The organism is Cellulomonas denverensis, assembly GCF_012396125.1.
In the GTDB taxonomy this organism is placed as follows: Bacteria; Actinomycetota; Actinomycetes; order Actinomycetales; family Cellulomonadaceae; genus Cellulomonas; species Cellulomonas denverensis.
In genome coordinates, this window is the sequence record NZ_JAAXOX010000014.1 from 1 (window position 1) to 109,765 (window position 109,765).

118 protein-coding genes, 2 pseudogenes, 1 riboswitch and 2 other annotated features (1 of these 123 cut by a window edge) are annotated in these 109,765 nt (G+C 71.1%); of the genes and pseudogenes, 47 read left to right on the forward strand and 73 right to left on the reverse strand.

What is annotated here, in order from left to right; all coding sequences use genetic code 11:
* Positions 1 to 116: 116 nt before the first annotated feature.
* The 6 genes from HGA03_RS16665 to HGA03_RS16690 form a co-directional block, all read right to left on the reverse strand.
* Positions 117 to 1,019: an ArdC-like ssDNA-binding domain-containing protein gene (locus HGA03_RS16665; RefSeq protein ID WP_168631434.1), complete on the reverse strand. Its 903-nt coding sequence runs from the start codon at positions 1,017 to 1,019 to the stop codon at positions 117 to 119.
* Positions 1,020 to 1,421: 402 nt separating this feature from the next.
* Complete coding sequence (locus HGA03_RS16670; protein WP_168631435.1) at positions 1,422 to 2,246, reverse strand: hypothetical protein; 825 nt, start codon at positions 2,244 to 2,246, stop codon at positions 1,422 to 1,424.
* Positions 2,247 to 2,746: 500 nt separating this feature from the next.
* The gene (locus tag HGA03_RS16675; protein WP_168631436.1) at positions 2,747 to 4,348 is read right to left on the reverse strand and encodes a ParB/RepB/Spo0J family partition protein; all 1,602 of its coding nucleotides are present in this window, start codon (positions 4,346 to 4,348) and stop codon (positions 2,747 to 2,749) included.
* A gap of 508 nt (positions 4,349 to 4,856) precedes the next feature.
* The gene (locus HGA03_RS16680) at positions 4,857 to 5,111 is read right to left on the reverse strand and encodes a hypothetical protein (protein ID WP_168631437.1); all 255 of its coding nucleotides are present in this window, start codon (positions 5,109 to 5,111) and stop codon (positions 4,857 to 4,859) included.
* Between the two features lie 100 nt (positions 5,112 to 5,211).
* Positions 5,212 to 5,607 (reverse strand): hypothetical protein, encoded by a 396-nt coding sequence (locus HGA03_RS16685; protein ID WP_168631438.1) that lies wholly within the window; start codon positions 5,605 to 5,607, stop codon positions 5,212 to 5,214.
* A gap of 16 nt (positions 5,608 to 5,623) precedes the next feature.
* Complete coding sequence (locus tag HGA03_RS16690; protein ID WP_168631439.1) at positions 5,624 to 5,965, reverse strand: hypothetical protein; 342 nt, start codon at positions 5,963 to 5,965, stop codon at positions 5,624 to 5,626.
* A 119-nt stretch (positions 5,966 to 6,084) separates the two neighbouring features.
* Between HGA03_RS16690 and HGA03_RS16695 the strand changes: the two genes are divergently transcribed.
* Complete coding sequence (locus HGA03_RS16695; protein ID WP_168631440.1) at positions 6,085 to 6,246, forward strand: hypothetical protein; 162 nt, start codon at positions 6,085 to 6,087, stop codon at positions 6,244 to 6,246.
* Between the two features lie 124 nt (positions 6,247 to 6,370).
* Here HGA03_RS16695 and HGA03_RS16700 read toward each other — a convergent pair whose 3' ends face one another.
* Genes HGA03_RS16700 through HGA03_RS16715 form a run of 4 tightly spaced genes read right to left on the reverse strand, consistent with a single transcriptional unit; the run spans position 6,371 to position 10,132 of the window.
* Complete coding sequence (locus HGA03_RS16700; RefSeq protein WP_168631441.1) at positions 6,371 to 6,601, reverse strand: hypothetical protein; 231 nt, start codon at positions 6,599 to 6,601, stop codon at positions 6,371 to 6,373.
* Positions 6,598 to 7,179, reverse strand: coding sequence for a flavodoxin domain-containing protein (locus HGA03_RS16705; protein WP_168631442.1), 582 nt, complete (start codon positions 7,177 to 7,179; stop codon positions 6,598 to 6,600). Before HGA03_RS16705 ends, HGA03_RS16700 begins: the two co-directional genes overlap by 4 nt.
* 6 nt (positions 7,180 to 7,185) lie before the next feature.
* Positions 7,186 to 8,433 (reverse strand): magnesium transporter MgtE N-terminal domain-containing protein, encoded by a 1,248-nt coding sequence (locus HGA03_RS16710; protein ID WP_239073784.1) that lies wholly within the window; start codon positions 8,431 to 8,433, stop codon positions 7,186 to 7,188.
* Positions 8,434 to 8,479: 46 nt separating this feature from the next.
* Positions 8,480 to 10,132, reverse strand: coding sequence for an NRAMP family divalent metal transporter (locus tag HGA03_RS16715; protein ID WP_168631444.1), 1,653 nt, complete (start codon positions 10,130 to 10,132; stop codon positions 8,480 to 8,482).
* Positions 10,133 to 10,497: 365 nt separating this feature from the next.
* On the opposite strand from HGA03_RS16715, the gene HGA03_RS16720 reads away from it, so the two are divergent.
* From HGA03_RS16720 to HGA03_RS16735, 4 genes are all read left to right on the forward strand, one after another.
* Positions 10,498 to 10,815, forward strand: a complete 318-nt coding sequence (locus HGA03_RS16720; RefSeq protein WP_168631445.1) for an ArsR/SmtB family transcription factor — start codon at positions 10,498 to 10,500, stop codon at positions 10,813 to 10,815.
* 193 nt (positions 10,816 to 11,008) lie between these two features.
* A complete protein-coding gene (locus HGA03_RS16725; protein WP_168631446.1) occupies positions 11,009 to 13,318 on the forward strand; it encodes a heavy metal translocating P-type ATPase in 2,310 nt (769 codons plus the stop codon).
* Between the two features lie 87 nt (positions 13,319 to 13,405).
* Positions 13,406 to 13,552, forward strand: coding sequence for a hypothetical protein (locus HGA03_RS16730; RefSeq protein ID WP_168631447.1), 147 nt, complete (start codon positions 13,406 to 13,408; stop codon positions 13,550 to 13,552).
* 53 nt (positions 13,553 to 13,605) lie between these two features.
* A complete protein-coding gene (locus HGA03_RS16735; RefSeq protein WP_168631448.1) occupies positions 13,606 to 13,839 on the forward strand; it encodes a hypothetical protein in 234 nt (77 codons plus the stop codon).
* Positions 13,840 to 13,850: 11 nt separating this feature from the next.
* On the opposite strand, the gene HGA03_RS16740 is transcribed toward HGA03_RS16735, so the two are convergent.
* Complete coding sequence (locus HGA03_RS16740) at positions 13,851 to 14,579, reverse strand: metal-dependent transcriptional regulator (protein WP_168631449.1); 729 nt, start codon at positions 14,577 to 14,579, stop codon at positions 13,851 to 13,853.
* 359 nt (positions 14,580 to 14,938) lie between these two features.
* Here HGA03_RS16740 and HGA03_RS16745 point away from each other — a divergent pair, with 359 nt between their 5' ends.
* Positions 14,939 to 15,097 carry a hypothetical protein gene (locus HGA03_RS16745; protein ID WP_168631450.1) on the forward strand — a complete coding sequence of 53 codons (159 nt, stop codon included), beginning with the start codon at positions 14,939 to 14,941 and terminating at the stop codon, positions 15,095 to 15,097.
* A complete protein-coding gene (locus HGA03_RS16750; protein WP_168631451.1) occupies positions 15,094 to 15,384 on the forward strand; it encodes a hypothetical protein in 291 nt (96 codons plus the stop codon). The genes HGA03_RS16745 and HGA03_RS16750 overlap by 4 nt, the downstream gene beginning before the upstream one ends.
* A 97-nt stretch (positions 15,385 to 15,481) precedes the next feature.
* On the opposite strand, the gene HGA03_RS16755 is transcribed toward HGA03_RS16750, so the two are convergent.
* From HGA03_RS16755 to HGA03_RS16790, 8 genes are all read right to left on the reverse strand, one after another.
* Entirely contained in the window at positions 15,482 to 15,856 is a 375-nt protein-coding gene (locus HGA03_RS16755) for a hypothetical protein (protein WP_168631452.1), read from the reverse strand.
* Between the two features lie 77 nt (positions 15,857 to 15,933).
* Positions 15,934 to 16,224: a hypothetical protein gene (locus tag HGA03_RS16760; protein ID WP_168631453.1), complete on the reverse strand. Its 291-nt coding sequence runs from the start codon at positions 16,222 to 16,224 to the stop codon at positions 15,934 to 15,936.
* Complete coding sequence (locus HGA03_RS16765) at positions 16,221 to 16,805, reverse strand: hypothetical protein (RefSeq protein WP_168631454.1); 585 nt, start codon at positions 16,803 to 16,805, stop codon at positions 16,221 to 16,223. Before HGA03_RS16765 ends, HGA03_RS16760 begins: the two co-directional genes overlap by 4 nt.
* Positions 16,806 to 16,832: 27 nt before the next feature.
* Positions 16,833 to 17,309 (reverse strand): ParB family protein, encoded by a 477-nt coding sequence (locus tag HGA03_RS16770; protein WP_168631455.1) that lies wholly within the window; start codon positions 17,307 to 17,309, stop codon positions 16,833 to 16,835.
* A 9-nt stretch (positions 17,310 to 17,318) separates the two neighbouring features.
* Complete coding sequence (locus HGA03_RS16775; RefSeq protein WP_168631456.1) at positions 17,319 to 18,179, reverse strand: ParA family protein; 861 nt, start codon at positions 18,177 to 18,179, stop codon at positions 17,319 to 17,321.
* A gap of 274 nt (positions 18,180 to 18,453) precedes the next feature.
* Positions 18,454 to 20,172, reverse strand: coding sequence for a MarR family transcriptional regulator (locus tag HGA03_RS16780; protein ID WP_168631457.1), 1,719 nt, complete (start codon positions 20,170 to 20,172; stop codon positions 18,454 to 18,456).
* Between the two features lie 741 nt (positions 20,173 to 20,913).
* Entirely contained in the window at positions 20,914 to 21,294 is a 381-nt protein-coding gene (locus HGA03_RS16785) for a helix-turn-helix domain-containing protein (protein ID WP_168631458.1), read from the reverse strand.
* Between the two features lie 261 nt (positions 21,295 to 21,555).
* Positions 21,556 to 21,873, reverse strand: a complete 318-nt coding sequence (locus tag HGA03_RS16790; protein ID WP_168631459.1) for a winged helix-turn-helix domain-containing protein — start codon at positions 21,871 to 21,873, stop codon at positions 21,556 to 21,558.
* 98 nt (positions 21,874 to 21,971) lie between these two features.
* On the opposite strand from HGA03_RS16790, the gene HGA03_RS16795 reads away from it, so the two are divergent.
* The 20 genes from HGA03_RS16795 (at position 21,972) to HGA03_RS16890 (ending at position 43,881) form a co-directional block, all read left to right on the forward strand.
* Positions 21,972 to 22,970, forward strand: a complete 999-nt coding sequence (locus HGA03_RS16795) for a hypothetical protein (protein WP_168631460.1) — start codon at positions 21,972 to 21,974, stop codon at positions 22,968 to 22,970.
* A gap of 269 nt (positions 22,971 to 23,239) precedes the next feature.
* On the forward strand, positions 23,240 to 26,806 hold the full coding sequence (locus HGA03_RS16800) for a hypothetical protein (protein ID WP_168631461.1): 3,567 nt from the start codon (positions 23,240 to 23,242) through the stop codon (positions 26,804 to 26,806).
* A 92-nt stretch (positions 26,807 to 26,898) separates the two neighbouring features.
* Positions 26,899 to 27,510 carry a TasA family protein gene (locus HGA03_RS16805; protein ID WP_168631462.1) on the forward strand — a complete coding sequence of 204 codons (612 nt, stop codon included), beginning with the start codon at positions 26,899 to 26,901 and terminating at the stop codon, positions 27,508 to 27,510.
* Positions 27,511 to 27,518: 8 nt separating this feature from the next.
* Complete coding sequence (locus HGA03_RS16810) at positions 27,519 to 28,031, forward strand: signal peptidase I (RefSeq protein ID WP_239073788.1); 513 nt, start codon at positions 27,519 to 27,521, stop codon at positions 28,029 to 28,031.
* On the forward strand, positions 28,028 to 28,618 hold the full coding sequence (locus HGA03_RS16815; protein WP_168631464.1) for a hypothetical protein: 591 nt from the start codon (positions 28,028 to 28,030) through the stop codon (positions 28,616 to 28,618). The genes HGA03_RS16810 and HGA03_RS16815 overlap by 4 nt, the downstream gene beginning before the upstream one ends.
* Positions 28,619 to 28,686: 68 nt before the next feature.
* A complete protein-coding gene (locus tag HGA03_RS16820; RefSeq protein ID WP_168631465.1) occupies positions 28,687 to 29,388 on the forward strand; it encodes a hypothetical protein in 702 nt (233 codons plus the stop codon).
* Between the two features lie 3 nt (positions 29,389 to 29,391).
* Positions 29,392 to 30,171: a hypothetical protein gene (locus HGA03_RS16825; RefSeq protein ID WP_168631466.1), complete on the forward strand. Its 780-nt coding sequence runs from the start codon at positions 29,392 to 29,394 to the stop codon at positions 30,169 to 30,171.
* A complete protein-coding gene (locus tag HGA03_RS16830; RefSeq protein ID WP_168631467.1) occupies positions 30,171 to 30,443 on the forward strand; it encodes a hypothetical protein in 273 nt (90 codons plus the stop codon). Before HGA03_RS16825 ends, HGA03_RS16830 begins: the two co-directional genes overlap by 1 nt.
* 367 nt (positions 30,444 to 30,810) lie before the next feature.
* On the forward strand, positions 30,811 to 32,949 hold the full coding sequence (locus HGA03_RS16835) for a hypothetical protein (protein ID WP_168631468.1): 2,139 nt from the start codon (positions 30,811 to 30,813) through the stop codon (positions 32,947 to 32,949).
* The gene (locus HGA03_RS16840) at positions 32,934 to 33,470 is read left to right on the forward strand and encodes a hypothetical protein (RefSeq protein WP_168631469.1); all 537 of its coding nucleotides are present in this window, start codon (positions 32,934 to 32,936) and stop codon (positions 33,468 to 33,470) included. Before HGA03_RS16835 ends, HGA03_RS16840 begins: the two co-directional genes overlap by 16 nt.
* Positions 33,467 to 34,555, forward strand: a complete 1,089-nt coding sequence (locus tag HGA03_RS16845) for a M23 family metallopeptidase (protein WP_168631470.1) — start codon at positions 33,467 to 33,469, stop codon at positions 34,553 to 34,555. The genes HGA03_RS16840 and HGA03_RS16845 overlap by 4 nt, the downstream gene beginning before the upstream one ends.
* Positions 34,552 to 35,184 carry a DUF6668 family protein gene (locus HGA03_RS16850; protein WP_168631471.1) on the forward strand — a complete coding sequence of 211 codons (633 nt, stop codon included), beginning with the start codon at positions 34,552 to 34,554 and terminating at the stop codon, positions 35,182 to 35,184. The genes HGA03_RS16845 and HGA03_RS16850 overlap by 4 nt, the downstream gene beginning before the upstream one ends.
* Complete coding sequence (locus HGA03_RS16855; protein ID WP_168631472.1) at positions 35,181 to 35,462, forward strand: hypothetical protein; 282 nt, start codon at positions 35,181 to 35,183, stop codon at positions 35,460 to 35,462. Before HGA03_RS16850 ends, HGA03_RS16855 begins: the two co-directional genes overlap by 4 nt.
* Positions 35,462 to 36,163, forward strand: a complete 702-nt coding sequence (locus HGA03_RS16860) for a DUF8175 domain-containg protein (protein WP_168631473.1) — start codon at positions 35,462 to 35,464, stop codon at positions 36,161 to 36,163. Before HGA03_RS16855 ends, HGA03_RS16860 begins: the two co-directional genes overlap by 1 nt.
* A 29-nt stretch (positions 36,164 to 36,192) precedes the next feature.
* The gene (locus HGA03_RS16865; protein WP_168631474.1) at positions 36,193 to 37,896 is read left to right on the forward strand and encodes a hypothetical protein; all 1,704 of its coding nucleotides are present in this window, start codon (positions 36,193 to 36,195) and stop codon (positions 37,894 to 37,896) included.
* Between the two features lie 2 nt (positions 37,897 to 37,898).
* On the forward strand, positions 37,899 to 39,383 hold the full coding sequence (locus tag HGA03_RS16870) for an SCO6880 family protein (protein ID WP_203767588.1): 1,485 nt from the start codon (positions 37,899 to 37,901) through the stop codon (positions 39,381 to 39,383).
* A gap of 275 nt (positions 39,384 to 39,658) precedes the next feature.
* The gene (locus tag HGA03_RS16875; protein ID WP_168631475.1) at positions 39,659 to 40,993 is read left to right on the forward strand and encodes an ATP/GTP-binding protein; all 1,335 of its coding nucleotides are present in this window, start codon (positions 39,659 to 39,661) and stop codon (positions 40,991 to 40,993) included.
* Positions 40,990 to 42,756 carry a type IV secretory system conjugative DNA transfer family protein gene (locus HGA03_RS16880; RefSeq protein ID WP_168631476.1) on the forward strand — a complete coding sequence of 589 codons (1,767 nt, stop codon included), beginning with the start codon at positions 40,990 to 40,992 and terminating at the stop codon, positions 42,754 to 42,756. The genes HGA03_RS16875 and HGA03_RS16880 overlap by 4 nt, the downstream gene beginning before the upstream one ends.
* Positions 42,753 to 43,583, forward strand: a complete 831-nt coding sequence (locus tag HGA03_RS16885; protein ID WP_239073671.1) for a DUF4913 domain-containing protein — start codon at positions 42,753 to 42,755, stop codon at positions 43,581 to 43,583. Before HGA03_RS16880 ends, HGA03_RS16885 begins: the two co-directional genes overlap by 4 nt.
* A 37-nt stretch (positions 43,584 to 43,620) precedes the next feature.
* Positions 43,621 to 43,881 (forward strand): hypothetical protein, encoded by a 261-nt coding sequence (locus tag HGA03_RS16890; RefSeq protein WP_168631477.1) that lies wholly within the window; start codon positions 43,621 to 43,623, stop codon positions 43,879 to 43,881.
* A 254-nt stretch (positions 43,882 to 44,135) separates the two neighbouring features.
* On the opposite strand, the gene HGA03_RS16895 is transcribed toward HGA03_RS16890, so the two are convergent.
* The 10 genes and pseudogenes from HGA03_RS16895 to HGA03_RS16940 form a co-directional block, all read right to left on the reverse strand.
* Positions 44,136 to 44,636, reverse strand: coding sequence for a CueP family metal-binding protein (locus HGA03_RS16895; RefSeq protein WP_222172925.1), 501 nt, complete (start codon positions 44,634 to 44,636; stop codon positions 44,136 to 44,138).
* 132 nt (positions 44,637 to 44,768) lie between these two features.
* Positions 44,769 to 47,051 (reverse strand): heavy metal translocating P-type ATPase, encoded by a 2,283-nt coding sequence (locus HGA03_RS16900; protein WP_141317927.1) that lies wholly within the window; start codon positions 47,049 to 47,051, stop codon positions 44,769 to 44,771.
* Positions 47,052 to 47,182: 131 nt separating this feature from the next.
* On the reverse strand, positions 47,183 to 47,824 hold the full coding sequence (locus HGA03_RS16905; protein ID WP_239073672.1) for a DUF305 domain-containing protein: 642 nt from the start codon (positions 47,822 to 47,824) through the stop codon (positions 47,183 to 47,185).
* A gap of 58 nt (positions 47,825 to 47,882) precedes the next feature.
* Positions 47,883 to 48,698: an IS3 family transposase gene (locus HGA03_RS16910; protein ID WP_168631478.1), complete on the reverse strand. Its 816-nt coding sequence runs from the start codon at positions 48,696 to 48,698 to the stop codon at positions 47,883 to 47,885.
* A 145-nt stretch (positions 48,699 to 48,843) separates the two neighbouring features.
* On the reverse strand, positions 48,844 to 49,245 hold the full coding sequence (locus tag HGA03_RS16915; protein ID WP_094180445.1) for a four-helix bundle copper-binding protein: 402 nt from the start codon (positions 49,243 to 49,245) through the stop codon (positions 48,844 to 48,846).
* 699 nt (positions 49,246 to 49,944) lie between these two features.
* Positions 49,945 to 50,118, reverse strand: a pseudogene (locus tag HGA03_RS16920) (DUF305 domain-containing protein); the annotation flags it as partial.
* 51 nt (positions 50,119 to 50,169) lie between these two features.
* Positions 50,170 to 51,407 (reverse strand): IS3 family transposase gene (locus HGA03_RS16925; RefSeq protein WP_239073674.1). Its coding sequence is split into 2 segments (ribosomal slippage): positions 50,170 to 51,128 and positions 51,128 to 51,407, totalling 1,239 coding nucleotides; the frame shifts between segments, so codons are not numbered across the junction.
* Positions 51,016 to 51,129, reverse strand: a sequence feature (AL1L pseudoknot). (Overlaps the previous gene by 114 nt.)
* 108 nt (positions 51,408 to 51,515) lie before the next feature.
* Positions 51,516 to 52,115: a cadmium resistance transporter gene (locus tag HGA03_RS16930; protein ID WP_013115601.1), complete on the reverse strand. Its 600-nt coding sequence runs from the start codon at positions 52,113 to 52,115 to the stop codon at positions 51,516 to 51,518.
* Positions 52,112 to 52,471, reverse strand: a complete 360-nt coding sequence (gene cmtR, locus HGA03_RS16935) for a Cd(II)/Pb(II)-sensing metalloregulatory transcriptional regulator CmtR (RefSeq protein ID WP_090034559.1) — start codon at positions 52,469 to 52,471, stop codon at positions 52,112 to 52,114. The genes HGA03_RS16930 and cmtR overlap by 4 nt, the downstream gene beginning before the upstream one ends.
* Positions 52,472 to 52,738: 267 nt before the next feature.
* Positions 52,739 to 53,137, reverse strand: a complete 399-nt coding sequence (locus HGA03_RS16940) for a heavy metal-responsive transcriptional regulator (protein ID WP_013884816.1) — start codon at positions 53,135 to 53,137, stop codon at positions 52,739 to 52,741.
* Between the two features lie 81 nt (positions 53,138 to 53,218).
* On the opposite strand from HGA03_RS16940, the gene merA reads away from it, so the two are divergent.
* The 5 genes from merA (at position 53,219) to HGA03_RS16960 (ending at position 57,997) form a co-directional block, all read left to right on the forward strand.
* Positions 53,219 to 54,589 carry a mercury(II) reductase gene (gene merA / locus HGA03_RS16945; protein WP_168631479.1) on the forward strand — a complete coding sequence of 457 codons (1,371 nt, stop codon included), beginning with the start codon at positions 53,219 to 53,221 and terminating at the stop codon, positions 54,587 to 54,589.
* Positions 54,590 to 54,987: 398 nt separating this feature from the next.
* Positions 54,988 to 55,617 (forward strand): recombinase family protein, encoded by a 630-nt coding sequence (locus tag HGA03_RS16950; protein ID WP_146840845.1) that lies wholly within the window; start codon positions 54,988 to 54,990, stop codon positions 55,615 to 55,617.
* A 13-nt stretch (positions 55,618 to 55,630) separates the two neighbouring features.
* Entirely contained in the window at positions 55,631 to 56,383 is a 753-nt protein-coding gene (locus HGA03_RS19155; protein WP_239073675.1) for a helix-turn-helix domain-containing protein, read from the forward strand.
* The gene (locus HGA03_RS19660; RefSeq protein ID WP_239073676.1) at positions 56,305 to 57,096 is read left to right on the forward strand and encodes a Mu transposase C-terminal domain-containing protein; all 792 of its coding nucleotides are present in this window, start codon (positions 56,305 to 56,307) and stop codon (positions 57,094 to 57,096) included. Before HGA03_RS19155 ends, HGA03_RS19660 begins: the two co-directional genes overlap by 79 nt.
* Positions 57,083 to 57,997: an AAA family ATPase gene (locus tag HGA03_RS16960; protein ID WP_171201712.1), complete on the forward strand. Its 915-nt coding sequence runs from the start codon at positions 57,083 to 57,085 to the stop codon at positions 57,995 to 57,997. Before HGA03_RS19660 ends, HGA03_RS16960 begins: the two co-directional genes overlap by 14 nt.
* 473 nt (positions 57,998 to 58,470) lie before the next feature.
* Here HGA03_RS16960 and HGA03_RS16965 read toward each other — a convergent pair whose 3' ends face one another.
* From HGA03_RS16965 to HGA03_RS19165, 9 genes are all read right to left on the reverse strand, one after another.
* Positions 58,471 to 59,385 (reverse strand): NADP-dependent oxidoreductase, encoded by a 915-nt coding sequence (locus tag HGA03_RS16965; RefSeq protein WP_013882303.1) that lies wholly within the window; start codon positions 59,383 to 59,385, stop codon positions 58,471 to 58,473.
* A 91-nt stretch (positions 59,386 to 59,476) separates the two neighbouring features.
* Positions 59,477 to 59,905: a cupin domain-containing protein gene (locus tag HGA03_RS16970; RefSeq protein WP_013882304.1), complete on the reverse strand. Its 429-nt coding sequence runs from the start codon at positions 59,903 to 59,905 to the stop codon at positions 59,477 to 59,479.
* A gap of 82 nt (positions 59,906 to 59,987) precedes the next feature.
* On the reverse strand, positions 59,988 to 61,928 hold the full coding sequence (locus tag HGA03_RS16975) for a heavy metal translocating P-type ATPase (protein WP_013882305.1): 1,941 nt from the start codon (positions 61,926 to 61,928) through the stop codon (positions 59,988 to 59,990).
* Positions 61,929 to 62,243: 315 nt separating this feature from the next.
* On the reverse strand, positions 62,244 to 62,663 hold the full coding sequence (locus tag HGA03_RS16980) for a hypothetical protein (protein ID WP_168631480.1): 420 nt from the start codon (positions 62,661 to 62,663) through the stop codon (positions 62,244 to 62,246).
* A 201-nt stretch (positions 62,664 to 62,864) separates the two neighbouring features.
* Entirely contained in the window at positions 62,865 to 62,993 is a 129-nt protein-coding gene (locus HGA03_RS19480; protein WP_275407609.1) for a hypothetical protein, read from the reverse strand.
* A 139-nt stretch (positions 62,994 to 63,132) separates the two neighbouring features.
* Positions 63,133 to 63,372, reverse strand: a complete 240-nt coding sequence (locus HGA03_RS16985) for a heavy-metal-associated domain-containing protein (RefSeq protein ID WP_168631481.1) — start codon at positions 63,370 to 63,372, stop codon at positions 63,133 to 63,135.
* Positions 63,373 to 63,502: 130 nt separating this feature from the next.
* Positions 63,503 to 64,324, reverse strand: coding sequence for a Crp/Fnr family transcriptional regulator (locus HGA03_RS16990; RefSeq protein WP_239073677.1), 822 nt, complete (start codon positions 64,322 to 64,324; stop codon positions 63,503 to 63,505).
* A 79-nt stretch (positions 64,325 to 64,403) separates the two neighbouring features.
* Positions 64,404 to 64,625 (reverse strand): hypothetical protein, encoded by a 222-nt coding sequence (locus HGA03_RS16995; protein WP_168631482.1) that lies wholly within the window; start codon positions 64,623 to 64,625, stop codon positions 64,404 to 64,406.
* A gap of 12 nt (positions 64,626 to 64,637) precedes the next feature.
* Positions 64,638 to 65,333: a molybdopterin-dependent oxidoreductase gene (locus HGA03_RS19165; protein WP_222172939.1), complete on the reverse strand. Its 696-nt coding sequence runs from the start codon at positions 65,331 to 65,333 to the stop codon at positions 64,638 to 64,640.
* On the opposite strand from HGA03_RS19165, the pseudogene HGA03_RS17010 reads away from it, so the two are divergent.
* Both HGA03_RS17010 and HGA03_RS17015 read left to right on the forward strand, forming a co-directional pair.
* Positions 65,244 to 66,403: pseudogene (locus HGA03_RS17010) on the forward strand (IS3 family transposase). The gene HGA03_RS19165 and the pseudogene HGA03_RS17010 sit on opposite strands and share 90 nt — an antisense overlap.
* Complete coding sequence (locus HGA03_RS17015; protein WP_239073680.1) at positions 66,400 to 66,546, forward strand: hypothetical protein; 147 nt, start codon at positions 66,400 to 66,402, stop codon at positions 66,544 to 66,546. Before HGA03_RS17010 ends, HGA03_RS17015 begins: the two are co-directional and overlap by 4 nt.
* A gap of 104 nt (positions 66,547 to 66,650) precedes the next feature.
* Here HGA03_RS17015 and HGA03_RS17020 read toward each other — a convergent pair whose 3' ends face one another.
* The 3 genes from HGA03_RS17020 to arsB are packed head-to-tail and all read right to left on the reverse strand — an operon-like array spanning position 66,651 to position 69,217.
* Positions 66,651 to 67,070, reverse strand: a complete 420-nt coding sequence (locus HGA03_RS17020) for an arsenate reductase ArsC (RefSeq protein ID WP_168631486.1) — start codon at positions 67,068 to 67,070, stop codon at positions 66,651 to 66,653.
* A gap of 18 nt (positions 67,071 to 67,088) precedes the next feature.
* Positions 67,089 to 68,117: a metalloregulator ArsR/SmtB family transcription factor gene (locus tag HGA03_RS17025; RefSeq protein WP_168631487.1), complete on the reverse strand. Its 1,029-nt coding sequence runs from the start codon at positions 68,115 to 68,117 to the stop codon at positions 67,089 to 67,091.
* Positions 68,114 to 69,217, reverse strand: coding sequence for an ACR3 family arsenite efflux transporter (arsB, locus tag HGA03_RS17030; RefSeq protein ID WP_168631488.1), 1,104 nt, complete (start codon positions 69,215 to 69,217; stop codon positions 68,114 to 68,116). The genes HGA03_RS17025 and arsB overlap by 4 nt, the downstream gene beginning before the upstream one ends.
* A gap of 152 nt (positions 69,218 to 69,369) precedes the next feature.
* On the opposite strand from arsB, the gene HGA03_RS17035 reads away from it, so the two are divergent.
* Together HGA03_RS17035 and HGA03_RS17040 are read left to right on the forward strand one after the other, a co-directional pair.
* Entirely contained in the window at positions 69,370 to 70,650 is a 1,281-nt protein-coding gene (locus HGA03_RS17035) for an MFS transporter (protein WP_239073681.1), read from the forward strand.
* A gap of 4 nt (positions 70,651 to 70,654) precedes the next feature.
* The gene (locus HGA03_RS17040) at positions 70,655 to 70,993 is read left to right on the forward strand and encodes an ArsR/SmtB family transcription factor (protein ID WP_168631489.1); all 339 of its coding nucleotides are present in this window, start codon (positions 70,655 to 70,657) and stop codon (positions 70,991 to 70,993) included.
* Between the two features lie 341 nt (positions 70,994 to 71,334).
* Here HGA03_RS17040 and HGA03_RS17045 read toward each other — a convergent pair whose 3' ends face one another.
* Complete coding sequence (locus HGA03_RS17045; RefSeq protein ID WP_168631490.1) at positions 71,335 to 72,798, reverse strand: ATP-dependent nuclease; 1,464 nt, start codon at positions 72,796 to 72,798, stop codon at positions 71,335 to 71,337.
* Positions 72,799 to 72,988: 190 nt separating this feature from the next.
* Between HGA03_RS17045 and HGA03_RS17050 the strand changes: the two genes are divergently transcribed.
* Entirely contained in the window at positions 72,989 to 73,264 is a 276-nt protein-coding gene (locus HGA03_RS17050) for a hypothetical protein (protein WP_168631491.1), read from the forward strand.
* Between the two features lie 70 nt (positions 73,265 to 73,334).
* Entirely contained in the window at positions 73,335 to 73,559 is a 225-nt protein-coding gene (locus HGA03_RS17055; RefSeq protein ID WP_168631492.1) for a DUF2188 domain-containing protein, read from the forward strand.
* 352 nt (positions 73,560 to 73,911) lie between these two features.
* Here HGA03_RS17055 and HGA03_RS17060 read toward each other — a convergent pair whose 3' ends face one another.
* The 5 genes from HGA03_RS17060 to HGA03_RS17080 all read right to left on the reverse strand — a co-directional run bounded on the left by HGA03_RS17060 (position 73,912) and on the right by HGA03_RS17080 (position 79,886).
* Complete coding sequence (locus tag HGA03_RS17060; protein WP_168631528.1) at positions 73,912 to 75,816, reverse strand: heavy metal translocating P-type ATPase; 1,905 nt, start codon at positions 75,814 to 75,816, stop codon at positions 73,912 to 73,914.
* 198 nt (positions 75,817 to 76,014) lie between these two features.
* A protein-coding gene (locus tag HGA03_RS17065) for an IS3 family transposase (RefSeq protein WP_239073683.1) occupies positions 76,015 to 77,252 on the reverse strand; the annotation gives its coding sequence in 2 pieces (ribosomal slippage) (positions 76,015 to 76,973 and positions 76,973 to 77,252; 1,239 coding nt in all).
* Positions 76,861 to 76,974: a sequence feature (AL1L pseudoknot), on the reverse strand. It overlaps the preceding gene by 114 nt.
* Positions 77,253 to 77,533: 281 nt before the next feature.
* A complete protein-coding gene (locus tag HGA03_RS17070) occupies positions 77,534 to 77,812 on the reverse strand; it encodes a metal-sensitive transcriptional regulator (RefSeq protein WP_168631493.1) in 279 nt (92 codons plus the stop codon).
* A gap of 185 nt (positions 77,813 to 77,997) precedes the next feature.
* Positions 77,998 to 78,495 (reverse strand): DUF2752 domain-containing protein, encoded by a 498-nt coding sequence (locus tag HGA03_RS17075; RefSeq protein WP_168631494.1) that lies wholly within the window; start codon positions 78,493 to 78,495, stop codon positions 77,998 to 78,000.
* Complete coding sequence (locus HGA03_RS17080; RefSeq protein ID WP_168631495.1) at positions 78,492 to 79,886, reverse strand: multicopper oxidase family protein; 1,395 nt, start codon at positions 79,884 to 79,886, stop codon at positions 78,492 to 78,494. The genes HGA03_RS17075 and HGA03_RS17080 overlap by 4 nt, the downstream gene beginning before the upstream one ends.
* 311 nt (positions 79,887 to 80,197) lie before the next feature.
* A riboswitch (cyclic di-AMP (ydaO/yuaA leader) is annotated at positions 80,198 to 80,377 on the forward strand.
* A 139-nt stretch (positions 80,378 to 80,516) separates the two neighbouring features.
* Here HGA03_RS17080 and HGA03_RS17085 point away from each other — a divergent pair.
* A complete protein-coding gene (locus tag HGA03_RS17085) occupies positions 80,517 to 81,167 on the forward strand; it encodes a C40 family peptidase (RefSeq protein WP_239073684.1) in 651 nt (216 codons plus the stop codon).
* A 79-nt stretch (positions 81,168 to 81,246) separates the two neighbouring features.
* Here HGA03_RS17085 and HGA03_RS17090 read toward each other — a convergent pair whose 3' ends face one another.
* The 3 genes from HGA03_RS17090 to HGA03_RS17100 form a co-directional block, all read right to left on the reverse strand.
* Positions 81,247 to 81,696: a hypothetical protein gene (locus tag HGA03_RS17090; RefSeq protein WP_239073685.1), complete on the reverse strand. Its 450-nt coding sequence runs from the start codon at positions 81,694 to 81,696 to the stop codon at positions 81,247 to 81,249.
* Positions 81,686 to 83,248, reverse strand: a complete 1,563-nt coding sequence (gene lnt, locus HGA03_RS17095; protein ID WP_168631497.1) for an apolipoprotein N-acyltransferase — start codon at positions 83,246 to 83,248, stop codon at positions 81,686 to 81,688. Before lnt ends, HGA03_RS17090 begins: the two co-directional genes overlap by 11 nt.
* 85 nt (positions 83,249 to 83,333) lie before the next feature.
* Positions 83,334 to 86,039, reverse strand: coding sequence for a heavy metal translocating P-type ATPase (locus HGA03_RS17100; RefSeq protein WP_168631498.1), 2,706 nt, complete (start codon positions 86,037 to 86,039; stop codon positions 83,334 to 83,336).
* A 604-nt stretch (positions 86,040 to 86,643) separates the two neighbouring features.
* On the opposite strand from HGA03_RS17100, the gene HGA03_RS17105 reads away from it, so the two are divergent.
* Positions 86,644 to 87,654 carry a M15 family metallopeptidase gene (locus HGA03_RS17105; protein WP_168631499.1) on the forward strand — a complete coding sequence of 337 codons (1,011 nt, stop codon included), beginning with the start codon at positions 86,644 to 86,646 and terminating at the stop codon, positions 87,652 to 87,654.
* Between the two features lie 105 nt (positions 87,655 to 87,759).
* On the opposite strand, the gene HGA03_RS18530 is transcribed toward HGA03_RS17105, so the two are convergent.
* The 8 genes from HGA03_RS18530 to HGA03_RS17145 all read right to left on the reverse strand — a co-directional run bounded on the left by HGA03_RS18530 (position 87,760) and on the right by HGA03_RS17145 (position 92,894).
* On the reverse strand, positions 87,760 to 88,044 hold the full coding sequence (locus tag HGA03_RS18530; protein WP_203767594.1) for a hypothetical protein: 285 nt from the start codon (positions 88,042 to 88,044) through the stop codon (positions 87,760 to 87,762).
* Positions 88,045 to 88,218: 174 nt separating this feature from the next.
* Positions 88,219 to 88,836 carry a DUF305 domain-containing protein gene (locus HGA03_RS17115; protein ID WP_168631500.1) on the reverse strand — a complete coding sequence of 206 codons (618 nt, stop codon included), beginning with the start codon at positions 88,834 to 88,836 and terminating at the stop codon, positions 88,219 to 88,221.
* Positions 88,837 to 88,881: 45 nt separating this feature from the next.
* The gene (locus HGA03_RS17120; RefSeq protein WP_168631501.1) at positions 88,882 to 89,019 is read right to left on the reverse strand and encodes a hypothetical protein; all 138 of its coding nucleotides are present in this window, start codon (positions 89,017 to 89,019) and stop codon (positions 88,882 to 88,884) included.
* 25 nt (positions 89,020 to 89,044) lie between these two features.
* Entirely contained in the window at positions 89,045 to 89,671 is a 627-nt protein-coding gene (locus tag HGA03_RS17125; RefSeq protein ID WP_168631502.1) for a peroxiredoxin family protein, read from the reverse strand.
* A complete protein-coding gene (locus tag HGA03_RS17130) occupies positions 89,668 to 90,639 on the reverse strand; it encodes a cytochrome c biogenesis CcdA family protein (RefSeq protein WP_168631503.1) in 972 nt (323 codons plus the stop codon). Before HGA03_RS17130 ends, HGA03_RS17125 begins: the two co-directional genes overlap by 4 nt.
* Complete coding sequence (locus HGA03_RS17135; RefSeq protein WP_203767597.1) at positions 90,639 to 90,953, reverse strand: glutaredoxin; 315 nt, start codon at positions 90,951 to 90,953, stop codon at positions 90,639 to 90,641. Before HGA03_RS17135 ends, HGA03_RS17130 begins: the two co-directional genes overlap by 1 nt.
* Before the next feature lie 79 nt (positions 90,954 to 91,032).
* Positions 91,033 to 92,166, reverse strand: coding sequence for a sensor histidine kinase (locus HGA03_RS17140; protein ID WP_168631504.1), 1,134 nt, complete (start codon positions 92,164 to 92,166; stop codon positions 91,033 to 91,035).
* Positions 92,163 to 92,894, reverse strand: coding sequence for a response regulator transcription factor (locus tag HGA03_RS17145; RefSeq protein WP_168631530.1), 732 nt, complete (start codon positions 92,892 to 92,894; stop codon positions 92,163 to 92,165). The genes HGA03_RS17140 and HGA03_RS17145 overlap by 4 nt, the downstream gene beginning before the upstream one ends.
* Positions 92,895 to 93,085: 191 nt before the next feature.
* Between HGA03_RS17145 and HGA03_RS17150 the strand changes: the two genes are divergently transcribed.
* Positions 93,086 to 93,874 carry a prolipoprotein diacylglyceryl transferase gene (locus HGA03_RS17150; protein ID WP_168631505.1) on the forward strand — a complete coding sequence of 263 codons (789 nt, stop codon included), beginning with the start codon at positions 93,086 to 93,088 and terminating at the stop codon, positions 93,872 to 93,874.
* A gap of 43 nt (positions 93,875 to 93,917) precedes the next feature.
* Here HGA03_RS17150 and HGA03_RS17155 read toward each other — a convergent pair whose 3' ends face one another.
* Positions 93,918 to 95,099: a YibE/F family protein gene (locus tag HGA03_RS17155; protein ID WP_239073686.1), complete on the reverse strand. Its 1,182-nt coding sequence runs from the start codon at positions 95,097 to 95,099 to the stop codon at positions 93,918 to 93,920.
* Between the two features lie 259 nt (positions 95,100 to 95,358).
* Here HGA03_RS17155 and HGA03_RS17160 point away from each other — a divergent pair, with 259 nt between their 5' ends.
* The 3 genes from HGA03_RS17160 to HGA03_RS17170 are packed head-to-tail and all read left to right on the forward strand — an operon-like array spanning position 95,359 to position 97,317.
* Positions 95,359 to 95,580 carry a hypothetical protein gene (locus tag HGA03_RS17160; protein ID WP_146840867.1) on the forward strand — a complete coding sequence of 74 codons (222 nt, stop codon included), beginning with the start codon at positions 95,359 to 95,361 and terminating at the stop codon, positions 95,578 to 95,580.
* The gene (locus HGA03_RS17165) at positions 95,574 to 96,986 is read left to right on the forward strand and encodes a peptidoglycan DD-metalloendopeptidase family protein (protein WP_168631506.1); all 1,413 of its coding nucleotides are present in this window, start codon (positions 95,574 to 95,576) and stop codon (positions 96,984 to 96,986) included. Before HGA03_RS17160 ends, HGA03_RS17165 begins: the two co-directional genes overlap by 7 nt.
* Before the next feature lie 43 nt (positions 96,987 to 97,029).
* Positions 97,030 to 97,317 carry a glutaredoxin family protein gene (locus tag HGA03_RS17170; protein ID WP_239073687.1) on the forward strand — a complete coding sequence of 96 codons (288 nt, stop codon included), beginning with the start codon at positions 97,030 to 97,032 and terminating at the stop codon, positions 97,315 to 97,317.
* Here the strand turns inward: HGA03_RS17170 and HGA03_RS17175 are convergent.
* From HGA03_RS17175 to HGA03_RS17190, 4 genes are all read right to left on the reverse strand, one after another.
* Positions 97,303 to 98,118, reverse strand: a complete 816-nt coding sequence (locus tag HGA03_RS17175) for a hypothetical protein (protein ID WP_168631508.1) — start codon at positions 98,116 to 98,118, stop codon at positions 97,303 to 97,305. The genes HGA03_RS17170 and HGA03_RS17175 overlap by 15 nt on opposite strands.
* 156 nt (positions 98,119 to 98,274) lie before the next feature.
* Positions 98,275 to 99,183 (reverse strand): hypothetical protein, encoded by a 909-nt coding sequence (locus HGA03_RS17180; protein ID WP_168631509.1) that lies wholly within the window; start codon positions 99,181 to 99,183, stop codon positions 98,275 to 98,277.
* Between the two features lie 86 nt (positions 99,184 to 99,269).
* The gene (locus HGA03_RS17185) at positions 99,270 to 100,877 is read right to left on the reverse strand and encodes a relaxase/mobilization nuclease domain-containing protein (RefSeq protein WP_210732625.1); all 1,608 of its coding nucleotides are present in this window, start codon (positions 100,875 to 100,877) and stop codon (positions 99,270 to 99,272) included.
* Positions 100,877 to 101,308, reverse strand: a complete 432-nt coding sequence (locus tag HGA03_RS17190; RefSeq protein ID WP_168631511.1) for a MobC family plasmid mobilization relaxosome protein — start codon at positions 101,306 to 101,308, stop codon at positions 100,877 to 100,879. Before HGA03_RS17190 ends, HGA03_RS17185 begins: the two co-directional genes overlap by 1 nt.
* 231 nt (positions 101,309 to 101,539) lie before the next feature.
* Here HGA03_RS17190 and HGA03_RS17195 point away from each other — a divergent pair, with 231 nt between their 5' ends.
* From HGA03_RS17195 to HGA03_RS17205, 3 genes are all read left to right on the forward strand, one after another.
* Positions 101,540 to 101,890, forward strand: coding sequence for a hypothetical protein (locus HGA03_RS17195; protein ID WP_168631512.1), 351 nt, complete (start codon positions 101,540 to 101,542; stop codon positions 101,888 to 101,890).
* A 237-nt stretch (positions 101,891 to 102,127) separates the two neighbouring features.
* Positions 102,128 to 102,322, forward strand: a complete 195-nt coding sequence (locus HGA03_RS17200) for an antitoxin VbhA family protein (RefSeq protein WP_168631513.1) — start codon at positions 102,128 to 102,130, stop codon at positions 102,320 to 102,322.
* Positions 102,319 to 103,068, forward strand: a complete 750-nt coding sequence (locus tag HGA03_RS17205; protein ID WP_168631514.1) for a Fic/DOC family protein — start codon at positions 102,319 to 102,321, stop codon at positions 103,066 to 103,068. The genes HGA03_RS17200 and HGA03_RS17205 overlap by 4 nt, the downstream gene beginning before the upstream one ends.
* Before the next feature lie 19 nt (positions 103,069 to 103,087).
* On the opposite strand, the gene HGA03_RS17210 is transcribed toward HGA03_RS17205, so the two are convergent.
* From HGA03_RS17210 to HGA03_RS17255, 10 genes are all read right to left on the reverse strand, one after another.
* Positions 103,088 to 103,441 (reverse strand): hypothetical protein, encoded by a 354-nt coding sequence (locus tag HGA03_RS17210; protein ID WP_168631515.1) that lies wholly within the window; start codon positions 103,439 to 103,441, stop codon positions 103,088 to 103,090.
* A gap of 78 nt (positions 103,442 to 103,519) precedes the next feature.
* Positions 103,520 to 104,518 carry a zeta toxin family protein gene (locus tag HGA03_RS17215; protein ID WP_168631516.1) on the reverse strand — a complete coding sequence of 333 codons (999 nt, stop codon included), beginning with the start codon at positions 104,516 to 104,518 and terminating at the stop codon, positions 103,520 to 103,522.
* On the reverse strand, positions 104,515 to 104,964 hold the full coding sequence (locus HGA03_RS17220) for a hypothetical protein (protein WP_168631532.1): 450 nt from the start codon (positions 104,962 to 104,964) through the stop codon (positions 104,515 to 104,517). Before HGA03_RS17220 ends, HGA03_RS17215 begins: the two co-directional genes overlap by 4 nt.
* A 537-nt stretch (positions 104,965 to 105,501) precedes the next feature.
* Positions 105,502 to 106,443: a DUF3560 domain-containing protein gene (locus tag HGA03_RS17225; protein WP_168631517.1), complete on the reverse strand. Its 942-nt coding sequence runs from the start codon at positions 106,441 to 106,443 to the stop codon at positions 105,502 to 105,504.
* A complete protein-coding gene (locus HGA03_RS17230; RefSeq protein WP_168631518.1) occupies positions 106,440 to 107,129 on the reverse strand; it encodes a ParB/RepB/Spo0J family partition protein in 690 nt (229 codons plus the stop codon). Before HGA03_RS17230 ends, HGA03_RS17225 begins: the two co-directional genes overlap by 4 nt.
* Entirely contained in the window at positions 107,126 to 107,467 is a 342-nt protein-coding gene (locus HGA03_RS17235; protein ID WP_168631519.1) for a hypothetical protein, read from the reverse strand. Before HGA03_RS17235 ends, HGA03_RS17230 begins: the two co-directional genes overlap by 4 nt.
* Before the next feature lie 11 nt (positions 107,468 to 107,478).
* Positions 107,479 to 108,009, reverse strand: a complete 531-nt coding sequence (locus tag HGA03_RS17240) for a hypothetical protein (protein WP_168631520.1) — start codon at positions 108,007 to 108,009, stop codon at positions 107,479 to 107,481.
* A complete protein-coding gene (nrdH, locus tag HGA03_RS17245) occupies positions 108,006 to 108,287 on the reverse strand; it encodes a glutaredoxin-like protein NrdH (protein WP_168631521.1) in 282 nt (93 codons plus the stop codon). Before nrdH ends, HGA03_RS17240 begins: the two co-directional genes overlap by 4 nt.
* 722 nt (positions 108,288 to 109,009) lie before the next feature.
* On the reverse strand, positions 109,010 to 109,732 hold the full coding sequence (locus HGA03_RS19170; protein ID WP_239073688.1) for a DUF6573 family protein: 723 nt from the start codon (positions 109,730 to 109,732) through the stop codon (positions 109,010 to 109,012).
* On the reverse strand, positions 109,729 to 109,765 hold the end of the coding sequence (locus HGA03_RS17255) for a hypothetical protein (protein WP_168631522.1). The gene runs 293 nt beyond the window's last position; 37 of the gene's 330 nt are visible here — the last part of the coding sequence; its start codon lies beyond the right edge, outside the window; the stop codon is at positions 109,729 to 109,731. The genes HGA03_RS19170 and HGA03_RS17255 overlap by 4 nt, the downstream gene beginning before the upstream one ends.

Sequence of the window (109,765 nt, forward strand, 5' to 3'; positions counted from 1 at the left end):
GGTCCGGGGCCCGGGGCCCCGGGGTGGGTGCCGGCGCTCGACGCGCCCGGCACCCACCGCAGCCGGCCGGCCCACCCGGTGCCCGCCGGCCGTCGCGCCGGGCACCGGGTGGGGTGTCAGGCGGCCGCGGGTTCGGCGGGGTCGGTGGTGATCGCGGCGGCGAGCTGGTGGGCGGCGCGCAGCACGTTGGCGGCGGTGGAGCGGATGAGGTCGACGTCGGCGTCGGACCATCCGGCGACGTAGCCGATCGTGTAGGCGCTGGTGTCGAGGCCGAGGATCCCGGCGACGACGTACGCGACGGACTCGGCCTCGGTCTCGTAGGTGCCGCGGTGCTGGTGGTACTCCCCCGGCTGCAGGTCGGTGTGCAGGATCACGTGGGCGGCCTCGTGCAGGGCGGTCTTGGCGGCCTGGGCGGGCTCGACGTCGGTGGCGATGACGACCCGGCGGGCCAGGAAGTCGGTGTAGCCGCGCCGCCCGCCGGTCAGGTGCTCGCGCTCGACGGCCCAGCCGTCGGCGGCCAGGTAGTCGCTGACGGCCGCGAGGATGCCGAGCGGGTCGCCGCCGGTGAGGGTCTGGGTGAGCGCGGCGGAGGGCTGCTCGGGGTCGGTCGGGTCGGTCTGCGAGACGTCGAACACGGACAGGATCGGGTAGTAGACGCGGCGCCGCTGCCCGGTGGCGTCGGTCTCGACCTGCTCGCCGTCCTGAGCGTCGTCGTCCTCGGTGATCTTCTTGGTCGCGTACCCGAAGATCCGGATGGCCTTCTCCCCCTTGCGGACCTGGCGTCCGCGCGCCTGCCACTGCCGGAACCCGGCGACCTGGGTCGCGTCGGGGTACTGCGACCAGATCAGCATGAGGTTGTTCAGTGAGTAGGCGTGGAACCCGCGGGCGAGGTCGAGGAACGCCTGCCACTGGTCGCTGTCGCGCAGCGCGTCGACCTTCTCGGCGATGGACGCCTGGAGCTCGCGGGCGCGCTCGCGCTTCTGCTCGGCGGTCAGGGTGCTGGTGATCTTGCGGGTCATGGCGGGGTCCTCTCGCGTCGGGTGGGTCGGCCGGTGAGCGCCCGTGTCTTTCGGGCCTCACCGGTAGGCGCGAGGTATCGGGCCCCGGCCAGGGGCCCCGCGCGGGGCCGGAGGGTGTGACGTCGCGCATGACCGAGCGCAGCGAGGCCGTGGGCGACGTCATGCCCGCAGGCATCGGGTGGGGTGCCGGGGTCTGATACCGGCCCGGTGAGCCGCCACGGCCGGCGAGCTCGGCGATGAGCTGCGCGCGGTCGGGTCTCGCGCGCCGCAGGCGCGACCGCCCAGCGGGCCGGGGTCCGGGGCCTGGGGCCCCGGGGTGGGTGCAGGCGCTCGACGCGCTCGGCACGCACCACAGCCGGGGCGACCCCGCCCGGGTGTGCCGAGGCTCGGGCGGGGTCGTGGCTAGGAGAGCGGGCGCAGGGTCATCGCGTCGCGGTCGTTGCCGTCGATGGGCTTGTCCTGCGGCTCGGGGAACCAGAACGCGTCGATGTCGTGGCCGGTGAGGTCGGCGTCGGTGAGGCGGCGCAGGACGTGAACGGCGGCGTCGTGGTGGGTGGTGGCGAACACGTCGAACACGACCACGACGGTCTGCTCGCCGTCGTGGTCGCTGGCGATGCCGAACGGGACGGACCGCTCGACGCGGCGAGCGTCGGCCAGGGCGTGCAGCACGGCGCGCGGGTCGTGGACGGTGCGCTCGAAGTGCGGCTCGGCGTACTCCTGGTCGTCGTAGGCGCGCACGTTGAACGTCGGTCCGCAGCACTTGTCGATGCCCATGGTGACGGCGCAGTGGGTGTTGCCGGACGGCCAGGTCCACGCGACCTCGACCTCGCCGTCGGCGCCGGTTCGGGTGCGCTCACCGGTCAGACCGATCCCGGTGGCCACGCGGGTGATGAGGGTGAGCCACGCCGCGGCCTCGCTGTGGGCGCGCCGGGTCTGGGCCCAGGTGACCGCGTCGTCGAGGGTGGGGAACTCGTGCACGTGCTGGTCCTCGACGTCCTGGCTGCCCTCCCACTGGGCGCTGGTGCACTGCGCGGCCAGCGTCGTGGGGCCGTCCTGGGTGAAGGTCAGGACGGTGTCGTCGGGCAGGTGGACGGTGGCGACCATGGTCATCCCGCCGGTCTGCTCGATCGTGGCGGGGATCTCGCGGACGGCCAGGGCCAGCGCGATGGCGGCGATGCCCTGCTGGGTCGCGGCGCGTGCGCAGTCGTCGGCGTAGGTGGTGGTCATGGTCGGTGCCTCTCGCTGGGTGGTGGTCGGCCCGGGTGGGTCGGCCGGTGAGCGCTGGGCTTGCCCGGCCTCACCGGTAGGCGCGAGGTATCGGGCCCGGCTAGGGGCCCCGGGCGGGGCCGGGAGCTGTGACGTAGCGCATGACCGAGCGCAGCGAGGGCGTGGGCTACGTCATGGCGGACGGCATCGGGTGGGGTGCCGGGTCTGATACCGGCCCGGTGAGCCGCCACGCCCGGCCGGCCACGTCGACGAGCTGCGCGCGGTCGGGTCTCGCGCGCCGCAGGCGCGACCGCCCAGCGGGCCGGGGTCCGGGGCCCGGGGCCCCGGGGTGGGTGCCGGCGCTCGACGCGCCCGGCACCCACCGCAGCCGGCCGGCCCGTTCGGCCTCCGCGTGTGGGTGCTGCCGGGTACGTTCAGGGTCGGGTCGCTTCAAGCGGTCGCGACCCTCCCCCTGGGTCCGGCCCTGGCTGCTTGCTTCAGCCAGGGCCGGACCGTGGCGGCTAGTCCTGGTCCTCGTACTCGCCCAGGTCGAGGTCGTCGGTCGCCCCGTCGGCCAGGTCGTCGGTGTCGGAAACGTCCTGCGGCTCGTCGTCGGTCAGGGTCGCGTCGTTGCCCGCGTCGGGCTCGTCGACGTCGGGCTCGGCGGCGGGTGCCGGTTCGTCGGTGGTGGGCTGGCGTCCGGTGATCGCTTCGCGCTCGATCGCGGCGAGGGTGTAGCCCCAGGACTCGATGGTCGTCAGGTACCGGGCGACGTGCGACACCGGGTGGCGCCAGGTGTGGTCGTCGGTGGCGTCCTCGATCGCGGCCAGGGCCACGGTCAGGGCGATGACCTGCTGCCGCCCGGGGGCGGCGGCGTCGAGCGCGTCGCTGATCGCCTGCCGCCCGCCGTAGGCCTGGGCGTTCAGGCCGAGCAGGTCGCGGGCCATCCGGTGGCCCTCGCGGGAGGCGCGGATCAGGTCGTCGGCGCGGTGGGTGACGACGTAGCCGAGCATCGCGGCGGCGCCCTTGGGGGCGCTCTTGCGGGCGGCGAACGTGGCCAACCACTCGCGCCGGACGGTGGTGGCGGAACGCCAGGCCTTGTTGCCGTCGATGATCCGGCGGCGCTCGGCCTTCTGCTCGTCGGTCATGCCACCGCCCGAGGCGGTGATGGTGTGCTGCTCGTAGGACGGGATCTTGTGGCCGTAGGCCTGGTAGTCGGTGCACACGTAGTGGGTGACGGGCTCGTCGGACCAGTAGGGGGTGCCGATGTAGGCGGCGTGCCCGGGGCAGGCCTCGTGGTCCTCGGGGTTGATCCGCGTGCGGCCGTCGTCCTGGCGCAGGTGGGACAGGTGCCGCATCTGCGTGTCGTCGCTGGTCGGACCGGCGTCGAGGATCGTGATGCCGTCGCCGGTCAGGTCCTCGATCATCCGGGCGCGGGCGGCGGCGTGGGCGCGGGCGGTGGCGAGGTCGTCGCGCTCGGCCTGGGCCTCGTGGGCGAGGTCGTCGGGGTCGTTCAGGGCGATCCCGGTCAGCCGCTCCACGATCTCGGGGTGGTCCTCGAAGGCGGCGATGGTCGCGGCCTGGTCGATCGTCAGCCCGGCGGCGACGGCCTGGCGGGCGGGCTCGCTCTTGGCGACGCGCAGGGCGTTGGTGACCTCGCGCCGGGTGCGCCCGAGGCGTCCAGCGATCTGCCCGGCGCTCATGCCGAAGTCGAGGGCCATCTGCGCGTACCCGGCGACGCGCTCGGCCTCGGTGAAGTCCTTGCGCTGGTCGTTCTCGATGATCTGCTGCACCAGGCGCTCGGCGCCGGGACCGGCGTCGATGATCCGGGCAGGGACGGTCGGGGCGTCGGCAGCGACGGCGCCGAGCGTGCGGCGCTTGCCCGCCCGCACGTGCAGGGTGCCGTCGGCCTGCCGGACGACCAAGATCGGCATGAGGACGCCGTACTGGCGGATCGAGCCGATGAAGCCGGGGTTCAGGTCGACCGACTCGTCCCCGCGCACGTTGGCCTCGATGACCAGGTCGCGCGGGTTGAGGTGGGCGAACTCGGCGGCGGGTGCGCCTTCGGTGGCCAGGGCCTCGGCGATGGTGTCGACGGGGCGGGTGGTGGTGCTGGTGGTCATGGTGACCCTCTCGCTCGGTGGGTGGTCGGCCCGGGTGGGTCGGCCGGTGAGCGCCCGTGTCTTTCGGGCCTCACCGGCAGGCGCGAGGTATCAGGCCGGAGCGACGGGGCCCCCGCGCGAGGCCGGAGGGCTGTGACGTCGCGCATGACCGAGCGCAGCGAGGGCGTGGGCTACGTCATGGCCCGCAGGCATCGGGTGGGGAGCGCAGGTCTGATACCGGCCCAGGTGGGACGCGATGGCTGCGTGGTGGGAGGCCAGCTCGGGCGCCCGATCAAACAGACGCGCCGCAGGCGCGGGCCGGCACCAGTGGGCGCCCCCAGGGCGCGCGCGCGAATGCTGTGCGCCCCGCTCCCCCACCAGCTCGTGGTGAGGCGAGCAGCTAGGAGCGCGGAGCGCGAGTCGCTGCGAGGGATACGAGGGGCGGCAGGCGCGACGTCGCGTAGATCATCTTCGAGCTGGACGCGATGTGGTGCCGGCCTTTGCATCCGCTGCTAGGTCTGGTGTCTGTCTAGTCGCCTACGCGCGACCAGCACCGCCGGCAGCCGGCGACGGTGTCCTCGACGGTCTGCGTGGGCGCTCCCCACAGCGGCGTTGCGCCGGGGCCGGTGTCGATCGACCCGATGACTTCGGCAGGTCCGGTCGCGACGACGCGACCCTGCAGCATCAGGACGGGGCGGTGTCCGCGGACTCGGCAGATGGTCCGGCCGATCACGCGTCGCATCCGGAACTTGAGCGTCGGGGTTCCCGCGGCCGCCTGGGTCATGTGCCGATTCTGCCTTCCGGGTCTGACATCGGACGCCGGGCCTCTCGCTCGAGGAACCGCGTTGCCTCCTCGAGCCGGGCCTGCCACCGTTCCCGCGTGGTTACTTCCCGAGGGCCTTGCGCACAGTGAGGCGGGAGATGCCTGCCCGAGCGGCGAGGTCGACCTCGGAGCCGTCGCGGATGTACCCGCCACCGCGCCCGTCGCGCACCTGCACGGGCCGGCCGGCCGACACGATGAGCGCTCCGGTGAGGGCGGCCAGGGCGTCCTCGTAGGCCGCGCGGGCGGTGTGCATCTGTTTGGCGACGTCCTCCAGGGTGGCGTCGCCGAGGACGACCAGCATTGCCCCGTTGAGCGCCTCCCGCCGGGTGTCCGCGAGGTCGGGCTCGGGCCAGCGGCGGGCGATGGCAGCTTGGGCCTCGTCGATGCGGAGGCGCTGCTCGATGTCGGTGTCGTCGTAGGCGGGCCCGAGGAGGGCGCGCAGCTCGTGTTCCTGCATGGTGGTCTCCGGGAGGTCAGGCGGCGAAGGCCGCGTCGATGAGGTCGAGCAGGCCGGTGTCCATCACGGGCGTGACGGCGATGATCTTGGTGGGGATGACGAGCCGGGCGCCGAGGTCGTGGTCTTCGTCCTCGACGTCCGCGAGGTCGGCGTCGACCTCGACGAGCACGAACGTCTCTGGGTCCCAGGGCATCCCGCTGATCGCGAGGTAGGTCGCGAGGTCCTCGACGGACCGGCACGCCGACACGCCGCTGCGTTCGGTGCCCGTGCAGTAGGACAGCGAGGTCTGGTACTCCGCGTCGAGGAGCTGGGCAACCGGGCGGCAGGCTTCCTGGATGCGGTAGTAGCTCGCGGTCACAGCACGATTGTATAGGGGTAGACACGCGCCTGTCTACCCCTATACAGGTCCTCCCGGGGGCCATGTGCGGCCCGCCTGCACGTTTGCGCCGAATCGAACACCTGTTCGATTCTTGGTCCATGGTGGCCCAGGTACCGATGCGCGACATGGCGCGCCAGGTGCCGGCCGGCGCCATCGCCGGCGGCCGGATCACTCGCCCCGACCTGCCTGCGAAGGTCACAGAGTTCCGCTACGCGATCCGGGCCGCTACGGACCTCACCGCGACCCCGGCGCCGATGTAGCGGAAACGTTCGAATGCGAAACGGTGGAGGATGTCGATAACGCGCCTTGAGGTCAGTCGCGGGCGGTGACCTGGCAGCGGGTGTGCCCCATGGGGGGGTGGGGACCGCGCCCGGGCCGCAGTCCTCAAGTGCCTTCGTCGGCGTCAGGGGTCGCGGTGGGTATCGGGGCGCTGGCGAGCAGGGTTGTGAGTGCGTCGAGCCGGGCGGCGATCTGCAGTCCGGTCTCGTAGGTCGCCATGGTCGCGTGATACTGGGCAACCGCGAGGGCGATGCGAATCTCGGTCGGGTCTGTTCCCTGGCCTGCGTCGTTGAAGGCCCGGACTGCTTCGTCGTGGTTGTTGGTGTTGCCCCTCACTGATCGTGGCACGGCTTCGTCCTTCCGGTAGGGGGGTCGGGTTGTCGTGCTTGCGCGGCGACGTCGCGTGCCCATGCCTCGATCTGAGCCCAGTTGCGGAAGTCGCCTTCAGGCATGAGTCCTCGCAGGGCGGGCAGTCTGCGCACTGCCTTCTCGCTCGCGCTCAGGGTGGCGGCATCGAGTGCGCCGAAGAAGACTCGGTGATCCCGTGGGTGGATCGCCTGGGAGAACTCGGTGACATCCGTGGGCACCGAGCTCGTGCGCAGGTCGCGCCCGGCGGCGTCTGTTGTGTCTGTGCCCAGGGGGCCGCTGCTGAACAGCCACACGGGGCGCGTAGTTAGGTGGTCGATGTTGCGGTCGACGAAGTCCGAGGCGTCCCTGAGCCAGCAGTTGCCGTGAATGGCGCTCCCGATGACGAACGTGTCGTAGTCGCTCACGTCGAGCCGCTCGTGGGCCGCTCGCAGGTCCACGCGGTGCCCTGCACCGGTGAGTGTGGTGGCGATGCGGTCGGCGATTGCTTGGGTCGCCCCGTGCCTGCTCGCGTAGACGACGAGGATCGGTCCGTCGATCGTGTTCATCGCCCGCTACCCGCGCCGTCGGCGCCATTCGGGTGCGATGGCGGCTTCGAGGATGTCGTCGCTGGTCAGGACCCCGATGAGGTGGTCATCGTGGTCCAGGACCGGCAGGACCAGGAGGTTGTAGTCGGCCATGGCCAGCGTGATCTCGGTGAGGTCGGCGTCGGGGTGCACGTGCACGGGGTCGGGTTCGGCCAACACGTCGAGCGTGGCACGCGGGTCGCCCTGGACCAGGGCGACCAGGCCCACTGCCCCGACGACGTGCTGGTTCTCGTCGTGGCAGAAGACGACGACGATGGCCTCGTGCTGCATCTGCGTGGCCGCCCGGACGGCACCGAGCGCTTCCGCGACGGTGGTCGTGGCGGGCAGCAGCAGGTAGTCCACGCTCATCAGACCCCCGGCGGTGGTCTCCTGGTAGCCGAGCAGGACGGTGATCTTCTGCCGCTGGATGTCCGGGAGCAGTCCCAGGACGCTCAGGCGCCGCTCTTGGGGCAGGTCGAGCAGCGCGTCGGCGGCGTCATCGGCGCGCATCCGTCCCAGGATGTCGGCGATCTGCGGGTCTGTGCGGGCTTCGAGGAGGTCGGAGGCCTGGTCCTCGTCCAGCTCTTCGAAGACGTCGGCCTCAAGCTCGGGGTGGGCATGGACGCGGGTGAGCAGCTCGCGCTGCTCACTGTCGGAGGCGTCTTCGATGATGTCCGCGAGCTCGGCAGGCTTCAACCGGTGCAGCCCACCCATCGGTGTGCGTGCGGGCAATGAGCCGTCGTGGCCGATCAGGGCCTCGAACCCCGACCAGTCGCGCCAGGTGTGACCCCCTCGCCGGCGCAGTAGTCCCCGCGGGTGGATGTCGACCGCGTTGACGGCCCATCCGTCGCCGGTGCGGGAGAGCCGGACGTCGTGCGCGGTCACCAGGCCGGGTTCTTCGACGTCGACCAGTCGGTGGCCCAGGACGTCGCGGCGCAGCAGGACCTCGCCGGTGCGGCGCTCGAAGGGCCGCAGGTCCAGGCGGGCCGAGGCGAGCTCGAGGCGTTGGTCGTCCCAGGCGAGGATCTCGTTGGCGGGGACGAAAAGGTCGCGACCTCCGACGTGGGCGACCAAGCCGGTCACTGCGGGGTAGTCGCCCTCGCGCAGGCGCACGATGATGTCGCTGAGCCGGCCCAGGCCGTGACCGGCACCGTCGACGGCCGTCCGGCGCAGCAGTGCGGACAGCAGCAAGACTCCGGGGAGCTGGCCCGTGGGGGCGGGCTGGGGTTCGGTCACTCTGGTCATCGTGCTCTTTCTGGTCGGTACGCGGTAGCGCACGTGGTCAAGAGCCCATGGCGAGCTGGACGACCTTGACGACGACGAGTGCGGAAGCCACCAGGAGGTAGCCGCGCAAGACCGCCAGTCCGGTCCGGCTACCGGCGCTCATGACGGGCTTGCTCAGCAGTGCGATCGGAGGCATCCGCCAGGTGGCGCGGTCGAGCTCCGGCTCGGCGGGGCGCGCGGGATCGACCGGAACAGTTGGCGCCTTGTTCCGGTGGCGAAGTGCGGTCCAGGCCAGGTACGCCCCGGCGACAACGGTGAGGACCGTTCCGACGACGAAGATCGCGATGATCTGGACCGAGGTGATGCCGGGGAACAGCACGCTGGCGGTCAGGACCGTGGACAGCATGACCAGCACGGCGATGATGACGCCGCTGAAGATGTTCATGCCGCGCCCGTTGGTCCACGGTCCGAGCACGCCGCGGTCGTTGCACAGCAGCAGCAGGAACACCGTGGCCGAGGGAAGCAGCACGCCCGCGAGCGTCTGCACGCCCTCGGTCAGCAGGCCCAGCGGGCTGCCCGGAATGATCACGATCACCGCGGACACGAGCAGCAGACCGGCGAAGATCGCGTAGAACGCTTTGGCCTCTGACGGGCGCCGGTGCAACGAGTGGCGCAGGCCCAGCACGTCGCCGAGCGCGTAGGACGTCGACAGGCCCACGGCGGCTGCACCGATGATCGACGCGTCGATGAGGGCGATCGCGAACAGGATCCCGGCCCAGTGGCCGGCGTGGGCCGCGAGCCCCTGGGCGACGCCGAGCGCGTCGGTGTAGTTGCCTTGCCCGCGCGTGCCGGCGAACGCCGTCGCGGTGAACGCCATCATCGCGCCGGCGCCGACGACCACGAAGAGGATCCCGATCCACAGGTCGACCCGCTCGTAGCGGATGAACCGGGGGGTGATGCGCTTGTCGATGAGGTACGACTGCTGGAAGAACAGCTGCCACGGCGCGACGGTCGTCCCGACGATGGCGATGATCAGCAGCATCACGGTGGACAGCTCTGACCCCCCGGGCAGGCCCGGGACGACGAAGTCGTGCACGAGTTGCCCGGCCGGCGGGTGGACCGCCAGGAAGATCGGGATCAGCGTCATGGAGCCAGCGACGAGGAACAGGCTGACGCGCTCAAAGCGTCGGAACGACCCGGTGGAGACCGACGCGATCACGATGACGGCGGCGGCGAAGACGCCCGGGATCTTCGGCAGGCCCAGGTAGGTCAGACCGAGGCTGATGCCGATGAACTCGGTCACGATCGTCAGCGCGTTCAGGACGAACAGGTCGATCACGCTGAACGCGCCCCAGAACTTCCCGTACCGCTCCAGGATCAGCCGTGCATGTCCCACGCCTGTGACCGCGCCCAGGCGCAGGACCATCTCCTGGTTGACGTAGATCACCGGAACCAGGAGCAGCAGCGTCCACAGCATGCGTGTGCCGTAGTTCTGACCAGCCTGGGTGTAGGTGCCGAACGCACCGGCGTCGTTGTCGCCGACCATCACGATCAGGCCGGGACCGATGACCGCCAGCAGTGTCTTCAGGCGCATCGAGGTCCGGGTGCGGGGCGCGACATCGCCTTGGCGGATCGTGCCGAACGCACCCTGGATGTCGCCCTCGTGGGCGCTGTCGAGAACCGCGCTGCGGCCAGTCGTCTCAGCGGTCATCACATGCTCCAAGCGCAGCAGCGCGCACCCCGAGGGCGGCGCAGAAGGAAGAGGGGACGAGCACGCATGCTGGCGCGCGACCTGGTGCGGACATCCTCAACGCCGAGGAGCCACGTGCGAGGCCGACCTGATGGTGACGGAAGCGGGTTACAGCTCTCCGAGACGCGGGCCGACCGGCGATGAAGGGAGATCGCTGGGCGGGCAACTATGTCCGGGATTCATACCCCTCACCTCCTCTTCGGGTCCGGCGCGGCCATGGCGCGCAGAGACGTCCGGTCGACACGAGAAGTAGAGCGCGCCGTACATGGACTGTCAAGTGGTTGCGCAACTATAGTCTTGCCTTACTCGACGATCCGGAGACAGTCATGACCCAGCCGACAAGCCGCGACGCGCCGGCTCGTGACGTCCTCGAGGACGCCGCCGAAGTCTTCGCTCTCCTGAGCGCCCCCGGCCGCCTGCACCTGCTGTGGATCCTGTCCAACGACGAGGTCGACGTCACCACGCTCGTCGCCGCAGTCGGCGGGACCAAGGCCGGCATCAGCCAGCACCTGGCCAAGCTGCGCCTGGCCGGATGGATCGACGCACGCCGCGATGGCCGACGCCTGCTCTACCGAGTCACCGACCCCCACATCGTCACCCTCGTCCACCAAGCCGTCGAACACATCCTCGACCTGCGCGACTGACCCCCCGACACGGGCGGGGCAAGTTACGCAAGTGCTGCGCGCTGAGCGCGCCACCATCCCCTTGCGATGGCCGAGGCGCACGCACGCGAAGGCCCTGGATCGATTTGTGGTGATCCGTGCAATCGCTCATGAGGCGTGCCACAACTTCCTTTGCGCGTAGACACATAGCCGGGCGGGTTCACAGACTGTTCAGATGACGTGGATTCGCAGTCGTGTGCAGCTACTGCTTTTCGTCTCCTCCACCGTGCTGTTGCTCGGGGGCGGCGCGGCGTGGCTGCTGGGTGCCATGCCGTTCTCGGAGTCGCTGTGGGTTGCCGGGACGGTACTCGGGCTGGCGTTCTCGATCGCGTGGACGGCGGGCGCGATCCGGCGCCGTCAGCCGAGCGTCGACGTCATCGCGCTGCTCGCACTGGCTGGTGCCCTGTGGGTAGACGAGCCGTTCGCAGGCGCGATGATCACGGTGATGCTCGCCTCGGGCCAACTGCTTGAGGCGAGGGCGGCGGCACGGGCGCGGCGCGAGCTGAGCCTGCTGGTAGAGCGGGCCCCGCGCACGGCCCGGCGCCGGCTGGAGGGCAGTGTCGTCGAGGTCCCTGTGGACGAGGTCTGCAGGGGGGACCGGATCCTGGTGGGCACGGGGGAGGTCGTTCCGGTCGACGGGCGCCTCGTGTCGGGTGGGATCCTGGACGAAGCCGCGCTGACGGGGGAGTCCCTGCCGGTCGAGCGACCGGCAGGGGATGAAGTGCGCAGCGGGGTGGTCAACGCCGGGCCGCCGATCGACCTCGTCGCGACCTCGGTGGCTGCGGAGTCCACCTATGCGGGTGTGGTGCGCCTCGTGGAGCAAGCGCAGGCGTCGTCGGCGCCGTTCGTGCGCGCGGCTGACCGGATCGCGGTTGTCTTCGTCCCGCTCACCCTGGTGCTAGCTGGCGTGGCGTGGGTACTCAGCGGGGACGCGGTGCGCGCGGTCGCCGTTCTGGTGGTCGCGACGCCGTGCCCGCTGCTGCTTGCGGCACCGATCGCGATCATGTCCGGGCTGTCCCGCGCTGCGCGCATCGGTGTTGTCGTCAAGGGTGGCGGCGCGCTGGAGCGGCTGGCTGCCGGGCGCGTCATGCTCTTCGACAAGACGGGCACCCTGACCCAGGGGCAGCCGACCCTGGCCGACGTCGTCACAGCCAGCGACCGGGTGGACGCCGACGAGGTCCTGCGCCTGGCGGCCTCGCTCGACCAGGTATCCCCGCACGTCCTCGCCTCCTCGATCGTCACCGCAGCGACCCGCCGCGGCCTGACGCTGGAGATGCCCGAGAACGTGCAGGAAGAGCACGGGTACGGGCTGCGCGGGCGGGTCGGCACCCACGAGGTGCAAGTGGGCAAGGCCGAGTGGATCGTCGGCGACACGCAGCCCGCATGGGTGCGTCAGGTGCGCCGGCGCGCGGACCTGGACGGCTCACTCACCGTGTTCGTCGCGATCGACGGCGAACCGGCGGGGGCGTTCCTTCTCCAGGACCCGATCCGGTCCGACGCGCCGCGAATGATCCGCACGTTGCGCGAGGCCGGCATCAGCCGGGTCGTCCTGGTCACCGGAGATAGGGCCGACATCGCCGACACCGTCGGGCGGATCGTCGGGGTCGATACCGTGCTGGCCGACTGCGACCCGGCCGACAAACTCGCCGCGATCGAGTCCGAGGCCGCGCACGCCGCGACAATCATGGTCGGTGACGGCGTGAACGATGCCCCGGCGCTGGCCGCCGCGGGGGTCGGCGTGGCCCTGGCCGCGCGGGGAGCGACCGCGTCATCGGAGGCCGCCGACGTCGTCCTGACAGTCGACCGGCTCGATGCCCTCGCCGATGCGATCCTCATCGCCCGCCGGTCCAAGCGCATCGCCCTGCAGGCGGTCCTGGTGGGTATGGGCCTGTCGCTGGTCGCGATGGTCGCAGCAGCGGTCGGGTTGCTCCCGCCGGCGGCCGGTGCGGTCACCCAGGAAGTCATCGATATCCTCGCGATCGGCATCGCCCTGCGGGCCGTCCTTCCCGGCAAGGTCCACACGATCGCGATGCCGTCAGCCGACATCGCCATCGCGCACGAACTGAAGGTCGAGCACGACGCGGTGCTCGCCGTCGTCGAGCAGATCCGGGCCGTGGCCGACACCCTCTCCACGCAGAACTGCGATCTCGCTCCGGCACACACCCTGCTCGACCGTCTCGAGGGAGAACTCCTCCCGCACGAGCGGGCCGACGAGTCGCTGCTCGTGCCGCTGGTCGACCGGGCCCTCGGCAGTTCCGACACGACCGCCGCGATCAGCCGCACCCACGCGGAAATCGAGCACCAGGTCAGCCGCCTGCGCCGACTGCTTACCAACTTGGACAACGACACCGTCCAACCCGAAGACGTCGTCGAGCTCCGACGACTGCTCTACGGGCTGTACGCAGTCCTACGCCTGCACAACGCCCAGGAAGAAGAGGGTGCGTTCAGCCTCGTGCCCACCGGAGCACGCAGCACTGGCAACTGAGCCGCAGCAGTGGGCCGACACGACCCGTGGGTCGCTGCTTCCGCCGCCTGAAACGCCCGCCGAATCCACCCGAGAGCGAGAAACCCGATGTCCAACCTCATCCAGAAGCTGACCGCATTCGTCCGCAGCCCCCAGGGCCGCACCGTGATCGACCAAGCCCGACGGCAGGCGGCCAAGCCGGAGAACCGTCGCCATCTGGCACGGCTGCGCGCCCAGATGACCCGGAGACCCTGAACTCACCCATCCCCATACCCAGACCGTACTGACCGACAACGACGGAGGACCCCATGTGGGAAGCGCTCAAGAACGCAATCATCGGTGTGAAGGAGGCGGTGGGGCTTGAGATCCCTGGGCTGCCAGCCGACCTGGGCTCCCTCGGCGAGTCGGCCACGACCGTAGTGCAGGACTTCACGAACTCCGCAACCGGCCTCGTTGACGAGGCGACCAGCGTTGTCGATGGAGCGACCGCCGCCACTGACGCGATCACCGGGCTACCCGTGGGTGACATCCTGCCGGAGTAGTTGCAGCCTGATCAGCGACCAGGAGGGTCGACAGGGTATGAGTCGACGCTGACCCACACCGCATCGGCCGCGCCGATGGCGACCTCGACGCGATCCCCCACGCGCTCACCCGTCACGCTTGAATGGGAGATCAACACGGAACCAACTGCCAGGTTCCTCTCATCCAGGTGAATACGGGTCCCGAGGTTGATCTCCCGCGCTTCGAGATACCGCAGAATTTCGGGCTCGTGATCCGAGATGCGAATGACACATCCGTGAGCGCCGGGGTCGATCTCACTCAGACGCGCTGCGGAGCTGGACCCCACAGCGCGCTCGATGCTCCCATCGGAGCGAGGGATCGGGTCTCCGTGCGGGTCGCGGGCAGGGTGGCCGAGCACCTCATCCATGCGGTCCAGAACAAGGTCGGACACCGCATGCTCGAGGGCATGCGCCTCTACATGCACCTCATCCCAACCGAGACCTAGACGCTCGACCAGGTAGGTCTCCAAGACGCGATGGCGACGCACAACCATCACGGCGATCTCGTGACCGGCGGGGGTAAGTCCGATGCGCCCATACGGCTCGTAGTCGATCAATCCGTCCCGGGCGAGCTTCTTCAGATTGGCTGACACCGACGAGGGCGTTACCGCCAAAGTCTCGGCGATCTCGTTCGTAGACACGGAACTGCCAGGCCACTCCTGCGCCTTCCAGATGATCCGGAGGTAGTTCTCCCCCATCTCCGAAGCACGTCGATCTCCCATGTCCCGATCCTACGGGCGCCACTTCGAGCAACCCCGCGCACCTGGGTGTGGCACACAGGGACCCGGAAGGGCTGATCATCGGCGCCGCCTTGCTCGCGGAGCCACCGGGCCATCGCGTGGACCACGGGCGTCTACCTGGACTGGCTAGGGTGATACCAAGGACTGATTGGGCGGTTCACCGTCGGTCCGATTCCCAGCAACGGCTAACCAAGCACCGTCTGTCGCGATGTCCCGCCGAAGACAGCCAGCAGGACACCGCCAGTGAGCGGCGGCCGCCGCATCGACGGCACAGCGAGCCGCCATCGGTCGCCCAGAGAACACCGCCATCTACCGGCAGAAGTCACAACCTGCCACCGGCCGTGCGGGCGTGGATCGTCGACGGCCGCGGGCGGGACGTCGAGGTCGACGGCGAGGCCGTGGCCTGGACCCCGCGGGTCGTACACGTGCACTACCTCGACGAGCACGGCCGCGAGGGCTGGGTGTGGGTCTGGGCCTCAGCTGTCACGAGGCGGCCGTGAGCGATGACCGGCCGCGACTCTCGCTCCCCGAGGTCGTCCCCGGTGGGATGGCCCGCGTGCGGGCGGCCGTGCCTCTGCTGAACGGCCACGACGTCCCGCCTGGCGTGCACCATGACGTCGACCACCCCGTCCCGGTCCGCGTCGTCCTGCGGTGGCCGGCCGGGGACGAGTTCGTCGAGACGGTCGCGGTGGAGTGGACGCGCGAGCTTGTGCGCGTGCGGCTTACGGACCTGCGGGTCATGACGGGCGCCGTGTGGGTCCCGGCCGTGGACGTTCGTCGGATCTGAGGTCCTCAGGCCCTGGGTGGGGTGCTGCTCGGCGGCGGTTGCTCGGGCTCGAGCCGCACCCCGTCGCCCAGGAACACCGACACCGCTAGACCTCGGTCTACCCGCGCCGGCGGCCGCCCAGGAGGAACGCCTGCAGAAGGTAGGTCACCACCGCGGCGCCTGCCATGACCAGCACCAGGTGGGGCACTCGGGCGGCTACGGAGGCGGCGAACGTGAGCACCGCAGGCGCGTCGTCCGACACCTCCGGCGGCGCCAGCTCCAGCCGCGGGAAGCCCATCCAGAACACCACGCAGAGGATCAGCCACGAGAAGAACCCTGAGAGCGGTCCCGCTGCCGGCCGAGCATTCTCGGCACCCCCAGAACCCGGCTCCACCTCGCGCGCCGCTTCGTCGCTCGATGCGGCACTGCGGACTGCTCGGGGCCTCACCACTCGCATGTGCCTCTCCTCCGGTCCCGCCGTCTGCTCGCCCACCTCTAGTGGACCTTGCGGCGGTAGATCCTGACGCTCGACGGTGTGCCGGGTAGCCGCACGTCTCGCACCTCTCTTCATCAGGCCCTCGATGGGGTGCCGCTCGGCGGCGGTGGCTCACGCCTGGCGGCCTTCATCGCGTCGTACTGGCGTTCCTTGAGATCGTCGTACTCGGCCGAGAAGCACTCGCAGCACTCAACGCCCTCGGCGTGGTGGTGGCCGGCGCAGCGGTCGTCCGGGCACCCGCAGGTGTCGCCGTGCCAGACGCCGTCAGCCCAGTAGTACAGCGCGAAGTCCCTGACACTGACACCGATCGCCTCGAGCAACGCGACGGCCGTCGCGTTGAGCCGCGTCGGCTGGTCAGCGTTCATCGTGAACCCTCGAGATCCTTGCTCGGTGGGGGGAACTCCGGCCAGGGGTGAAGCGGCCCGGGCCGCAGCCTCGGGCTCGTAGAGGTTACCCGCCACTCCCCCGACTCCCCCGGCTCCATGACATGGTCGACGTGGTCCTGCGTGCCGGCGGCGTGCGAGACGGCGGCGAGAACCAGGTCGACGTCCCTGCGCTCGAGGTTGACCAGTAGCCACGCCAGCGGAGGCATGCCCTGCAGGTCGATCGCCTCATCAGCGGGATCGGGGTAGCCGCCGAGCTGCGCGGCCACCAGCGCGATCGCCCGCTCCGCCGGCGAGCCCTGCGCAGCACCCACGTGGGTTTGCACCGCCCGCCAGTCCACCGCGAGCACATCCGCACGGTCGTCGAGGGCATAGACGCACTCCTGCACGAACCACGGTCGTGCGAGCCATGCGCCGTGCCGAACCAGCAGCTCGGTGGCTGCCTCGGCCGGGTAGCTGCCCTCCGCGCCGGCGCGCAGGCCGGCGATGAGTTCGGACACCGTCAGACCTTCGGCGGATCCTCTGGCGGCGTGGTGACCGCTCGGGTTGTTTCCCGTGTTCATTGGGACTCCTCCGTCTCGCGTCGCATCTCAGCTGCCGAACGGACGGCCCATGCGGAACGCGCCGCGGTTGGGCTCGAACGGCTCACCGGCGTTGAACTGCTCCTCGAGTCGGATGACCTCGCGTGCGAGGGCCTCGTTGACGAGGGCGGTGAGCGACCGGACTCCGCCTTCCTGTCCGGCGGTGCGCAGCACGGCCGTCTCGGCCCTGGCTTTGAGCTCGAGGTAGATCTGGAGGGAGGTCGTGGCCTTCTGACCGACGAGGTAGTCCGCGGGGTTGCGCGCTGCGCCGCGGCGGCGGGCCCGGGCGTGCTCGCTGGGCGGCGCCGCGGGCTCCTGACGTACCGGGTCAGGTGCGGGCGTCTGCTCGGGTGCTGGCTCGTCAGCGGGGCTCCGCGGCGTGGTGGCCGACTCAGAGTCGTCCTTGACGGGCATTCGCACCGTTTCGACCTGGACGCCGAGGATGGGACTCTGGCCGGACGGGCGACTGCGGGGCGGGCGGGTCATGTCGATCTCCTAGGCGGACAGGAACGTGCGGGCGAAGTGGGCGGCGAGCTGGTCGAAGATGGCGGTCGTCTCCAGCCCGACCGGGTCCTTGTAGACCGACAGCGACGTGGCGGCTCCGTCGGCCTCGTTGATACGAGTGCGGTGCGGGATATACGAGGGGGTCACCTCGACCTCTCCCCCGTCGAGCAGACGCCGCGTCGTTCGCAGGTCCCACACCAGGTCACCGAAGGTCTCACGCAGCCCCTCCAGCTGGAAGGCGTGCTCCGCGGTGTGCTTGCGCATCGTGACGATCACGCCGCCGACGGTCAGGCCCTCGTTGCCGATGTCCTCGGCGTGCTGGTGGACGAAGTCGCGCACACGGACGGCGCCCTCGACCGGGTCGTACTCCGGTGTGGTGACGATCAGCGTCGTGTCGGCGGCGGCGAGGGCCATCTGCACCAGGTGGCCGAGGTCGGGCCTGGTGTCGATGAGGATGACGTCGTAGTCCTCTGTCCAGCCACGCAGCGCCTTGCGCAGACGCCGGACCGCACCTACCGCGCCGGCTTCGTGTTCCCGGTTGCCCAGGTCGAAGCGCGCAGGCAGGACGTCGATGTACTGGGCCTCGGGGATGGACTTCTCATCCCAGCCGCACGAGACGACGGCACCCGCACCCGCGCCCTCCTGGTTCGCGGCGACGACCTCGGACATGGTCGGCGTCGGGTTCTGCGGGTCCCATGTGACCCCTAGCCGTCGAGTGGCGTTGGCCTGTGGGTCGAGGTCAACGACCAGGACGCCCAGCTTGCGGCGGCCGAGGGCGGCGGCGAGCTGGACGGTCGTGTCGGTCTTCGCGACCCCACCCTTGTTGTTGGCGATCGCTGCGGTGAACGTCATCAGCCCTCCAAGTAACACAAGACTTGTATACCTTACGCGCAATGCATGTCTTGGTTGTCATGCGTTGCATGCCTGCTCGCGTCGACGGTACGCCTCGCGAACGATCTACACAAGTCTTGTGTTGCTTGGGTTTGTTGCCTCACTTCGTTTGCTTGCCGTGCTTGGGTTGCTTGTATCGCTTGCGTGCACCGGGTTGAAGGCTGGGGCGAAGCCGCCCGGGCTCGACTGGGCGGGCCGGGCAAGCCGAGTGCGGGGGGCTGACATCACAGGCGCCCTACGCGACAAGGACACCCGCGAGGGTCCACGTGACGTCTCCTGGCGGAGGGAGCCAGTACTCGTCTATCTCCGAGTCGTACATGTCGCGCTCCGAGATTCCGCAGGCGGCCTGCTGGTCGTGTCGGGCGAGGTAGGCGCGCCACCTCCGGCGTTGGCGGGCGTAGGTGGCCAGTTGCAGTGCGATCGCTTCGGTGACGCCGAGGTCCTCAGCGATCCGGGCGAGGAGTTCGGGGTGGGGGAGTAGGCCGTCGGTGGTGCGTTCGACCAGGCCGTGCTCGCACAGGAGGTCGACGGCTTCGGCGATGCTGGATCGCGAGCACCCGACTGCCTCGACGAGGGCGGTGATGCTGCGCGCGCGGCCGTGCTCAAGGGCCTCGAACACCAGGCCGGCGATGTCGCCGAGCTCGCGGAACGCCGGCCGCTTGGCGTGGATGGTTCCGGAGTGCCACCGCAGGTCAGCGGCTTGGACGTCCTTCGGGATCGTGAGCGCGTAGAGGTCTGCTGCGGTGCCGTGGGCGGCTTGGATCAGGTCGAGCCACCCGAGCTCGGTCAGGACCTTGAGCATCGCTGCGATCGTGCTGTGGTCGCTGCCTGTCGCCACGGCGAGCGCGCGTGACCCGAATCCGAAGTACCGGCTTGCGCTCTTGTGGCCAGCCTCAGCCAGGGCGCGCAGGAGCCAGCGAATCTTCGTTCCGATCGGTGCGAAGCGGTGTCGTTCGTAGGCCAGGACTGCGGTGGTCCAGGTTCGGATGAACTGGTGCTCCAGGTGGGGGTCGGCCGGCGGTCCGTAGGGAGCGCCTCTGAGCCCCCCCGCTAGTGACTCCAGACGGCTTGTGTGGGATCTGCGGACATACGAACTCCCGGCCCGGCGGGGGGTTCTTGCGATGAGCGCTTGGGCGTTGCGCCAGTCGGCGGCAATTCGCTCGCGCCGCTGGTCGGCCTTGGGGCGGTTGGCTTCGTACATGCCGGCCAGGCCAGGCCAGCGGCCGTCCTCGAGGCGCACGACCACGTCGGCCAGGCGCCAGCCGGCGCGGGCGGCTGCGGCCATGACCGCGGCTCGTGCTTCGGACGGCGACCCGTACCGGGTGGCGTCGTAGATGCCTTCACGGGCGATCCGGGTGACGACCGCGCTGAGCGCGCGGGGCGCGCCGCCGGCCGGCTCGCCGACGGCGGGCGGGTCGGTGGGGGAGAGGGGCGCCGGGGTGTGGGCGGCGTGCCAGGCGGCGATCTGCGGGGCCAGGCGGATCCGCAGGGCGTCGACGACGTCGGGGGTGTTGCGGCGGTGCAGGACGTCGACAGCGGTCGCCAGGGTGGTGACGAGCTGCTGGTGGCCACCGGTCTTGTGCCGTGAGCCTGGTGTGCGGATGCACCCGGAGCGGGCGGAGCGGTGGGGTGAGGCGTCGATGGTGGGGAAGCGCAGCGCGAGGGCTTCGACGATCTCGCGCGCGGCCGCCAGGTCGAGGCGCTGAGCGAGCGGGACGTAGATGTGCCGGCCGCCGTTGGGGGAGACGTCCTCGATGACGCGGGCGCCGCACTCGGCCAACCACTTCACCAGGCGTGTCGCTTCGCGGGCCACGGCGTCGGCGCCGCCGCGTGAGGAGTCGAGGTCGAGGAACAGCGTGCTGCAGGAGCCGTCGTGGCCGTAGACGCGCACGGCGGCGGGCTTGGCCGGGAGCCGGTCGGTGAGGCGCCGCTCGTCGGCCGCGCGGTACTCCACGCCGCCGCGTCGGGGGCGTCCCTCTCGCACGCGGTCGACGCCTGCCAACAGCATCGCGGTAGCCGCCCACTGCTGCGCAGGCCCGCCCATCGCGGGGTCGACGACAGCCCGCCTGGTCTCAACGGAGGCGGTGAGCGGGGGTGAAGCGGCACGCGAACTCGGCGTGTCGCCCGTGTGGGGGTGCGCAAGGCGCCCGGGCGCAGGTATCGTGTCTCCCGAGTGTTAGGCACACCGAAGGGTGCGCTGAGGGGAGCTCGTGACCGCCGCCGTCGCCAAACGTTTAGCCGGTCAGAGCTTCTGGGCTAGGGCCCGCCCCCTTTGGGGCGGGCCCTCACTCGTTCTCTGGGTCTATGCGGACTGGACCAGTCGCACGTCACCTCTTCCGATGGGTAGCACGCCCTGGTCTGCTTGAGGCCTCGGCGTGGGCGCGAACTGGTCGAGGCCGAGGTCGTGGGCCATGAGCAGCGTGACGTACTCGCTGAAGTCGAGGCCCAGGCTTTCGGCCCGCGCCCGTCCGGCCTCGCTGACGGGCAGCGGAGCGCGCACTGTGTGCTGTCCTCGGGGGCCCTTAGAGGGGCGACCACCGTGTCCGCGGGTGCTCATGGTCGATACCTAACACCATGCGCGGACTCTGAATCAGAAACCGACACGGCGTGTCGGGCAACTCTGTCCGGATTCCGGTCGAGGCTCCTATCTGGCGGCGGCCCAGACGCACGGGCGAGGCGCCGGGAGCGTACCGAGCTAGTTGTCCGATCCCCGCGCGTCGCCTCGCGGGTCGTGGTGGCGCGCGACGCGGTACTCGTTCGTGGTCAGGACGAACGCGAGCAGCGTGTCGACGGCGTCGACGACGCCCTTCACCCGCACCGAGTAGCGGACGCTACGCCCACGCCGCTGTCCTGCAGGGACGTCCGCCTGGATGATGCCCGCGTTCTCAAGCTGCTCGAGGTGGAGGCGAAGCGAGCTCGCCGAGACGCCGAGCCCATCCGCGATCTCCGCTCGCAACAGCGGCCCTCGCGACGACAGCTCCCGCAGGATGGACTGCGCCAACGGCATGTCGATCGCGTACAGCATCGCTGCCTCCCGAGACGTCAGCGGCGTCGCGGGGCGGACGAAGCGGGGCACGCGCCCAGGATGGCAGCCAGTCGGGTGACGCCATCCGCCCAACCTTGCGACGTGAGCGCAATATAACGCTACGATCCCCGAGTCACTCGGAGCCACGCTCCGCGAGGAGCGCCAGCTGTCAGGGGATCGTCGATGAGCAACGCCAGGCGCGGGTCCGGCCGGCCCGCTGCTCTTGCCCAACCTGACAGACTCGGACATTTCGCCGATACACGGTCGAATGCGACAAGCGAGCCCGAATCCGGCAATGTGCCGACCAGAGCCTCAAGATCCGAGCAGGTACTCGGAGCACACCGCCGCAACGTACTCGAGCCGGTGTCGATCAACCGTCCAGCCGGCACGCAGGTGTCCGTGCGGGCCAGGAACCGGCTCCGCGACGACCAAGCCGAATGCTCGGAGTTCGCGGAGGTGCTCGTTGACGTGCCGAACGCCGAGCTCGAGGGCCTGGGCCAGAGCGTCGCTGCTGAGCGGAGCGTTGCGCATCAGCTGGTGGAGGAGTTCGACCCGAGTGTGACTTCCGAGCACCTCGATCGCTCGGCTGACGTAGTGGGGTTGGGGGCGGGGTACGACGATGCGGGGCATGCCCTCCTCATTCGGCGGTTAAGGCGCCCGGGACATAAGTCCCGAGATTCATGTTGGGCGATTTCTAGCGTGGCCACACGTACCCATGGAGGGGTGACATGGTGATGACGGAGCAGGAGAGCGTCGCCGAGCGTCAGGGTCAGGAGGACCCGCCGGTGCGTCGTTCGCGGCGTGCGAGCGTCCTGGTGGTGCTCGGTGTCGTGACCGCGCTCGTGGTCGGCGGCGGTGGCGTGACCTACGCGCGCTGGGACGCGGATCTCGACGCGCGGCTCGCGGCCGCCCAGGACGAGCTCAGCCAGGCTGAGGTGCAGCTCGCCGACGTCACGCAGGCCGGTGCCGCGGCTCTGGAGTCCTCGAAGGGCAAGGTCGCGGACGACCAGGTGCGCCAGACGCTGGCCGACCTCCTCGATGATGGGGTCCCCGGCTCCGCATCCGAGCGGGGGAGCAGGTCGGACCAGATCACTGCCATCACCGCCCTCGCCTCGTCGACCCGAACTCATGCCGGCGAGATCGAGCAGGCGACCTCGGCGGTCTCCGAGGCGCGCGCCGCCTGGGAGCTCGCCCAGGCTCAGGACGGGTACGACCAGGCCCTGAGTGACATGGTCGCTGCCGTCGACGCCGCTGCCGCGGTGCTCGCGGGCAGCGAGGGCAAGGTCGCCGACAACCAAGTGCGCCAGGACCTCGCGGACGCCATCGATGCTGCCTCAGCCGTTCGCGAGAAGGCCATCGCCTCGACAGTTGGGGCGCTGACGGCGGCGGCGCACGCGGCGGCTGAGGCCACGGACGCGGTTACCGCGGCGACCACTGCGACGAGCCAGGCGCAGAGCGCCTGGCAGGCGGAGCAGGACCGTATCGCCGCAGAGCGGGCGGCAGCCGAGCGAGCGGCCGCCGAGCAGGCGGCCGCCGCGGCGCGCAAGGCGTCGGCCAGTTCCTCCGGCTCATCGGCGGGAGGCGGCCGGTCGGCGAGCCCGAGCGGTTCCAGCGGCGGTGGGGGCGGTACCTCGTCGGCGCCGCGCGTCCACAGCCCGTCAGGGTCGAACTTCGGCACGGGAACCGCCCCTGAGTGCACGACACCATCGTGCGGGATCACGTTCTGATGGCCGCTGAGAGGGGGCGCGCGATGCCGCCCAGATGAGCTATGTCGGGGGAGCGGCAACGTTGCCCCGACATGGGTGAGGCGGTCCCTGATTCCAGCAGGGACCGCCTCGGAGCCCACACCTAGGTACCCGACCTGTGCAGTCAGTCCCACTCGCGAGGAGTTTGTTCGATGAAGGCACGCCCATCTTGGCATGCCCTGGTGCGCAAGCGCATCGGGAACCAGGCGCCGGGTCCTAGCCGGCGAGGCGCGCTGCGCTGGGGTGCGGCGATGGCTGCCGCCGCCCTGCTGGCCAGCGGCAGCGGGCTCGCCCAGGCCGCGACCGGCGGCGGCGGTAGCTCCTCTGGCGGCGCCGGAACCGGTCTGCTCGACTCGGCCAGCACCCTGATGATCGCGCGCGACGGCTTCAACGGAGTCGGGCAGCCGACGCTCCAGGGCCGCGGCCAGGCGTCGATCGACTACTTCTGGGGCCTGACGGTCAGCGCATTCCAGGACCAGATCGGACGGACGCCAGGGACTCAGGGCGTGCAGCCCGGACAAACACCGCAGGACTCGTTCAATGCCGTGTGCGGGGCTGCTCTGCAGAACGCGGCCGACCGCGCAACGGCCATGGGGTACCCGGCCTCGCCGGCGGACTCCCGGGTGGTGGGTGTCTACTTCACGTACGCGGTGGGCTCCGTCAACTGGTTCATGTCGAGCGTGCCCGCCGGTGAGTACTCGGACGCCTTCGCTCCCTCCTGGGCGAGCGAGGTCACCGACCCGAGCCTGCCGGGCTTCACCTACGACAACGACCGCACCCGGTACGCGCAGTTTCAGCAGGACGGTGTGCCGGCGCTGGATGCGATCGCGTCGACGTGGCGGTCGCATGTGGACTCGGTGATCGCTGCGAACCCGTCGTCGGGCAGGTACATGACGTGCGTCGCGCTGAACGAGTTCGAGCCGCAGGTCGAGTTCCAGCCTGTCATCTCCACGCAGGTGACGACCCGGTACGTGGACAAGGGCGAATCGTTCGGCGATGACGTGACGATCGCCCTGGCGGCGGGGGACCAGTGGGCGTCCGTCGGTGGTCAGAACGTCACGATCCGCGCCCGCGGCACGGTCGCCGGTCCGGTCGCTGGTGAGAAGCCGACCCGCGCGACGATCCCGTCGGGAACGCCGGTCGCCGCCACGTTGTGGTTGGACTTCGCGGGGCCGGGGACGAAGCGTGCGACGTGGACGGCGCCGAAGTCCGGGACGTACTCGTTCGTGTGGGAGGTCCGGAAGGCGGACAGCGAGGCGAACGGCCGGTATGTGCGGGCGGACGCCAGCGACTCCTACATGGCGCCGACCGAGATCACCACGGCGCGGATCAACCCGCAGCTCTCGACGCAGGTCCGTGACCGCTACGTCGACGTCGAGGGCGGCGCCCTCGTCGACCAGGTGACGGTGTCGCTGGGCGCCGGCGACCTCTGGCCGCAGGACTCCTCGGGGACCCCGCTGCCTCTGGTGGTGCGGAACACCGCCTACAAGCCGTCGAACACTCCGAGCGCTTCCAGCACCGCGGTGCCCTCGGGCGCCGTGGTGCATGGCACGGAGATGGTGACGTTCACCGCCCCCGGGACGAAGTCGACGCCGGGGACGGTGAAGCGCGACGGCCCCGGGTTCTATCCGTGGGTGGCCGAGATCCGGCTGTCCGACCAGAGCGCGGAGATGCGAAAGCACCTGCAGGGGGCGGTCGCAGCTCGGTTCATGCTCGAGAGCGAGACGACGTCCGCACGCCACAACCTCACGCACTACTCCGAGGTCCGCGAGTACAACGTCGTGGCTGGCGGCCGCGTGTTCGACTCGATCACGCCCGGGGGGTACCCGGACGACCACGGGAGCTTCACGGGGCTGGGGGGCTGGCAGGCCGACGTCGCGACCGCGACCGCGACCGTGTACGGGCCGACGGAGAACCGGATCACGACGGCGGCGGTGCCCGACGGCACGCCGGTGTTCAAGACGATCCCGCTGCCGGCCAAGAACGGCACCTACAACGTGGGGTACGGGACGTCGGACGTCATCAGCCCGACCCAGCCGGGGCACTACGTGATCGTGTACAGCTTCGAGGGTGACGCTCGCGTAGCGCCGTTCGCGTCGCCGGCCAACGACATCCGCGAATCGTTCTACGTCCCGACCGACGGCGCGGGGTGGCTGGACATCATGTCGACCGCCACGCAGAACGTGACGGCGGGCAGCGGCGTCATGTCCGACACGGTCCTGGTGACCGGCACATCTGTCCCGGCGGGCTCGACCCTGACGTGGCAGACCTGCATGTGGGTCGACCCGGCCTCGCCCGGCTGCGCGCAGCCGGTGGACACCTACTCCACGACCGTCAACGGCACCGGGTTCTACAACCACCCCGAGCTCGACGCACCCACGCTCGCCGAGCTGCCCGCGGGCACGCTCGAGGCGGACTACGGCTGGGCACCGGTGCTGACCAGCCCGGACGGGGCCGTCCTGGACCGGGAGCCGTTCGGGACGCCGTCGCAGACCACGCACATCACCGCCGAGCTGCCGACCTGGTCGTCGGTCGCGACACCGACCGCGAAGCCGGGCGACGTCATCACCGACGTGGTGACGTTCGACGGTGCGACTCGCGCGGACTGGACGGTCCAGTGGGAGGCGTGCTGGCTCTCGGCGGACGAGACCTGCCCCGAGGGCGCCGCGTTCGCTCTGGGCGAACCGACGCAGGTCGACCCCACGCAGAGCTCGATGGAGTCGCCGGGCTTGAGGGTGCAGGTGCCGGCGGGCACGAAGCCGGGCACGAGCCCGCGCGTCGGGATGCAGCCGATCCTGCGCGACGCGCTGGGTGCCGAGCTACTGCGCGAGCCGTGGGGCACCGAGGGCCAGGTGACGGTCGTGGACTACCCGCTGCCGTCGATGACCTCGCAGGCGACGAGCACCGCGGTGCTGGGGGATCCGACGCAGGACACCGTGACGATCACCGGTCCGCTCGAGGCGGGCTCGCGGATCACGTGGTCCGGCTGCTACTGGATCGAGGTCGAGGACGGGTCGCGTGAGTGCCGGCAGGACGCCACCGCTGTGGCGGACGTTCCGGTCCTCGAGGACGGTTCGACCGGTCTGGTGCTTCCCGCGCTGGCGGTCGGGGAGACCCTGACGGTCGAGTCGCCGGAGCACACGACCACGTACGGCGGGCTGCTGCCGGACCTGGGGCTGCGGTTCTCCTGGGCGCCGCGGATTAGCGATCCGGACGGCGAGGTGCTGGTCCAGGAGGCCGCTGGGCTTCCCGAGCAGACCACCACGGTGACGTTCCCGCCGATCAAGGTCACCACGAAGGCGTACTCGACGAACCCGCGCGGTCCGTTCTACGGCGACGAGATCGGTGACCTGATCGAGGTCACCGGCGACATCCTGCCCGGCGACTCGGTCACGGTGCGGCTCTACGCGTGGGAGAAGGGCAACCCGCCGCTGTGCACGGGCGAGCCGCTCGCCACCGTGAAGCTCGACCTGACCCCGTCGCTGTCGACGTACGACACCGGCCCGGTCTACAGGACCCCCGAGGACCGCACGAACCTCGTCTACGGGTTCCAGGAGACGACGGTGTCACGCGGTTTGACGGTCGTCTCGAAGTGCGGTCTGGCCGCCGAGACGCTGCCGATGACGGTCGACCCGTGGTCGCAGTGGTCCGACAGCGCGTCCGGGCAGCAGAGCCAGGCGTCCGGCGAGCTCGCTATCACGGGCGTGCAGCGGCTCGGGTGGCTGTTCGGGGCCGCGCTGGTCATGGCGCTCGTCGGCGGCCAGCTCGTGCACATGCGGGAGAAGCGCCGCCGCGTGCAGCACCTCGCCTCCTCCTGAGGCACTCCGCCTGGGCCGGCGACCCTTCCGCCGGCCCAGGCGCGCCCCACCACCCTGCGCCACGCACGTTCCGAACCTGATGGAGACCTCTCATGCCGAAGCACCGTGAGCACGCCCCCCGCCCGATCGTCACGATGAGCGGGCGCCCGACCACCACCTCGCTGCCGCTCGCTGAGCGGTCCTGGATCCGCACCACCGCCGGCAAGGCCGCCGTCACCGCCACCCTGCTGGGCGCGCTCGGCGTTTCAGGCACGTTGGCCGGCTGGGTCGACGACGTCCAGATCACCGCCGAGGTCGGCACCGGGACGCTCGACCTCGCGGTCAACGGGCAGCAGGGTCCGATCGACGTCGCCCTGACGCTGCCCGACGGCACCGACCGACTCGCGCCCGGCGACACCCTCAGCACCACGATCAACGTCGAGAACCCCGGCACCCTGCCCGCGGTCGTCACCACCAAGCTCGCGGGCCTCGGCGCCACCTCGCTCGGCGCGCAGCTGGACGCCACGCTCACCGCGACCCCGTCGGGGGCGCCCGTCCTGACCAAGGGCGGGAAGGCCAACGGCGCGTCCCTGGACGCGTTCACGATCGCACCGGGCGGAACCGTCCCGCTTCGCCTGGATCTGTCGCTGCCGGCCAACACCGGGAACGAGTGGCAGAACAAGGACGACAAGCTCACCCTCACCCTGACCGCCGTCCAGGAGTGACGGTGAACATGTCGCGGATGGTCGGGCTCGGCCGCAGAGCAGTGACCGTGGTGTGCGTCGCCACTGTGCTGCTGGCGGTCGGGCTCGGCCTGGCCCAGGCCGCCGGCTTCGTGCGCCTCCTGGAGGTGCAGGGCGGGTCGATGGAGCCCACCATCGCCAACGGGTCGCTCCTGGTGACGACGCCCGAGCGAGTCGGCGACGTCGCCGTGGGCGACGTCGTGTCGCTCGTGCGCAACACCGGAGTTCGCGTGACGCACCGGGTCGTCGACGTCGACGCGGCGACGGGCGCGATCACCACGCGCGGGGACGCCAACGCAGTCAGCGACCCCGAGCCGTACAGCGGGCAGTCCCTGGACCGGGTCGTCGTCGCGGTGCCGAAGCTGGGCGCGTCGCTGCGCTACCTGCGCCTGTTCATGCACAGTCCGTACTTCCTCGCGCTCGTCGCCGGCGGGATCGTGGCAGCTGCCCCCTGGGAGCGCCGGCGGCCGGACGGGCTGCAGCCCGAGGTGGTGCGCACATGATCGCCGCGGCTCTCCTGATCGCTCTGGCCGGGTCGCCCGCCGACCCGGCACCGATCCAGCTCTCTCCGTCACACGTCGTGATCGCCGGCCTCACCCCCGGGTCGACCGGGGCGGCCGACGTCAGCGTGACCAACAACTCCGGGCAGGCAGTCGAGATCTCGGTCACCGGCCGACTGTCCTCCCCGAACGGACCCGTCGGCGAGGAGGACCTGCTGCAGGTCTCCCTCGCCGGCTGCGCCGGCCCTTGGGCCGGCGTCCCCGTCGAGCCGACCGTGGGACCGGTGTCCACTCGGTGCGACTCCGGGGAGGTCGAGGCCTCGAGCGGCAGCTTGGCGGCGGTGCCGCTCGAGGCCGGCGACTCCATCCACCTGCTCATCAGCGCCGGCCTCGGCGAGCATGCCGGGCCCGGGGCCCAGGGGCAGACCTGGTCGGCGAGCTTCGACGTCACCGCGCTCGCCACCGACCCGGCCCCCGCCCCGGTGCTGACCCTCACCGGCGCGGACACCGCCGGCTTCGCCGCGGCCGCGATCGCGGCCGTGGCTGGGGGAGTGGCGCTGCGCCGGCACACGAAGGGAACCAGGCGATGACTACGTTCAGGAAGCTCGTCCACGCGGCGGTCGCACTCGCCGCGGTGGTCGCACTCGCAGGCGCGGCGGTGCCCACCACGGCGGCGTTCACGGACACCGCCAGCGCGCAGTTCCAGGTCCGCGGTGCGCACTGGGCCACCAGCGTGTGCGTCATCCAGTCCAACGAAGCCCGGCCCGACGCAGTGTTCACGATCGGCGCCAGCGCGCCGCTGGGTCAGGTCGGCTGGACGACGATCCTGAACAAGACCGCCGCGACCACGCCCGCGCAGCTGGCGGGGTGCGACGTGGTGATGATCGCCGGCGAGGCGTGGGGCGTGAAGCCCGCCTCCCGGGACCTCGCTCTCGCGTGGATGGCCTCCGGCGGATCCGTGCTGTCGACCGGCAACGACACCGGAGTGAGCAACTACCCCCTTCCCGAGCTCATCGGGGCCACCGGTGAGGCGTTCCCGCTCTACCCCTACGGCGGCTCGGTCCCCACCAGCGCCGCAGCGCGGCAGGCGATCTCGCCGGCGTACCCCTCGTGGACACCCGGTGCTGCGGGGACCTACGAGCTCGACACGGGCGCACGACCGATCACCGCAGTGGCAGCAGGTGCCGTCTGCGTGGGGACCGTGGCCGGCCACGCGGAGTTCTGCGCGGCCGTCGCGCGGACGAACTCCGCCGGGGGCCGGTGGGTCCACCTTCACACCAAGATCGGCTCGCTCCAGATGCGTGGAGACGTGCCCGCGGCCGACGCCGCGCTCGCCTGGCTCGCGATCGGGCGGGACTGACCGATGGCCACCTCCTTCGTGCGACACCCCGCCCGCCTGCTGGCTGCGGTTCTCGGCGTACTGCTCACGGTGACGGGTCTGGCGTCCGCGTCGACCTCGGCGGCGTTCACCGACTCGGCGACCGTGCAGCTCGAGGTCCGCGGCGCTCACTGGGCCACGAGCGTGTGCGTGATCCAGTCCCCGGAGACACGCCCGGACATCGCCTACACGCTCACCTCGAGCGACCTGCTGCGCGACCGCGGCTGGACGACGGTCCTGGACAAGAGGGCCGCGAGCACAGCTGCGGACCTCGCGGGCTGCGACGTGGTCATGATCGCCGGGGAGTCCTGGACCATCTCGGCCGCGTCGCGCGCGCTGGCCGAAGACTGGACCGCCGCCGGCGGGTCGGTGCTCTCCACGGGGAACGACACCGGGGCGGCCACGCTGCCGAACTTCATCGGCTCGCAAGGGGACCTGCGAGCCGACTACCCGTTCGGTGGATCCGTTCCCGCGTCGGCGTCGGTCCGAGGGTCCCTCTCGCCGCAGTTCCCGTCGTGGACGCCCGGCCCGCTCGGGACTTGGACGGTCGACACGACCGGCCGGCCCATCACCAGCGTGGCCGCCGGGGCGCTCTGCGTGGCGACGGTCGCGGGTCACCCCGACTGGTGCGCGGCGATCGTGCGCACCACGCCCGCCGGCGGCCGGTGGGTCCACCTGCATTCCAAGATCGGCTCGCCAAGCTCTCCTGGCGATGCCCCGGGTGCGGACGCCGCCCTGGCGTGGCTCGCGATCGGGAGGAACTGATGTCTGCAACGATCCACCACTCGCTGCGCGCATCCGCGGCGCTGCGCGGTCTGCGGATCGCCGCGCTGGCCGCCGGCGTCGTGGTGTGCCTGGGCCTGGCGGTGACGCTCACGCTGCTGCTGGCCGCCTCGGGCCTGCTGCGCGTGCTCGACCTGACGGCGTTCATCCCACGGCCCACCAGCGCGTACGCGCTGCGCGCCGGCGGGGCGTGGGTGGTGTTCCTCGCGTTGGCGAGTCTGCTGCACCGCACCACTCGCGAGTACAGCGCATGACCGCGGGCCGTGCGATGCGCTGCGCACACCACCTTCTGGGAGCCCTCGCCACGCTGGTGTGGGACCCGATCCTCGAGCGCGCCGAGCGTAGGGCGGAGCCCACCGGGCCCCGGTCCGCCCGCGGCAGTGCGCGCACCAGCTGGGAGGTCACGGCCACCGGTTCGACGGCCGTCGCTCAACACTGCGGCTCACCGGCTGTGGCCTCCCTACCGACCGCCGGACGCACGGGCACCCCCTGGCCCACCGCGCCGGCACCGACCCGGGTGCAGGGGAGCGGACACCCCCTGCACGCGCCCCTGCGCCCGGGTAACTCGCCGCCGCAGCGCTGAGCGTCGGCGCCGAACCACACCTACCAGTCGGGGGACTGATGAAGAGCAAGAGCAGGAGCGCGACCTCCGCGGCCGCCGCGTGGCCGCGGATCAGCGTCGTGATTCGCGACGACGGCACCGGCCAGGTGCGCGTCGCTGGGATGGTCACGGCCGAGATCGCTGCCACCGATGCGGCCAGCGCACGTCAGGAGGCCACGAGGCACCTGACCGCGACTGCGAAGCAGTTCGGGCGACCGGTGCAGGCGGCGACTCAGGACCCCGAGGGCGAGTGGGAGATCGTCGTCTCGCCCGACGGGTCGGTGCGCGGCGTCGACTCGGACTCGACTCGTGCACCCAGGCGCCCGAAGAGGGCGCGCACGACGCCGGCGACCTCGCCGGCGTCCCGCAAGCGGGAGGGCGCGGTCACGCCCGGTCGTGGGGTTCCCCCGACTGGCCATGACCGGGAGCCGCGCCCTCCCTTCACCGCAGCCCTGCATGCGGCCGAGCGAGCGGCCGCCGAGCGCGCCGAGCGAGAGGCCGCCGAGCGCGCCGAGCGGGAAGCCGCCGAGCGCGCCGAGCGGGAAGCCGCCGAGCGCGCCGAGCGGGAAGCCGCCGAGCGCGCCGAGCGAGAGGCCGCCGAGCGCGCCGACCTCGAGGCGGCGGTTCGAGCGCTCGAGGCCCGCGTCATTGAGGCTGCCGCGGTGCGGCGGGCCGCCGCCGGCAAGGTTCCGGCCGACCTCGAGGCGGCACTTTCCGAGGCGATCCGCGGGGCCAGCGAGCTGGCGCGCTACGCGCGGGGGAGCGCGGCCGCCAACGTGCCTAGGGCGGCACAGGAGGCGGCGACCCTCGCCGGCGATGTCGACGAGGTCGTCGAGGCCGTGCGACGGCTCGTGCTCGAGTACGACGACGCGGCGGCGCAGCTCGAGCAGCGGCGGGCTGCAGAGGCGGCCTCGGCGTCGAGCGCGACCGCGGCTGCGCTGCACGCGGCCCGGTCGGTGGAGGCGCCCGACTTCCTGGGCGAAGCGCCCGACGGCGCCTCCGAGACCAAGCCGGACGAAGTCGCTGTCGTCGACGGCGACCAGGTGGCGCGGGCGCTTGCCTCCGGTCGGCGCCGACCGCGCGCGCGCACCTGGATCGCAGTGGCGGTCGCGATCGCCCTCGTGGCCGTCGGGGCGACCCAGGCCCAGCGGGTCTGGGTCGCCCGGGAGGTGACCGCCGCGCACGCCCAGTGGACCGAGGAGCAGCTCGGGCTTACGACCGACGTGCAGGCGGCGCAGGAGCTGCTCGCGAGCTCGGAAGGCAAGGTGACGGACGACGCGTTCCTGGAGGACCTTCAGGCGGCGATCGCCCGGGCGCTCGACGCGCGTGCTGATCCGAGCGAGGCGGGATCGAGCGTTCCGGCCGCGGCCTGGCGTGAGGCTGAGCGTGAGGTGATCGCTGCCGGCGCTGTGCTGCGAAGCGCCGTCAGCGCGGTCGAGGAGTCCCGGGCGGCCTGGGAGCTTGAGCGGGCGACGAAGGCGTGGCAGAAGGCGCGCTCAGACCTGTCTGCGGCGATGGACGACGCGAACGCGGTCATCGCCTCGAGCGTGAACCAGGTTGCGGACGACGGAGTGCGCCAGGCGCTGGCTGACGCCGTCGCGCAGGCGATCGACGTCCGCGACGTCGACGTCGACGACGCCACCGCCGAGGCGCTGGATGCGGCTGCGGCGGCGGCCGCCGCCGAGACGAAGGGCCTCGCTGCACCGACCCAGGCCGTGCGCGACGCGCAGGCAGCCTGGCTCGCGGAGCAGGAGCGGGCGGCTGCGGCTGCGGCTGCCCAAGCGGCCGCGCGGCCGACGACGCCAGCCGCGGGGGGATCGCGGTCACCCGCACAGGAGCAGCCGCCGGCGGCGAACGCTGCTCCCCCCGCCTCGACGAGCGGGGCCGGGGCGAGCACGGAGCTGTGGATCCGACCGGGCTCTGTGGGGTGCACGACGAAGGACCCGTACGACTTCTCGGTGAGTGCGACTACGGGCGGGGTGAGCGGGCCGGTCGTCGTGACGATCGGTGGCGTCTCCCAGACGATCGGGACGGGGAGCGGGTCCTTCTCGGGCACGCTCAAGGGGCTTCCCGCCGGGTCCTACTCGTGGTCCGTGTCGGCGGACGGGCTCGTCGTCTCTGGGTCCAAGACGGTGGTGGTCCCGTGCCCCGCTCAGTGAAGGGTGCGGCCGCCGGCGTCGCGGTCCTGGTGATCCTCGCTGGCTGCGCTGCGCCGGGTTCCGTGACGCCGGCCACGACTGCTCCGAGCGAACCGAGCACCGGGTACCCGACGCTCGGACCCGCGGACGTCGCCAGCGAGGACCTCGACGCCCTCGTCGACCCTGAAGCGCGCGAGGTCGTGCCGACGTGGACGGAAGAGTCGCGTCGCGCTGCGCTCGACGTCGCGATGGCCGCGATGCAGGCGTGGGCTCGCCCCGATCTCCCTCACGAGCAGTGGTGGGCCGGTCTGCAGGGGTACCTGTCGCCCGGCGCCCGGGAGGTCGTCGTCCTGACTGACCCGGCGAACATCCCGGTCACGACGGTGACGGCCGTGCAGCTGCCCGACGAGGGCGAAACCGCGTACGTCGGCTGGGTGGAAGCGGACACCGACGACGGGCCGTGGTGGGTGCTGGTCGCGTGGCAGCCGGACGGGTCGTGGATCGTCGACCGGATCACGCGAAGCCACGAGGTGACGCGATGAGCGACAGCAAGCTCGGCGTGATCGCGGCCGCCGGCGTAGCGCTCGTGATCGGCCCGGTCCTCGCCCTCGGATCCTGCGGCGTCCTGGTGAGCACGCAGGCTCAGCTGCTGGCGACGTGCCAGGAGACGCTCGCCTCCGCCACCAACGCGACCACGCTCAACGTCGACGCGATCGCCGACCACCCGGAGATCTCCGGGCCCGCGATCTCGAAGGACGCGGCGGTTCGCCTCGAGCAGCTGCGCAACGCCGCGTACATCATGAACGCCGCGGCCGCGCTCGGGCTGAACACCCGAGCGCAGGAGATCGGCGTCATGACCGCGATGGGCGAATCCAGCCTGAGGGTCATCGACTACGGCGATGCCGCGGGCCCGGACTCGCGTGGACTGTTCCAGCAGCGAGACAACGGAGCGTGGGGCAGCTACGCGGACCGGATGGATCCGTTCATCAGCGCCACGAACTTCTTCAAGGCGCTGCAGCGGGTCTCGGGCTGGGAGCAGATGACCGGCACCGCCGCCGCCCACGCGGTGCAGCGAAACGCCGACCCGGACCACTACGCGAAGTACGAGCCGACGGCGAAGCAGATCGTGGCTGCGCTGGCGGGCGCGACGTACGACCCGCAGACGCCGGCGGAGTGCCGTCCGGCGGGCGGCGTCGTGGTCGCCGACGGCTGGACCAGCCCGGCGCCCGCGGCCCGCAAGATCACCTCGAGCTTCGGGATGCGCCTGCACCCGATCCTCGGCGTGTACAAGCTGCATGCGGGCACCGATCTCGGCGCGACCTGCGACACGCCCATCTACGCGGCCGCTGCGGGCACGGTGATCGCCGCCAACGGCGCAGGCACGAGCGCGCAACGCGACCTGGTGCGCATCGACCACGGCGGAGGGGTCAACACCCTCTACATGCACATGTACCCCTCGGGGATCTTCGTGCAGCCCGGCGACGTCGTCGACGCCGGCCAGCTCATCGCCGCGGTCGGCAGCGCCGGGAGCTCGACCGCCTGCCACCTGCACTACGAGGTGCGTATCGACGGGACCCCGATCGACCCGGTCCCCTTCATGCAAGAGAGGGGGGTGACGCTGCCGTGAGCACCGTCAACCCGTGGGCTCCCGCGCCCGCACCCGTCCCTGACAAGCCGACCCCCGCGGACCCGGTGCCGGCGAGCAGCACGCTGGTGGGCGTCGCGCGACCCCAGCGCGGCGTCCCGGCCCCACGCGTGGGCCTGCCCGCCATTCCGGTGCGCCCGCGCGCGGCGATGTGGTGGGTCGCCGCGCACGGCGGCGCCGGCGGGTCCACTCTCGCCACGCTCGTCCCCGGGACGGCCGCCGTCGGCCCCGCATGGCCGGACCCGATCGACGGGGTCGCGCACTGCGTGCTCGTGTGCCGCACGAACGTCGCCGGCCTGCGGGCGGCTCAGACCGCGATGACGCAGTGGGCGGCTGGCGCGGCGCCGGCAGGCGTGGAGCTGCACGGCCTCGTGGCTGTCGCGGACGCACCGGGGCGCCTGCCACGACCGCTGCGGGAGTTCCTCGCGATCCTGCGCGGCGGCGTTCAGCAGCTCTGGCTCCTGGAGTGGGTCGAGGCCTGGCGCGTCGAGCCGGCCCCGTCTCTGCAGAGCGTCCCTCGCGCGGTCACCCGGACCATCCGGGACCTGACTGCGATGACGACTTCCCTGGCGACCGCCCAGGGGACCACCGAAGAGAGGTATCTGGCATGAACACCGCACTGCACCTGATGAACGTGGCCGCCGGGGTCCTCATCGACCCGAAGGCCGAGCAGCCGCCGGGCACCGACGGGATCTGGGTCGTGGCCGGGTGGGCCAAGTTCGCGGGCTTCTTCGTCGCTGCGCTCGCTCTCATCGGCGCGATCGTCGTCCTGGTGCTGAACAACCGCCGCGGCGAGGCGATGCAGCACACCGGCGCGATCCTCGGCGTCCTGTTCGGTGTGGTGGGCATCGGCGCCGCGTTCAGCCTGATCAACGTCCTGGCCGGCTGATGCCTCCTACCCGCACGGTCCTGGTCACCGTCAGCGCGGCGCTGGTCGCCGCGCTGACGGTGTCGGGGTGCTCGTCGACCCCGAACCAGGCCACCGTCCCCGCGACGACGACGCCGGCCAAGGAAGCGCCCTCGGCGGCAGAGCAGCCCACCAGCGACAGCGTGTGCGGGCTCGGCGACGTGCAGATGACCGGCGGCATCACAGAGGCGCCCGAGGTCACTTGGGAGCTCGTCGGCACCACGCTCGCACCGAAGGACCCGGCCGCCGGCCCGGGTCTGCAGGACGACGACGGGCTGCGGCGGTGCTTCGCGCGCACGCCGCTGGGCGCGCTCCTCGCGGCGGCGAACATCATGGCCTCCGGGTCGAGCCCGGCGCTGGTCACCCCGCTGACGGACCGGCTCTCGGCACCGGGTCCGGGCCGTGACGCTGCACTCGCCGACCTGGCCGGTCGAGTCACCGTCGGCGACTCGACAATCCGGTACGAGATCGCCGGGTTCACCATGTCCGCGTACGACGGCCGCAACGCCAGCGTCGACGTGGTCATCCGAGCCAGCAACCAGGCGCTGCTCGCCCAGATGATCGACCTGACATGGGTCGAGGGCGACTGGAAGGTCGCGCTCGCCGACGACGGCCAGATGCGCACGCCCATGGGCGCCGTGCAGTCGCTCGCCGGCTACACGGCGTGGGACGGTGCGCAGTGAGCTGCGGGACGTTCGAGCTGACGTGCCACGTGAGCGAGGCGGCGGCCGGCTTCTTGGAGTCGACTCTCGGGCAGATGGCCCGAGAGGCGGCCGAGGCGGCCGGTCGCGCGGTCGCGGGCCTGGGAACGCTGTGGGTCGCGGTACCCACTCCCGATCTGGTGACCGGAGACGGCTCCGTGAAGGTCAAGCCTGGATCGCGCGCGGCCGGCGCCGAGGGGATCGTCACCGTGCTCGGTTGGGCGCAGTTCCTCGGGTACACGATCGCCGCGCTGTCGCTCATCGCGATCTTCGCGATGGCGATGGTCAACCACCGACGGGGCGAGGCCCTGTTCGCGACGAAACGGCTCGCGATCGTGCTGTTCTCGACGGTGCTGCTCGGCGCCGCCGGCCCCGTGGCGCAGGCGCTGGTCAGCAGCGGCCCTCAAGCAGCTTCCAACACGGTGATGTACCTGCAACGAACGATGTGGTGGTACTCGATCGCTGCGATGGTGCTGGGCATCATCGTCGGCGCCATCCGCATGATCGCGACCCACCGCCTCGAGCCGGGCCGCGACCTGGTGCAGGGCCTCATCACGATGATCGTGATTTCGGGCGCGGGGGTCACGGGGATGAACCTGCTGATCCGCGCCCTGGACTCGCTGGCCAACAAGCTGATCAACGGATCGCTCGCGTGCGGGCCAGCGGCCGACTCCTCGTGCTTCGGTGGATCGGTGAGCACGCTGCTGGTGTTCACCTCCGCCGCCGGCGCGACGGGACTGCCCGCGTTCCTCCTGCTGCTGCTGTCAGTCGTCGCGATCTTCGCCTCCGCGGTGCAGATCGTGTTGATGGTGGTGCGCTCTGCGCTGATGGTCGTGTTCGCCGGTCTGCTGCCAACCGCCGCGGCGGGGTCCAGCACGCGCACCGGCAGGGACTGGCTGAACAAACTCCTGAGCTGGATGTTCGGCTGGATGCTCTACAAGCCGATCGCCGCGTTCATCTACGCGGCCGCGTTCATGCTCACAGCGACGCCGTTCTATGCCGACGACGGCACCGGCTGGGTGTCCTCCCTCGGCGGCCTCGCGCTCATGCTCATGGCGCTCTTCGCGCTACCGCCCCTGTTCAAGGCGATCGCCCCAGCCGTCGCAGCTGCGATGAGCGGTAGCGGAGGCGGCGGGATGGGCGCCGCCGCGGGCATGGGTGCGATCGCTGCTGGCGGGCAGATCTACTCCGGCTCCAAGAACACCGGCGGAGGCGGAGGCGGAGCGCAGCCCGCAGCCAAGGGGGCGAACCCGATGCCAGCTCCCGGGACCCCAGCAGGGGGCAGCGCGGGCGGCGGCGGAGCAGCAGCGAGCGGCAGAGCAGCGGCGGGCGGAGGCGCCGCAGCGGGCGGAGGCGCCGCCGCGGCGGGAGCCGCCGCGGGTCCTGTCGGCCTCGCAGTGGGCGCGGGCGTCGATGGCGCGAAGAAGGCCGCGGGTGCGGTCAAGGGCGCGATCCAGGGCGCGGCCGCTGCGGTCTCGGAGCAGCCCGCTGGCACCGCGCCCGCTGGACCCGCCCCGGCCGGGACGCCGACCTCGGGAGGCGCACCGGGTCTGAGCGGCTCGTCGGCCGGCGGCGGTAGCGGCGGCCCGATGGCTGGCGGCGCGGGGGCGGGATCAGGCGCCGCGCAGGGCGCCGCCGCTGTGACGGCCGCGGGAAGCGCGGCAGTGGACTCCGTCCGTCGCACCGCGACGGACGTAACCGGTGAGGAGAAGTGACCATGTCGAACGATGGTGTTGTTGCCGGCTACGGCAACTGGAAGAAGCCCACGAGCGCTGGCCTCGTCGGTCTGAGCTTCGCCGGGACGATGGTCGCGATGGTCGGCCTAGTCGTCGTGGTCGTCGTAGCCAACGTCAAGGGGTGGTTGGCAGCGCTGCTCGCGTTCGCAGTGGTTGCCGCGGTCGTGGCCATGACCGTGACGCGCGACAAGCACGGGCTGAACGTCGCCGACCGCACCAAGGAGAGGGTGCGGTGGTGGGAGTCCCGCTCAAGCGGCTCGAACCTCTACCGTTCCGGTCCGCTGGGCCGCACGCCCTGGGGGACGTGCCAACTCCCGGGCATCGCCGCCGCGACTCGCCTGACGGAGTTCGTCGACGTCTACGAGCGCCCCTTCGCGCTACTCAGCTCCCCCGTCGGCACCGTGACGGTCGTACTGGCCAGCCAGCCCGAGGGCGACTCGCTGGTCGACCAGGAGCAGGTGGACCGGTGGGTGTCGCGCTTCGGCGGCTGGCTCGCCGGCCTCAGCGACTACCTCGGCTTGATCGCGGCATCGGTCACGGTGGAGACCGCGCCGGACACCGGCACCAGGCTGCGGCAGGAGGTCACGCTGAACCTGGACCCCGCGGCCCCGCCGTTCGCTCGGGAGGTCCTGGCCGAGGTCGTCGACAACTACCCGGTCGGGTCCAACAAGGTCAGCGCGTACGTCGCCCTGACCTTCGCCCGCAGCGTCGCGGGCCGCAAGCGCTCGATCGAAGATCTGGGCCGCGACCTGGCCGCCCAGCTGCCGAACCTCACCGGCACCCTCGAGGCGACAGGCGCGGGGGCCACACACCCCGCGACGGCCGCCGAGCTGTGCGAGCTGGTCCGCACGGCTTACGACCCCGCCTCCGCGGTCATCTTCGACGAGGCCGCCTCCCAGGGCGTCCGGGTGGACCTCACCTGGTCCGACGTCGGCCCGGCGGCCGCGGAGGCAGGGTGGCAGGACTACCGGCACGACTCAGGCCTGTCGCGCACGTGGATGGTGACTGGTGCCCCTCAGGGTGTCGTGCAGTCGAACATCCTGTCCGGGGTCCTCGCCCCGCACCGGGACGTCTCTCGCAAGCGCGTGACGCTGCTGTACACGCCGCACGACCCCGCCCGCGCCGCCGCCATGGTCGACGCCGACGTGCGTCAGACCCGAGCGATGCTCGGGGAACGCGCAGGCGCCGGCGCGTACCGCGCGCACCAGGCCGCGCAGAAGACAGCCGCGGAGCAGGCCGCCGGTGCGGGCCTGGTCTCGTTCGGCATGCTCATCACGGCGACCGTGATGGACGCAGCCCAAGAGGCGCAGGCGGCGGCCGCCGTGCAGAACCTCACCGCGGCCGCCCGGCTGATGGTTCGGCCGACGTACGGGTCCCAGGACACGGCGTTCGCGGCAGCGCTCCCGCTCGGCCTGCACCTGCCGCGGTACGCGAGCATGATCACGGCTACGGAGCGTGTCGCGTGATGCTGCGGCTGCGCCGGCGACAGTCCAGCGAGAGCCGCCGGACCCTGCACGGAGCGCTCACGGCGGGGGAGTCCGGCCCTACCCCCACGGGCCCCGGCCGCCGTCGCCGTGAGCGTGCCAAGGCAGCTAAGCGCGCGGTTCGGGTCCTCGGGGCCCGGGGCTGGTCCGGTCGCGGCAGCGGTCACGCATTCGGGATCCCGAAGGTCCCGCTCTGGCGGGGGACTACAGCTCAGGTGCCGGGCCTGTTCCCGTTCGCGGTCGGCGCCGGGACGCCCATGATCGGCGTCCCGCTGGGCCGCAGCCTGCTGACCGGCGCGACGCTCTGCTGCGACCCGATCAGCTGGTTCCAGCGCGCACACCTGATCGCGAACCCGTCGGCGTTCATCCTCGGCAAGCCCGGACTCGGCAAGAGCACCGTGATCCGGCGCATGGCCGTCGGGCTGGCGGCCTACGGCGTGCTGCCGATGGTGCTCGGCGACCTCAAGCCCGACATGGTCGACGTCATCGAGGCGATGGATGGCCAGGTGATCCGGCTGGGGCACGCCCGCTCGTTCCTGAACATCCTGGACCCGGGAGAGTCCCGACAGGCCGTCGCGCAGCTGCGCGCCGCTGGCCGTCACGACCTGGCCGACGAGGTTCTGGCCGACGCGCACGGGCGGCGCCGCACGATGGTCTCGGCGCTGCTCACGATCAGCCGCAAGGAGTCCCCGACGGACCGGGAGGAGGCGATCGTCGACGCGGCCCTGCGGCTGCTCGACGCGCGCCTGGACCGAGTCCCGGTGCTCGGCGACCTGCTGGACGTCATCCGCGAGATGCCGCAGGAGCTGCGGCATGTGGCGGTCGACCGTGGAGTGGACGAGCGCTACCGCGAGATCACCGAGAACCTGGAGGCCTCGCTGATCTCGCTGACGCAGGGCGGGCGCCTCGGGGCGATGTTCTCCCAGGCCACCTCAACCCCGATCGACCGCACCCGCCCCGTCGTGTTCGACGTCTCGGGGATCCACGAGACCGAGACCGATCTGCGTGCCGCGGCGCTCATGGCCTGCTGGTCAGACGGGTTCGCCTCCGTCACCGTGGCCCAGGTCCTCGCGGACGCGGGCCTCGAGCCTCGCCGGCACCGGTTCATCGTGCTGGACGAGCTGTGGCAGGCGCTGCGCTCGGGCACGGGCATGGTCGACCGGGTCGACGCGCTCACGCGCCTGAACCGCACCTTCGGAGTGGGGCAGGTCATGGCCTCGCACACCATGAGCGACCTCGAGGCGCTCCCCGACGCCGCCGACCGGATGAAGGCCCGCGGGTTCGTCGAGCGCGCCGGCATGGTGATCTGCGGTGGCCTGCCGGAATCGGAGATGCCCTTGCTGAACAAGGTCGTGCCGTTCACCAAGGCCGAGCAGCGCATGCTCATCAGCTGGACCGACCCGCCGGCGTGGGACGACCAGCGCGGCCAGGAGGCCGAACCTCCCGGCCGCGGGCACTTCCTGGTGAAGGTCGGCGGCAGGTCCGGGATCCCGTTCCGGACGTTCCTGACGGCCGCCGAACGCGACGTCAACGACACGCAGAAGCGCTGGCACGCCCAGTCGCGCATCGGTGAGGGGCGGGCAGTGGCATGAGCGCACCCACGAAGCGGTCCACTCCCGGCAACCTCGAGCCGGGCACGGTCGCGCTCGCCGGCCTGGTGGCGTTCTTCGCGGTTCCTGCCTGCACCGCCTGGGGCGCGCTGCGCGTCGACGACGCCCTCCATGACCGGAACTCCACGACCGGGCGTAACCCCCTGTCCGTCCTTGCCGGGCTCGCACGTGGGGAGCTGGCCTGGTCGACCACGGCGACGATCAGCGCGCTGCTGCTCCTGGCCCTGGTCGGCGGGCTGCTGTGGTCGGCGGCCGCGGGGTACCGGCGGCTGGTCCCGGCGAAGCTGCCCGTCGACCGCGCCGCGGTGCACATGGGCCGCGGGAAGCAGGTCGACGCGCTGCGCGAGGCCCACGTCCGCAGGACGGCACGGCGCCTCGGCTGCCCCGACGCGATCGGGCTGAAGGTCGGCACGGCGGTGCTGGGCGGGTACAGCGTCTGGGCCGGCTGGGAGGACGTCTCCATCGACATCTGGGGTCCCCGCTCCGGCAAGACGACCTCCCGTGCCATCCCCTCGATCCTCGACGCCCCCGGCGCGGTCATGGCGACGTCGAACAAGCGCGACCTGGTCGACGCCACCCGCGACGTTCGCGCCGCACGGGCGGGGGAGGAGGTGTGGGTGTTCGACCCGCAGGCCCTCGTCGACGAACCGGTCACCTGGTGGTGGAACCCGCTGCGGTTCGTCACCGACGAGGTGAGCGCCACCCGGCTCGCGAAGGTGTTCATCGACGCCACACGTGAGCCCGGCGCCCGCACGGACGCCTACTTCGACGGCGCGGCGCGCGACCTGCTCGCCGGCCTGCTTCTCGCGGCCGCGCGGGGTGACAAGCCGATCACCGAGGTGTTCCTGTGGTTGGCGGACTCGACCGAGGACGAGCCGCAACACCTCCTCGAGCAGTACGGCCACCGTCTCATGGCCGCGTCCGTCGCCGAGGTCCTGGCTCTGCCGGACCGCCAGCGGGCGGGCGTGTACGGGTCGGCCAAGCAGATCGTCTCGTTCCTGCTCAACGCACAGGCAACCCAGTGGGTCACGCCCTCGCCTGGGCGCCGTGAGTTCGACCCGCACGCGTTCGTCCGGTCTCAGGGCACGCTCTACTCCCTGTCCAAGGAGGGCGTCGGCACCGCCGGCCCGATCGTGCTCGCGCTCAACGTCGCGGTCATGACCGCGGCCGAGGAGTACGCCAAGCACCTGCGCGACGGGCGGCTGGCGACCCCGCTCGTCGTCGTGCTGGACGAGGCCGCGAACGTGTGCCGGTGGCAGGAGCTGCCCGACATGTACTCGCACTTCGGGTCGCGCGGCATCATCGTCCAGACGTTCCTCCAGTCCTGGGACCAGGGCGTAGCCGTGTGGGGCCGGGAGGGGATGCTCAAGCTCTGGAACGCCTCCACGGTGCGGGTCTACGGCGGGGGGACGGCCGACCCGGACTTCCTGGACAAGCTCTCGCAGCTGATCGGTGAGTTCGAGCGCACGACCCGCTCCGTGAGCAGCTCCCGCCACGGCGGCTCGACCTCGTGGCAGGCGGCACGTGAGCGCGTGCTCGACGTCTCGGACCTGGCCTCGCTCCCGCGCGGCCGCATCGTCGTCGTCGCTGCCGGCTGTCGCCCCGTGCTGGTCAAGCCGGTGCCCTGGATGGACGGCCCGCACCGCGACGCGGTCAACGCATCCTGGAAGCGCCACAACCCGAACGGCCTGACGGAGATGACCGAGCGCTGGGCGCCAGGTGAGCCCGCGGAGGTGGCGGCGTGAACATCGATCTGGGGTCCTGGGGAGACAGTCCGGTCCCGGCACGAGAGCCCGACCCTCGGCCGGCGGCCGGCGGGTTCGCGCCCGACGTGAGCGACGTCGACGTGATCGACCGAGCCCACGCCGCCGTGGAGCGAGCCGAGACCCGGGTGCGGACCGAGGACCGCAGGCTCGCCGCCGCGTCCCGGGCGATGGAGGACGCGGCTGGTGCGCTCGACCTCGCACGACGCCGGCAGGAAGAGCACGAAGCCGGCCGCGTCGCCGGCGAACGGGCGCGCGACGCCCGCAGCGCGCAGATCGCCGAAGCGGTGCGCCGGGCGGAGCGCAAGCTGCAGCTGACCGAAGAGGCGATCGAGGACCGGCAAGCCGAGTGCCACGTCGCACGGGTGGCGCTCGAGCGCGCCCGTGGCGCCCTCGAGCGCAAGAAGGCGGAGGTGCTCAAGGCGCAGGCGGCCGCCCTGGAGATCGCCCCACCGATCCAGGAGCCGGAGCTCGTCTACGGCAGCGTCATCCAGTTCGTCGAGGAGTATCTGCTGCCGCTGTACCGGCGCAAGACGGCGACCTGGTGCCCGCAGTGGTGGAAGCACCCCGAGGTGACCGTCCGCCTTCAGGCGCTGTGGCTGTCCTGGGAGCAGCTGCGCCAGGACCCGGCGCTCGGCCTGTCGGTGTGGCTGCGCGATCACCTCGACCACCACATGCCGATCGTGCTGGCCAGCGACGGGCCCCTCAAGGGCTGCAAGCCAGGCGAGCACCGCGGCGAGCGCGAGCTGCTGACCTTCGACCCGCCCCCGGCGGGCCTGTACCCCGACGAGAGAGCAGGTGCCCAGTGACTACGAGCCCGCGACCGCTCGACTCGAGGAGGGCGCTGTGAGCGACCCTGCCCGCTGGGTTCTCTGCACTGCTGCCGGCACCGTGATCGGCGTAGCCCTCGGCTGGTTCACCCCGCTGCCGAAAGGGGTGAGCATCGCCCTCGGCGCGGGCCTCGTCGCCGTCGCGTACCCGTACCTGTCCGCGAGGTCGAGGCGCGCCCAGGCAGCACGCGCGACACGTCTCAAGGCGGCCCCAGTGGTTGCCGCCGGGGTCGACCTGGACGCGAAGGCCGGCGGTGGCGAGCACCTCGTCCTGTGACTTCCAGCGGAAGATGGCGGGCTTCTGCCGAGGCTAAGTGGCGGTGCCCGGCCGGGCGTTCCGTCCGGGAGCTGGGGTGATTCTTCGACAGCGCGGGGTCATGACCGCACCGCAGCGGTGCACTGTCGCCCGCGACTCGGACCTGTGGTTGCTGCGGCCAACCTCGGCCCAATGCCGCGGAGCTGAGCAACACCCCCGGCTTCTGTGCGTCGACGGCGACCGGAGGCCGAGCCCGCTCGGAGCGGCCGTGTCGATCAGGTGAGTTGGAGGGTGGTCACACAGGTCGGGCTGCCCTCGGTCGTGCTGAACGGAACGTTGCCGCTCAGGTCGCCCTGAGTGATCTCGATCGTTCCCTCGACGTCTTCAGGGAGCCAGTAGCCGACGAACCCGTTGGAGTAGGTCGTGGCGCTCTCCTCGACGAGGACAACACCGTCGGCGTCGGTGATCGTGACCTCCACCGGTTCGTCGACCAACTCGCCCTGGCAGGTCGCGAGGCTGTGGAAGTAGCACTCGTGCGTCGTCTCGATGTACGGCGCGATCGAGACGTAGAACTCGCCCTCGTCGAGGGGCACGGCGACCTCGGCGGTCCCGTCGCCGACGAGGACCTCGTCCTCGCGCACGGAGGCCGTGAAGTTCAGCGGCAGGCTGTCCGTCGAGGTGTCGAGTCGCGTGACGATCTCCTGACCGGTCAGGCCGTCGAGCCCGAGGTCGGCGAGGACGTCGTCATCCGAGGTGGCGGAGCAGCCGGCGAGCACAGCGGTGGCAGCAACGACGACGGCGGCGAGGCGGAGTCAAGAACGCATGTGAAGATCCTCGCTCACCGTCGTGCGCGGCTCCGCCGACCGAAGGCCCGTCGGCGATGAAGATTCGATGAAGGGGTCGTCTGCTCAGGCAGCTGGCACCGCTGTCCGCGGTCCGACGCGCTGGGCCCCGTGCGCTGCGGCTGTCGAGGCCTGTGGGCTCAGGTCAAGACGCCGCAGGAGCTGGGCGTTCGCGGCCACGACGACCGTGGACAGGGACATGAGGATCGCGCCGATCTCCATCGGCAGGACGAACCCCACCGGCGCGAGGACTCCGGCGGCGAGGGGCACGGCGGCGATGTTGTAGCCGGCGGCCCACCACAGGTTCTGCTTCATCTTCCGGTAGCCCTCACGGGAGAGCTGGATGACGGACAGGACAGACCGGGGGTCGTCGGAGGCGAGGATGACCCCGGCCGAGGCGATGGCCACGTCCGTGCCGGCACCGATGGCGACGCCGACGTCGGCCTGCGCGAGGGCGGGCGCGTCGTTGACGCCGTCACCCACCATCGCCACGGTCCGCCCCTCACCCTGCAGGGAGGCCACCGTGCTGCTCTTGTCCTCCGGGCGGACGCCCGCGAAGACCTGATCGATGCCGAGTTCCGTCCCCACGGCCTTGGCCACCGGCTCGGCGTCACCGGTGATCATCACTACGCGGATGCCGAGGGCGTGAAGGGCGTCGACCGCCTCGCGGGACTCCTGACGTACCTCGTCGGCGAGCCCTAGCGCTCCGGCCACGCGGCCGTCGACCACGACGTGCAGGACGATCTGTCCGCGGTCGGACCAGGGCTGGGTCACCGGCAGAGGATCGAGCCCCTGCTCGGCCAGGAGGTTCGGGCCGCCGACGGCGACCCAGCGTCCGTCCACGGTGACGGAGACTCCGACAGCCGTCGAGGCCTGGAAGTCCTCGGCGCGCGGCACCGTGAGCCCTCGATGGTGTGCTGCGGCGGTGATCGCACGTGCCAGCGGGTGCTCGCTGTCGGCTTCCGCGGCGGCGGCCAGCGCGAGGAGCTCGTCGTCACCGATCCCGGTCGTCGCGACATCGTGCACGGCGGGCTCGCCCTTGGTGAGCGTCCCGGTCTTGTCGAACAGGACGGTGTCGACCACGCGCATCCGCTCGAGTGCGGCACGGTCCTTGACCAGCACGCCACCCCGGGCAGCGCGTTCGGTGGAGATCGACACCACCAGCGGGATGGCGAGCCCGAGGGCGTGCGGGCAGGCGATGACGAGCACCGTGATGGCGCGGATGATCGCGAAGTCCGGTGTCCCGACGGCGCTCCAGATCGCGACCGTGATGACGGCGGCGATCAGGGCGAACCAGAACAGCCACCCGGCGGCGCGGTCGGCCAGCAGCTGCGCACGCGTCGTGGACGACTGCGCCTGGGCGACCAGTCGTCGGATCCCGGCCAGCACGGTCGAGTCACCGACGGCGTCGACCCTCACGCGCAGGGCGCTGTCGGTCGAGACGGTTCCCGCGACGACCTGGTCGCCGACGGTCCGGAACACCGGCCGCGACTCGCCCGTGATCATCGACTCGTCGACGTCGGCAGCGCCCTCGACGACCTGCCCGTCGGCCGGCACCCGGCCGCCCGGGCGGACGATGACGACGTCCCCCAGGGCGAGCGAGGACGGAGCGACCGTGACGACGGAGTCGCCGTCGACCTTCTCCGCCTCGTCCGGCAGCAGCGCCGCCAGGGAGTCCAGAGCGGAGGAGGTCTGCGCCAGGGACCGCATCTCCAGCCAGTGGCCGAGCAGCATGATCACGACCAGCAGGGCCAGCTCCCACCAGAAGTCCAGCTCGTGCGAGAGCACCCCGAGGGTCGCGCCCCAGGAGGCGACGAACGCCACGGTGATCGCCATCCCGATGAGCAGCATCATCCCCGGCTTGCGGGCCCGGAACTCAGCGACCGCTCCGGTGAGGAACGGCCGTCCGCCCCACAGGTAGATCACGGTGCCGAGGGCCGGCGCGACCCAGGTGAGCCCCGGGACGTCGGGGAGGGCATAGCCGAGCAGGTCGGCGAACATCCCGCTGAGCAGGACCGTCGGCACGGCGAGCGCGAGGTTGATCCAGAACAGGCGCCGGAACAGGGCGACGTGGTCACCGTGACCACCGCCGTGTGCCCCGTGCCCGCCGTGGCCACCCTCGGCGCCCATGTGCTCGCCATGGTGGCTCGCGGAGGGCCGGTGCTCGGCGTCGTGCCCATCCACATGCGCGGGCATGTGGTGGCCCTCGTGCTCCATCTGGCCGGCGTCGTGCCCACCGTGGCGGTCGTGAGCCAGCGGATCAGTGTCCTCGACGGACAGCTCGTGCCGCTGGCTCGCGCTGCTGCGTCGTTCGCCGTGCACGTCGTGGCCCTGGTGCGCGTTGCTCATGGCTCTTCTCCTCGACCCGTGCTCCACCGTCATCTGCGCAAAAATACCCCCAGGGGGTATATGAGCAGCCAACGGCGTGCTCATGGCCGGTATTCCCGGCTCGGGGGCACCTCGACGCCGAGCGGGTCAGGTCAGGGGGTCGGGCACGAGCGCAGCGCGGTGCCCTCGAAGTCCGGTACGGGGCGCGCGTCGGCCTCGGCCGCCGTTGCTGCGATGCCCTTGCGCTCGATGTCCTCGATGAGCCAGTCCATCTCGGCGATCTCCCGCTGCTGAGCCTCGATGATATCGACGGCGAGCTCGCACACCCGGACGTCGTCGATCTGGGCCCGCTCGGAGCGGGTGATAGCCAGGGAGTGGTGCGGGATCATCGCGCGCATGAATGCGGTGTCGCCGACCGTGACCTGGCTGCGGTCGAGGGCGACGCCGCCGGCAAGGAGCAGCACGCTGACGGCGACCACGGCGATGTTCGCCTTCGCGTTCTTGTACATGTTCAGCATCCAGGCGAGCATGATCAGCCCCATCGTGCCGCCCATGGTGACCGCCATGAAGACCCGGCTCTGGCTGAACCGGACGTGATCCAGCTCCCACGAGCCGACGAACATCACCCAGTACATGACCACCATGGCCGTGAGGATCATGGCGGCGAACCGCAGGTACATGCCCTTCATCTGATGGCCCTGCCCACCGCCGTGCCGCTCACCCCCGTGATGGGCGCCGTCACCGTCGTGCTCGTCGTTCATCGACTCGCCATCGTGCTCACGCTGCACGGACATCGCTGCGTCTCCTCGTCTGGAGCCTGACCCGGTTTCCCGGACAGTTCGGGTTGGGTGATCATGCCGCCGCGGTGGCGGCGGTGTGAAGGTCCTCGAAGTCGTTCGGGGACCGGTAGTCCAGGCCGGAGTGGCGCCGGAGAGGGTTGTAGAAGCCTTCGATCCATTCGAAGATCGCCGCGGCGAGCTCCTCGCGGCAGGCCCAGGAGCGGCGGTCCAGGAGCTCGCGCTGCATGGTCGACCGGAAGGACTCCATCATCGTGTTGTCCACGCTCGAGGCGACCCGCCCCATGGATCCGAGCAGGCCGGCCGAGCGCAGCCGGTGGCCGAAGATCCACGACGTGTACTGGGCTCCGCGGTCTGCGTGGACGATCGCGCCGGGCCCCGGCCGGCGGGTCCAGATCGCCATCTGCAGCGCGTCGACGACGAGCTCGGAGCGCATGTGGTCCGCGATCGACCACCCGACGATCTTGCGGGTGAACACGTCCAGGACCGCGGCGCAGTAGACCTTCCCGGTGTTCGTCGGGTGCTCGGTGATGTCGGTGCACCACAACCGGTCCGGACCGTCGGCGACGAACCGGCGCTGGACCAGGTCCTCGTGCGGGGCCGGCGCCGGGTGGTGACGAGCGCGCTTGCGCCGGTGGCTGATGCCGCTGACCTGCGCGGCCCGCATCAGCCGCGCGACCCTCTTGCGGCCGCAGGCGATGCCCATGCCCAGGCGCAGCTCGGCATGGACCCGCGGGGCGCCGTAGGAGCACCGCGACATCTGGTGGACTGCCACGATCGTGGCCGTCAGCTCGGCGTCGGCGACCGCTCGGGCGGACGGGGGTCGGACCTGCCAGTCGTAGTAGCCGGACCGGCTTGGCTGCAGGCACAAGGACTCCTCTCGGAGATGACATCGTCACCTCAGGACAGGTGTCCGGGGAAGCGGGTCAGGCTCCTCTCGCTCCTACCTGCCGGGGTGTCGGACGGACTCACGGGGTGCTGCGGGCGGGATGCCCGCCGGCACCGCGTGGACGGGCTCAGCGGATGGCCGCGAGGAGCTCGGCGCAGGCGGCCTCGCAGTCCCGGCACGCCTCGGCGCAGATGCGGCAGTGCTCGTGCATGCCCGCGTGCTGCTCGCACTCGTCGCCGCAGGCCCGGCACGCGGCGATGCAGGCCTCGAGGTGAGCCCGGGTGATGTTGGCGTCATAGCCGGTGTGGCGGGACAGGATCCGCGCCGTGGCCGCGCAGCTGTCGGCGCAGTCGAGGTTGGACCGGATGCACTTGCGCAGGTCGGCGACCATCTCCTCACTCAGACACGCGTCCGCGCACGCGGTACACGCCTGCGAGCAGGCGACCAGGGACTCGATGACGCGAGCCAGCAGCTGGCGGTCGAGGTTGATGGTCGCGGGGTAGGTGTCGAGCATCTGCGTGGTCTTCACGACGGCCTCCTGATTTGCGGATCGTGCGGCACATCGATCGCTCGTGCGCCGCGGGGACCCTTTCGACGCTATGGACAGGGCCGCGTGTTCGCGCGGTGAGAGGGACGGCGCCGCCATGAAGGTTCGATGAGGGTCTCTCCGGCGGACGGCCGCGCAAGGGCGAACGCGCGTCAGGCCGTGAATCCGACGGCTACGCCGCAGGGCCGGCGGGCACGGGGTCAGAGCGCTGGATGACGTTGCCGACGAGTCGGTCGGGCAGTCGCGCGACGCCCGGACCGCCGCACCGGAGCCAGCGCGCGAGCTCGCCGGTGACTTCATCCCCGGCGAGGCGTTCGAACCACACCGGTCGTGCGCCGGTGCGGCGGCATGCACCGGACGGACGAGCGACCACGACGTCGCCGCGATCGCACGCGTCGAGGCAGTCGACGGTCGTCAGGCGAGCCACGCCGGAGTCGGCCAGGTGCCTCAGGCGCTGCAGCTGGCCACCCGGGGCGGTGTCAGCTTCGCCCAGGGTCTCTCCGGCACACAGACTGCACGCGGTGAGGCCGGGCAGGTTCTTCCTTGTCAAACGGGGAGTTCGGCACCGGGCGACGGTACGTCCGCACCTAGCGCTTCGCCGCAGCGCCGGTGGCAGACGCACGCGACAGGAGGCCACCTTTTCGTGCGGGGTGGCCTCCTGCCGGTCGTGCTGCGGGCTGCTCAGAGGGACCGCAGCAGGTTCTCCATCTCGGTGATCTCTATGTTCTGGTCGTCCCTGATCGTCCGGGCGAGTGCCAGGGCGTCGGGGTCTGCGCCCTCGCCGATCTGGGCCTGGGCCATCTCGACGGCGCCGCGGTGGTGGGCGACCATGAGCTCGAGGAACTGAACCGCCCCGGGTTCAGTGGAGGCTCGGTTCTCTGGTTTCGGCTGTCGTGACGGCCGGGTTCAGTGGAGGCTCGGTTCTCTGGTTTCGGCTGTCGTGACGGCCGGGTTCTGACGGTAGTAGAGGGCTTCCTGTTCGGCGGGTGGGACGTCGCCGAGTTCGGTGTGCAGGCGTCGGTTGTTGAACCAGTCGACGTACTCCAGGGTGGCCATCTCGACGTCGTCGAGGGTGCGCCAGGGGCCGCGGCGACGGATGAGCTCGTTCTTGAACAGCCCGATCGTGGACTCGGCCATCGCGTTGTCATACGCATCGGCCACCGACCCGATCGAGGCGCGCATGCCGAGCGCCGCGAGCCGCTCGGTCAGGGCCAGAGAGACGTACTGAGCTCCCGCGTCGCTGTGGTGGATCAGCCCGGTCAGGTCGGCGACCCCGGCCCGACCGCGGGCCCAGGCGGCCATCTCCAGGGCGTCGGTGACCAGGTCGGCGCGCATGCGGGTGTCGGCCTTCCAGCCCACGATCATCCGCGAGTAGACATCGATGACGAACGCGACGTAGCTGAAGCCGGCCCACGTCCGCACGTAGGTGAAGTCCGCGACCCACAGCTGGTTCGGCGCCTCGGCGTGGAACGCCCGGTTGACCAGGTCCCCGGCGCGCACCCCGTCCTTGGCCGGGATCGTGGTCCGCTTCGCGCGGCCACGCACGACCCCGCGCAGCCCGGCGTCGCGCATGAGCCGTTCGACGGTGCAGCGGGCGACCATGTGCCCGGCCCGATGCAGGTGCTTCCACATCTTCCGAGCCCCGTAGACGCCGTAGTTCGCAGCGTGCTCGACCGTGATCACCTCACTCAGCGCGGCGTCAGCGACCGCGCGCGCGGAGGGCGGGCGCGTCTTGGCGGCGTAGTACGTGCTCGGGGCGACCTGCAACAGGCGGCAGATCGGCTCGACCCCGAACTCGTCCTTATGGGCGTCGATGAACGCCACTACCTGACCTGCGGGCGGTCGAGCTCCGCCGCGAAGAAAGCCGACGCCGCCTTCAAGATCGCGTTCGCCCGCCGCAGCTCACGGTTCTCGCGCTCGAGCTCGGCCATGCGCTGCGCATCGCTCGTGGTCGTACCCGGCCGCTCGCCCGCGTCGATCTCGGCGCGCTGCACCCACCCACGCAGCGTCTCGGGATTGATCCCGAGCTGCTCACCGATCCGCAAGCACGCCGCCGGCCTCGTCGCCGGATCCCGCTTCGCCTCGATCACCAACCGGATCGCCCGCTCCCGCAGCTCGTCCGGGTACTTCCTCGGTGCAGCCATGACTCTCATCCTCCGGGGATTGAGAGCCTCCATGGAAGCCGGGGCGGTTCACTTCGCTCCGTGCGTGCAGTCTCTCAACCGAGATGCGTCATGGGCCGGGGCAGGGCGTCAGAGGCCGAAGGCTCCGCCGCTGACGAGGATGACGATGCCCAGGCCGATCAGAACGATCGGGAACAGCACGTGTTCCCAGCGTTCGAGGACTTCGGCGATCGGTCGGCGCGTGGCGATGAACTTGGCCAGCATGACGAGGATCGCGACGAGCAGGAGGAAGACGACACAGTAGGCGACCACGGCTACGGGTCCCACGTTGAGGAAGACCGGGACGTAGACGCCGATGTTGTCTCCTCCGTTGGCGAAGGTGACCGCGGCGACGGTCAAGACGCCGACGTTCTTGCCCTCAACCTTGGCGTCATCGTCATCGTCGTCGCTCCCGCGCCAGGCCCGCCATGCGGCCCACAGGCCTAGGGCCAGGGGGATGAGCCCGAAGTAGGGGATGGCTTCTTCAGGAAGGAATGCTCCCGCGCCCAGTGACACGAGCACGGCGGTGCCCAGGATGCCGGCGAACCCGAGGTACTGGCCTGCGGTGATCCGGGCCGTCGTCCCGCGTTGCCCTGCGCCCCGGGCGAAGAACAGCGAGAGCACGATGATGTCGTCGATGTTGGTGGCAACGAACAGGCCGATCGCCTGCAGGACCGAGGAAACGATCACGCGTCAGGCTCCGCGTTGGCGCACCCGGGAACAGGGCAGGCAGGATCGATGCAGGGAGCGTTCTCGTTCACGGCGAGGGTGACCTCGACCAGTGCGTTGAGCGCCCGTGCCAGGTGCGGGTCGGCGATCTCGTAACGTGTCTGGCGGCCCTCGGGCTCGGCGACCACGATGCCGCAGTCGCGCAGGCAAGCCAGATGGTTCGACACGTTCGAGCGCGTCAGCCCGAGGTCGCGTGCCAGCTCTGCCGGATAGGCGGGCCGCTCCAACAACGCCATCAGGAGCCGTGACCGTGTTGGGTCGGCCATTGCCCGGCCCAACCGGTTCATCACGTCCAGGCGAGTAGCAATGCTCAGCATGTGCTGAACTATACAGCACTGACTGAACCGGCAGCCTGTGCCGCAAACGAACGATTCCGCTACACGCGCCGGAGGGCCGGGCGGCGCGCGTCTGTGGCTTTCAGCGCTGGGTGGCGGGAATCTGTCGCCGCAATGTGGCGGTTGAGCTGGGCCCATGACATCGACGGGGGGCTACGGCCCAGAGGCAGCCATCGGCGGCGCCGTGATCATGTGTGCACCTTGCGGCTGACTGCGCTGCGGCGTTCGCGCGCAGGTACGGCGGATGCTTCAGGCGGTGGGGATGAGGTGACAGACCTGGGCGGGGGTGCACTGGTCAGGGTGCAGAGTCTTTGCCCGCGCGCTGAGCTGGCGCACCTGGGTTAACAGAGTCGTGAGCTCGGCGATCCGCCGCTCAAGATCGTGGGCGTGCTGTTCGAGCACTGCCGCGACGTGTGCGCACGGTGCGCCGGCGCTTTCGCGGGCAGAGACGACGTCGACGATCTCCGCCAGGGTCAGCCCGGCCGCCTGCGCGGCCTTCACGAACGCCAGCCGGTCGACCGCCCGGTGGTCGTACTCCCGGTAGCCCGACGCTTGGCGAGCCGGCGCTGGCAGCACGCCGGCACTCTCGTAGTAGCGGATCGTCTTGGTCGTCACGCCGGCCGTGGCGGCCAGCTCTCCGATGCGCATGGTCAACCGTAGACCTTGACCTTCCCCCGCACTGGAACGTCTACCGTCCGATGACCTGTCCGCGCGCGCGAGGAGAATGCCATGGACGAGTACGACCTGATCGTCATCGGGACCGGCGGCGCTGCGATGGCCGCGGGCATCGAGGCACGGTCCCGCGGCAACAGCGTCTTGCTCGTCGAGCACGGGCCGCTAGGCGGGACCTGCCTGAACATCGGTTGCGTGCCCAGCAAGAACCTCCTCGCCGCCGCCGGGCAGCGCCACCGTGCGGCCACGCACCCCTTTGAAGGCATCTCCACCAGCGCGGGCCCGGTCGCCTTGGGCGCCCTGATGGAGCAGAAGCAGGCCTTGATCGACCGCCTGCGCCAAGCGAAGTACGCCGACGTCGCCGACGCCCACGGCTTCCCGATCCTGCAGGGCCACGCACGCTTCATCGACCAAGAGACACTGCAGGTCGACGGCCAGGCCCTGCGAGCACGGCACGGGTACGTCGTGGCCACCGGCGTGGCAGCACACATCCCGGACCTCCCGGGGTTGGGTGACGTGGCGTACCTGACCTCCACCACCGCGATGGAGCAGCAGGACCTACCCGCATCCATGGTGGTGCTCGGCGCCGGGTATGTCGGGCTCGAGCAGGCCCAGCTGTGGGCGCACCTCGGTGTCGCCGTCACCATCGTCGGACGCTTCGCGCCCCACGCGGAGCCGGAGGTTGCAGACGTGTTGCTCGGCGTGTTTCAGGACGAGGGCATCACCGTGGTGCAGGAGCGCGCGACGGAGGTGCGGGCGACTCACGACGGCGTTGAGGTCCGGACCGGGAGCGAGAGGCGGCTGACGGGCCAGCGGTTGCTCGTGGCGACCGGGCGCTTCGCCGACACGTCCGACCTGGCTCTCAATGCAGCAGGTGTTGCTACTGACAGGCGCGGCTTCGTCGTCGTCGACGAGAACCAGCGGACCACCAACCCACGGGTCTTCGCGGCCGGGGACGTGTCCGGCGTCCCGCAGTACGTCTACGTCGCAGCCCAGACAGGACACGTCGCCGCAGCCGGCGCGCTCGGCCAGCCCTCAGCAGTGGACTATCGAGGGCTGCCCGGCGTCACCTTCACCACGCCCCAGATCGCCAGCGCGGGACTGACGGAGGACCAAGCTCTCGCCGCTGGGCACGCCTGCGAATGCCGCGTCCTAGGAGCGCAAGACATCCCGCGCGCCCTGGTCAACCAGGACACCCGCGGTGTCCTCAAGCTCGTCATCGACGCCGAGAGCCGCAAGATCCTCGGGGTGCACGCTGCCCTGGACGGCGCAGGCGAACTGATGCTCGCAGCGACCTACGCGATCAAGTTCGGCCTCACCGTGGACGACCTCGCCGACACTTGGGCCCCCTACCTAACGATGAGCGAAGCCCTGCGCATCGCCGCCGGCTTGTTCCGCTCAGCGCTGCCCACGAGCTGCTGCGCATAGGCACCCGAGCCGGCGCGTCACGGCTCGTGCGAGCCCGCGCCGACAGTGTCGCCCTTCAGCCTCAGGGCCACCCATAGGCCGCAAGGCCGACAGATGTACGACGCCCCGCCGTCCAACGCATGAAGAGCGCGGCGCGGCTTGCTGCGCCCGCAGCACGAGCACTCCCTCGAGTCCTGGCTCATCACGCGATGCTCCCACTCCCGCACCAGAAGACACAGGGCCAGGCTGGGTCAACGCGTCAGACAGAGTTGAGCCTGTCCCACTTCCTTGGAAGTGGGACGAGCGGTCCAAGACTTGTTCGAGCCGAGGCGGCACGGCTGACGCGCCGTGCCAGAAGTAGGTCCCGAAATCGCGTCCCGTTGGTTCCGTACAGAGACGACCTTCGGTACGTTGGGCCGGTGGAGTTGGGCTACGCACGCGTCTCGACGGCGAAGCAGGACCTTGACCGGCAGGTCGAGGCGCTCGTGGCGGCCGGCGTCGCACGGGACAAGATCTTTTTGGACAAGAAGTCCGGCGCGACCACCGACCGGCCGGGCCTCCGGGCGGTGTTGGAGTACGCCCGTGAGGGCGACGTCATCGTCGTGCACACCCTGGACCGCCTGGGGCGCACGGTGCGCGACACCCTCAACCTGATCCACGACCTCACCGACCGCGGCGTCGGGGTCCGCAACCTCGCGGACCCGATCAAGGTCGACTCCGCGAACCCCAGCGACCCGATGGGACAGCTCGCGGTCGTCCTGCTGGCCCTGTTCGCGCAGATGGAACGGACCTACACCGTCGAGCGCGCCGCCCACGCTCGAGCTGTTGCCACAGCCAAGGGCCGGCGGATTGGCCGACCCGTCCTGGTCGACGCTGACAAGCTCGCCTACGCCGCCCACCTGCGTGAGGCCGGCCACTCCATCGCGGAGATCGTCGCCAAGACGGGGATCGCCCGCACCAGCCTGTACCGCCACCTGCCGCCTCGGGCCGTCGAGCACCTCACCGCTGCGCCGGCGACCGAGCAGGCGGCAGCGGAGTCCGCGAGGTAGCAAGGAGACAGCGATGGTCTCGGCTCGGTTGACGGCCCAGCAGAAGGCCTTGCTGCTGTGCCAGCACCTCCAGGACGGAGTGCCGCTGACCCGCCTGGCTGAGCACGCTGGCATCCCGGAACGCACGCTGCGCCGGTGGGCAACGACCTACCGGGCCGACGGGACCGTCGATTCACTGGAACGTCGACGGCGCAGCGACGCCGGCCAGCGCCGGCTGCCCGACGACCTCATCGCGGCCGTCGAGGCGTTGGCTCTACGCCGGCCCGCCCCGACGACCGCGTTCGTGCACCGCCGGATCGCTGACATGGCGCGCGACCGCGGGCTGGCTCCGCCGAGCTACTCCACGGTGCGCGACATCGTCACCAGCATCGACCCAGGTCTGCGCACCCTTGCGACGGGTGGCGACACCGCCTATCGGGATCGGTTCGAGCTGGTCTACCGGCGCTCGGCGGCCCGCCCGAACGAACAGTGGCAGGCCGACCACACGCTGCTCGACGTGCAGATCCTCGATGCCCACCGACGCCCGGCACGACCGTGGCTGACGGTAGTGCTGGAGACTACTCGCGTGCCGTCGCCGGCTACACGCTCTTCCTCGGCGCGCCGAGCGCCGAGCGGACGGCCCTCGCGCTGCACCAGGCCGTCATCGCGAAGGGCAACCCTGCCTGGCCGGTCCAAGGCCTACCCGACGTGCTCTACAGCGACCACGGCAGCGACTTCACCAGCAGCCGGCTCGAGCGGGTCTGCCTCGACACCCACGTCAGCCTGATCCACTCCCGGATCGGGGTCCCGCAAGGCCGCGGCAAGATCGAGCGCCTCTTCAGGACCATCACCACCGAGCTGCTGCCGCACCTGCCGGGGTACATCCCGCACGGCACCGGCGGGCAACCCACCACACCGCCGCAGCTCACCCTCGCCGAGCTCGACAGCGCAGTCGAGCGCTTCGTCGTCGAGGAGTATCACAGCCGGCCGCACTCCGAGACCCGGCAGCCGCCCGTGGTCCGCTGGCTCGCCGACGGTTGGATCCCTCGCAGCCCAGCCCACCCGGAGGACCTCGACACGCTCCTGCTCACGGCGGCTACCAGCCGCATCGTCCAACGTGACGGGATCCGCTTCTCCGGCACCCGGTACATCAGCCCGGTGCTCGCCGCCTACGTCGGAGAGAGCGTCACCATCCGCTACGACCCCCGCGACGCAGCCGAGGTCCGCGTCTACTACTGCGATAAGTACCTGTGCCGGGCGATCGCACCTGAGCTCGCCCGCGAAGCAGTCACGCTGGAGCAGCTGCAGGACGCTCGCGTCGCCAGACGGCGGGCGCTGAAGAAGGAGCTGCGCGAGCGTCGGAGTCTGGCCGACGCCTTGCCCGCGGATCACCACTACGCCGTGGTGCAGCCCGCGGGCTTGCCGGGCGTGGACGGGCAGCGTCCGCCGGCCGAGCCGCCCGTCCCTCGTCACAGGCTGCGGACCTATGCCAACGACTGAACCTGCCCCCGACCGGAGCATCCTCGGCAAGAACGACGACGGCCGGCGCTTCCTGACCAGAGGACTGGGTGAGCTTGTCCCGCCGGCGCCGCGTGAGGAGCAGGTCTCCTTCTTGGTCACGAAGGAGCACCGGCGGTTCGCAGAGTTCGCCGACACCGTGCGACGCCACCGCCACGTCGGGCTGTGCTGGGGGCCGCCCGGGGTTGGCAAGACCCTGTCTGCTCGCCACTACGCCGGCACGGATCACTGGGCGCGTTGGCAGCACACCCTCACCAGCGGCACCGATCCCGGTGCCGTGCCCGAACGCGTCCTGCAGGCGCGGACCGCGTTCTGGACGCCCACGGTCAACGCGAGCACCCGCGAAGTCGACCGGGCCTTGCCCCGCGCGTGCCAGGAGATCTCCTACGCCGTCGACTACCACCAGTACGGCAAGGTCGACCCCTTCGTGCACCCGGCCTCAGCGGGCTCTGCGCTCACCGAGCTGCTCATCATCGACGAAGCCGACCGGCTTAGAACCGTCGGGCTGGAGCAAGTCCGCGACTACTACGACCGACACCGCCTCGGCGTCATCCTGATCGGCATGCCCGGGATCGAGAAGCGCCTGGCCCGTTACCCCCAGCTCTACAGCAGGATCGGCTTCGCCCACGAGTACCGATCACTGGGGCCCGACGAGCTCACCGCCGTCCTCACCCGCCGCTGGCAATCAGATAAGCACCCGGACGAAGACGACTTGGCTCAGGCCGCCGCCATCACCACGGTCGCCCGCGTCACCGGCGGCAACTTCCGCCTCGTCGACCGACTCCTCACTCAGATTGAACGCATCCGCCAGATCAACCACCTCCCGACGGTGACACCGGAGGTCGTCGAAGCGGCCCGCGAGGCCCTCCTCATCGGGCACTGAGCGAAGGTGCCCGGACACAGAGCACAGGTGATCTACGGCCACATATCCCTGTGGGCCACAATCCAGGCCCAGTTCGGTATGGGTGTCCTCGTGGTGCTGGCCGTGCATCCCGCCATGCGGCATGGTGCTCATCGCCGTCTCCTCCGATCGCCTGTACCCCCTCAGAGATACCTGTCTCGCCGTACATCCCGACCCCTATGCGGAAACTCCCCACCGCAGCGGTCGAGTTTCCTTCCGTAGCGTCCCTTACCTGCTCAGTCATTGACGCGGCGCGCCACAGAAACCTCATCAAACCTTCATCGTCAGGCGCACCGTCCTGCGGGACGTGTAGGTGCGATTCTCCCGTCAATAGCAGCCGCGCCGCAGCCTGGTGACCCATATCGAGGCGGGTTGCGGCTGTAGAGGCGAGGCGCACACCTTTCAACGGGCCAGTAGCGCAAGGCTGCTTCACAGGTGCTACCGGTCGGCCCGCGTCAGGCGCTGTAGGGCTCGATGACGGTCTTGCCGGTGGTGTGGCCAGTCTCGACTGCGACGATGGCCTCGCCGGCTTGTTCGAGGGGGTAGCGGGCGGTGACGTGGGGGTCGACGAGGCCGTACTCGATGACCCCGGTGATCTTGGCCATGGCCTCGCTGGTGCGCTCGAGGGCGGAGCCGCCGATCTCGGTGGCCGTCGCGGGGTCGGCGGCGGAGATGATGCGCGAGGGGCTGGTGGCCAGTGCGGCGACCTGGCGCAGGGCATCCCCGCCGACCAGGTCGACGATAAGGTCCAATCCCTCGGGGGCGACCTCGCGCACACGGTCGGCCACGCCCTTCCCGGAGGGGACGAAGGTGGCCCCGGTGGACTCGACGATTTGGCGCTTGGTCTCCGAGGCGATGCCGATGACGGTGAACTGGTGGACCCGGCCGATCTGGGCGGCCATGAGCCCGACGCCGCCGCCGGCGCCGAGGATCAGGAGCGTCTGGCCGGCTTCGAGCTCGATCTGGTGGGTGGCGTCGTAGGCGGTGGCTGCTGCGACGGGGATGGTGGCGGCGTCGGCGAAGGAGATCTCCTCGGGCTTGGCCACCGCCTCGGTGGCCCGCACGATGGTGTCCTGGGCAAAGGCCCCGTATCCGGGGGCGACCGGACCGAGGATCGCATCGCCCACCGCGAAGCCTTCCACGCCGTCGCCGATGGTGGTGACGACGCCGGCGACCTCCTGACCCATGGGGGCCGGCAGCGGTAGGTCGGTGCCCAGAGCTCCGGAGCGGATCTTGTGGTCGATTGGGTTGACGCCGGCGGCGCGGACCTTGACCGCCAGCTCGCCCGGGCCCGGCGGGGGGGCCGGGCGGTCGACCAGCTGCTGGTTCTCCGGGCCACCGAAGTCATTGAATACGTACACCTTGGACATGGGGTTGCTTCTTCCTTCTTGTTGGTCGCTGAACGAGCCGAGTGTGGTCCCTGACCTGGCCGGCCGCTTCAGCCGGTGGTTGGTGTGCTCGTCAGGCGGTGGGGGGCTCGTCCTGCCCGGCTGCCTCGGCGGCGTCGGCCTCGTTCTTGGTCGGGTAGGCACCGTCGGCGGCGTGCTCGGGCGGGGCATAAACGGTGTAGAGCACGAGTGGCTCAGCACCGGTGTTGCGGAAGTTGTGCCGGGTGCCGGCTGGGATGGCGCACTGGTCACCGGCCTCGATCGGGTGGGTATGGCCGTTGAGGTCTGCCTGACCGGTTCCGCTGATGAAGGTGAGGATCTGGTCGGTGTTCTGGTGGACCTCATCACCGATCTCACTACCCGGGGGAATGGTCATGATGACGATCTGGGCGTGCTGACCGGTCCATAGCACCCGGCGGAAGTCGGGGTTGTCCTGGGCGACGTCGGCGATGGTGAAGTGCTCGATGTTGCCTTCGATGGTGAAGTGTTCTTCGGTGCTCACCTGGTGTTTCCTCCTGAGGTAGTGCTGATTTCCAGCGGCGGGCCGGGACGGCTGGCGTTGAGGTGTCCTGGTCCGGTGCTGCTTACGGGCGGCGGGCCATTGCCTGTGCCTCGGTGGTGGTGCTCTGCGCCGGCGCTGTCGCCACGGCGCTGGTGGTGTCCTGGTGGCGGCGCAGCAGGCGCATGGCGTTGATAATGACGACCAGGACCGAAGCTTCGTGGACGAGCATCCCGATGGCCATAGTCACCCCGCCCAGGAGGACGCCGGCCAGCAGGGCGGCCACGGTGACCAGGGCGATGGTGATGTTCTGGCGCATGTTGTTCACGGTGCGCCGGGCCAGGCCGACGGCCTCGGGGAGCTTGAGCAGGTTGTCGCCCATGAGGGCGATGTCCGCAGTCTCCACGGCGACGGCAGAGCCGGCGGCGCCCATGGCCACGCCGATGTTGGCCGTTGCCAGGGCGGGGGCGTCGTTGACGCCGTCGCCGACCATGGCCACCACGTGACCTTGACGCTGCAGGTCCGCGACCGCGTCGAGCTTGTCCTCGGGCAGCAGGCCGGCGCGGACCTCATCGACCCCGGTCGCCGCACCAACTGCCTTCGCCACCAGCGGGGCGTCACCGGTGAGCATGACCACCTTCTTCACCCCGGCGTCGTGCAGACGGGCGACCATCTGCGCCGCGTCGGGACGGACCTCATCAGCCACCGCGACCACACCAGCCACCGCATCCTCCACGGCCACGATCATCGCCGTCCTGCCCGCTGCGGCGAGCTCCTCAGCGGCCTGCCCGGCGCCAACAGTGTCCGCGACGCCGTACTGCTCCAGCAGCGCCACGTTGCCGATGAGGACCCGGCGCCCGCCGATGGTGGCAGTGATGCCCTTGCCAGGCACGGGCTCGGTGACCTCGGGCAGCCCCGACGTGGCCAGCCCCTCCGCGGCTGCTGCCTCCAGGATGGGTCGGGCGAGCGGGTGCTCGGAGCCGGCCTCGGCCCGGGCTGCCCAGGTCAGCACCTGGGCGCGATCCATGGCTGGGGCCAGGACGACGACGTCGGTCAGGTGCGGGCGGCCCTTGGTCAGGGTGCCGGTCTTGTCCACCGCGACGGCGGTGATCTTGCCGGAGGTCTCCAGGTACTCCCCACCCTTGATGAGGATGCCGTCCTTGGCGGCCCGGCCGATGCCGGCGACGATGGAGACCGGGATGGAGATGACCAGCGCGCCGGGGCAGCCGATGACCAGCAGGGTCAGCCCGAGCACGACGTCACCGGTGATGAGTCCGACCACGAGGGCCAGGACCATGATGGCCGGGGTGTACCAGGCGGAGAACCGGTCCATGAACTGGGCGGTCTTGGCCTTGGCGTCCTGGGCGTCTTCGACGCGGTGGATGATGCGGGCCAGCGTGGTGTCGGCGCCGATGCCGGTGGCGAGCACCTGGAGGAACCCACCCTTGGCGACGGTTCCGGCGAAGACGTGGTCGCCCTTGGACTTCTCCACGGGGATGGACTCCCCGGTGATGGAGGCCTCGTCCAGGGCGCCGGTGCCGGCCACGACCTCGCCGTCCACCGGGACCTTAGCGCCGTTCTTGACCAGGACGATCTCGCCCATGGCCACGCTCGCAGCGGGCACCTCCACCTGCACGCCGTCGCGCATGACCACGGCCACGTCTGGGGCCACGGCCACCAGCTCGGCCAGTGCCGAGCGGGTCTTGTTCAGCGTTGCGGACTCCAGGGCGTGCCCGATGGCGAAGAGGAAGGTCACCGCGGCGGCCTCCCAGTACTCCCCGATGATCACCGCGCCGATCGCGGCCACCGAGACCAGCAGGTCGATGCCGATGACCCGGGCCATGAGCGCCCGGGCTGCCTTGGTCACGATCGGGGTACCCGCGACCACGGCGGCGGCCACCATGAAGGCGTTGCTCCACGCATCGGAACCGAGGCCGCGGGCCACGAAGAACGAGATGAGGATCAGCGCCCCGGAGACCACTGGGATCGCCCACCTGCCGTACCACCACTGCTGCAGCTTGTTCATAGCTGTTCGACCTTCCTGTAGCTGTCCAACCCCAGTTCGGGGTGCTGACAACGACGTTATGAAGATCGGCACCGGGCAACCATGACCGGCGTCAATCAACCGCACACCCATCCGTGCACCGCCGCCGGGGCTGCTCTAGCGTGCTGGCGCAATGAAGAGCGTCACCGCCGAGTTGATCGGCGGTGACGCTTAGCTGGTCCGGCTCAGAATGCGGCCGGACGAGCCACGTAGCCTCGGCCCGCGGGCGTCCATGACCACACCCCAGTCCGCGGGGCCCGTGGGGCCGGGTGTCACGCGCATGGCGGGACGGCCCCGTCAGTTTCGCCTGGTTGCCAGTTCCTCCACCATCAGGCCCAGACCGCTACCGAGCATGAAGACGTCCCGAGCGATCCCCATGCCAGCCGGCGCTGGACGGATTCCGTCATCACGGGTGAACCCTGGCGTCTTGAGGTACACGGCCATCAATGCGGCCGAGAATCCACTTAGGCCGGCCGCGGCCACCCGGGTGGGTACCATCGGGGCTAGTAGCGCCGTGCCCAGAGCGATCTCGAAGGTCGACAACGCCTTCCCGAAGCGGACCGGGTCCATCTTCTTCAAGAACGGGAACGCGTTGGCGGCCTGGTCCCGCAGCCCCGTTGCCCCGTCGACGTGCAATGACCGCTTAGTGATTCCGGTGTTCAATATGAAGGCCCCGCTCGCCAGGCGCGGCGGGACATGGTGAAGCTTGACGCTCATAGCAATCTCTCCTGAGTTCTTGGGACGTGGGTCTACCAGCGGTTCACACGTGAGAATGCAGCGGGCAGGCTTCCGCTGATCATTGACGGGCCCGGCGGCCCGGTGCGGCCCTGATGGGTGGCGGGATGACGCCCGGGCAGTGCGCTCGCGCTTGGTCTGGGCACCGGTCGACGTCCCTGGTCGCCCTAGTGGAGGCGGGTCCTAGCTGTCCTCCGAGATAACGCTTGCGGTAACGCCGGCACCGCCGACGGTCACCAGGATGTCCTCGACGTCCAAGCGTCGGGGGTCGTAGTCGACGTCAACCCGGTGCGAGTGCAGATCGATGTGCACGGCCTGCACCCCGGAAGACGCTTCAGGTGCCGGTTGATGTCGGTGGCGCACGAGGGGCAGAAAAAATCGCCCAGGCGCAGCTGCAGGTGCGCCGCCTGTGCCATGACGCTCACTGTCCTTCTCCTTGGCGCGGCGGGCGTCAGAACGCGGCAGGCTTGGCGACGTACCCGGCCCTGCCCACAGCGGCGATCAGGTCCTCGACGCTGGCCTTGGCCGGGTCGTGGTCGACCTCGATGCGTGCCGAGGCGAACTGGACCTTCACGGCGCTGACGCCGTCCAGGCGTCCGACACGCTTCTCGATCTTCGCCACGCAGGAGGGGCAGGAGAAGCCTTCGGCGCGCAGGGTCGTGTGGGTGGTGGCGGGAGCGGTGGTGCTCATGGTGTGTTCCTTCCTTCTCTGACGAGGTCTCACCCTTCTTGGGTGCTGACTACGACGTTACGAGCGGGCCAGGAACCGAACCATGACGTGCATCAATCAACCGCAGCAGACGTGAGAGAGTCCTCGCCCCTCAGGCACTGGCGGCCACGGTGGCGAGCAGACGGTCGCCGTCCAGGATGGCGGTCCATCTGCGGCCGGAGTCGATGATGCCGTCCTTGCGGAGCTGGCTCATTACCCGGGAGACGGACTCCGGTGTCGAGCCGGTCATGCCGGCCAGGTCAGTGCGAGACAGCGGCAACTGGATCAATGTGGCACCGGAGGAGCTGTCCTGGCCGAACTTCTCGGCTAGGCGCAACAGCGTGGTCGCTACCCGCTGGGCGACGGTGGCGGTGGATTGCGCGGTGACGTCCGCACGCGCTTGCGCTAGCAGCGCGGTGACGTCGTCCACCACCCGTAGGGCGACCTCGGGGTGTTGCGTCATGACATCGCGGAAAGCGCGTGTGTCGATGCGTAACGCGCAGGTGGTGGTCAGGGCGCGAACGGTTTCGGGGTAGGTGGGCTGGCCCAGGGTGTGCATGCCTCCGAAGAGGTCGCCAGGGGCCAGGAGATCGACGACGACGTCCTGGCCGTTCGGGGTCGGGCGGGAGACCTTGGCGCGCCCGGCTGCCATGACGTAGAGATGTTCGGCCACGTCGCCGGCTGTGTAGAGCGGGTCGTCCTCAGCCCAGGACAGCGAGACCATGCGGTGGTCGATACCGACAAGATCCTCGTGGGACAGACCGGCGAAGAGCGGCACCTGGCCGAGAACCTTCATGCGTGCCGGCAATGGACAGTGATGGGGCTGGGCGCAGGTCGAGCGCAGCGGGACTCGTCGTCGGCCAGGTGCGCCGGTAGCCGAATTGACCGGGGAGGATGCACCGTGCGATGCGGCGGAGCCGGGTTCGCTGCTCACGATTGCCTCCTGAAAGTGATGCTAGATGCGCCGAGACGAATAAGCACGTGCTTCGTCTCATTATTGGTAGCCGTAATGGTCAGGCGAGCGTGTATTCGCCCGCCTCCTGCACGGCTGCCTCGATGGCCGAGCGGTTCAGCTCGACGTCGTCCTTGTGCTTGAGGATGATGCGCGCTTCGCCGTCGGGAATGATCTCGGTGGCGACGGCACCGATACCTGCCACGAGATAGAGCCTGTCCTTGATGGCCCGCGCATCCTCGGCTGTGGTCATGCCGGCGACGGTGTAGATAGTGCTGATCATGCCCTGCTCCTGTCAGATCCGGCCGTTGAACGCCTGCATCGCGGCGTCCTCACGGGTGCCGCCACGACCGTCACCGTACGCGGCGTAGTCGGTGATCCACTCGATGGACTTGATCCACTTGACCATCTTGTACCCATGGTTCGACTCCACCCGCAGCCGCAGCGGCGCGCCCAGATGCACCTCCAACGGGTGCCCGTTGCGCTCGTACGCCAGGATCGTGTCGTCCTCGGCGACCGTGTCGAGGTCCAGCACCGCGTAGAACGGTTCCCGCGGCCGGTGGTCCCACATCTCCTGGGCCAGGCCGTGGGAGGTGATCATCACGTAGTTGGCACCCTCCGGGGGAGGTCCGAGGACCTCGAGGAGGTCACGGAGCCGGACGCCGGCCCATTTGGAGGTGGCCGACCAGCCCTGCATGCAGGTGTGGACCGCGATGTACTCGGTCTTCGGGAGCTGACGCAAGTCCCCCACGCTCAGCTGCAGCGTCTTACCGCTCAGCTCACCACCGAGCTCGAGGCGCGAGTCACGGAAGCCGCTGTCCCGGTGGGCGAGCCAGGAGCCTGACCCGCTTCTCCGGACACCTGGTCCGAGGCGATGATCGTCTCGGGAAGGGAGTCTGGGATGCCTGCAGCCAAGCCGCCGGAGTTCCGGCGTCGAGCAGTGGATCTGGCCCGCTCGGGTCGGCAGCCGGTCGCGAAGGTCGCGTCCGATCTCGGGATCAGCGAGTCGTGTCTGCGCCGGTGGATGGCCCAAGACGACGTCGATGCCGGTCGCCGTGAGGGCGTGAGCTCCGACGAGCGCCGCGAGCTGGTCGAGCTGCGGCGCCGCAACCGGGTGCTGGAGATGGAGGTCGAGATCCTCAAGCGGGCCCCGGCGTACTTCGCCCGGGAGAACGTCCTCCCAAAATGAGCGCCCGGCTGGTCCAAGAGCTGGCCGCTGACGGGGTGCCCGTCGCGGCGACCTGCCGGGTCCTCGGGATCTCCCGCTCCGGGCTCTACGACGCCATGAACCGACCGCCGAGCACCCGCGCGATCGCCGACCAGGCGCTGACCGCGACGATCACGGCGATCCATCACGGCTCGCGGGCGACCTACGGCGCCCCGCGAGTCCATGCCGAGCTGCGTCTCGGGCTCGGGGTCGCCTGCGGACGCAAACGCGTCGCGAGGCTGATGCGCGCGGCCGGGTTGATAGGGGTCTGCCACCGGCGCAAACGCTGCGGGCAACGACCGCTGCCAGCACCGCACGACGACCTCGTCCAGCGGCGGTTCACCGCCGACAGCCCGGACCGATTGTGGTGCACCGACATCACCGAGCACCCGACGGGCACCGGGAAGGTCTACTGCGCCGCGGTCCTGGACGTGTTCACCCGCAAGATCGTCGGGTGGTCCATCGCGGACCACATGCGCTCGGAGCTGGTCGTCGACGCCCTGCAGATGGCGATCTGGCGGCGCCACCCCGCACCAGGGGCGATCGTGCACGCGGACCGCGGCAGCCAGTACACGTCGTGGATCTTCGGGCACCGGCTGCGCGAGGCCGGCCTGCTCGGCTCGATGGGCCGAGTCGCGTCCTCGGTCGACAACACCATGATGGAGAGCTTCTGGTCGAGCATGCAGCGCGAGCTGCTCGACCGCCACGCCTGGTCATCCCGCGAGGAGCTCGCCTCGGCGATCTTCGAGTGGATCGAGGGCTTCTACAACCCCGTCCGACGCCACTCCGGACTCGGCTACCGGTCCCCGAACGACTTCGAGGACCTGCACACCGCCGCCACCGCGGCGGCATGATCACCACACCGCAACTGTCCGGGAAACCGGGTCAGGCTCCCCTGATCACCCAGATCGAACGCGTCCAGACCATCAACGACCTCCACATCCTCACCCCAGAGCTCGTCGACGCCGCCAGAGAAGCCCTCCTCATCGGCCACTGACCGCTACCAGAAGCACGCCACCAAGCGATGCGATCCACAGCCTGAGCAGCCCACGCACGAGGGCCGCACCCCAGGCGGGGTGCGGCCCTCGTGGCGTTGGGAGATCAGGTGGTGACGGGCTCGACCCCGAGCTCGGTCAGCAGGGTCAGGATGCGGCCGCGGATCTCGTCGCGGATCGGGCGGACCGACTCGATGCCCTGCCCGGCGGGGTCGGCCAGGGCCCAGTCCTCGTACCGCTTGCCGGGGAAGATCGGGCACGCGTCGCCGCAGCCCATGGTGATGACGACATCGGACGCCTTGACCGCGTCGGTGGTCAGCACCTTGGGTCGCTCGGCGCGGATGTCGATGCCCTCCTCGAGCATCGCCTCCACTGCGACCGGATTGATCTGCTCGGCGGGCATCGACCCGGCCGAGCGGACCTCGACGGCGCCGCCGGACAGCGCCCGCAGGTAGCCCGCGGCCATCTGCGAGCGGCCGGCGTTGTGCACGCAGACGAACAGGGCGGACGGCGTGGTCTCGGTCATCTCGGTCTCCACGGAAGGTCAGGCGGTCGGCAGGGCGAGGTCGGGCAGCAGGTCGGTGAGCAGGGCGCGCACGCGGCGGTCGATCTCGTCGCGGATCGCCCGCACCCCGGTCTCGGAGGCCAGGGCAGGGTCGCCGACGACCCAGTCCTCGTAGCGCTTGCCGGGCAGGATCGGGCAGGTGTCGCCGCAGCCCATCGTGATGACGACGTCCGCGGCGCGGACTGCGTCGTCGGTCAGCGGCTTGGGGAACGCCTCGCCGTCGGCGCCGAGCTCGGCGAGCAGCGGCCGGACCGCGGCGTGCACGTCGGCGGCCGGTGCGGACCCCGCGGACCGGACGGTGATCGCGTCGCCGGCGTAGTGGCGCAGCAGGGCAGCGGCGAGCTGGGAACGGCCGGCGTTCGCGACACACACGAACAGCACCTGCGGGCGTGTGTCCGCCGCGTCCAGGGCCCGGGCGGTGTCGGTCAGGCGCTGGCGGGCGAACCGTTCGGTGTTGACCACCAGGTGCGAGCGGATCGCCGAGGACCGCGCCAGTCCGGTGTAGGACTCCCTGACGACGCTGAGGACCGCGCCGGGGTCGCGGTCGGGGAACGCCACGGCGAGGCGGTCGGCGATCCGGACCAGGGCGTCCTCGGCGTCGGTGAGCCCGGCGAGCGGGACCGCGTTCGCGGCGTCCGCGGCTGCGGGGGCGAAGGAGTCCAGCAGGGTGGTGACCGCGCCGCGCAGGGCCGGCTGTACCCGGTAGTAGACCCAGGTCCCGCGCCGCTCGGAGGTCAGCAACCCGACGTCCTTGAGCAGCTTCAGGTGGTGCGACACCGTCGGAGCGTTGACCTCGGCGACCGTGGCCAGGTCGCACACGCACGCCTCGCCGGTCGGGGAGGTCGCGATCAGCGACAGCATCCGCAGCCGCAGCGGGTCACCCAGGGCCTTCAGGGTGCCGGCGACGTGCGCCGCGGCGTCGGCGCCGATCGCGTGGTCCGCCGGTGAGGTCTGCGGCGTGCAGCCGCCGGTGGCGGTCGTGGTGGCGTCGGGGGCGGTGGTGGTCATGAGCGTGCCTCCTGCAGCTCGGCGGTGGAGGGGGAGGTCGAGGACGGGCGGAACCAGCGGTCCCTGACCCAGAGGCTGACGTAGACCAGGGCGACCAGGACCGGGACCTCGATCAGCGGGCCGACCACACCGGCCAGCGCCTGCCCCGAGGTCGCACCGAACGTCCCGATCGCCACCGCGATCGCCAGTTCGAAGTTGTTGCCTGCCGCGGTGAACGCCAGCGTCGTCGACCGCGCGTACCCCAGCCCCAAGCCCCGCCCGGTGGCCAGGCCGACGGCCCACATGACGGCGAAGTAGGCCAGGAGCGGCAGGGCGATCCGCGCGACGTCCAGCGGCCGTGACGTCACGGCCTCACCCTGCAGCGCGAACAGCAGGACGATCGTGAACAGCAGCCCGTACAGCGCCCACGGACCCACCCGCGGGACGAACCGCTCCTCGTACCACTGGCGTCCGCGGGTGCGCTCACCGATCCACCGCGAGGCGAACCCGGCCAGCAGCGGGACTCCCAGGAAGACCGCGACGTTGACAGCGATCTGCCCGACCGAGACTTCCAGGCCGGCGGAGTCCAGGCCGAGCCAGCCCGGCAGCACGCTCAGGTAGAACCAGCCCAGCAGCGAGAACGCCACCACCTGGAACACCGAGTTGATCGCGACCAGCACCGCAGCCGCCTCCCGGTCACCGCAGGCCAGGTCGTTCCAGATCACCACCATCGCGATGCACCGCGCCAGGCCCACGACGATCAGGCCCGTGCGGTACTCCGGCAGGTCGGGCAGGAACACCCAGGCCAGGGCAAACATCAGCGCGGGGCCGACGACCCAGTTCAACGCGAGCGAGCTCCCCAGCAGCCGCTTGTCCCCGGTCACCGCAGCGACCCGGTCGTAGCGGACCCTCGCCAGCACCGGGTACATCATCACCAGCAGACCGAGCGCGATCGGCAGCGAGATGCCCCCCAGCTCCAGATCAGCCAGCGCGCCTCCGAGAGCCGGGACGAACCGGCCCACCGCGAGGCCCGCGACCATGGCCAGCCCGATCCACACGGGCAGCCACCGGTCCAGGTTCGACAGTCGCCGGGTCGAGCTGGGCGGGACCTGATTTGGCATGTGGCTACTTTGACACATGTCGAATCAATCCCCAAGCGCATCGTCGCCGACGCGCACCATCACGGCGGTGGCGGCGAGATGACCAGGTCGAGAGTGGCGCACCGGCCGGCCAAGGCGTCTCCCGGCGTCGTCGGGCCTACGGATCGGTGGGCGTGCATGCACCGCACATGCGCGCTTGCGCACTACTGCAACCGTGCAAAGATGCTCGAGTGCTGACAGCTCTTGCCGTCCCGACGTACCGCCGCCTGTTCTCCGCGCAGGTGATCTCCCTGGCGGGGACCGGTCTGACGACGGTGGCCCTGGGCCTGCTCGCCTACGACCTCGCGGGCGCCCGGGCGGGGCTGGTGCTGGGCACGGTGTTCGCGATCAAGATGCTGGCGTACGTCACGGTCGCGCCGGTGGCGGCCGCCGTGGTGCACGCGGCGCCCCCTCGGGCCGTGCTGGTCGCCGCGGACCTGGTGCGCGTCGTGGTGGTCCTCGGCCTGCCGCTGGTGTCGTCCGTGTGGCAGGTCTACGTCCTGGTCCTGGTCCTGCAGGCGGCGTCGGCGGTGCACACCCCGGCCTACCAGGCCGCGCTGCCGCAGGTGCTGCAGGACGAGCGCCGGTACACCGAGGCGCTGTCGCTGTCCCGGATGAGCGAGGACCTGGAGATGGTCCTGTCACCGCTCCTCGCTGCGGGGCTGCTGCTCGTCGTGCCGAGCTCTGACCTGTTCGTCGGCACGGCGGTCGGGTTCGCGGTGTCCGCGCTGCTCGTCGCCCGTCTGCGACTGGGCCGGCCCGTCGTTCTGGCGGACGACGTCGCGCCCTTCACCGAGCGTGCGCGCCGGGGCATCGCGCAGATGCTCCGGACGCCGGCCCTGCGGGCCGTGCTCGCGCTGAACATGGCGGTCGCGGCCGGGGGAGCGTTCGTGCTGGTGCAGTACGTCGTCGTCGCGAGGGAGACCTACAGCCGAGGCGAGGGCGCGGCGGCGCTGCTGATGGCCGCGCTCGGGGCGGGATCGATCATCGTGGCGCTGCTCCTTCCGCGGGCGCTCGAGGCGCTGCCGGAGCGCGCGCTGATGCTGAGGGGTGGCGGGCTGCTCGTCGTGGCCACGGCAGCGGTCGCGGCGGCGGTGCAAATCCGGGGGACCGGGGGACTGGTCCTGGTGGGCGCCCTGTTCCTGCTCGTCGGGGCGGGGTGGGCAGCCGCGGAGACGCCGGTGGGACGCATCATCACGCGCACCACCCAGGAGCAGGACCAGCCCGCGGTGTTCGCCGCGCAGTTCTCGCTGTCCCACGCGTGCTGGCTCATCACCTACCCACTGGCCGGCTGGATCGGCAGCCGAGGGCTCGGGACCGCGGCGCTCGTCCTGGCCGCACTCAGTGCAGCCGCTCTGCTGGCGACCGCCGCGCTGTGGCCGGCCCAGGATCGCGCCGCGCGCGTGGCAGGCTGAGCACGTGAGCGCCGAGACCACCCGGGCGGCCGTCCCTGACGCCGAGCTCGACACCGCCGTCGAGGTGCTGCGCCTGCTCGCCGACCGGACCCGGCTGGCGATCCTCGCGCTGCTCCACGACGGCGAGCTCTCCGTCGGGGCCATCGCCGACCGGCTCGCACGGCCGGTGCCCGGCGTGTCCCAGCACCTCGCCAAGCTCCGAGCCGGCCGCCTGGTCGCCACACGCCGCGACGGCGCCACCGTGTACTACCGACTGACCAACGAGCACATCGACGCGCTCGTCCTCAACGTCCTCCACCAGGCCGAGCACCTCCGCTACGACACCCCACCGCACCACCTCTGACCAGCCGACGCGGCAGGGGGGTGCGGCATCGTCGCAGGTCAGAGGGATACGCAGACTACAAACGGACATAATGTTGATTATCGGACAACGAGTAGGACGAGTAGCGACGAGATGAGAGAACTCGTCTCACCGTGCGACGCAGCGTCTCCGCAGTTCAGTCGCCACGTCGAGGGCGCCTCGATGCGGCGGCATCACTGGAGGGTCATGACGTTGCACCAGTTCAGCATCCGGTTCTCTCATCAGATGAGCGTTTCTCGCGTAGACGTAGGCCGCACGCGGAACCTGCGGGCGCCGAACCGAGTCGAGCGCCGACCCCGCGTGAGGCACTCGGTCTCTTCGGCCTAGTCGGTCTTCATCGGTAGCATCGCGCGGATTGGTGAGAGCAACGCCTCAACCTCGTTGGACCGTAGTTGCGCCCACAGCCCGATGAAGGCGTTCGCGACTACCAGTTCAGCTGTCAAGTCGAGCTTCTCGCCAATCTGGCGAAAAATGGTGTGGCGGTCATGATTCGTCAGACCTGTCTCGGCAACCACAGCCTTTACCCGGCCCTGCTGGTCGATCGGCAGATTCAGTGCGGCGGTCAGCTTGGCCGCAAGATTGTCCAAGTCGCCCATCACCGTATCATAAATGTGCGCCTCAGGGTCGTCGTCTCCTGGGAGCGCAAAGATCAGCGAAGCTGGATCGATCTTATCGGACTTATCTCCGTCGAGAAATACGACACTCGGAACCGGCGCAGTCGGGTCCACCTTCCGGGTGTGCTGTACCTTAATGGCCTGCTCGGCTCCGCCTAGTCCGTGGATTGCCACGGCTGCAATGTCGACGCCGTAGTGGCGCAGGGCTGCCGCAATCACTAGCTCTGCGAGCGAATCTTCCACAAAGAAGGCGATGCGAGCGGGAATTGTTCCTGTAATCGCCCGGAGCGCCTCGATGTTCAAGGCCCCTTGCACAACCTCGCCGTCAAAAGCGGCCCACACGGCACCTGGCGGGAGCGCCTCGATGGCCTCGGATGAGTGGGTCGTGAAGATCACTTGGCACTTCTTGCGGATCGCGATCTTGAGCAGGTAGTCCACCAGTCGCCTGGTCGCGACTGGGTGTAGGCCGTTCTCGATCAGGATCAGACTGTTATCGGGTGCAGCCTCAATCCCTGACACAATTCGGATTATGCTTGCCTGACCGGCTCCAAAGTGAAATTCCGTGTACGATGTTCCAGAACCGCTATCTTGTGCGGTGTAGAGGGTGGCTCGTGTGGTTACGTCGAGTTCCGAGTAGCCACCCACGGCTTTTCCGAGGATGGATTGCGTGGCCTCGATTACTGATGCCGGGAGTTTCGTCTCGCTTACGGCTTTAAACCGACTCCCCCGGGCAAGTCGAAGGTCTGACCGCTCGGTAGCCGGAACTGTGCGCGTTACGCCGAATACGAGCACGTCGCGAACGAATGGCTTTCGGTTCCACTTGGAGGTGGGGAAGTTTACGCTGCGTCGCACCTCCGAAGCCGAACCGATCGCTTTGTCTATGACGCCGTGTTCGATCGACCACTTGACCATGCTCGAATCGTAGCGCCCGCTCTTGGCGAAGAATCGCTCCGGCTTGACGTCCTTGTATGCGAGAGCGGCCGCGCCCAGGATAGTGGACTTGCCGCCGCCATTTGGTCCAATGAGTGCCGTGACCGGAAAGTCGAAGCGCACCTCTTTGTCCACAAAACCGCGCACCTTGCGGAGGACCACACGCCGCAGGTACTTCGAATAGGATTGCTTGGCAACCTTGTCAGCGAGGCTCTGCAGACTATTTGGGCTGATCTCGGTCATGTGGCCGAGCGTAGTGCTGACTACGCCGGCGCACGCCCAAACCAGGACGTCGCACGCCGACAATCTCTCGCGCCTGTCCCGAGACGTACTCGTCTCATCGCGACACGTCGCTGTACCAGTCGCTGGTGCCTCGCAGCACGGCACCTGCCATAGCCCTCTACCGTCGGTTCCGACGAGAGGGGCAAGACCGATGAGCAACGACACGACAGCCAGCGACGGCGGCCACGTGCTCAACGCGCTCGCGCGCATCGTGCGCGGCACCGAAGGCAACATGGGGGCCGGCTGGAACGCCAGGATCGCGGACCGGCTGGACGCCGCCGCCGACGAGATCTTCCAGCTGGCCGGGCTGCGCGGCGAGAGCCTAGCGGCCGCGCGGGGCTACGTCGGCGACGAGTGGGTGACCGACCTGCTGAACTGCCTGTACCCAGGTCCCGAGTTGGCGGCCAGGCGCGACAAGATCACGTGACGGCCGCGATGCCGGCGTGCGAGGTCGACCCGCCCGCGCGAGACTTCCGACGTCGACGAAGGGAGTGACCGTGAGCGACGGCAACGGGGTGCACACCGTCCACCGGGACGATTCATGGCTCAACGAGATCGGCGGGTCACAAGTGGGCTCGACCCACTCAACTAAGGACCCCGCCGTGGCCGAAGGGCGGCAGCTCGCGATCGAGCGCGGCCTGGAGCACCACATCCATGGTCTCGACGGCCTGGTGCACGAGAAGAACTCGTACGGGAACGATCCAAGGAACATCCCCGGCTAGAACAACCCCCGGCCGCGGCGGCTGGCTGCTCCTGGTGGCCGGGGGCCATCTACAGTGTGCCGCGCGAGGCCGCGACGAGCCTCGACACCGGCGTCTGTGCGATGGCCTCGATGCACGCCCTGGGGGCTGCGGGGTACACGTTCGCGTGGCACCCGTCGCAGCAGCCGGCGGCGAACCGACGCCCACAGATGTACGGCGTCGACGTCGCTGACGGCACGCCAGGCTTCGGGGAGGACTCAGCGCGGAGCTGAGACCTCGTCAACCGGCAGGTCCGCTCGAGCACTTGGCGGCGTCCCATATTGATGACCGTCGGTACTCCGGCACCGAGGGCGCCGACTTGGCTCGGCTCTTGTCAACGTGGCCGCAGATCCAGTCGACGCAGGAGCTGAGCGTTCAGGGCGACGACGATCGTGGACACGGACATGAGGATGGCCCCGACGGACATCGGCATGACGAAACCGATGGGTGCGAGCACGCCGGCAAGCGGCACAGCGATGAGGTTGTAGCCAGCGGCCCACCACAGGTTCTGCTTCATCTTGCGGTAGCTGGCAGTGGACAGATCGATGACCGAGACGACGGATCGAGGGTCGTCGCTGGCGAGGATCACGCCGGCGGAGGCGATCGCGACATCGGTGCCGGCGCCGATGGCGATGCCGACATCGGCCTGCGCGAGGGCGGGGGCGTCGTTGACGCCGTCGCCGACCATCGCCACGGTGCCTCCCTCGCGCTGGAGCTCGGCGACCTTGGCGGACTTGTCCTCGGGCCGGACACCGGCGAAGACCCGGTCGATGCCGATCTCGGCGGCGACGGTGCGGGCGACGGCCTCCGCGTCGCCAGTGATCATCACGACGTCGACGTCGCGGTCGTGGAGCTGCCGGATTGCGGCCCGGGACTCCTCGCGGATCTCGTCGGCGAGCTTCAGAGCCCCGGCCGGGCGGCCGTCGACGAGCACATGCAGAATGATCGCTCCTTCGCTGCGCCATTGGTCGATGCCATCGAGCTCGTCGACACCGCTCTGGTGCAGCAGGCTGGGGCCTCCGACCTCGACGGTCCGGCCGCCGACGCGGGCGCGGACGCCGACCGCTGGGGACGAGGTGAACTCGGCGGCGGCCGGCACGTGCAGGTCGCTCGCGGCCGAGACGATCGCCTGCGCGAGCGGGTGCTCGCTGTCGGCCTCGGCGGCCGCGGCCAGCGCCAGAACCTCGTCGCGGTCGAAACCGGGGGTGGGCCGCACGTCGGTCACGGTCGGCTGGCCCTTGGTTAGGGTGCCGGTCTTGTCGAACACCACGGTGCTGACCGTGCGCATGCTCTCCAGGGCCAGGCGGTCCTTGACGAGGATGCCGCCGCGGGCGGCGCGCTCGGTGGCGATGGACACCACGAGGGGGATCGCCAGGCCGAGGGCGTGGGGGCAGGCGATCACCAGGACGGTGATGGTGCGGATCACGGCAGCGTCGGGCTGGCCGGCGATCGACCAGACGACGGCGGTGACGGCGGCCGCACCGAGGGCGAACCAGAACAGCAGCGCGGCTGCCGTGTCCGCCAGTCGCTGCGCGCGCGAGGTCGAGTTCTGCGCTTCGAGCACGAGCCTGCGGATGCCGGCCAGCGCGGTGTCGTCTCCGACGGCGGTCACCCGCAGCCGTAGGGCGGAGTCGGTGGCGACGGTGCCGGCGACAACCCGGTCCCCGGCGGAGCGCCGCACGGTGCGGGACTCACCGGTGACCATCGACTCGTCCATCTCGGCGGCGCCGTCGATGATCGCGCCGTCTGCGGGAACCCTGGCTCCGGGTCGCACGAGCACCACGTCGTCGACCGCGAGGTCGGACGGGGCGACCCGGACCACGTCGTTGCCCTCGACGCGCTCGGCCTCGTCGGGCAGCAGAGCGGCCAGGGAGTCGAGAGCGGAGGTCGTCTGAGCGAGCGAGCGCATCTCGATCCAGTGCCCGAGCAGCATGATCACGATGAGAAGCGCGAGCTCCCACCAGAAGTCGAGTCCGTGGGCGACGACACCCAGGGTCGCGAGCCACGACGCGACGAACGCCACGGTGATCGCCAACGCGACGAGCAGCATCATCCCGGGGCGCTTGGCGCGCAGCTCCTGGGCGGCACCGGTCAGGAACGGCGCGCCGCCCCAAGTGAACATGACCGTGCCGAGCACGGGCGAGACCCACGCCACCCAGGTTGCGTCGGGCAGCTCGTAGCCCAGGAGCATCGCGAACATGGCGCTGGCGGCGACGACCGGGACCGCGAGCACGAGCATGACCCAGAACAGGCGGCGGAACCGGTCGACGTGACCGGCATGGCTGCCGTGGCCTGTATGCCCCTCGTGGCCACCGTGCGCGTCCTGGTGGTCAGGCGGCACCGCTGCAGTCACGGTCGCGGGGTGCCCATGGTGCTCCTGCGTCGTCTGCCCGTCGGGCGTGTGCCCTCCATGTCCGTGGTGTGAACCGCCCCGGGTTCAGTGGAGGCTCGGTTCTCTGGTCTCCAGCGTCGTTGACGTGTGGTTCTGACGGTAGTGGTTCGTCTCGTGCTCGGCTGGCGGGATGTCGCCGAGCTCGGTGTGCAGGCGGCGGTTGTTGAACCAGTCGACCCATTCCAGGGTCGCGATCTCGACGTCGTCCAGGGTCCGCCAGGGCCCGCGGCGGCGGATCAGCTCGGTCTTGAACAGCCCGATCGTGGACTCGGCCAGGGCGTTGTCGTAGGCGTCCGCGACCGTGCCGATCGAAGCCCGGATGCCGTGTGCGGCGTGGCGCTCGGTCAGCGCCAGCGAGACGTACTGGGACCCGGCGTCGCTGTGATGGATCAGCCCGGTCAGGTCCGTCACGCCGGTGCGGCCGCGTGCCCAGGTGGCCATCTCCAAGGTGTCGGTGACCAGGGCCGCGCGCATGTTCGTGTCGGCCTTCCAGCCCACGATCATCCTCGAGAACACGTCGATCACGAACGCGACGTAGACGAACCCCGACCACGCGCGGACGTAGGTGAAGTCCGCGACCCACAACTGGTTCGGTGCGGTCGCGGTGAACGCCCGGTTGACCAGATCACCGGCCCGGACCCCGTCCTTGCCCGGGATCGTCGTGCGCTTGGCTCGACCGCGGACCGCTCCGCGCAGGTCAGCAGCCCGCATGAGCCGCTCGACCGGGCAGCGCCCGACCGAATGCCCGAGTCGGTGCAGGTGCTTCCACATCTTCCGCGCGCCGTAGACGCCGTAGTTCGCGGCGTGCTCGACCGTGATCACCTCGCTCAGCGCGGCGTCGGTGACCGACCGGGCCGAGGGCGGGCGGGCCTTGGCGGAGTAGTACGTGCTCGGGGCGACCTGCAGCTGGACGCAGATCGGCTCGACCCCGAACTCGGCACGGTGGGCGTCGATGAACGCGACTACCTGGGTGACGGGCGGTCGAGCTCCGCCGCGAAGAAAGCCGACGCGCTACGCAGGATCGCGTTCGCCCGCCGCAGCTCCCGGTTCTCCCGCTCCAGCTCGGCCAGCCGCTGCGCGTCGCTCGTGGTGGTCCCGGGCCGGTCGCCCGCGTCGATCTCGACCTGATTCACCCACCCACGCAGCGTCTCGGGATTGATCCCGAGCTGCTCACCGATCCGCCGGCACGCCGCCGGACGGGTCACCGGGTCCCTCTTCGCGTCCAGCACGAGCCGGACCGCGCGCTCACGCAGCTCGTCGGGGTACTTCCTCGGTGCAGCCATGACCCTCATCCTCCGTGGATTGAGAGCCTCCATGGAACCCGGGGCGGTTCAGTGGGCCGTACTCGGTGCATCGACGGGCCCGTGCCCGGTGTGGTCCTCGAGGCTCATCGCGGTGGTCCTCTCTCGTGATCCGACCCGGAGTGGGGCTTCGCCCGCTCAAACGGCATACCCCCCGAGGGTATTCCGACTCCACGATGCATGTGTCTCGTCCTTGCGGTTCGCGGTCTGCGGTCTGCGGGATCGTCGGGTGACGAACCGCGCTCCAGGCACGCTCTCGGGTGTCAGGCGCGAAGCAGGCGGGCGATCGCCTGCGATACCTCGTCGACACGCTCGTCCTGCACGTCTGCGGACGCCTGCGCGGCTTGCGAGAGGCAGTGACGGATGTGGTCGTCGAGGAGTTGACGCGCGACTGCCTGGAGGGCACCGGATGCGGCGGCGATCTGCGTGAGCACGTCGATGCAGTACGAACCGCTCTCGATCATGGTCGCGACGCCGCGCACTTGCCCTTCGAGGCGGCGCAGGCGCCGGAGAACGGCCTCGTCTTCAGCCGTGGTCCTCATGGCGGCCTCCCGTCGGGGTATCGCCCGGCGCACACTGTGCGCCGGCGCGGGGGTCTCGTCCGCGCGTGTGCACGGCAACTCCTCCGCTGCGCGCGGGGGAACCGACTCGGCAGCAACGCTATGAGCTGGCCGTCGAGGCGCGCTCACGATGCGGTCAAGGTCTGATGAACGCGGTCGGGCGCGGGCTACCGCAGGAGCTCGACGTTGAGCTGCTGGCGGACCGCGAGCAAGGCGAGCAGCAGTGTCGTGATCAGCCCCGCAGCGGCACGCGCAGGCCGGCGGTCGGCGAGGTCGAGCCCGAGCCATCTGCTGGTCGCGGTGCCGGCGCACCACCGCAGCACAGCCAGCGCGGCCCCGGTCATCAGGATCGGGCCGAGCGGGTTGTATTTCCATGCTGCTGCGAGATCGCCCATCGCGGCGAGCCGCACGGACCGCGTTCCGCCGCACAGGGGGTCCATGACAGAAAACCAGCGGTGCAGCGGCCCGTGAAGGTCCACCGGCGGCAGGCCCAGCCAGGCCATCAGCCCTGCGGCCACTAGACCGAGCGCTGCGACGGGCGCGAGCGCCGGCCACCGGTCTCGCTCGTCGAGGCTGACGGTGATCCACGAGCGCGACGCCGGCGGGGTGGCGACGTGGGTCGGGCCGGGTGGCTGCCGCGGCGGGCGCCGGTCGCGCCGTCTCATGTCGCCGTGATGCTGGTCATCATCCCGGCGTCCTCGTGATCGAGGATGTGGCAGTGGACCATCCAGGTCCCGGGCTGCTCGAAGGTCACGGCGACGTCGACGTAGCTGTCCGGTGGCACCGCCACGGTGTCCTTCCACACTTCCCGCTCGAGGGCCTGGCCGTCGGTGGATAGCACCCGGAAGTGCGCGCCGTGCACGTGCATCGGGTGGTCCATTCGGTGCTGCCCGGCGTTGCGGAAACGCACGAGGTAGGTGCGCCCGACCTGCACGTCGAACGTCTCAGCGTCGGGGAAGACGTCGCCGTTGATCGTCCAGGCCATGCCCATGCCTGCGGACATCGTCATCGCGTCGGCGAGCACCATCTCGATGTCCGGTTCGCGGCTCAGCAGGTCGGGGTCGAGGTCGCTGGGTGCGGGCGGGATGAAGGGCGAGACGGCCGCGGGAGCGTCCGAGGCGGTGTAGTGGACGGGGATGGTCATTCCGTTGTCGCGCTCGTTGGTGATCGACAAGCCCGACCCCAGGTGGCCGACCGGGGCGACCTCGACGTCGTAGCGCTCGCCTGGGGCGATGCTGAGCCGGCGGGTGTTGTAGGGCTCGACGAGGGGTGCGCCGTCGGTGTGGGTGACGCGCACGTCGAGTGGGAACGTCAGGTCCTGGGTCTTGGCGGTCGAGGCGTTCACCAGCCGGAGCTTGGCGATCTGCCCGCCGGTGATGCTGATCGGCTCGATGTCCTGGCCGGTGCGGCCGTTGACGGTGTCGACGTCGCCGACGACCTCCATGTGACCGGTGGTGCGATCCACGACCCAGTCGTCGAGCACGAGGACCTGGTCGAGGTCGTAGCGCGCGTCCGCGGGTTCGCGGACGATGAACGGTGCATACATGCCGCGATCGACCTGGTCGCGCACCGGTCGTTCGTGTGAGTGGTACCAGTACGTTCCTGGGCGGGCAGCGGTGAACTCGTACCGGTGCTCTCGTCCGGGGTCGATCAGGATGCCTGGACCGTCCTGGTCGGCGGGCACGCTCATCCCGTGCCAGTGGATGTTGGTCGCGGTGTCGGTCGAGTTCGTGACGTCGATCTGCAGCCGCTGCCCTACGTCGACGACGATCGGCACCCCGGCCCCGTGGACGACTTCGCTTGCAGCGTCCGCGTAGAGATACCGTTCGACGGACCGACCACCCAGCGTCATCTCTGCGGTGGTGATGTCGAGGTCGACGACCCCCTGCGTGGTCGCTCCGGTGATGTCGTACCGGTCGACCGCGGGGAGATCGATGCTCTCCTGGACCGCGGTGTCTGCGGCGGGAGCCAGCGCACGGCTGACCGCGAACGCAGCACCGCCCGCGGCCAGGACGACGGCGGTCGTTGCGACGACGACAGGACGACGGCGGATCATGCTCGGGGTGCTCCTCAGGCGATCGATCCGGGGTCTGGGGACCCCTCGGCTCCCGTCTAGCGTCGCTTGTGTAGATCAAGCCGCTTCAGCGGCTTCCATGAAGTTTCGCTGAAGTTCCCGACGAGGCGGTGCGTGCGTCCACGACACACCGTGCGCGAGACGAACGCTCGCGACCAGCGACTTCGCCCGCCCTGCGGGGCGCCGTGCGGCGGTCTCGAGACCTGTTCGCACGCCAGGATTGCGCCGGTGGGCGATGACAGCACCGCATGGGCTGCCTAGCATCGTCGCGACCCAGGCGCCGACTGGGTGGGTCGAGCAGAACGCCGAGTCCTGCCGCTGCTCGACGACCCGCAGACCGCACGGGCAGGAGCGGGGGAACCAGGATGGACGGGCACGTCGTGCCCTTGGGGTGAAGCCGGTCTCGATGGACCGGCCGGGCTGCTCCGGCCCGAACCCGACAGCTCACCTCGCAGGCGGCAGGAGTCGTCGATGCCCGCACGCCCCTTCGCCCGAGCGCGCCACCGCGCGGCCGGGCGCAGCCGAACGCCCCTGACCGACGCACAGGCCGTGGCCGCCTCCGGTCTGTCTGCCGCCGGGCGCCGCACCGGAGCTGCCGTGGCGACGTCGGGCATGGTCGTCTCCCTGGTGGCAGCCCCGGCGTCCGCGGCGGTGCCCTCCCATCACGAGAGCCGGATCGCGCTGCTGGACACTGCACGACTCACGTCGGCGGCCAGAGCGGTGATCGAGTCCGGGCCGGTCGTCGCGACTCCGGCCGAGGCGACCTGGACGTTCGACAATCCCGTTGCTACGGCGGTAACGCCACCGCCGGCCCCCGAGCCGGAGCCGGAGCCGCAGCCCGAGCAGGCCCCGGCTGCGACTCGCAGCACGGCCCGGGACGAGACGCCTGCACCGTCGCCCGGGATCGGGGCGCCCGCGCCGGCCAGCGCGAACGGCAGCGCGATCGTCGAGGCAGCATCGAGCCTCGTGGGGGTGCCCTACGTGTGGGGCGGCACCACGCCCAGCGGCTTCGACTGCTCGGGGTTCACCTCGTACGTGTACGCGCAGGTCGGGGTGACGCTGCCGCGGACGTCCGCGCAGCAGCGGTACGCGGGGGTCGAGGTGCCGCGGGACCAGGCTCAGCCCGGCGACCTGATCTGGTCGCCGGGGCACATCTCGATCTACGCCGGCGGGAACCTGCAGGTCGATGCGCCGGTTCCGGGCAAGGCCGTGCAGATCCGCGAGATCTGGCAGACCTCGCCGGTGTTCATCCGGGTCGGCTGACGCCAGCGCTGTGCGGCGTCGCGGTCGCGCCGTACAGCGCTGTGCCGACGGGCGGCGTGGAGGTGCACCGTCGGGAGCTTCAGCTGTCGGCGGGATGGTGCCCTTCGTGCACGTCGCTGCTGGGGACCGTCGGCTCCTCACCGCTGATGAGCGGCCCGAGGACGAAGGTGGAGAACGCGAAGGCGATCGCGAAGAGCACGAGAGCGCCGGCTGGCAGCCAGAGCGACCCGCTGCGCCTGTGCAGCTTGACCAGCATGGGGACGGTGGCGGCCAGCCCGAGCACGCCGAAGAGGGCGGTCCCGCCGGAACCCGCGACAATCGCAGTACCGACCAACGGGCCGACGTGGTGCAGGACGTGCGGTGCCAGTCCCACCACCGCACCGAGCGCGCTGCTCGCTGCGGACCACAGCGCTCGGGTGCGGGATCGGGGGTTCGTCGCGTCCGCGAGCTGGGCAGGCGTGTCGACCGGTTCCGGTGGCATGGCCACCAGGCTCGACCCGGTGTGCTGAATGCTCCGTTCAGGGTTCATGAAGGTCCGACGAAGTCCCGGGCCGAGACGGGTGCACGGGAGGTCGGCGTCGGCGGCTGGTCACCACGCCCGAGCCGACGGCGATCAGTGCCGCGACCGTCGCCACCGCCACCGGGGCGTCCCGTGCGCGGTCCGCTGGTGACAGTGCGGTGCGTAAGGGGATCTGCGCAGTGAGGGTCTCCGCGGTGAACAGCGACGTCCGGAGGTTCATCGTGCCGTCGGGAGCGATCACGGCGCTCACCCCCACCGTGGACGCCTGGATGACGGCGCGCCCGTGCTCCACCGCCCGCAGGCGGGACATGGCGAGCTGCTGGGTCGACTGGGGGCTGCGTCCGAACGAGGCGTTGTTGGTGGGCACCGCGATGAACTGCCCACCTCGGACCACTGCATCACGCACGAGGTTGTCGTAGGCGACCTCGAAGCAGATCGCGGTGGCGGCCGGGATGTCGCGGTGGAGGCGGGGGGCCGGAACGGACAGGACCCCGGGCTTCGTCCCAGGGATCATGTCGATGCTGACGCGGTCCACTTCGGGGGAGAACACGCGGACCAACGCGCGCAGGGGGACGTACTCGCCGAACGCAGCCGGTTGCTGCTTGGAGTAGGACGTCAGGGGCCCCCGCCGGGGATCCCACACGACCATGTCGTTGTAGCGCCCTGCGGGGGTGTCGCGGTCTGTGCCGACCAGGATCGGGGCGTTGATCGCCGCGGCCCCCTCTTGCACCAGTGCTGCAGCCCGCGGGTCCTGACGCGGGTCGATGTCGGTGGCGTTCTCGGGCCAGATCACCAGGTCGACAGGCTCCGCTCCGGGCTGCGTGGCCAACGACTTGGTGCCCTCGACGTGGTTGGTGAGCACTCGCCAGGCCCGGGCGGCCCCGTCCGTGCCTGGTTCGGGCACGTTCCCCTGGACGACACCGACTCGCAGCGTCCCGGCTTGCGCACTCGTGTCCAGCGGCACGGCCGGTCCCACCAGCACCGCCGCCGCGGCCAGGGCCGTCAGCCAGACACCCGTGCGGACCTCGCCCCGGCGCCAGGCTGTCAGCGTCGCGGTCAGCAGGTACGCAATCAGCGCCACGGCGAAGGACACCAACGGCGCGCCGCCGAGCCACGCCAGACCCAGCAGCGGGCCATCGGTCTGCGAGAAGGCCAGCCTGCCCCAGGGGAAGCCGCCGAATGGCCAGACCGCGCGGAGCTGCTCCCCCGCCACCCAGACCGACGCAAAGACGACAGCCTGGACCGTCGTGCGGCTAGTCACCCAGCGCGCCCGCCTGGCCGCCGCCCAGGCTGCTCCCACCGCGGCGACGAGGATCGACTCGACAGTGGCCAGGGCGAACCATGCCACTGCGCCGGCGGCCTGCTGGGCCCAGGAGACGTGGACGAGGAAGAAGCTCAGGCCCCAGACGAACCACCTTGCGGTGACCGCGCGCACCGACTCCACCTCACGGTGCGCGGCAAGCAGCGCGACCCCGACGAGCGCTGCCGGCCACCAGCCAAGATCAGGGAAGGCCGCCGCGGTGATCAGCCCTCCGGCCGCGGCCGCCCCGAGCCAGCGCACTGAGCCTCCTGGACGCAGCGCGCGGGCTCGGGGCACCGGGGACGGGAGGACGGGCGCAGTCGCTGCGGGCATGTGGCGCGGCTGGTCAGGATGCGTAGGCGGCAGGCTCGCCGTCGAAGGTGGTTGCGCACTGCGTCGAGCAGAAGGAGAACGTCTGCTGCCGCCACTGCCGGGTGGCCGCCGCTTCCGCAGGATCGACGGTCATGCCGCACACCGGGTCGACCACGGGTGCCTGGGAGCTGGGGGTCATGGTGGTGTGCCCTTCGTGTTCGGCCGTCACGTGGACGGCTGGTTCGGCGTGCGGTGTGCTGGTGGTGCTGACGGCCAGGGCGCGCGGGGTGAACCGGCGCAGGCGGTTGGCGTTCGCGACGACGGACAGCGACGACAGCGCCATCGCGAGCGCTGCGAGCATGGGGCTCAGGAGCAGTCCGAACGCGGGGTAGAGCACGCCGGCGGCGATCGGGATGCCGATGGCGTTGTACCCGAACGCGAACACCAGGTTCTGGCGAATGTTTCGCATCGTCGCGCGCGACAGGTCGATCGCCGTGACGAGTCCCGTCAGCGATCCGGAGATCAGGGTGATGTCGGAGGACTCGATCGCCACGTCGGTGCCGGTGCCGATCGCGGATCCGACGTCGGCCTGGGCGAGCGCGGGCGCGTCGTTGATCCCGTCGCCGACCATGCCGACCACTCGCCCCTCGGCCTGGAGGCGTCGCACCTCGCTGGCCTTGTGCTCCGGCAGAACCTCCGCGACGACACGTGCGATGCCGACCTGGCGGGCGATGGCACCCGCCGTGACGCGGTTGTCGCCGGTCATCATCACCACGTCGATGCCGCGGGCGGTCAAGGCTGCGACCGCCTGGGCGGAGGTGTCCTTGACCGTGTCCGCGACGGCGATGACCCCGGCGGGCATCCGGTTGATCGCGACGAGCATCGCCGTCTTGCCTTCCGCGGCGAGCCGGCCGGCTTCGCGAAGCAGCGCACCCGCGGCCACCCCGTGTCCGCTAAGCAGACGCTCGTTGCCCACCAGGACCTGGGAGCCGTCGAGCACGGCGATGATGCCCTGTCCGGTGACGGAGTCGAACTGCTGCGGGCGGCTCAGGCGCAGTCCACGCTCGAGAGCTGCCGCAACGATCGCGGACGCCAGGGGGTGCTCGGAAGCCTGTTCTGCGGAGGCCACACGTGCCAGGAGCTCGTCGGCCTGGAAGTCGGGAGTGGGCAGGACGTCGGTCAGCACGGGCGCGCCGTTGGTGATGGTGCCGGTCTTGTCCAGGACGATCGTGTCCAGCTTGTGCGCGGTCTCGAGGGCCTCGGCGGAGCGGATGAGGATGCCGTTCGTGGCGCCCTTGCCCGTGCCGACCGTGATCGACAGTGGTGTCGCGAGCCCGAGGGCGCACGGGCAGGCGATGATCAAGACGGACACCGCCGCGACGAGGGCGTAGACCACGGACGGCGGTGGCCCCACGAGGTACCAGGCGACGAACGTCCACACGGCTGCCGCCATGACCGCGGGCACGAAGTAGCTCGAGACCTTGTCCACCAGGCGCTGGATGGGTGCCTTCGAGCCCTGTGCCTCACGGACCAGGCGGATGATCTGGGCGAGCATCGTCTCGGCCCCGACCCGGGTCGCGACGTAGCGCAGGGAACCGGTCTGGTTGATCGTCGCGCCGATGACCGTGTCGCCCACCGACTTGGCCACGGGCATCGGCTCGCCGGTGACCATGGACTCGTCGACGGCTGAGGCTCCCTCGAGCACCTCGCCGTCGACGGGCAGCTTCTCGCCGGGGCGGATGATCACCACGTCGCCGCGCTGCACGTCTTCGATCTCGACGTCGATCTGCGTCCCGCCGCGCTCGACGCGCGCGGTGCGCGGCTGGAGCCCGATCAGTGCCCGGATCGCCTCGCCGGTGCCCGCCTTCGCGCGTGTCTCCAGGAGCCGCCCGAGCAGGATGAGCGTGATGATCACGCCCACCGCCTCGTAGTAGACCTCCCGGGACTCCGCGGGTAGCAGACCCGGGGTGAAGGTCGCGATCAGGCTGAACCCGAACGCCGCGATGGTGCCCAGGGTGATCAGGGAGTTCATGTCGGCCGCGCGGTGGCGCAACGCGAGCCATCCGGTGCGGTGGATCGGCGCCCCGGTGTACACCATGACCGGCGCGATCAGCAGGAGCTGCACGAGCGGGTCGAGCAAGACCGGCGGCACCCAGGTAGCCCCGAGGAGCGTGGTCGCCATGACCGCGAGCAGGACGGGGGTGGTCAATGCCGTCCCGGCGAGCACGCGGTTGCGCAAGTCCTTGACCTCCGCGGCGCGTTCCCGGGCTTCGGTGTCGATGGCGCCCTGGACCAGGGGGTCGTGTTCGGGCTCCGAACTGCGGCCCGTGCGGTGGTCGGGCTCGACGAGGGTGCTCTCGGGGTCCGTCGGGTCGTCGACCACCCGCAGCGTGCCGTGCAGCATGTTCATCCCGCAGGCGAAGCCGAACTCACCGGACTGGGTCGGTATGAAGTCGATCTCGGTGACACGGTGCGCCGCGAGGGCGGCGTTCACTTTGAACTCGGGCAGGACCAGGCGCGAGGAGCAGTCGCCGGTCTCCTGGCGGTCGAAGCGCAACCGCACGGGCGTTCCGCGGACGACCTCGATGACGTCCGGTGAGTAGCCGCCCTTGACGACGATGGTGGCGACCTGTCTTCCGTCGCGGAGCTCGGCGCGGCTGCTGGTGCGCGGCCCGAAGAAGTACCACCCCAGTCCTGCTGTCAGAACGGCGGCTGTGAAAATCACGATCAACGCGACCATGGCTTGACCCCTTGGAAGATCCCGTAGCGGCCGGCCGCTCATTCCGCCGGCATCGGCCATACCCCCTGGGGGTATGAGTCGACACTAGATCGATGCTCCCTGCGATTCGGTGAGCCCCGGGTTGAGGTTGGGTCAAGAGCTCGCCCTCCCGGTGCCCCTGATCGAATCTTCACCGAGAGCCAACCGAGGCTTGGGCAGTTCTCTTCGACGCTGGTGCGGTGCGAGTTCCCCCCGATGCGGCGCCCTGCAGGTCCACCCGGTGACGGCTCGGCACGCCGGCATGGCGCGTCACCGCGCAGCTCCGCAGTCGGCCGCGGAGGTCGATCCGGACACGCGTCCACAGGCTGCGGACCGCCCACCAGCTCGAGGGCGACACGCTCTGCCGAGCGATGCTGCCGACGACGCACTGAAGGCGGAGTCGTCAGCTCCTGGAGCGCCCGCGGCAGGGGTCCGCCGACCGCGGGACGTCGTATCGCGTTCCGCCCGCCGCGAGCAGGAGCGCGCCCGGCGCCGACGCGGAGCGGCCAAGGCCGCTGTCGCCGCCGCCGTCGCGCTCGGCGTGGCCGGGTTCGCCACCGCCTCCCTGGGTGGGGTGCAACAGGGCGTGGCCGGGACGATCGAGCCCATGCCCACACCGGCGGCCTCGGCGCCGGGCGGGCCGGGTTTCCCCCCGGCCCGCGTCGTAGAGGATCGGCAGGCGGCGGTGATCGAGGCCAGCGGCACGCTGCGCGCGGCGCAGGCCGTCAAGACGGCGGCCGTTGCGGCCTCGGTCCCCGCCGAGGCGACGTGGCAGCTCGACGAGGCGATCGGCGACCTGCGGGCCGCTATCACGGTGACTCAGGCGGCCCAACCCGCGGTCCTGGCGCTTCAGCCACCTGTGGCCCCCTCCCCGGTGCGGCCCCTGGATGCAGTGATCTCGACGCCCGGTGAGCAGGCAGAACCCGCGCCCACCACAACGGCGACCGCCCTGTCGCAGTCCCTGCCGGAGGCCTCCGACGCCGTGGTGGCCGCGCCTGTCCGCTCCGATGGTGGATCCGGGGCGAGCGTGGACGCAGCCGTGTCGCTGCTCCTGGCTCGGACCGACCGGGTCGCGGCGTTGACGGCCGAGCTCCAGGTCGTGACCGCGCAGGCGCAGGAGGCCGCGGTAGCGGCCGCTGCCGCGCGGGTGGCTGAGCAGGAGGCGGCAGCGCGCAAGCAGGCGCAGCGGACCTCGCTCGACCAGTACGCCAACGGCGAGATCCCGCTGAGCGCCTTGTGTGAGCTGGACTTCGCGCCCGGCCATCAGCAGCGTTGCGATGCCACAGACGCGCTCGAGGAGCTGAACACGGCGTTCGAGCGGGTGTTCTCGACCAGCTTGGTGGTGACCGACTCCTACCGGTCCTACGCGGCGCAGGTCGCCTGCCGGCGGAACAAGGGCAGTCTGTGCGCCACGCCCGGGACCTCGAACCACGGGACCGGGGTCGCGGTCGACTTCGGGGGCGGGGCGTCGTCGTTCGGGACGAGCGAGCACGAGTGGTTGCTCGAGCACGCCGGCGAGTACGGGTGGACCTTGCCGAGCTGGGCGCGCGCCTCGGGCTCGAAGCCGGAGCCGTGGCACTGGGAGTACGTCGGCTGAGCGCAGCCGGGGATACTGCCGGACGCGTCACTCAGGTGCCGAGCAGGACGAACGGCGCCGCGCGACCGTGGCGCGGCGCCGTTTTCCCTGTCGGCTGGGCGTCCTTCAGGGGATCCGCTCGTGGTCCTCGCGGGTCAGCCCACCGCCGGCGGGCGGCGTGGTTTCGTGGTCGTGGTCGTGGTCGTGGTCGTGGCTGGTGGGTCCGTCGTGCGGGCCGTGGACGTGCCCGTTGCCGCGGCCCATGAAGAACATCATCGCCACCATGCCCAGCGGGCACGCGAGCAGCAGCGCGTAGGGCAGTGCCCGGGACAGGTCCACTCCGAAGGCCAGGAGCAGCGCCAGGACGAGGGCCGCCCCGATCGCCATGTGCTTGAGGTGGTGCTTGATCACGTCGTGCTCCGATTCGCTCGCTGGTGCGGGACTGGGTCGTTCCCCATCGTGATCACCCGGGGTGAAGGTCAGGCCGCGGGTGCGGTCAAGGCTCGATCAAGGATCTGGCCCGGACGCAGACAGCGGCGCCACCGGCACGGGGGTGCACCGGTGGCGCCGCGATCGCGGGGCGGCTCACATGTCCGCGAGCAGTGCCTTCATCTCGGCGATCTCGGTGGTCTGGTCGGCGATGATCGTGTCGGCGAGCTCGAGTGCGTCCTCGTTCTGCCCGCGGTTGCGGTAGTCCTCGGACATGGTGATCGCGCCGGTGTGGTGGTCGATCATCATCTCCAGGAACATCCGGTCGAAGTCGGCGCCGGCGTCTTGGAGCTGCTGCATCTGGCCGTCGTCGGCCATGCCGGTGTGCTCACCGGAGTGGTCCATGCCACCCATGGAGTCGTCGGCCTCGGCCGGCTGCTCGCCCCAGGTCTGCAGCCAGGAGGTCATGAGGTCGATCTCGGGCTGCTGGGCGAACTGGATCCGCGCGGCGAGTTCCTGCACGGGCTCGCTCTGGGCGCGGCCCTCGGCGAGCACGGCCATGTCGAGTGCGCCCTGGTGGTGCAGGATCATCATCTGGGCGAACTCCACGTCGGCGTCGTTGTGCTCGACGGACGTTGCCGCCGTGCTGGTCGCGCCGGAGGGGCTCTGCTGGTCGGTCGAGGTCTGCTCGCCGGTCGAGCAGGCGCTGAGCAGGAGCCCGAGTGTGAGGGTCGCTGCCACGGCGGCGACGGCTCGGGGGATCTTCGGGGACATGAGGGGTGCTCCTCGGTCGGCTGAGGGCTCGTCGCGTGCCGGGGGTCAGGCGACGGGCGTGGTCGTGCTGTCGGTCGTGGTGTGCTCGTCGGCGGTGGCGCCGCTGCAGCGGGTCCCGCCGCAGCACTCGTGGGCCGGGGCGGTCGTCTCGGCGGTGCTGGACTGGCAGCAGCTGTCGCTCATGGGGTCTCCTGTGGTCGGTGGGTGGTCAGTCAGGCAGCCGGGCCTGGACTTCCTTGAGCAGGTCCTGGGGCGCGAGCCACATGGACGGGTAGTTGCCGGACCACGCGCGTTCGCCGTCGGCGTCGACCAGGACGAAGCTGTGTCCGGGCAGCCCCTCGTGCATGCCGGTGCCGAGCGTCCCGTACTCCTCGGAGACGGTGCCGTCGTCCAGCAGGAACGGGGTGGTGACGCCGTAGGTGTCCATGTCAGCGCTGATCTGCTCGGCGGTGTTCATCACGATGGGCAGCACGGTGATGCCGGCCTCCGCGAAGGCGGGGTCCTTCTCGATCTCGCCCATCTGCTGCAGGCAGGACCCGCAGCCGGCGCCCTCGTTGAAGTACAGGACGACCGGCGAACCGCGGAAGTCCGAGAGGGTGACGCTCGATCCGTCGCTGGCCTGCAGCGTGAAGTCCGGTGCCGGCCCGAGGTCGCTGGAGGTCGTCTCGCGGGCGCTGAGCAGGGCTGCGGTCACCACCGCGACCATCAGGACGACGATCAGCGCCGACGCGCCGGTCATGACGAGCTTGCGGCGCCGGTCGTGCCGGCGCTGGTCCTCGCGGACCTGCGCGAGTGCGACGGCCCGTCGTTCCCGGGCAACCTTGGCGGACGTCATCGTGCGGCTCCTTCGTGGTCGCCGTGGCAGCTGTTCTCCGCCGCGGCGTGCGGCTCGTGGGTGTCCTGGGGTGTGGTCTCGGCCGCGGGCGAGCTCGTGGTCCTGGAGCGTCGCCGCTCGGACAGGGTGCCCCAGACGAACAGCGCGGCCAGTGCCACCAGTCCGAGTCCGAGGACCGGCTCGGGAATGGGTGAGCTCCAGTCCTCGAACCGGGAGAACACCGTGGTCAGGCCGCGGCCGATCGCCGCCTGCGCCTCGGTCCCCCGGGTCATGTCGGGGCTGCCGGCGAGCAGGATGACGGCGACTCCCATGACGGTGAAGCCGACCGCGACGGCGATGTTCAGCGAGTTCGTGACGAGGGTTCGTCCGGCCAGACGCACACGCACGAGCTTGGGGCTCAGCCAGCGCCGGTCGCGCAGCCGGGCCTTGTCCCAGATCAACGCCATGACGAACAGCGGGAAGACCATCCCGAAGACGTACGCGAGCCCCAGGAGCAGCCCGCCGGCCGGTGACCCGGACAGGGCCGACAGCGTCATCACGCCGGCCAGGACCGGCGCGCAGCAGCTGGACGCGATGCCGGAGAACACCCCGAGCGCGTAGAAGCTGCCGGTGTCGCCGCGGCGCGTGTCCGGGGTGCGCAACGCGCTCGGCAGCGACCACATCCGCCCCGACAGGGCCAGGGCCGCCAGGGCGAGCATGAGGGCCCCGCCGGCGTAGTACAGGGGTGCGTGGTACTTGGCGATCGCCCCGGCGACCATGCTGACGCCGAGGGTGATGGGCAGCAGCACCGTGGACAGCCCGGCCGCGAACACGAAGGTCAGGGGCAGCAGGCGCCAGCGACGGTTCTTCACCGCCCCGGCGAGGTAGCTGGGCGCCAGGAACACGATGCAGCAGGGAGCGAACAGGGCGACGCCGCCGGCGAAGAACGCGGCCAGGACGCTGCCCGTGGTCAGCAGCTGGGACCCCATCAGCGCACCGCCGCGAGGTGGACGTCGCTGCCGCGCTCGCGCAGCAGGTCCAGCAGGCGGCCAGAACGCAGCTTGCCCGAGCTCACGAACGCGCCGTCGAGGAGGACGAGCGGGCTCATCGCAGGCCGGTGCTGAGCGACGAGCCGCGCACCCTCCTCGGAATTGATCTCGAGGACCTCGAGGTCCAGGGGGACGACCTCGCGCAGCCGCCCGAGGGTCTGCAGCGCGGCGTCGCACAGGTGGCACGCGGGTGAACGGACCACCGTGACACGCGGGGTGGGCGCACCTGGGCAGGCCCCGGAGAACTCGAGCATGCCTCAACGGTGCCGTGCGGTTCTTGCGTGGCGGTCAGGGGTGCATTGATTTCCGATGAAGCCTCGAGGGTGCTGCTCACTAGGGGGTGGTGTTCCGGGGTGCGGCGGGAAGCCGGACGATGAACGTCGAGCCGTGGCCGGTGCCGTCGGATGTGGCGCGGATCGAGCCGTGGTGGGCGTGCACCAGCGCGCGGCAGATCGCCAGACCGACGCCGGATCCACCGCGGCCGCGATCGCGCGCGCTGTCCACCCGGTAGAACCGCTCGAAGACGTGCTCCAGGTGTTCGGCGGGGATCCCCTCTCCGGTGTCGGCGACCGTCAGCTCGACGGTGTCCGGCGCGCTCGGTGCGGCGCGCAAGGTGATCGTCCCGCCGGCTGGTGTGTGCCGCACCGCGTTGACGACCAGGTTGTCGAGGACCTGGGCGAGCCGGACCCGGTCGACCCGGACCGTCCCGGCGCCGGGGGCTGCCTGCACCTCGATGCTCACGCCGGCGGTGTCGGCGCGTTCGCGTCCGGCCAGCGCCGCGGCGTCAAGGAGGTCGGAGGCCGGGACGTCGGCCAGCTGCAGGTCCAGCTCGCCGCTCTCGGCGCGGGTCACCGCCGCGAGGTCGCGCGCCAGGCGGTTGAGCCGTTGAGCCTGGTCGTGCAGGACGGCGACGGTCTCGGTGTCGAGCACGCGCACCCCGTCCTCGATCGCCTCGATGTACGCGGCGATGGTCGCCGCCGGGGTCCGCAGCTCGTGCGCGACGTCGGCGATCAGCCGTTCGCGCAGTCGCGCGTCATCCTCTAGGTGCGCGGCCATGGTGTTGAACGCGGCGGCCAGCGTGTCGAACTCGGTGCCGATCCCGGGCAGCGGGACGCGCGCGTCGAAGCGTCCGGCACCAATCTGCGCGGCGGCGCGGGACATCTGCGCCACGGAGCGTCCGATGCGGCGGGTGAGCAGCACACTGACCGCCAGCGCGGTCACGCCGGCGACCACGATCGCCAGGGCGAGGGCGATGGTGCTGGCTGACTGGAACGCCTCCTCGATGTGCAGGTCGGCGAGCTCGTGGTCCTGGACGCCCGCTTGCAGCAGGTGCTCGTGGAACAGCGCGGGCCCGACGAGGGTCGCCACGATCCAGGCGGTGACCGCGGCAGCGAGGAGCACCAGGGCGATCGAGACCAAGAGGCGACGGCCGAGAGTGCCGGGGCCGATCGCGTCGCGGGTGTTCATCCGGGGCCCATCCTGTAGCCGACACCGCGCACGGTGCGCACGAACCGCTGTTCCTGTGCGGTGTCCCCGAGCTTGCGGCGCACGTGCAGGACGTGGACGTCGACCAGGTGCTCGTCGCCGACCCAGCCTTCACCCCAGACCGCACGGATCAGGGCAGGTCGCGAGAACACGATGCCCGGACGTGAGGCGAGGGCCGCGAGCACGTCGAACTCCAGGCGGGTGAGAAGGGCGCGTTCGCCGTCGACGTCGACCTCGCGGGCATCGAGGTTCAGCCGCAGTCCCCCGATCGAGATGACGCGCGCGTCCGAGGCGGGCACGGCGTCCGGTGCGGGTGGTGCCGGGTGCCGGGGTCGGCGCAGCATAACGCGGATCCGCGCGACCAGCTCGCGCGGGCTGAACGGCTTGCTCATGTAGTCGTCGGCGCCGACCGACAGACCAATGAGGGTGTCGACCTCCTCGCTACGCGCGGTCAGCATGACGACGTAGCAGTCGGAGAAGGTCCGCAGCTGCCTGCACACCTCGATACCGTCCAGGCCCGGGAGCCCGAGGTCGAGGACCACGACGTCCGGGTCAACCTCGCGCAGCAGGGCGACGGCCTCGGTCCCGTCATGGCAGAGCGTGACCTCGAAGCCCTCGCGCTCGAGGTAGCCGCCGATCACGGCGGCGAGCGGCTTCTCGTCATCGACGACCACGGCACGCAGGGCGACAGGAGGGTTCATGCGGGCCATTGTGTCGCCGGCTTCGAGCGAGAGCGTCGCACCGGTCGGTGGCTTCATCGAACCTTGATCGAACGTTCGAGCCGGTCACGGCCTGCTTGATCCAACGTCAACCGACTTCGCGGGGTGCTCTCAACCTGACCGCGAGACCGTGGCCGGGCCGGCTCCCCTGTCGGCGAATCCCGACGACAGGAAGACCCGACGTGCGCCCCGTCCTGTTCAGCATCTTCGGCCTCGACATCCAGACCTACGGCGTGAGCAAGGCCGCGGCCGCGCTGATCGCCGCCTATCTGCTGGGACGGGGGTTCACCCGGTTGGGGCTCAAGCGTGACAGCGCGCACTCCCTGGTGTTCTGGGCCACGATCTGGGGGTTCGTGGGCGCGAAGGTCTACTTCCTGCTGGAGAACGTCGACGACCTGAGCTGGCACCATCTGGGCGGCATGGGGTTCACCTGGTACGGGGGGCTCATCGCCGGCGTGGCGTCCGCGCTCGTCGTGATCCGCCGGCACCGTCTGCCGCTCGGGCAGGTCGCGGGGGCGGCGGCGATCCCGCTCACGGTCGCGTACGGCGTGGGTCGTCTGGGTTGCTTCCTCGCCGGTGACGGAACCTACGGCAGGCCGAGCGACCTGCCCTGGGCGATGGCCTTCCCGCACGGCGCGGTTCCCAGCACCGTGCCCGTCCACCCGACCCCGCTGTACGAGACGATCGCCGCCTTCGTGATCGCCGGGGTGCTGTGGTCGGCTCGCCGATGGCTCCCGGGTGCCGGGTTGTTCGGGGGGTACCTGGTGCTCAGCGGTCTGTCCCGGTTCGCCGTGGAGTACCTGCGGGTCAACACCCCCGTGGTCGCAGGGCTCACGCAGCCGCAGCTGTGGTCGGTGCTCAGCGTGGCAGCGGGCGCCGTGATCGTGCTGCTCTCGCGCCGCTCGAACCCGCCGCGGCCGATCGAGTCGAGCGACGACAGCGACGACGCGGCGCCTGCGGTCGTGCGCTAGTAGCGCAGCGGAAGCCCCGGTGCGCTGAGCCGCCCCACCGCTCTCACATCGCGTGGCTGTGGCCGTGGCTGAGGCTGTGTCGGGGAACGGTTGCGCCGGTCGCTGTCACGACCACGACGGCGATGGCCGTCGTGAGCGGGATCGCCAGGACGAGCCCGACGGAGGACACCGCGGTGCGCACGATCTCGGCGGCGAACTGCCCGCTGGTCAGGGTCGAGAGCAGCGGCAGCTGGTAGATGAGCAGCAGCAGCAGGACCGGCAGCGATGCGCCGGTGTACGCGAACGCGATGGTGTAGACCGTGGAGGCGATGTGGTCGCGCCCGATCCGCATCCCGCCGCGGAACAGCTCGAGCCGCGTGGCGTGCGGGGACGCGGCGCGCAGCTCCCAGACCGCCGAGGCCTGCGTGATGGTGACGTCGTTGAGCACGCCGAGGCCTGCGAGGACGAGCCCGGCGAGGAACAGGCTTCGCAGGGAGACAGCGCCGACGTCGCCGAGTAGCTGCGCCAGCCGGTAGTCGTCCTCGCTGGTCACCCCGGACAGGTGCGCCCATCGCGCCCCGAGGGCGCCGAGCCCTGTGGTCAGGGCCAGGCCGGCCAGCGTCCCGATCAGCGCGGTGGAGGTGCGCAGCGAGAGCCCGTGCGCCAGGTACAGCACGGCGGTCATGATGACGGTCGAGGCCGCCAGCGCCACGACGACCGCGTTCTCGCCGGCGAGCAGCGCTGGCAGGACGTAGACGCCGATCACGGCGAACGCGGCGATGAGGCCCAGCAGCGCCCTGGCTCCTCGGTAGCCGGCGACGAGCACGATGGAGATCGCGAAGAGAGCCAGGAGCGCACCGAGCGGCAGGCTGCGCTGGAAGTCGTGCCACGCCCACACCTCGTCGTCGGTCTGGGTCGCGGGATACCACTCCACCACGATGCGGGTGCCCGCGCCCACGTCGTCCGGGGTCAACGTGGCGGTGGCCCAGATCTGAATGCTCCGTCCGGCCTGCGGGCCGCTGGTCACGTCGGCACTGACGCGCAGGCAGGTGACCGTCTCCGGGATGCTGCCGTCCGGTCGCTGGTCCTCGACGGTCCCCTGGCAGCTCTCCTGGGCGGTCCCGGTGACCACGGCCGTCGGGTACTGCACCTCGACGGGCTCGATGACCCGCGCGGTCTGGCGTCGTTCACCGGGCCAGGTCGCGGCCATGGCTGCCACGGCCAGCACCAGCAGCGGGATGAGCACGGCGCTGACGACGACCGTCAGCCGGTTCCGAGGGCGACTCACAACTTGACCCCATCCAGCCCCGGGTCAGGCGCCCGGCGGCGGGCACACGGTAGGGAGCCGCACCCGGTCACCGGCCGTGCCGTTGGTCCCGGAACCGGCCATCTTGATCAGACCTTCATGCCGCGACCGCGAAGACTTGACCGCGCGCCGAGAGGCTTGAGGGCATGCGGAGCAGGAGTCGACCGGTGAGGAGCGCGGGGGGATGTGGTGGTGCCAGATGAGTGCCCTCGGATGGGTCGTCATGGGCTGCGTGTGGGTCGCGGTCGTCGCGTTGGCGGTGTGGGCTGTCTCGCGGTTGTTCCCGTCCCGCGCTGCGAGCACGCCGCGTGCCGCGCTCGATGAGTGGCTGGCTTCGGGTGAGATCGACATCGACCTGTACCGGCGCCTGCGGGCGGATCTCGACGCAGCCGCCTCGAATGCCCCGGTGAACCGATGGTGATGGTCGCTCGAGAGCCCACCTGCAGGGCAGCATCTGGCGCCCGGCGCACTCGCCAGCGCAGGTTCGCGCCCGCCGGGTTCGCCGCGGCCGCGGTGCTCACGCTCACCGCGGCTCTCGCGCCCGTCGACAGCGCGGCCGGGGACACCCTCGACGACAAGCAACGCGCCGCTCAGCAGCGCGCCGACGCCGCAGAGCGCCAGTACGAGCTGCTGCAGGAGTCGGTCGAGGAGCTCTCGGCGGATCTCGCTCAGGCGGTGCTCACCCTTGAGGAGACGAAGGCGCGGCTTCCCGCCGCGCAGGCGGCACTCGACGCCGCGACCGTCCAGGCCGATTCCGCCCAACGCACGGCCACTCTCGCGCAGAGCAGACTCGAGGACACCGTGGGTCTGCGCGAGACGCTCCAGGACGAACTGGACACCGACGCCGCGCGCCGCGCGGAAGTCCGCTCGACGATCGCACAGCTCGCCAGGAGCGCCTACCAGGGCTCGGGATCGACCGCGGCGCTCGAGGTCGTCGTCGGCGCGGCGAGCATGGAGGACTTCGTCGACCGCGCGGAGACGGTCGCGACCGCACAGCGACTGCAGAGTCGTGCGCTCGAGGAGCTCGTCGTGCTCGAAGCGAACGCCCGCACAGGTCAGGCCCGGCTGGCTGCCGTCGTCGGCACCCTGACCGAGATGGAGGCGGCGGCCGAGGCGCAGGCGGAGGCTGCTGAAGCTGCACGAGCCGAGCAGCAGACCCAGACCATCGCACTGCAGCAGGCGGTCGCAGACCAGAGTGCCGCAGCGCAACGCATCGAGGGCATGCGCGGCCAGGCGCAGGCGGAGCAGGCTGCGGCCGACTCGATCCGCGCGGCCGCCGAGGCCGAGATCGCGCAGATCGCCGCGCAGGAGGAGGCGGCGGCGCGGCAGCAAGCGCCCGCAGCACCGGTCCGCCCCGCTCCGAATCCCGCCCCCGGGCAGGCGGCACAGCCGGTCGCACCGCCCGCGTCCAGCGGCGTCTTGTTCTCCAACCCGACCTCGATCGACCCTATGTACGTCACGTCGAACTACGGCATGCGCCTGCACCCGATCCTCGGGTACTACCGGCTGCACGCCGGCATCGACCTGCGCACCTACTGCAACACCCCGCTCTACGCCCCGCGCGACGGCACGGTCCAGTGGTCGGAATGGCGCAACGGCTTCGGGAACCAGGTCATGCTCAACTACGGCACCGTGAACGGGCAGTCGCTGATGAGCAGCTCGAACCACCTGACCCGATCTGTCGTGTCCTCGGGCCAGCAGGTTAGCCGGGGCCAGCTCATCGGCTACTCCGGGAACACCGGGCTGTCCGGGGCGTGTCATCTCCACTTCGAGGTGTACGTCGGCGGCAAGACCGTCGACCCCGCCCCGCTCCTGGGCCTGCGTTGACCACATGAACCGCCCGTCGATCCGACCCAGCCCGAGGAGTCCCGTGTCCACCACGCCGTCTGACCTGCCCGTCATCACCGTCGTGCAGGCCCCCGCGTGCCACTTCTGCGACGACGCGAAGCACGCCCTGACCGCCATGTCCCAGCAGACCCCGCTCGTGATCCGCGTCGTCGACATCGACAGTGACGAGGGGCGCGCACTCATCGCCGGGCACCGGCCGGCGATGAACCCGCTGGTCCTGCTCGACGGGCAGTACTTCTCCTCCGGCCGTCTGCCCCGCAAGAAGCTGGCGAAGGCGCTCCGGGACCGGACCGGGTCACCGACCGCCTGACGCGTTGAACGGACTCCTGACGGCCGGACCTCCTCGTTGGCTCTGGCTCTTCTTGACGATGCCCACATACCCGGTCCAGTCACGCCCGACCCGGCGAGCCCATCTCACCGAGGCGGCGATGCTGAGTCCAAACAGGTCGTGGAGCACGGGTGCGGGCAGGTCGGCGGCGAGCCCGATGAGGGCTGCGTTGCGGGACTGTCGCACCGAGATCCCGTGGCGCCGCAGGCGCTCAGCGAGGCCTGTGTAGGTGACGTGGCCGCCGGCGCCCCTGCCGGGGAACAGCCACTCCGGACCGCCCGCCCTCGACTCGATCAGGGGTGTCCCCCTCGACGCCACGTCGGCAGGCAGCTGCGCGAGCATGCGCCCGAGCCTTGGCGGGACCTCGATCAGGTGGCCGCCCGCGGTCTGGCGGAACCCGTCGACGGAGCCCGTGCGGGGGTCGGAGTTGAGGTTCGACTTCGTGAGCTCGGCGATGCGGATGAGGGGCAGTCCGTAGAGGAGCAACATCGCGCCCGCCGTCGCGACGTCGACGGGGATCGTCCGGTCGGTGAGGCACCGTCGCAGTTCAGCCCATCGCTCGTCGTCGGTCAGCACGATGGTCGGCTCACGTGCCTCGGGATAGGTGACCGCCAGTTGGCGTGGGGCGAGGCGACGCCGGCCGGCCCAACGCAGGAAGTCCCCGGTCGCGCTGCGCTGGTCGCTCGTGACGTCGTCGAGCCAGCGGTCCAGCGTGGCTTGCTCCAGGGCGTCCAGCTCGGCGCCGTTCTCGTCGAGCCAGACGAGGAAGGCGGTCACCGCCATCAGGCGCACCCAGACGTTCCGGAACTGGCTGTAGGTGAACCTGCCAGTCTGCTCGTAGCGCCGCCGCGCGCGTCGTAGGTGCCACCACGATGCGTACGCACTGGCTGCGTTCGGCCTGCCCGAGATGGACCGTCCGAACGCAGCCAGCAGCGCGTACTACCGGCTGAGGGACTTGTCTTGCTGCCGGCCCTGGGGGCGTGCGCGGCGCGCCTTGGGGGCTGCCCTGCGGCGGACGATCGCCTCGTTCGCCGGCACGGCCTGGGACGCATCGGAGATCAGACGGGCCTCCTTGGCCTCGCTGTCGATGCCGGCGCCATCCAGGCGCGCGGCGAGCTGCTGGCGGCGCTCCGCGGAGTCGTAGGGCACTTCCGCTTCACGCGCGAGCTCGGTCCTGGCAGCGACACGCCCCTCGCCCGGCTCGGCGAGCACGGCCGCTGCCGACAGCTCGTCGACCCGGTCGGCCGCGCGGTGCGCGCCGCCGTCGACGGCGGCGCCGGTGCGGTCCCGCCAGGTCTCGACGAACCGCTCGCGCGTGCGCGCGTCGTCGCGCGCGTTGTCCGACCCCATCAGCTCGCGGTCGTGGTCGGCGAGCAAGCCCGGGTCGTGCTCGTGGGCCCACTGGCGAGCGTGCTCGTACTCGGACTGCTGGGCGGCGGCGGCGCGCAGCTCGGCGACGCGCTCGGCGCGGACCTGCTCGGCTAGCTGCGCCGGGTCGACGCCGTAGCGCTCCTGAACCTGCCGGTCGATGGTCTGCGCGGCACGGTCGATGTCGGGATCCTGCCCGCGCCATGCGTTCGCCGTCTCCCACACCCTGGCGACCTTCGCCTGTGTGGCGGTCTCCCACCACTCCTGCCGGTCGACCACCGCGACGTGTGCACGTGCGGACGCGCGTTCGGCGTCGTAGCGCTCCTGCAGGTCGCGCGCGGCCAGCTCGCGCTCCTGCGCGGCCGCACGCGCTCGGTCAGTGACCACCTGTGCGACCTGCTGGCCGGCGTAGCCGGCAGCGGTGATGGCGGTGCGCATGCCGCCGCGGATCGTCTCGTCGACCCCGTCGCTCTCGCTCATGTCGTTCTCCCTCGTGATGGCTCCTGGTCCCCCGACTGGTAGCCCTCGAGGCCGGCCGCGGCCGCCGGCGTGCGCCTATCTGCGCGTCATCGCTCGATCCCGTCGTCGCGCTGCGCCGCTGACGTCGTGCGCGGCCGCGGCTCCAGTGGGTTCGGCAGCGGGGAGCGCAGTCGCGGCCCGGCGCCTCCGGTCGCCTGCTCGACCGATAGCGCGCCCGGGACGGGAGCCGGCCGCGCGGCTGCCGGCGCCGCCGAGCGTGCAGCGACGACGGCGAGCCGCTCGCGCACCGCCCACTCGGTCACCGCGGCGGCCTGGGCGTGGCGCATGGCCTGCTGCATCTGGAACAGCGCGTGCAGCGTGTTCGCGAGCTGCCGGACCATGTACGCCTGCGACGTGCGCGACTGGCCCCGGTCGGCCGCGACGAGCAGCACCCGGGACAGACCGAGGATCGCCGGCGTGGTGATCTGCTTGCTCGGTGCCGAACCGGCGCGCACCTGGGCGTAGCGGGCGAGCGCGTCGGAGGCGTCGGCGAGCGGCCCCGGCTCGGCCTCGGTGCGCAGCGACCAGGCCGCGAACGCACCCGAGGTCTCGCGGGCGACCTGGGTCCAGGTCGCCGTGTCGTCCGGCGCGACGCTGCGCAGGCGCTCGTTCAGTTCACCGATCTGCTCGGCGTACTGGTCCCACAGCCGAGGATCGGGCGCGTCGACCTCGATGCCCGGGCGCACCGGGCGCTGTCCTCGGCCTGCGGCGGTCCACTCAGCGACGGCGTCGCTGGCTGTCTGAGGGCTGTCGGGCCAGGTCGACCGCAGCCGCGGGAGCGTGAGGTCCTTCGCGAGGGTGCCGCCACCGAACCAGACGGGTCGCTCCCCCGCGTTCGGTCGCAGGGCGACGGAGTACCCGAGCACGACGTCGTCGCGTCCGGCTGCGTAGCGCGGCCTCGCGAGAAGCCCTTCGCGCCGCAGCCGGCGCACGAACTCCGCCTCGTCCCGGCTCGCGGTAGCGGAGGCTCGCACCCGCCGCGCGAGTGCGGCGCGCTGCGTGTCGCGCGCGCTGCGCGACTCGGCGCGGCCGAGCTCGGCCGGGCGCACGCCGCGGCTGCCGAGGCCGAGCTCCCGCGACTCGAGGACCTGCAGCCCGTACGCCTTCTCCAGGCGGCCCGAGATCTCCTGTGCCCGGCGGAAGTCGTTCCACGTCGTGGCCTTCGTCCCGTCCTCGCGAACCAGGTTCACCGCGATGTGGACGTGGTCGTTGCCGGCCTGGGACACGCCGTGGCGGATCGCGACCCACCGACAGGGCGCCTTCCCCGAGTCGTCGGTGAACCCCATCTGGCGCACGAAGTCCTCGGCGATCTGCGACCACGTGGAGTCGGGCAGCACGCCTTCCTCGGCGCGCAGCGACAGGGAGCAGTGCCACACGTGCGCGTCGCCGTAGCCGACCTTCACGCGCTGCTGACGTTCCTCGCTCCACTCGTACAGGGGGGCGTTGACCTCGGTCCCGAACACCCGGCTCGGGGCGTCCAGGTGCTTGGCGATCGCCAGGGCCGAAGCGCGGTCCAGCTGCTCGTCGGCGTGCCACGCCATGAGCGCAGGGTCACCGGCGACCACGTGCTGATCGCGGTGCTCGTTGTGCCGTCCGTCGCCGGCGAGATACACCAGCAGGCCGGGCATCCGCCCGCCGCGGGTGACGTTCGGCATCACTGGGCGACCACCTCGTCGACCGCGCGCTCGACGCGCGGGCCGAGCACCTCACGCACGTACCGCAGCGTCGCCTCGAGGTCCTCGTGCAGCTCGCCGGTCGCGTTCGTCGCCCGCGCCATCTGGTTGACGTTGTTCGCGACCGTGCCGAGCAGGCGGCTGATGCCGAACAGCTCGGCGGCAGCCTGCCGGCGCTCGGTGATCGTCAGAGGCGCGTCGTCAGCCGGCCCGGCGTGCGCCGCCAGCGTCGACTCCACCAGCAGCCGCGGAACGCTCACACCGTGCTGAGCGGCCAGGGTCCGAAGCCGCAGCTCCTCCTCCGGCGTGGACTTCACCACGAACCGTCCTCGCCGGCCGCCCTCGACGTTCTCCCGGCGCGCACGACCGAGCACGCGAGCACGCCCGACACTGCGGTGCTCCTGCTCGCTCATGCGTCCTCCCGGCCAGCGCAGCGACCCCGCACCCTGCGGGGACCACACGAAGTGTGCAGCCTCCGACCGCGACAGGTCGAGAGGCCAAGCCACTTAGGGCACCTAAGTGTATAGCTTGCTCCGTCTGGGGCTCCGCTGGGTGGGTGACGCGCGGCTGCGCGGCACGGCCAGCAGAGTGACGCGAAGCGTCGCCGCCACCGCGCCCTGACGGGCGCGGCTACGCTCGCCGACATGGCGAGCCTCAGCACCGACACCCAGACCTACCGCGACAAGCTGCGCGCCGCGATCGACGCGCGCATGACCCTCGTCGACGGCCTCGCGACCGCCGCCGCGAGCCGCAACGCCGCCCTCGTCGCGCTCGACGAGGCGGAGGCGTCCTACGCGCGCGAGTACCGCGCCGCGCTCAGCGCCGGGTGGACCGAGCGCGAGCTGCGCGACGCCGGCCTCGCCGCGCCGACGGCCGCGCGCGGCACCGGAACCCGCCGCGCCGGACGTTCGCGCGGTGCGAGCGCCACGCCGCTCGCACCGGCCGCCGTCCCGCAGGGCGGCACCGGTGAGGTGGGCGAGCCGCTCGCCTCCTGAGCCCCTCGCCCACCTGTGGACGGCCCGAGCTCCACCGCTTCGCGGCTCCGCCCGCCCACAGGTGGACGACGGGACCCAAAGTGCGCCCGCGCACAACCGCGACCGTCACCACAAGCTGAACGGTCACGCTCCGCAAGTCGCGGATGTGCACGGGCTTCCGGTCGCCGCACACGGCGACCAGTTCGGACCAGTCGGGGGACCGGAAGCCGAACAGCGAAAGGCAGCAGGAGGAACACCATGCCCATCAGCGACGAGGAGCGCGCGCAGCGCGCCGCCGACGCCGCCCGCATCCGCCACTCCAGCGAGATGGAGCGCGGCGGCACGGACCCCGCGGTCCGCGCCCTGCAGGACCGCTACGTCGCCGGCGAGATCACCGCCGACGAGCTCGCCGCGCTCACCCGCGACCTGGTCGTGCGGCAGGCCCACGAGTGACTCACCCGTGGCAGACCGGCGACGAGCGCGAGCGGTGGCACGGCTACCTCATGCCCGACGGCCGGACGCTGCGCAACCTCGTCGGTGCACGCACGCCGGCCGAGCTGCGCTACATCGAAGACGCCCTCGTCGAAGCCCGCGCACTCGGGATGCGCGAGCACGCGCTGCCGGCCACCTACGACCTCGACGGCCTGCGCTCGATCCACCGCCACTTGTTCCTGGACATCTACGCCTGGGCCGGTGACGTCCGCACCGTCGAGATCCGCAAGGGCGATGCGTTCTTCGCACGCGTGGACCGCATCGCGCCCGCGATGCGCGACGTGGCCGACTTCCTCGCCGCCACCGACCACCTGCGCGACGTCGCGCCGGCCGATGTGCCCGCCACGCTCGCCGACGTCTACGCCGTCGTCAACCAGGCGCACCCGTTCCGGGAGGGCAACGGCCGCACCCAGCGCGAGTACCTGACGTCGCTCGCCCGCGAGTCCGGACACCACATCGACTGGCTCGCCGTCAGCGGCGACCAGAACGACTACGTCAGCCACGCCGCCCGCACCGGCGACCGCGCCCCGCTGCGCGAGCTGTTCGAACGGGTCGTGTCACGCGCCGGCTTGCGGGACTTCGACCCGCACGCCGCCGAGGCGCTACGCCTGGCGAACCTCAGTCGCTCGTCGGCCGCCGGGCGCGTGAGCGCGCCCGATCGCCGGCGCACCCGCGCGAACGGTCTGGCGCTCGACCTCGAGCGCTAGGAGCGGGCCCGGCGAGGTGTCACCACCCGGCGGATGCCTCGAACCCGCCGAGGACGCCGAAGTTCCCGCAGGTCCGGCAGAGCCAGGCTTCCGAGGCAGGACCCACGAACCCGGCGACCTCGTCCACCCGGGCGCGCTGGTCATCGCTGACGGCCTCGCGCAGCCCGTTGAGGTCGGTCCATGCGAGATCGGACCCCCCGCACTCATCGCACTTGCGCCGAGCGAGTCGCGAGAACGCACCTGGTGTCGCAACCGCGGCCGCCACGTCGTTGTCGTCGAGCCATCGAACCGAGGTCGCCCCCGGCGTGCCGGCCGTCGACGGCGTGCGTCCGGCCTGCTTCGCTTCCTTGCGTCGCCGCGCGTTCCGTCCCATGCTCACGCACGCTAGCAATCCCGCGACGCCCCGAGCGGGTCATTCAGCCGCGACTACGGGCCCAGCGGGTGCGACCCATCACCGCTCAACGGCAGGGTCGCTGCGCCGGCCCGGACGTGCGCGACTGACGTCCGCGATCGCTGCAGCGCGGGCGGCACTGGCATCGACCAGGGCGCCGCGCCGAGCGCCGCGTTCGAGCGCCACCTCGAGGTACGGCGCCTGCGTCGGGTCGACGACGCGGTACACCTCGAGCCGGCTCACCGCGGGGCACTGCTCTGCGAGGGTGCGGGCTACGCCCTCGCACACCGACGTGCCGGCCAGTTCGGGCGGGAACAGCGCGCGGGTGTACTCACTGGGGACCCACCGGCCGCCGAGTCCGGTGGCGCGCTCGTCGGCCAGGAACTCGCGGGTGACGTTGCGCCACCGCTGCTCGACGCGGGCCGCGGAGATCTCGTAGGTCGTTTCGACGTCGACGACGCGCACGCGGTAGCCGGCGGCCTCGAGGTCGGCGCCGAGCGAGAGCGCCGCGCGCTCGCTCGACAGGACGGTGTCGACCACGATGTTCAGCCCGTCGGCGATCGCCTCCGCGCGCAGCTGGCGCGCGAGAAGCGAGGACTCCTCGTGCACGAGGGACGCCAGCTCGAGTGGCGCGAACCGTTCGCCGTCGGCCTCGAGCTCACGGACGCGGTCCGGGACGAGGAAGTTCCGGTACGACCCATCCTCGAGCGCGGTTCGCAGCAGCGCGTGCTTGAACTCATCGGCGTCGACGACTAGCCACTCCCCCGCCCGGTCACCCAGGATCGCCCGCTGCACGGTGGACTTGCCCGCCCCTGGCGGGCCGGCCAGGACGATGGCCTGCTTGTCGGCCAGCACGTCGGCGAAGCGTTCGCGGTGCGCGTCGACGAGGCGGTCGTGCAGCTCGCCGCGAGCACCGCGCGGCTGGTTCGGCGTCCGGAACCAGGCCGGGTTGTTCACCGTGGCGTTCGGCCCGTCAGCGGCCAGAGGACCGCCGGGGCGTGACAGCTCGCGGACCAGGTCGCGGTGCCGGCTGACGGCGAGGTCGTCGGGCCGGCTCAACGCTCCAGCTCGTCCTGACGGGCCAGCACCGCGTCATAGGTCGCGGTGTCGAGCAGCCCGTCACGGCGCGCACGCACGACGTCCTCGAACGTGCCCGGCTCGTACGTCAGCCAGTCGATGCCGTCGCCGGCGTCGCGCGGCGTGTAGGGCCACCGGGCGAGTTCGTCGACGAGCACCTCGCGCGAGATCTCCCCCGCGGCGTACCGCTCGGCGATCTCGTACGGACTCCCCCCGTGGAACCCCTCGGGGACTGGCGGCGTCGAGGACGCCGCGCTCATCGACTTGCTGATGGCCGGCTGCGTGACACGCAGCTCGCGGGCGATCTCCGTCTGCGAGACGCCGAGCACGCGCGCCTCGTTCAGGCTGCGCAGGTAGTCCAACTGCGCCAGGTGCGCGCGCAGTCGCGACCGCCGTGCGCGGTCGACCACCTCACGGTGCGGAACCATCGTGCTCACGCCGACCACCTCCTTCTATAACCAAGGTTATACCCGCTGTGGCCGTCGGTCACAGCGGTTCGCCCCCTGCCCTCAGAGGGCGAGGACGGCCGCCGCACATCTACCTCCTGCGACTGCCAGGCCGGCTGCCCCCGGCACGGTCCGTCGCGATCGCCGACGGACGGCGGTCAGAACAGGAGGAACGATGAGCACCCACGGCAACACCGTCCCGGACTGCCCCGAGCATGCGGCGACGATGGTCTACGACGTCGACTGCTGGCGCTGCCCCGTGTGCAATCGCGCCGTCGCGCGGCGATGACTATGCCGGGCCGCCGCGTGTCCTGCGCCAAGCACGCGGCACACGCGGCGGCCAGCGAGCGGTGCCGGGTCAGCGCAGGCGCCCGTGGGCGGTGCGCGGGTCGCGGCGCCCGCGGGGGTGCGGGCGCACCCGCTGCGCCGGCGCAGCCGGCGCCGGCGGCGTGGAGGCATCGCGGTGGGGGGTCCCGGGCCGGTGCCCGACGGAGCTCCGCGCGCGCTTGGATGTGGTGTTCATGCGTCCTCCTGCTGCTGGTTCGCGGGGTTGTGGTCGGTGACGTTCCGCCAGGGGGCGGTCGCGGTTCGGCGGCCGCCGGCCATGTCGACGGTGACCGTGGCGCGGTTGGCGCGCACGGCGCGGTACCAGTGCCCGGAGATCTGCACCTGGTCGCCGGGGCGCACGTTGTGCGGCCCGTAGTCGACGGCGAGGCCGTCGGCGATCTGGGCGGCACGGGTGGCCGTCCAGTGCTCGAGCTCCTGCTCGAGGAGGGCGATCTGCTCCTGCAGGAGGCTGCGCGTGCGGGCGTCGACCGTGCCGGGCTCGCCCGCCTCGAGGCGGGCCAGGGCTCGCAGCTTCTGCCGCAGCTCGGCGTCGAGACGGTCGATGCGGGCAGCGACCGGACGCGGGGCGTACCGCGCGGCGACGGACTGCGTCGCGGCCTGCGCCTGCCGTTCGAGCTCGCGGGCGCGGTCGTCCGCCGCGATCCTCTTCCCGGTCGCCCGGTGGGCCCGGTCCATCGACCGCCGGTGCCGGTTCTCGGAGTGGTGCCCGATCTTGATGGGCTCGCCGGCGGGCGGGAGCGCGCGCACCGCGGCCTCCTCGGCGCCGGCGGCCGCGTCCGCTCGTGCCTTGGCCGTGACCGCGCGTCGCTTGAGCGCGGCTGCGCGTGCCCGGCGCCGGGCGAGCAGGTCGACCTCGATGTCCGCGAAGTCCCGGGGCTGCTCGTCGACGTGCACCTCGACGTCGTGGCCGGCGCGCTGCAGCTGAGACCTGGTCGCCTCGATCAGGTCGTGGCGGGCATGCTGGTCCCGGGATCGGGGCACGTACCAGGTGCCCCGATCCCGCGACCAGCGCCAGCCGCACGCGGTGAGGATCCCCGCGGCGCCGTCGCCGGCAGCGGTTCCCTCCAGGACGGTGCCCTCGGCGCGGGTGTGGGTGATCGTCAGCGCGCTCATGCCGGCTGCCCCTGGCGGGCGTGGTCGACGATGGCCTGCTCCCAGCACTGCCCGCAGCCCGCGCCCCCGACGACCTTGCGGGTGTCGCGGTGCGTGCACGCCTGGCGCACCTCGCCGGCGAGCGGGTGGGCCCTGGTGAACCACGCCGGCCTGGCGGGCGTGCGGGCAGCCACGGCCCCGGATCCGGTGGTGGCGGTCTGGCGCGCGAGCTCGCTCGCGGCGCTCACGCTGAGGGTGCCGGCGGTGACCATCTTCTGGACTTCGGGCGGGGCCTCAAGCAGTCGCAGGCGTTCGCGCACCGTCGTCATCGAGCGGCCGGTGCGCCGCGCGACGTCGGCGAACGCCATGCCCTCGGACCGCAGGTCGGCCATGAGGCGGGCTTCCTCGAGCGGGCTGAGCCGCTCCCCCAGCCCGGCGGCGAGGATCAGCAACAGCCGATCGGCGCGTGTCGCTGTCTTGGCGGCCACGCAGGGCACGGCCTGCAAGCCGGCGCGCTCGGCGGCGGCGTAGCGGCGCCCTCCGTCGAGGATGAGCAGCCCGCCGCGCTGACGAGGGGTGACGATCAGCGGGTTCAGCACGCCGTACAGGCGGATGGAGGCGGTGAGCTCCTCGATCCCCCGCAGCCGGGAATCGGGGTTGTCGGGGTTCGGGTACAGGGCGTTCATCGGCACCAGGCGCGCGGTCATCGGGTCACCTCGAGCGCGCCGTTGCGGTGCAGGTCGCGGTGCCGCGCGGCGGCCTGCTGGACGTCGGTCTTGACGGTGTTGGAGTAGGTGCCGGTGCAGTGCTCGCACCACATCGCGTAGCGGTGTTCGTCGCCCGGGGTGGGCTCCACGCGCACGATGGGGCGGTCCACGATCCGCTCGAGGCGCGCCTTGGTCTCGTCGTCCAGTGCCTCCCAGAGCGCCAGGCGCGCGGCGTGCCACTCGGGCGCGTCGTGCCCGGACGGGCGCCGGCAACGCCGGCGGGTGGAGCCGCAGGTGGGGCAAGCCGGCCACGGGCCGGGCGCTGTGCTGGTGGTCATGGTCGTTCCCTTCATCGAGGTGCCGCGGCGAGGTTCGCCGCGCGCAGGCTGGTGAGCTGCTCGAGCAGCTCGTGGGTGGTGGCGGTGCTGTGCGGGTCGAGGAATCCCAGGTCGGGGACCACGCCCAGGACAGTGGCGGCGTGGCGCAGCAGCCCGGGGTCGGGCAGGCAGTCGCGCTCGGCTCGGTAGCTCGCGGCCGCGCTGCGGTACGGGTCGACGGGCTCGGGCTCGTTGCGCGCTCCCGATCGCTGGTCCCGGAGCCAGTTCTGGTGCGCCGTGTGTGCGGCGTCGACGTCGAGCGCGCGGTCCTGGATCCACGCCCAGACCGACGCGAGGCGCTGCGCGCCGTTCTCGGGGGCGCCCGGGCGGTTGAGGTCGTGGTCCCAGATCAGCGCTGCCAGGGCTGGCCGCAGGGCGCGTCCTCCGAACGGCCACCACGGCGCCGCGGTGCGCAGGGTCGCGGCGTCCTCGGCCGACCACAGGGCACGGTGGGCGAGCTCGTCGACGAGGTCGGCCTCGGAGACGGCCGGCTCGGTGCTCATGCCCGGCTCGCAGCCTGGCGCTGGAGGTGGGCGGTGATCTGGTCGGGCCGGTACCCCGACCAGTGGTCCCCGGTCTCGGTGACGACGACCGGCGCCTGCCGGTGACCCAGTGCCATCACGTAGGCCCGGGCGTCGTCGTCGGTCGTGAGGTCCACCACGGCGTAGGACACCCCGGCCTTGTCCAGTGCGCGGGTGGTCGCCCGGCACTGCACGCACCCCGGCTTGGAGTACACGGTCAGCGTCGCCGGCGGGGTGTGGGGGTTGGGGGTGGTGGTCATGTCGTCCTCCTGGTGTCTGCGGCGGGCACTGGTGCGGTGTTCGCTGTGCTCGGTAGGCCCGGCCATCGCTTCGTTAGCCGGAGGCCCATGTCGCAGAGCTGTGGGGGTCAAGGGCCTGACAGACCAGGGCTTGGACCTTGGTGCGGAGCACCGTCCCCGACCCCGTACGGCAGGTGATCGGCCCTTGACGCCCACGGCGGCGCGACAACGATCAGCCGGCTCGGATCGATGGACAGGCCCCGGTGAGACGCCACGTCGACCCGGCCGCGGACGGCCCCCGCGTGCGTCGCCGGGGTCCGGGGCCGGAGGCCCTGGGGTGGGGTGCGCCGCCCGCGGCGGCCGCGACCCCACCCCGGCCCGGGAGGTTCGGGTGGGAGCCCGTGCACGCCCGCGCCGGCTGCGCGGCGACCCGCCAACCTCGAGGTGAGGGGCGCGGGGGGTGTGCGGGCGGTCTGCTGGGTCCCGTCGTCCAGCCTGTGTGCGCCGCGAGCCGCGCAGCGGGGGCCAGCTCGCGGCGTGCCCAGGTGGGCGAGGGGCCCCTCACCGCTGCTGGCCACGGGCTGGGCGTTGCCGGGGTCCGGGGCCGGAGGCCCCGGTGCGGGTGGCCGGCGCTCGATGCGCCTGGTCGCCCGCGCGGCCGTCCGCCGGGGTCACGCCGCCCGCTCCTGCTTGGGAGCTCGCGCCCGCGCACCGCCCCGCCGGGCGGTGCGCGGGCGCCGTGGTCAGTCCTCGCCGGGCAGCATGATGGTGAGGACGGGCTCGCCGTGGTCGCCGGGGCCGACGTGCAGCACCAGGTCGGTGTACTGCGGCCGGCTGGCGCGGGGCCGGTTCGGCACCCGCAGCACCCGGAACGGCACGCGGTCGGAGCCGCCGGCCCGCGGGGCGTAGACCCGGGCCATGGTGAGCACGTCCCACAGGCGCCCGGCCTCGTCCTGGAGGGCGCCGTGCTCGGTGTTCCACTCGACGGCGTCGGCCCAGGCGGCGGCGGTGAGCGCGGCCGGGTGGCGGAACCCGGCCTCGGTCGCGTCGGTGGTGACGTCGTGCAGGACACCGTCCGCGATCGCCTGGGCGCGCGTGTAGACGTGGATCGGGGGCCCGAACAGGTCGGTCGGGTCACTCGCCGGCACTGGTCCGGTCGCGCTGGCGGCCGCGGCCCGCTGGGCGACCCATGCCGTGAGGGCTGACAGGTCGTCGGTGTCGAGCCGTTCGGCCGCGTCGCGGCCCTCGTCGTAGTCGCCCTGGTCGGTGTACCGGCAGACGGTCCACTCGGCGTCGGCGAGGCCGTCGGTCACGACGATCAGGCCGTCAGAGGCGGGGATCTCGATGGCGAGGTACGTCGGCGTGTGCTGCACGCCTACGGCGCTCAGCACCCGGGACGCCCGTGTCAGCGGGTCGACGTCGACCTCGGCCGGGCCGGGGGCGCCGGCCTGGTGCGGGGCGCTCACAGCGCGCGCCCGTCGATGACCTCGGTGCCGGGG

What these genes read in the sequence shown, in the direction of transcription:
- HGA03_RS16975 (WP_013882305.1), bottom strand. Translation starts at nt 61,928, where the DNA reads ATGAACAAGCTGCAGCAGTGGTGGTACGGCAGGTGGGCGATCCCAGTG.
- HGA03_RS17165 (WP_168631506.1), top strand. Translation starts at nt 95,574, where the DNA reads ATGGTGATGGTCGCTCGAGAGCCCACCTGCAGGGCAGCATCTGGCGCC.
- HGA03_RS16870 (WP_203767588.1), top strand. Translation starts at nt 37,899, where the DNA reads ATGTCGAACGATGGTGTTGTTGCCGGCTACGGCAACTGGAAGAAGCCC.
- HGA03_RS17145 (WP_168631530.1), bottom strand. Translation starts at nt 92,894, where the DNA reads ATGGCCCGCATGAACCCTCCTGTCGCCCTGCGTGCCGTGGTCGTCGAT.
- HGA03_RS17120 (WP_168631501.1), bottom strand. Translation starts at nt 89,019, where the DNA reads ATGAGCGACAGCTGCTGCCAGTCCAGCACCGCCGAGACGACCGCCCCG.
- HGA03_RS16960 (WP_171201712.1), top strand. Translation starts at nt 57,083, where the DNA reads ATGCCAACGACTGAACCTGCCCCCGACCGGAGCATCCTCGGCAAGAAC.
- HGA03_RS16845 (WP_168631470.1), top strand. Translation starts at nt 33,467, where the DNA reads ATGAGCGACAGCAAGCTCGGCGTGATCGCGGCCGCCGGCGTAGCGCTC.
- HGA03_RS16795 (WP_168631460.1), top strand. Translation starts at nt 21,972, where the DNA reads ATGGTGATGACGGAGCAGGAGAGCGTCGCCGAGCGTCAGGGTCAGGAG.
- HGA03_RS17230 (WP_168631518.1), bottom strand. Translation starts at nt 107,129, where the DNA reads ATGACCGCGCGCCTGGTGCCGATGAACGCCCTGTACCCGAACCCCGAC.
- HGA03_RS16670 (WP_168631435.1), bottom strand. Translation starts at nt 2,246, where the DNA reads ATGACCACCACCTACGCCGACGACTGCGCACGCGCCGCGACCCAGCAG.
- HGA03_RS16705 (WP_168631442.1), bottom strand. Translation starts at nt 7,179, where the DNA reads ATGAACACGATCGACGGACCGATCCTCGTCGTCTACGCGAGCAGGCAC.
- HGA03_RS17180 (WP_168631509.1), bottom strand. Translation starts at nt 99,183, where the DNA reads ATGAGCGAGAGCGACGGGGTCGACGAGACGATCCGCGGCGGCATGCGC.
- HGA03_RS17115 (WP_168631500.1), bottom strand. Translation starts at nt 88,836, where the DNA reads ATGTCCCCGAAGATCCCCCGAGCCGTCGCCGCCGTGGCAGCGACCCTC.
- HGA03_RS17210 (WP_168631515.1), bottom strand. Translation starts at nt 103,441, where the DNA reads ATGGGACGGAACGCGCGGCGACGCAAGGAAGCGAAGCAGGCCGGACGC.
- HGA03_RS16725 (WP_168631446.1), top strand. Translation starts at nt 11,009, where the DNA reads ATGACGTGGATTCGCAGTCGTGTGCAGCTACTGCTTTTCGTCTCCTCC.
- HGA03_RS16815 (WP_168631464.1), top strand. Translation starts at nt 28,028, where the DNA reads ATGATCGCCGCGGCTCTCCTGATCGCTCTGGCCGGGTCGCCCGCCGAC.
- HGA03_RS17020 (WP_168631486.1), bottom strand. Translation starts at nt 67,070, where the DNA reads ATGACCGAGACCACGCCGTCCGCCCTGTTCGTCTGCGTGCACAACGCC.
- HGA03_RS16860 (WP_168631473.1), top strand. Translation starts at nt 35,462, where the DNA reads ATGCCTCCTACCCGCACGGTCCTGGTCACCGTCAGCGCGGCGCTGGTC.
- HGA03_RS17100 (WP_168631498.1), bottom strand. Translation starts at nt 86,039, where the DNA reads ATGGTCGCGTTGATCGTGATTTTCACAGCCGCCGTTCTGACAGCAGGA.
- HGA03_RS16735 (WP_168631448.1), top strand. Translation starts at nt 13,606, where the DNA reads ATGTGGGAAGCGCTCAAGAACGCAATCATCGGTGTGAAGGAGGCGGTG.
- HGA03_RS16730 (WP_168631447.1), top strand. Translation starts at nt 13,406, where the DNA reads ATGTCCAACCTCATCCAGAAGCTGACCGCATTCGTCCGCAGCCCCCAG.
- HGA03_RS16775 (WP_168631456.1), bottom strand. Translation starts at nt 18,179, where the DNA reads ATGACGTTCACCGCAGCGATCGCCAACAACAAGGGTGGGGTCGCGAAG.
- HGA03_RS16905 (WP_239073672.1), bottom strand. Translation starts at nt 47,824, where the DNA reads ATGTCCGTGCAGCGTGAGCACGATGGCGAGTCGATGAACGACGAGCAC.
- cmtR (WP_090034559.1), bottom strand. Translation starts at nt 52,471, where the DNA reads ATGCTGAGCATTGCTACTCGCCTGGACGTGATGAACCGGTTGGGCCGG.
- HGA03_RS16835 (WP_168631468.1), top strand. Translation starts at nt 30,811, where the DNA reads ATGAAGAGCAAGAGCAGGAGCGCGACCTCCGCGGCCGCCGCGTGGCCG.
- HGA03_RS16685 (WP_168631438.1), bottom strand. Translation starts at nt 5,607, where the DNA reads ATGCAGGAACACGAGCTGCGCGCCCTCCTCGGGCCCGCCTACGACGAC.
- HGA03_RS16790 (WP_168631459.1), bottom strand. Translation starts at nt 21,873, where the DNA reads ATGCCCCGCATCGTCGTACCCCGCCCCCAACCCCACTACGTCAGCCGA.
- HGA03_RS16765 (WP_168631454.1), bottom strand. Translation starts at nt 16,805, where the DNA reads ATGAACACGGGAAACAACCCGAGCGGTCACCACGCCGCCAGAGGATCC.
- HGA03_RS16805 (WP_168631462.1), top strand. Translation starts at nt 26,899, where the DNA reads ATGCCGAAGCACCGTGAGCACGCCCCCCGCCCGATCGTCACGATGAGC.
- HGA03_RS16675 (WP_168631436.1), bottom strand. Translation starts at nt 4,348, where the DNA reads ATGACCACCAGCACCACCACCCGCCCCGTCGACACCATCGCCGAGGCC.
- HGA03_RS17175 (WP_168631508.1), bottom strand. Translation starts at nt 98,118, where the DNA reads ATGGCGGTGACCGCCTTCCTCGTCTGGCTCGACGAGAACGGCGCCGAG.
- HGA03_RS17140 (WP_168631504.1), bottom strand. Translation starts at nt 92,166, where the DNA reads ATGAACACCCGCGACGCGATCGGCCCCGGCACTCTCGGCCGTCGCCTC.
- HGA03_RS17070 (WP_168631493.1), bottom strand. Translation starts at nt 77,812, where the DNA reads ATGAGGACCACGGCTGAAGACGAGGCCGTTCTCCGGCGCCTGCGCCGC.
- HGA03_RS17090 (WP_239073685.1), bottom strand. Translation starts at nt 81,696, where the DNA reads ATGAACCCTGAACGGAGCATTCAGCACACCGGGTCGAGCCTGGTGGCC.
- HGA03_RS17075 (WP_168631494.1), bottom strand. Translation starts at nt 78,495, where the DNA reads ATGAGACGGCGCGACCGGCGCCCGCCGCGGCAGCCACCCGGCCCGACC.
- arsB (WP_168631488.1), bottom strand. Translation starts at nt 69,217, where the DNA reads ATGCCAAATCAGGTCCCGCCCAGCTCGACCCGGCGACTGTCGAACCTG.
- merA (WP_168631479.1), top strand. Translation starts at nt 53,219, where the DNA reads ATGGACGAGTACGACCTGATCGTCATCGGGACCGGCGGCGCTGCGATG.
- HGA03_RS16695 (WP_168631440.1), top strand. Translation starts at nt 6,085, where the DNA reads ATGGTGGCCCAGGTACCGATGCGCGACATGGCGCGCCAGGTGCCGGCC.
- HGA03_RS16760 (WP_168631453.1), bottom strand. Translation starts at nt 16,224, where the DNA reads ATGAACGCTGACCAGCCGACGCGGCTCAACGCGACGGCCGTCGCGTTG.
- HGA03_RS16985 (WP_168631481.1), bottom strand. Translation starts at nt 63,372, where the DNA reads ATGAGCACCACCGCTCCCGCCACCACCCACACGACCCTGCGCGCCGAA.
- HGA03_RS17045 (WP_168631490.1), bottom strand. Translation starts at nt 72,798, where the DNA reads ATGACCGAGATCAGCCCAAATAGTCTGCAGAGCCTCGCTGACAAGGTT.
- HGA03_RS16995 (WP_168631482.1), bottom strand. Translation starts at nt 64,625, where the DNA reads ATGATCAGCACTATCTACACCGTCGCCGGCATGACCACAGCCGAGGAT.
- HGA03_RS17025 (WP_168631487.1), bottom strand. Translation starts at nt 68,117, where the DNA reads ATGACCACCACCGCCCCCGACGCCACCACGACCGCCACCGGCGGCTGC.
- HGA03_RS16770 (WP_168631455.1), bottom strand. Translation starts at nt 17,309, where the DNA reads ATGACCCGCCCGCCCCGCAGTCGCCCGTCCGGCCAGAGTCCCATCCTC.
- HGA03_RS17200 (WP_168631513.1), top strand. Translation starts at nt 102,128, where the DNA reads ATGCCCATCAGCGACGAGGAGCGCGCGCAGCGCGCCGCCGACGCCGCC.
- HGA03_RS16715 (WP_168631444.1), bottom strand. Translation starts at nt 10,132, where the DNA reads ATGACCGCTGAGACGACTGGCCGCAGCGCGGTTCTCGACAGCGCCCAC.
- HGA03_RS17015 (WP_239073680.1), top strand. Translation starts at nt 66,400, where the DNA reads ATGATCACCACACCGCAACTGTCCGGGAAACCGGGTCAGGCTCCCCTG.
- HGA03_RS17160 (WP_146840867.1), top strand. Translation starts at nt 95,359, where the DNA reads ATGAGTGCCCTCGGATGGGTCGTCATGGGCTGCGTGTGGGTCGCGGTC.
- HGA03_RS16980 (WP_168631480.1), bottom strand. Translation starts at nt 62,663, where the DNA reads ATGAGCGTCAAGCTTCACCATGTCCCGCCGCGCCTGGCGAGCGGGGCC.
- HGA03_RS16900 (WP_141317927.1), bottom strand. Translation starts at nt 47,051, where the DNA reads ATGAGCAACGCGCACCAGGGCCACGACGTGCACGGCGAACGACGCAGC.
- HGA03_RS17050 (WP_168631491.1), top strand. Translation starts at nt 72,989, where the DNA reads ATGAGCAACGACACGACAGCCAGCGACGGCGGCCACGTGCTCAACGCG.
- HGA03_RS16875 (WP_168631475.1), top strand. Translation starts at nt 39,659, where the DNA reads ATGATCGGCGTCCCGCTGGGCCGCAGCCTGCTGACCGGCGCGACGCTC.
- HGA03_RS16940 (WP_013884816.1), bottom strand. Translation starts at nt 53,137, where the DNA reads ATGCGCATCGGAGAGCTGGCCGCCACGGCCGGCGTGACGACCAAGACG.
- HGA03_RS19155 (WP_239073675.1), top strand. Translation starts at nt 55,631, where the DNA reads ATGGTCTCGGCTCGGTTGACGGCCCAGCAGAAGGCCTTGCTGCTGTGC.
- HGA03_RS17225 (WP_168631517.1), bottom strand. Translation starts at nt 106,443, where the DNA reads ATGAGCGCGCTGACGATCACCCACACCCGCGCCGAGGGCACCGTCCTG.
- HGA03_RS17080 (WP_168631495.1), bottom strand. Translation starts at nt 79,886, where the DNA reads ATGATCCGCCGTCGTCCTGTCGTCGTCGCAACGACCGCCGTCGTCCTG.
- HGA03_RS16800 (WP_168631461.1), top strand. Translation starts at nt 23,240, where the DNA reads ATGGCTGCCGCCGCCCTGCTGGCCAGCGGCAGCGGGCTCGCCCAGGCC.
- HGA03_RS16830 (WP_168631467.1), top strand. Translation starts at nt 30,171, where the DNA reads ATGTCTGCAACGATCCACCACTCGCTGCGCGCATCCGCGGCGCTGCGC.
- HGA03_RS17195 (WP_168631512.1), top strand. Translation starts at nt 101,540, where the DNA reads ATGGCGAGCCTCAGCACCGACACCCAGACCTACCGCGACAAGCTGCGC.
- HGA03_RS16720 (WP_168631445.1), top strand. Translation starts at nt 10,498, where the DNA reads ATGACCCAGCCGACAAGCCGCGACGCGCCGGCTCGTGACGTCCTCGAG.
- HGA03_RS17125 (WP_168631502.1), bottom strand. Translation starts at nt 89,671, where the DNA reads ATGACGTCCGCCAAGGTTGCCCGGGAACGACGGGCCGTCGCACTCGCG.
- HGA03_RS16965 (WP_013882303.1), bottom strand. Translation starts at nt 59,385, where the DNA reads ATGTCCAAGGTGTACGTATTCAATGACTTCGGTGGCCCGGAGAACCAG.
- HGA03_RS16810 (WP_239073788.1), top strand. Translation starts at nt 27,519, where the DNA reads ATGTCGCGGATGGTCGGGCTCGGCCGCAGAGCAGTGACCGTGGTGTGC.
- HGA03_RS17085 (WP_239073684.1), top strand. Translation starts at nt 80,517, where the DNA reads ATGGTCGTCTCCCTGGTGGCAGCCCCGGCGTCCGCGGCGGTGCCCTCC.
- HGA03_RS16880 (WP_168631476.1), top strand. Translation starts at nt 40,990, where the DNA reads ATGAGCGCACCCACGAAGCGGTCCACTCCCGGCAACCTCGAGCCGGGC.
- HGA03_RS17135 (WP_203767597.1), bottom strand. Translation starts at nt 90,953, where the DNA reads ATGCTCGAGTTCTCCGGGGCCTGCCCAGGTGCGCCCACCCCGCGTGTC.
- HGA03_RS17130 (WP_168631503.1), bottom strand. Translation starts at nt 90,639, where the DNA reads ATGGGGTCCCAGCTGCTGACCACGGGCAGCGTCCTGGCCGCGTTCTTC.
- HGA03_RS16855 (WP_168631472.1), top strand. Translation starts at nt 35,181, where the DNA reads ATGAACACCGCACTGCACCTGATGAACGTGGCCGCCGGGGTCCTCATC.
- HGA03_RS16825 (WP_168631466.1), top strand. Translation starts at nt 29,392, where the DNA reads ATGGCCACCTCCTTCGTGCGACACCCCGCCCGCCTGCTGGCTGCGGTT.
- HGA03_RS17185 (WP_210732625.1), bottom strand. Translation starts at nt 100,877, where the DNA reads ATGCCGAACGTCACCCGCGGCGGGCGGATGCCCGGCCTGCTGGTGTAT.
- HGA03_RS16680 (WP_168631437.1), bottom strand. Translation starts at nt 5,111, where the DNA reads ATGACCCAGGCGGCCGCGGGAACCCCGACGCTCAAGTTCCGGATGCGA.
- HGA03_RS16740 (WP_168631449.1), bottom strand. Translation starts at nt 14,579, where the DNA reads ATGGGAGATCGACGTGCTTCGGAGATGGGGGAGAACTACCTCCGGATC.
- nrdH (WP_168631521.1), bottom strand. Translation starts at nt 108,287, where the DNA reads ATGACCACCACCCCCAACCCCCACACCCCGCCGGCGACGCTGACCGTG.
- HGA03_RS17235 (WP_168631519.1), bottom strand. Translation starts at nt 107,467, where the DNA reads ATGACCACCAGCACAGCGCCCGGCCCGTGGCCGGCTTGCCCCACCTGC.
- HGA03_RS16665 (WP_168631434.1), bottom strand. Translation starts at nt 1,019, where the DNA reads ATGACCCGCAAGATCACCAGCACCCTGACCGCCGAGCAGAAGCGCGAG.
- HGA03_RS17190 (WP_168631511.1), bottom strand. Translation starts at nt 101,308, where the DNA reads ATGAGCGAGCAGGAGCACCGCAGTGTCGGGCGTGCTCGCGTGCTCGGT.
- HGA03_RS17060 (WP_168631528.1), bottom strand. Translation starts at nt 75,816, where the DNA reads ATGCTCGTGCTCGCGGTCCCGGTCGTCGCCGCCAGCGCCATGTTCGCG.
- HGA03_RS17220 (WP_168631532.1), bottom strand. Translation starts at nt 104,964, where the DNA reads ATGGTTCCGCACCGTGAGGTGGTCGACCGCGCACGGCGGTCGCGACTG.
- HGA03_RS17240 (WP_168631520.1), bottom strand. Translation starts at nt 108,009, where the DNA reads ATGAGCACCGAGCCGGCCGTCTCCGAGGCCGACCTCGTCGACGAGCTC.